Source organism: Bacillus sp. FSL R9-9497 (genome assembly GCF_038005805.1).
Classification (GTDB): Bacteria; Bacillota; Bacilli; order Bacillales; family Bacillaceae_G; genus Bacillus_A; species Bacillus_A cereus.
On sequence record NZ_JBBOTY010000001.1, the window covers coordinates 3,197,231 to 3,312,573 of the forward strand.

The window sequence follows — 115,343 nt, forward strand, 5'->3', positions numbered from 1 at the left end:
GGATGTATTCCTCTCTTAACTCGTTATCTTCTTCAAAGTAATCCATATCACAATGATATACACTACCTCTATCTTTCCCATCAATTGATAAACAAATCAAACTCCCCGCGGGGTCAATTCCAATTGGAAGAAAATTACCTGGTACCACTTGCATCAAATTATAACTTCTTAATTTCTCTTCTAGATTTATTTCATTTTCTATTGATAGAGGAAAAAACATTGAAACAGACGATGTTATTACGCCTTTCTTAGTTGTATCATTAGTTTTAAATCTTCGTTGCTCAGTTTTCCCTCCATTTTTAGACAGCAAAAATTGTTTATAATCATCAGGTAACAATATACCATACTTATTTTCGAAATCTTCGATATCTTCAATGCCAATAGGGGTAAAAGTATATTCAAAATCTAAATTCCTCATACAATTAACCTTCTTTCCTGTTCATTTTTTTCTCAATCAGAGTATAATCTCTCAATCAATTCAGAAAAAGAGTCGCATATTAATTTAATTTTATCCTCATTCACTGATTCCTGATCATAGAAAACTACTGACGGAGAATCTTTAGTATCACAGTAATTAAAACAAATAAGTCCCCCAAATGGGTCTCTTGCAAATGGAATAATACCTTCCGGAAGTGAAGTTAATTCATAAACAACTTCTATATTTGCATCTTTGTTTGTAAAACTTAATAGACAATCAAAGACTGCTCCACCCTCATCATCATTAATATCATAAATATTAGGCTCAGGATAACCACCGTTATTTTTTTTTATGCATTCACGGTAGTCATCTGGAAATCTGACACCAAATGAATTCTCCACAGCAATAATTACTTGCTCATCTATCGCTCCATCCGTAAATAGCCAAGTTACTCGGCTCATTTTATCATCTCCAAAATAATTTTCTTCAATTTACCTGTTCTACCGTCATCTCCACCACCCCAAATTGCTCTACCACCTGTATGACCCGCAACCTGATGTTCATAGTAATCAACAAGTTGCATTTTACCAGTCTCTTGATGATGATGCCATGTGACTGATTTTGGCTTCTTACCTAATTTGAATAACTCAATATCTGTTTGGCTGAATTGTTTTGCTAAGTTTGGATCTTTCATTATATCGTCATATAATTTTTGTGAGAGATATTTAAACTGCACTGAGTCAGGCTCTAAATGATATGACTCTGATAAAGATGTTTCATATTTTGAATTAAAAATTGGGTAACCATCTTTATCATATTTAACTTTATAAGTTTCCCCATTTTTCTTAGATGTAAATGTATAAGTAGTAATTCCTGTAGAATCATCTACTACTTTTTCTTCAAAATCTCTTGGTTTATTAGGTTTTCTACTATAAGGAGGTAAATCTCTAGCTGCTTTTGTCATAGCTTCTTCATATTCTGCAGTTCTTTCATTAGTCGGTTTAATTTTTTTAGTTTGAGTACCTTCACCCGTCCCCTTAACCCCACCAATCTCCAAATTCGAGATCCTACTCTGAATACTCGCCTTAGAGGCATCATGGGCTTCTTGGAATTTCCCGCTATAGTTCGTTCCAGATCTAGCGACACTTCCATCTGGCAGTATTTCTACCCCTTTAACGAATGGGGTTACGGAGTCCACACCTTTTGCTACTAGACCTTTAATGAAATAGTCCGCATCATTAATCTTATCTACGGTTTTCCAGCCTTGTATTTTTAAATTTTTTAATAGATTATTTTCCTTAAGCGATTGTACCACATTTTTACCCAAATTTGGATTAAAACCAGGCATTCCTTCTTTGAATTTTAATAATTTCGCTAAATTAGCTAATTCACTCGTGCCTTTGAATGCTTTTACTCCTTTTCCTACCGCTCCCACAACTGGGATTGCATCTAATCCGCCAAAAATGATGTTTCCTACACGCTCTTCTTGGCTCAATTTCCGGTGTGTTCCCCAGTCTTCTCCGTCGATACCGCTTTTTATTTGTACAGCGCCGTATACAACTGCCGCAGCGGCCCCGAGTGGTGGACAAAGGATTGTTGTGATGATGATCCCTACGCCTATTCCTATATCTCGCACCATTTCTAGTTTTTTCTGTTCATCTTCTATCGATTTGTATTCAAATCCTCGTGTGGATGGGACTACTTTCTTGTATTCTTCATAATTTAATTTTGCATCTGGATTTTGTTTTTTTAGTTCTTTGTATTCTGCCCTAAGTACGTTATCAAATGCAGGAGAATCTCTAAAAATATCTTCTACTGTTATTTTATCTTTCTTCTTCTGTATTGTTTGTGGTACACTTCCGTATCCCGCGTGCGCACCTGGTAATACTGTCGTTGTTGTAGAGCCAATTCGGTTATTTGTTTCAAAACTGAGAATAGATGTATCTCTCATTTTTTGAGCGAATTTATCCATTTCTACTAAAAAAGGTTTATCTATATGTTCAGAGACTAATCGACCTGCTTCTCCGCAATATTTTTGTAATGTCGAATAGCTATCAAGTAATTCCCCGATTTTTTGCGATTGATCTTTAGGATTAAAATGTATACTACCATCCGAGTCTAAATCTCGTATTCTTCCATCAATTCTTTTTAATGATTCATTTGCTTCCCGTAATTTCATGAGTGCATCTTTTGTAATTCGATTCATACCATCCCCCATGTTTTGCCATGGTTCAGGTCTATATTTCACATCCATCTCGTTTTCATCCCCCCAGCCGTATGGTGATTTCTACAACTTACTTAATATTTCACGTAATTGTTCGTCCTTTTCAAGCATTTCTACACATACATTTCCTACAACTGTCGCTGACCTAGAATAGTGTTCAGCCAATTCTAGTGTTTTGTGTAATATATCAGGATATTTTTCAATTACTCTCATCGCTTCACCTTTTTGATAAAAATCACAGCTTAATAAACTCTCAATATTCGTTCCAATGACGTCTACATGGATTTTATATATATTTTCTAACTTCATTACTATATCAAGTAGTTCTTGAAAATTAACTAATACTTCTTCTCCACCACCAGAACCACTATCTCCCATTGATACTTGCATTATTGAATACCTCCTAACGAGAATTGTCTCGGGTCAATTAACTTTTTATATGGCATTTTTAACACGTCATACAATTTCTTATTAACCGCATAGAGGCTCACCCAGTCATATCGATTACGATCTACATCTATTTGAACGAAATCTTCTCCTTCAGTGAAATATAAGAAACATTCCCATTTTCCTCCTCTATTACTTCGAGGCCTCGTATACGTTTCTATCGCTATAACGTCTTTATTTGATAAATCTTTTTCCTCAAATGTTTGTTGTTCTGCCTCTGTCATTCTCTTTGAGAAAAATGTATCTTCTATTTCCCTCGGTTCTCTCAATAAGAAAGGAATGCGTGTTAATAATGAAAAATATACGTCCGGTTTTGGTATGTAGTCGATCTCGTATTTTTTATTTGGCTCTATTTCCGTTAATACAGCCACTCGATCTTTATCCTCTTTTAAAAAGCCAATTAATACATTATTCATTCTCGTGTATTCATGACAATTTTCATATTCCTTTAATAGTTCAATTATTTGAAAAGCTGCAGGGGTAATTCCATTTTCACTTGTAAGTAGGCCTTTTTCTTTTAAACTCGTAGTTGCTTTCGTGACACATTCTGCATCAAGTAAAATAATTGCGTCACGGTTTGGCAATCCAAATATATCGGTAACCCCAGCTGCACCTGCGAGAACATATAATTCAGCAGGTGCAAAACTCATTTCTTTCCCCATTCTTTTATCCCTCGTTTCTCCATCACAGTTGTTTTATCGCCCTTACTTCCGATTTATCTCCGTACGTTTGAATGCTTTTATCTAACTCTTTCAAAGCTTTCGTATGTCCTTCAAATGCCTCTACCATTTCTGAATTATATTGAATGATCAAATCAAGATAACTTAAAAATGCATCTCTCGTTTTTCCATTCCATTTCGCACCTGTGATATATGCTTTTAAGTCTTTCGCTTGGTTTAAAGAATCCTTCATACCATTTTCAATGTTTTGTGCGTAAGAAATGGCACTTGCAGTGTTACTTCCTATAATTTCAACCTCTTTACCACTCATGTTGGTTCCCTCCATTCTTTGTATGCTTAATGGATAAAGTTTTCAAATTCCTTTTTCTTTTCTTCAAAAGCCTTGGTCGCTGCGGCGTATGCTGACGCTTTCTCCGATTCTGCTTTCGCTTTATATTCCAAATACTTTGCATAAGCTGTACTTTTTGCAGATCCAATATCGCTTAATGCACTTTTAAAATAGGATAATACTGTATTTAAGTCTTCATCCTTTTCATGACGTTTTTGTTCAAATTCAACTGCCGGAATTTTATTAGCTTCTAAGCCATTACTTTTACTCTCATACTCTCTCTTTGCTGATTCAGCCTCTTGAATGAATTGCTTTAACTCTCTTTCTTTATCTTTTAAATAATCATGTAAATCATCATACCGATCTCGTTTCCTCGCACTTTCTGTAAAACCAGACGCATTTAAAAAAGCATTGTACAATTCATCTAACATCTTTCTCCCCCTTTAGCACAATAACTATGTAGTTAAATTCGTATATTTAAACATGAATATTCATTACATTAAGAATTAACAAATAATTATTTTTACATATTGCTATTTTATCAAAGGGATTTTAACATTTCCATATTTTATGAATGGCTTTCGCATTTTTCTTCAATAAAGTGAAACTTTAATCAATATGACTATGTATTTATGTGCAGAAATAATAAAAAACACTGCCAGGCGCAGTGTTTTTTATTACTACCTTTTATCCAATTCATTCGTATTAAATCCTTGCTTGAGAGTAAGACCAGTTCTTTCTTATTTCATCAACAACTATTTCTGGATAATCCCAATGAAGCGTACGAGTAGGCTCCCTGATTCGTTATACTATTCCTTAGGCTGTTTTATTTCTATATTCATTCCAATATTTTGGCTCAGTCGCGCTTAAAAGAACAATAGAAAAAGGATCTGATATGAATATCAGATCCTTAACTTTAATTTCTTAATACATACATCTTTTTACACGATAACTGGTTCATACGTGCTCAAATTATCATACTCAGTTTTTACAATACTAGGCGGAAGGTTAACACATCCTCAGATTCACCTTTTCTTGTAGCAGTGCATAATGTTTAATAAAATTAAAGCATATTTTTACTTACCAGACTTAATTTTTTCGTTATATTCTTCTAAAGTTAACCCTTTTTCTTTTAGATAAACAGCAACTTCTTTCCCTACATAACGATAGTGCCATGGCTCATACTTAATGCCAGTAATATTCTCTTTATCTTTTGGATAGCGGAGAGTAAATCCATATTCTGCAGCATTCTTATCTAACCATTTGAATGCATCGGTAGTTTCAAATTTTGCATTTAAATCTTCTACAGTATTCTGCCATTCAACTGAAATAATGTCTAACGCTAATCCAGTATGATGTTCACTTGCACCAGGATACTGAAGATATTCCAATGCCTTAGCACTAGCCTCTTTATCCGACAAGCCTTGAGATTTATAGCTTTTAACTGAAGCATCATAATAAGTTTGTTGTAATTTTATAGCTCGATAACCTGATCTTAAATAAAGATTGATTCCCTCTTTTTTTGCAGCTGCTACCATATCCTGATAGGAAGTTGCAATTCTACTATCTATTTTCATATTTGGCTTCGCATTTTGGGTGATACTTGTTAATTCGATTCCTAGTTCCTTTGATAACATATGCTCTCTATTTACAAGGATAATTCTCCAATCATTAACATCAGAGATAGGTAAAACATCTTTTTTCTTCGCATGTATTTCATTTTTATTTTTATCGTTATTATTAGTAGTTGCCTGAGATGTTTGCTTTCCACTACAAGCAGCAAGACTCCATCCCATTGCTAATACCAATGCTAAAATTATAAATTTTTTAATTGTATCTCATTCCCTTTTTGTTTATTAGTCTTTATACCAATTTCCCAACACGTCTCTAGGAATCTCCTTGAAATCCTTCAAAGAAACGGGGCCGACAAATTTTTTAATTCCATGTTTTTTAGAATTTTCATCCGAATAATCTTTTAAAAATTGAATTTTAAATTGTTTCTTACCATCAGCATAGTCGGTTACTGTCGGTACGATTGCCGCTTGTCGTATACCAAAAGTTTTATCTTCATACTTAACAAATTGTACATAAGATAATCCTCCAACCAATGTTTCTAGTTTTTCTTGCGCAGAAATAAGATTTCCAAGAGAATAATAGATTAGCGTTTCATGTCCATCTTTATTTTGTTTCCACTCAATTGGTTGAATTACATGTGGATGATTTCCAATTACTACATCTACACCTAAATCTGTTAAATATTGAGCAACTTCTTTTTGTTGCTTTGAAGGTGTTGAGGTATATTCTACTCCCCAATGCACCATAACAATCACCATATCAGAGCTACTCTTCGCCTTTTCCACATCATTTTGTATCGCTTTTTTATCAATTAAATTTAAAGCCCAAGACTTATCAGCTGGAATTTTAATTCCATTCGTACCATATGTATAATTTAGTAACGCAAAACGAATACCATTTTTTGTAATCGTTTTTATTTCATTACGCTCGTTTTGACCCTCATTAATACCTACCGGGATAACATCCGGATATTTCTTCCAGTATTCTCTTGTATTCGCAACACCTTTAATACCCATATCCATAGCGTGATTTGTCGCTTGCGTCACTATATTGAATCCAGTGTCCACTAAAGATTGGCCTACTTCTTCAGGTGTATTGAAAGTCGGATATCCCTGTACTTTTAAATTATTTCCGGCAATCGGAGTCTCCTGGTTCACTATAGCAAGATCGCTTGATTTAACAGCTTTTTTGATATTTTCATAAATATAATTATAATCATATGAACCGTCTTTTTGTTTGCCATCTTTAATTACTGCGTCATGATATAAATTATCACCCGTTGCTATTAAATTCACAACCGATTGTATTTTTTTATCTTCAGTAAAATTAGGAGACTGTTGGATAGGACTTTTCTCTACCCAATTTGGTGCTTTTAATGATGTATCTATATTGGATTCAGCCGGTGGTAATGAAGCTTTAGATGTCTTAACATCTGTATTACCACAAGCGGTTAAAAGCACTAAAAAAATAAGACATACTAAAAAAAACTTTTTACTTCTCTGTAAAGTATCTAACATGTGATCCTCTTTTCTGTTTTATTCCTTATAACCAGTTCTAACAAATCATTCTTTACAACAACGTATTTTGGTTTTACCCTTAATTATGGAAGGACACTCTGTTACACCTGCTTCGGAATATACTAATAATTGTTTTCCGCTTTCTAGCAATCTATCGATTCCATCAGAAATGATAGATTGCTAGAAAGACATAATCCATCAGGATGTCGACTAGTTTGATATACCTGTTCCAATTGCAGTAACTCGTTTAATATTTAAACAAGATGGGAGAATCGTTCATATAGCCTCTTCTCTCGCTTTATGTTTAAGGTGCCTCCCAAAAAAGGGATCGTTGCTGTAACCCTTTACATAGTGCGAAATTTTTGCAACTAATTTCTTTCATTCAAGCGACAAACATTATACCGATAACAATAAGTAAGACCCAAGAACTTATTTTACCAATATACGAAAAAAGTAGCAATCTTTTGCCCCATATAAAGAAGCCAATTAGGAGAAATGAACGAGAGATTCATTCTATTCAATTCCTTCATTGATTAATAAAAAAACAAGCCACCCAACTATTGGATGGCTCTATACTATAAAGAGAATTTGTTATTGGATTACTTCAATTTCCCTTCAAAAACAATCTTCCTACCGCACGGCTCAACTACTGTTTTGCCGTCTTTCTTTACTTCATGAAAGATTGGCTCTTCCATACGACGAGACGGAGCGTAGCCTTCTTGTTCCATACGTACTAAGCAGTCTGTAATTGTTTCATTTTCAAGTACTTCAAATTTCTTTTTATTAGGTTGTTTTGTCATGCCCTAACCTACTTTCTATTTTTCTTGATGCAAATTGATTTTTCATGTAGACCATATATAACATTGCGAGAATTCCCATTATAATCATAACCGCAATAAAAAAGCTTGTATACTGTATTTTTTCTATAAATACGCCGCCTAATACAGGTCCCATAATACTTCCTAAACTAAAAGCGATTCCGGATAATATATTACCTGCCGGTAGTAAATGTCTCGGTAATAAATCAGTCATAAATCCAAGCCCTAAAGAGAAGCACGATCCAATAACCATACCCGCTAAAAGCATGCAGGCAAAGACGATCCAGTAATATTGATCAAATACGGCGGCAAGTAGAAAAATGCCCGTACTTATGCTAAACGTCCACGTTAATATACGGTCCCTTCCGTATTTATCACTCAATATACCGAGCGGAATTTGTGTAATAATACCCCCAACTGCAAATGCTGGTAATAAGAAGGATACATCTGAAACAGACCACCCTTTACGAAGTGCGTATACTGGTAAGTTACTGTTTAACATTGCTTCAAGTACGCCATATGCAAGTGGTCCTAGCAGTGCAATCCATCCTAATCCAACAACTTGTTTATAACGAGAAAATGATGATTCACTCTTTGCTTCTCTTTCATCTTGCGCTGGGAATGCATTTTTTGTTGGAAGTAGTAAAAGCCAACCTATTAGACAAAGTATAGTAGATATAATAAATGGTGTTGCAAGACCGTACTGCACAGTGCTTGCTAAATACGGACCAACGGCAAAACCAATTCCGAAGAATACACCGTATATCGATACTTGTCTCCCTATTTTACTTGGGTCTGATGTTGTCGTGATCCATGTTTGTGTTCCGACATGAAGCATATGATCTCCAACTCCAACTAGAAATCTAAGGATAAACCATACCCAAAATGAAAATGTTTGTGTAAAAAAGAATAATGAAATAATAACGAGAAACCCACCTATAACAATAATCGGCTTCATTCCAAACCTTTGCATCGGTTTTTCAAGAAACGGCGAAATAACTAATATCCCAATGTACAATGCCGTCGCATGAATACCATTAATACTTGAACTAACCCCTTCTTGTTCAAAAATCATTGCAATGGCAGGTAAGAGCATTCCTTGTGACAAACCCGAGATTGCTACAATCCCAACCATAATCCAAAAAGTAAAACGCATTGACATCCTCTGTCCCTCTCCTTCTCACGCTTCCACTTTTCATTATAAACTGTTTTTTCAAATGCGTGTACGAATATTCGCAATAAAAAAGAAGCTAAAAGAATGAACCTTTTAGCTTCTTATCCTTCCCAAACTTGTGCTTTCACGTTGTTATGAAATTGCTTGAAATATGGATGTTTATAAAAAGCAGTTTCATATAAATAATGATGCGAATGAACAATTGGTGGCTGTTGTATTTGTAACGGAACTACAGCTGGTGAAACTTGCATATACAGCGGAGCTATCATCATTTTTGTATACACATGATGATTATATGGAGAATGCACAATTAAGAACGGATGATGCATTGATAATCTCCCCTTTTACCTACAATGTTATAGTATATGCAATACCTTTCATTTCGGGGATTATTTCTGTTCTAACCAATTCTCTACATGTTTTATAAATACATCTAAACAATCAATAAACGGCGAGTGTCCGCAATCTTCTAATACCTTCAACTCTGCATTTGGCAAATGTTTCGCTAATTCCTCACCGACTACTTGCGGTACGACATAATCTCTATCACCTTGTATGACGAGTGTTGGCGCTTTAATACGATGAATTTGTTTACTTCCCTCTACAACCCCATTATGTTCATCTGAAATATTAAATGTAATGAGCGCATAATTCACATCTACGAAATTACGTTGCGTTAACATATCATCTAAATACTTTTCATAACGATCCGGTTCAGGTTGATTATGTGTATATATTAATAGATTCCATACTGTACGGTAATATAGTTTGTTCATATTTTTTATCGCATCTAATACTGGAGCGATTTGTACTGGATCTTGCGCAATTTCTTCTTTCGTCTTTACTAAACTTGATACAATCGGCTGCCCATTCGTATCTTTTTTAAAGATTGGGTATCCTTTCATTCCTACTGATTCTACTAAAATTAACTTTTCTACAAAAGTTGGGTGATTCGCTGTAAATTGCATCGCAACGCCACCACCCATTGACCAGCCCATTAATGAAAATTTCTCTAGCTTTAACTCGTCAATAAATAATTTTACATCGTCTGCAAAGTCTTGTAATGAATCTATCGACTGATTATACGTTGATTGTCCAAACCCTCTTAAATCAAGAGCGTAAATATGGTATTGATCTTGCAACTTTTCAATAACTAAATCCCAATGTTGTGACGATGTCATGTTCCCGTGAATGAGTACAAGAATATCTGTATTTCGCCTTCCAACTTCCTGATATGCAATCGTTTCTCCGTTCGATAGTGAAACAAACTCCATTGTTGCAGGCTTAATCATCACAAGTTCCCCCATTCTATTTAATAGAAAGAAAATTCTTTACTTAATTAAAGAATAGCACGTAGAATATACGTTCGCAACATAAAACCTATAAGAATTTTTTACATAAATCAATATGTCTATTACTAGACAATTATTATAAAAAAGTATATAGTTAGCTAGGTAACTAATTTGAAAGGATCAAAATACATGGACGAAAAACAACATTTTTTTCACATCGTCAGCCAGACTTCTCGGAAGTTTACGAAGAAATTTAATGAACGTGTATCTCCAACAGGGTTATTTAGTGCGCAATGGGCTGTTATTTTCCGCATTAATCAAACTGGTTCTTGTACGCAAACAGAATTGTGCCAGTATTTAAATGTTGAATCACCAACGATGACTCGTACGTTAACACGTATGGAAACGATGGGATGGATTATTCGTACAGAAGGTAAAGATCGCCGCGAGAAGCTCATTTCTTTATCCGAAACAGCGATAAAGATGATTCCAGTATGGCAAGAAGAAGTTGATACTTTCGAAGAAAAAACGCTAGAAGGTATTAATGAAGATGATTTACATCAAGCATTTCAAGTGTTACAACAAATTATTAAAAATTTAGATTAAATTGGAGGGATGACGATGCAAAGTGAGAAACTTTGGACGAAGGATTTCCTCGGAACTTGTTTTAGTAGTCTATTTCTCTTCTTAACATTTTACATGCTTATGACTACTCTGCCTGTCTATGTTATAGACGGCCTAAAAGGAAAGCCTGAGGAAATTGGTTTAGTTGCAACTGTGTTTCTTATTTCTTCTGTTTTATGTAGACCATTCACAGGAAAATGGCTCGATGATTTAGGAAGAAAGAAAATATTATTTATTTCACTTTCATTATTTTTAGCCGCTACTGTTATGTATTTCGGTGCGCAAAGTTTATTCTTATTACTTGCCCTTCGCTTCTTGCACGGTATTGGGTTCGGGATGGCAACGACAGCTACTGGTACGATTGTAACTGATGTTGCGCCAGCTCATCGACGAGGCGAAGCGCTTGCATATTTCGGCGTATTTATGAGTCTGCCGATGGTAATTGGTCCTTTTTTAGGTTTAACAATTATTTCTCATTTTTCGTTTACTGTATTATTTATCGTTTGTTCCGTATTTTCATTACTTGCATTTTTATTAGGACTACTTGTAGATATTCCGCACGAAGCACCTGTTAGCAAACAAAAACGTGAAAAAATGAAATGGAAAGACTTAATCGAACCATCTTCTATTCCGATTGCACTTACAGGATTTGTTTTAGCCTTTTCTTATAGTGGTATTTTATCCTTTATTCCTATTTATGCGAAAGAACTCGGTTTAAGTGAAATTGCAAGTTACTTCTTTATTTTATACGCACTTGTTGTTGTCATTTCTCGTCCATTTACAGGAAAGATTTTTGATCGCTTCGGTGAAAATGTACTCGTTTACCCTGCTATCATTATTTTCACAATCGGAATGTTCATATTAAGCCAAGCACAAACTTCATTTTGGTTCCTTGGCGCAGGTATGCTAATCGGTTTAGGTTACGGGACATTAATTCCGAGTTTCCAAACGATTGCGATTTCTGCCGCTCCAAACCATAGACGTGGTTCTGCGACAGCTACGTATTTCTCATTCTTTGATAGTGGTATTGGTTTTGGTTCTTTCATTTTAGGTATTGTCGCAGCGAAATCCAGTTATCATAATATGTATTTTATCGCAGCTATTATCGTTGCGTTCACTTTACTTTTATATTATGGATTACACGGACGAAAACAAAAATTCAAGAAACAACCTACAGACGAAAAAATTTCCGCTTAACGTTAATAAGGAAAGTAAACTTCCCCGTTTACTTTCCTTATTTTGTATTTCTTTCAAGACGAGCGTATACTTATAGTAGAAATAAAAAGGAGGGCCATATATGAAACTAAAAAAATCTCCCCTACTCTTACTTATACTAACATTCATATTTGTAATTACAGGGCTTGGGTTTACTTACTTCAAACAAAATAAAACGACCCCATCAAAACATAATGTGACAAAAGAAAACTGGTTAAATGACCCTTACTTACGTTGGTCGTACACACACATGAAAGAATTCACTTTAGTTAATGACGTAAAAAACAATCCTGACCAAATTGCTCACTTCCCTTCCGCATTGCAAAACTTAGACGATTTTGCTGTGGAGCGTAGATTTGGAAATACAACTCCTCTAAAAAAACTTTTAGATGATAACAAAACAGATGCTTTTGTCGTTGTACATAATGGACAACTTGTTTACGAACGATATTTCAATGGGTATAAACAGAATGAACCTCATGGTATGGCATCATTAGCAAAAGTCTTTACCGGGGCAATTATACAATCTCTCGCTGAAGAGAATCGTATCGATTTAGAGAAAACAGCTGACACTTACATAAAAGAATTAAAAAACACACCGTTCGGTAATGCCACACTTCAGCAATTAATGGACATGCAAGTGTCAGCAGAATACCCGACCCACGGATATGAGCAGCCTGGGCTAGAAAATCAAGATGCACAATTATATTTAGCTAGCAATATTTTACCCCGCGGCAAAAATTACGACGGTCCGATGAAAATTTATGATATGTTACGAGAAGCCGAAGAAACGGCACCGCCTGGTTCTGCCTTTTCTTACAATAACGGATCAACAGAAACGCTCGCTTGGATTATTAGAACTATTACTGGTAAATCACTAGCTGAAAATGTAAGCGAACGAATTTGGTCTCAAATTGGTATGGAAGAAAACGCGTATTACGTTACAGATGAAACAAAAGTAGAACAAGCTAGTGCTGGATTAAATGCAACTGCTAGAGATATGGCGAGATTCGGGCAATTACTATTAAACAACGGGGAATATAACGGAAAACAAATTCTCCCTTCTTCTATTACTAAAGATATAAAAAATGTCCAAGAAGGTGAACTTGCAATTGCCCCTGGAGCTTCCATTTCTTATCATAATCAATGGTGGATTCCGCACAATGAACAAGGTGCTTTCGAAGTGTTAGGTAGTTACGGACAAACACTTTACATCGATCCGAAAACAAATATGGTAATCGTTCATTTCTCTTCTAACGCAACGCCAAGTAATGAAATACATTCGGTTTACTCAAATATGTATATTGATATTGCACATCATTTAGAAAAGCTTCCACAGTAGTGGAAGCTTTTTCATTACAGTACATTATTTACACTACTATACCAATTATCTTTTCGTTATTAGAAAAGATTGAAAAAACAATTACCTAAAATACACCTATCGAAAATTTTATAAGCAGTTTACAATTTTAATTGAGCGTTTAACTTATACATCCACATCTTTTGGAGAATGTATTAAAACACTTCCCTTACAAAGATTGTCTGTTCATATTGGTCGAAAATTTCTTCTATAGATGAAAATAAAGTTTCTTCCGGGATGATGAACTTTATTTTTTGACCATTTTTTAACATGAAGGAAATCGTTCCATTATCATTAAAACCTGTATGAAACGTTCCTCGTTTATTTAATAGTACCTCTTCAATTATATTTATTTCAATTGAAAAGTTATTCTTTAATTGCAAGAGTTCATGTACATCGCCAGTATGTATTTTTACATCTATTTCAGTTTCTAAGTTTAATTGTTTTTTCTCAATTTTTTTGAACCAAAACAAAAACAATAGCTCTGAAATACCAGGTAATTGTTTTTTATAAGCATGTCGGCTATGAAACTGTCCGCCAATCTTTATAAAATATATACAGTCACCTGTAATAAAAACTTTATAATATATATCTGCCGTAAACATTTTAGGCTTTAAAAGATAAAAACTTTTGATCATAATTCCCCCATCAATTTTAAATGTATTTGTATAAACATTTTTAGCTAGATTTGTGCTAAAACATATTTCTCATGTAATGCAACACTATTGTATTGAATCTCCTCTCCCTTTGCAACAGTTGCTTTGAAGCCAACTAGTAACCTTTCTCTATACTATCCCTATAAGTGCTACCCCATTTCCAACCGTTTTCTTCTAGTATATTAAAAGCAGAATTTGATACAAGGCTCTATATCAACCTATCAATAAATTACCACTCTATAAATATCTGAATTTTCTTTATATTGAAGGTTATCTCCTAAACAACCTCGAATAATTGTAATACATATACATAAGGAGGTTGATCTATTTTGTTTCGTTCCTTTACAAATGGTTGCGTCGCCTTAGTGCAGCGCTTCTTGCCAGAACCGTTTATTTTATCATGTTTACTAACTGTTTTCGTTATCTTCTTTGGTATGTTTGCGACTCACCAAACACCTGTAGAAATGATTAATCACTGGGGTAATGGAATTTGGGGACTCCTCGCCTTTTCTATGCAAATGGCACTTGTACTCGTGACTGGATCTACTTTAGCAAATGCTCCTCTTATTAAAAAAGGATTAACGAAAGCTGCCAGACTACCAAAAACAACTGGACAAGGCATTATTGCCATTTCAATTGTAAGTTTACTCGGTGCATACATAAACTGGGGCTTTGGAATTGTTGTATCTGTTTTATACGCAAAAGAAGTGGCAAGGCAGCTGGACGGATTAGATTATAGACTAGCAATCGCCTCTTCTTACTCTGGATTTCTCATTTGGCATGCCGGTCTTTCTGCCTCTATCCCTCTTACGTTAGCAACAGGCGGTGAAACGTTAATTAAAACGACTGCTGGAAGTATTAAAGAGGCGATTCCAATAACAGAAACGTTATTCTCACCATACGCTCTCGTTCCAGTTATTATTTTTCTCATTACGATGCCTCTCATTAATAAAGCGATGCATCCAGATGAAAAACATACGATTACAGTAGATCCTAGCGTGTTCCATGAAGAAGCTGCTGCTCAAGAAGTAGAAAAAAATACGTTCGCTGAAAAGATGGAAAATAGCATTATTATTACACTTTGCGTTGGATTGTTAGGTCTCATTTATATTTTCAATTACTTTTATACGAAAGGTTTTAACCTTACTCTCGATATCGTGATTTTTATGTTATTAATTGCAGGTCTTATTTTCCACCGTACTCCGATTCAGTATATTCGTGCTTTTTCAGACTCTACGAAAAGTGCTTCTGGCATTTTACTTCAATTTCCGTTTTACGCAGGAATTATGGGCATGATGATTGGAGTAAATAGTGAAGGACTTTCACTTGGAGGAGCTATTTCTAATTTCTTTATTAGCATTTCAAATGAAACGACTTTTCCGCTCTTTACATTTTTAAGTGCTGGCATTGTTAACATTTTCGTTCCATCTGGCGGCGGTCAATGGGCTGTGCAAGCACCAATTATGATTCCAGCTGGCGCTGAACTTGGTGTACCTGCTGCAAAAACAGCAATGGCAATTGCATGGGGCGATGCTTGGACGAATTTAATTCAACCTTTCTGGGCATTACCAGCATTAGCGATAGCTGGTTTAGGTGCTCGTGACATTATGGGATTTTGTGTTGTGAACTTACTATATGCGGGTTTTATTATTAGTCTATGTTTCTTATTTATTTAAACGAAAAGCTAGTTTTATACTAGCTTTTTTACATAATAAATCACTTATTTCCCACGCAATTTATAATCTTCTCCCACTCTGACTCCGTAAGATGTAATGACTCAAATGCAAAAAAATCTTCGCACACTTTTTTAATTAGATGTGGATTTCCCCTCAAAAAATTCCACTGTAATACTTTAGGAAGAAAATGCATTTCATATTCTTTACTTCCCCGTACTACCTCATCAACTTCTCTTTCACAAATTCCTCTTATTAAATAATCATTTCTTAACTCTATTTGAATTTGCTGAAATGTTTCGCTACATTTTTTCAATTGAAGTAAACATGTAACATACTTCCGAAAAAGTTCGCCATCATACTGAACACAGTTTATAATACGATCGACTTCATTCATAATGCACGAGCCTTTTCTTCTATTTGTAATAACCATTTCTCACGCTTTGATACTTTACTCGTTTTCACAGATTGAAACACTGACCGTTTTATATCGCGAATGCCACAAAAACGTAAAACACCTCTCTTCATTATAATCCAATCTACTGATCGATATAACAATGCGACGTACCATAGAGGCGAGTCTAACGTATTAATAACCCACGCTTTTTTCCCTTGCAATAATCCTTTCGGCAGAGCCCCTTCATATTTATAAGCAAATCCAGCTACGAAAATACGATCAATAAAACCTTTTAAAATTGCTGGCATCCCCCACCACCATATTGGATAGATGAATAAAAGTGTATCTGCTTCTTCTACTAACGTTCTATACCGAGCTGTTTCCTCTTCATTTACTAAATCGCGTCTTTTCTTCTCTTCATTAAATACGAGGACTGGATCAAATTGTTCTTTGTATAAATCAAGTACGGTAACTGAATGATTTGTTTCCTGTAGTCCTTTTTGCACATGATTGAAAATTGCCGCGTTAAAACTTGAAGGGTTAGGATGGGCATATATAATTAGTACGTTCACTACAAAACAACTCCCTCTATACGTTAAAGTTTCCCCTTCTTTAATAACTTCTCTACAATTTGTACGTTTTTCGAACTTTGCAACAATCGATTTAATAATATAAGTAACTCTTCTTTTTCTAAATCTTTCAGTTTCTCTTTAACTGCACTCTCACCAGCACCTTGCATATCATAAACAACTGCCGCCATATGTTTACAATAATTTTCATAGGGACACTCACAGTTACTTTCTGAAAAATCTTCGAGATCGATAACTACTTCATAATTCCCTGCATTTCCAGTAACGAAAGCAAACACTTTTTTATCTTGTATTTCAACATCTTCTACATGCCCATCTTCATAATATTCATATCCCTTATCTACAATGTACTTTGGGATCCATTTCGTTATATCTTTTAATAAGTAAGCGTACATAATTGTACCCCTTCCTTTAATTCCCTTTTGACTTCAAAAATCCTGCATGTTATTCTAATTACTGTTAAGTAGCAAGTCTACGTGACAAAACGACTGACACCTATTCGGCGAAGGTGTCTCTTTTCATTTGCAGCCGATATGAATTGCCTCTTTCAGGCACATTCAATTTTTGACACTACACACTCAACACCATTCCCTGTATCAGGCTGCTTTAGCAGTCTTTTACTCTACATACTCCGTTATTTTAAGAAAAAAGAGAGCTTAGCTCCCTTTTCTCGCCTTATACAATACCCCTTTTTCAGCATAGAGATATTCATCAGCTAATGTAATTTTCCCATCCAGTTTTAGTTCGTCTAATAATCTTGATAAATAAAATTGATGCAACATCTTTTTCGTGAATTTTCCTTCATGATGCGAAACGATATGTTCTTGAATATCTAACAATGATATCGGCTTATCTTGCTCTATCATATATTCATAAACTGTACTACGCAGTTTTACGTATTTTTCGAGTGTCACAGTAATGCGCAACCCCTTTCTTCTTAATATAAATTTTCGTAATCGGTTTTTTTGCAATAAAAAAACCTCTCCGATAAGAAGAAGTTACGTATATATCTTCGTCTTATCTCCCAGAACAAATATGTTCTGCTGGAATTAGCACCTGCATCGCGGTTGCTGGGTTTCATCGGGCCAGTCCCTCCACCTCTCTGGATAAGAAAATATTCACTTAATTCTTACTATACGTAATTCCACTTTAATTGTCAAACAAATATAATAAATATAACAAATTATATTTTCTTCCTTACTGTTCATACTACCCATATACGAACATGCAAGGAGGATTATGAAATGCATCAAAATGCTCGCGGATATGTACAAGATTCTTTTCAATCATTACAAGAAGCTAAAAATTGTTTAGAAGAAGCGCTCGAAACAGTTGAAAAAGATTTTAATCGCGCTCGTATTGAACAATCACTTTATGCTGTTGAACAAGCTATTCAACGTTGCGAGTACACCGTTCACATTTTAGAAAAAGATTAAAAACTTCCCATCAATTGATGGGAAGTTTTTTCAAATGGCATACTTCATAATTATTGCCGTTATGATTAAAAAATATACAGAATTAGCAATTTCTAAAATTCCTACTTTTATAATAGAAATTTTTTTGCCATACAACACAATTGCTCGAATGACACTTGGTATAAAAATAAGAGAACACCACGGATTAATCGCAAATACAATTATCGTTAATACGATATGATATCCCCAAGATATAAGACGATACTTCGGATTATTTTTTTCACGAATCATCGTTTTCACATAGAACGTACTACCTAAAAAGTATAAAAATGAAATAAGTGCAATAAATATAGCTGTATGATCGATTTGCTTCATTGAAAAGTAATAACTAATTAACCCACCGATACAAAACACAATAATCGCACAAATATCATTTAATAGTGCTCTTTCATTTTTTTGACGAGCGTAATACATATTCACTATAAATAATGGAATCATTACTATTACGAATAAAAGAATTCGCCACTCATATAATAAAGAAATCGTCCCAAATAGGAACGCAATAATAAAATAAACAATGGCAGCTTGTAAAAACTCTTTTTTTCGTCTTTGCTTTATGTACGTAAGAAATGGATACGTGGCTAAATAGATAAAGAACCACGCTAAAAACAATGGAATATGATAAATAGTAGGTTTCCCAAGTATGACACTTAATAAAAAAGGAATAACAAGCATAGCCCATGCACCATGTTGCTTCGGAATAACTAACTTCATTAACTATACACCTCCCTTTTGAAAAAAGTTCTCACCTACAATTATACAAATAATTTTATATAATAGCGGATGCATATTGAATCGATTTTTTGACAAAAAAATGCTCCTTACATTATGTAAGAAGCATGAAAGAGGCAAACGAATATGTAAGTCGCGACCCTACCTTATATGAGTATGCTTTTCTATGTCACGTTATGCTCATCTAATATACCGTATTTCTTTTTAAATCTTGTAAGAATCGTAATCCATGAAGTACTAAATAGTAATAAGAAAATAACATTCGAAATCGCATGGCTCAAATCAAAGTAAAAACTTGCGATATAATACGAAATGACAGTTTCCCACGTTGCTTCTCGTATAAAACCGAGAAGGCCCCAGAAATTCATAATCCAGCCAAATAAAAAGCCAACAATTACTCCGTAAAGAAGTCTCCCCCATAGCTTTTTCATAAAAAATGTATTACGAAGTAAACCTGCTATAAAACCAATCATGCCCCACGAAAACATTTGCCACGGTGTCCATGGACCTTGTCCTAAAAAAATATTAGATACGATTGCTGCTGTAGCACCAATCATAAAACCAGTTTCACTTCCAAATACAATTGCAGAAACGATAATGACAAAAGAAGTTGGTTGTACACTTGGTAAAATAGAAAATGGCACCCGGCTTACTGCTGCAATTGCCGCTAATACAGCAACGAGAACAATTTCACGTGAAACAAACGCTTTTCTTTCAAAACGGATATAGAAAGGTAACATAATAACTGCTAATATAAACAAACTACTTAACATGTAATAACCGTCCATGACAAGTGTCGTAAAAAGCAATGTGCCGATTATTACTGCAAAGATACATATTATGAATGCAACATATCGTTTGGACACGCTTCGTACACATCCTCCCATGTTAATGCATATGGCAATTCTTTTCGAATGAATCGATTAATAGATGTTGTATAAAAGAAGTTACCACTAAAAAATTCTTTCGGTGCATCATTCATAATGACTGTTCCATCAAATAACATCATACATTGATCCACGTATTTCGCTGCAAACTCAATATCATGCGTTGCCATTACAATTGTTGTACCTTCTTTTTGTAGCTTCCTAAATAGCTCTCCTACTCGTTCTTTCTTCCATGGATCTAATCCCTTTGTCGGTTCATCCAGTAATAATAAAGTCGGCTTTGATAATAACGTCGTACATAACGCAAGTAATTGTTGCTCTCCTCCGCTACAATCGTGCGGATGGCGTTCTTTAAGCGAATACAACCAAAACTGTTTTAGCGTATCTTCTGCTATTTCTTTTCCTTGTTCTCCGTATAATTCACGTGCACGTTCATAAACCTCGTCCCATACTGTATCAAATGTAAAATGATAATACGGATGCTGCGATACATACCCAATACTTTTAAACCGTTCTTTCGAATCGATTTTATGTATCACTTTTCCGTTCCACTTTACTTTCCCTCTTCTCGCTTTTTGTAATCCTGCTAAAATCGTTAACAGTGTAGACTTACCTGTACCGTTCTTCCCAACGAGCGCTCCCCATTTTCCTTTTTCAATCGAAACTGATAAATCACGTAAAATAAGCGGACTATTTTTTTCATATTGGAACGAAATATGCTCTGCGCTTAAAATTACCTCTTGCTTTTCACTTTGTGCTATTGGGTCATTTACATATGATATCGCTGCAAAATCATTCATTTTCATTTGCGCCTCTCGCACTGTAAACGGAATATCTCTCACATTCCACTCTAAAAATAGCCTTGGAATTTGCGGAATAAATGGACGGAATGTTTCTACTCCCCACATATCCGTAATAACAATTTTAGGACTACCATCATACATAATACGGCCATTATCCATACAAACAACGCGTGTTGCAAGCGGGATAACTTCATCTAAACGATGTTCACTTAAAATAATCGTAATTCCAAGTTCTTCATTAATCCGTTTTAATAATCCTAAAAATTCTTTTGCAGCGATTGGATCTAACTGCGCTGTCGGTTCATCTAATAATAGCAATTTCGGCTGCATAACTAATACCGCAGCTAAATTGACAAGCTGCTTCTGCCCACCAGATAACGTATGAACAGATTGATGCAATAAATCTTGAAATCCTAAAAAGCTAATAAGCTCTGCTATTCTTTTTTGAATAATATGTGATGGTAATCCGATATTTTCTAAAGAAAATGCTAATTCTTGAATCACTGTATCCATAACAATCTGGTTTTCTGGGTTTTGAAATACCATCCCAATTTCTTGGGCAGATAACAAATCAGCTACTTCCTCTATTAAAACACCCTCATAAAATATCTCTCCAGAACGCGTACCAATTGGAAGTAACTCCTTTTTAAAATGTTTTAATAACGTCGTCTTCCCAGATCCCGATCCTCCAGCAAGTGCAATAAACTCACCTTTTTGAACAGAAAGAGAAATATGCTGTAACGCTTTTTTATTTTCATCAGCATATACAAATGATAAATTGTTTATTTCTGCATGCGCCACCATATCCATTCTCTCCCTTCCATTATGATTGGTAAACTAATAAACATCGTAAATACGACAAACATCATCCCATCGTATTGCTGAAATAGAATCGATTCGACTTTCGGATAAATAATCAATTTCCCCCCGCCATAATTACTACATACAATAGCAGCTATAAATAAAATGATTAAATAATTGAGCGTATACCAATCGCGCCTTTCCATTCTATAGCGAATATACGTCGTACGCTTCGTTACACCAAATCCACGAGCTTGCATAGAATCTGCCGTTTGCAGTGCATCTTCTAATGAACAAATTAATAATACTTGCAGCAATTGCATACCATTTTTGACGCGTTCAATTATCGAACCTGAATCTACCTGCACACCTTTCGTTTTTTGGACGAGTGTGATTTTCTTTAATCGTCTTATAAACAAAGGAACAAATCTCACTGTAATCATCGTTAACAATGCAACTTTCGGTGAAATTCTTGAAAACAAATATAAAAATTTATGACTGGAAATAATATCATTGTATGACGCAAACGTAAACATAACTGCAACTAGTAATAACCCCATTACTATTCCAAACATAATCGCCTCAAGCTTAATACGGCTATCACCTAACCAAAATAACGTAGTTCGACCTCTATGCGTTAATAACGAATTAAATAAAATTACCATAAAAAAGAAAACAATTGTGCTCGGTAGCATCTTTCTTATCTTTTCGCTATTTCCTTGCATCACATTTAACATAATAATTAATACTATTGCTCCAATTAAAAAAAGAGGATGAAGACACATCGTACATAGTATCATCACCCCGATATAATAGAAAAAATTCACAAAAGGATGTAAAGAAGAAAAACTTATTTTCATAGCCCTTTACCGAATGCCTTTCTTATTGTAATACGTATACCCACTCAATTGTATCTCCTGGTTTTACCGTAACTACACCAGCACTATGGTTTGGAAAAGCACCGTTCACACGATATTTCCATCCACTAGTATCCGCAATATCTTTTTCATATAAATCATTAATACCTTTTACATAAATACTATCTCTAGATCCGCTTGCATCAACATCTAATCCTGTACGTTGTAATACTTTATACACAGTGTCGCCATCTTGTACATCCATCTTTTTCGCACCCATTATATATCCGTTATTTCCTTTTACCGAGATTGTTACTTGTTTTGCTTGCGGTTTCGGTACTGGTACTGGATCTGGTTTTGGTGGTTCAGGTTTTGGTACTGCCGGAGTCGGTATCGTTTTCTCCGCTTTATTCGGATCTTCTTTTTGCTCCTGCTTCGGTGTTTCTTTCGGCTGATTCACAACCTTTGCTTCTTCTTTTACTTCTGGTGCTTTCGGTTGTTGTTTCTCTTCTTGTGCTTGTTGCTGTTCTGGTTGCTTATTTACAGCCGGCTGTTCTTTCGGTTGTTCCTGTTGTTCCTGTTGTTTCTCTTCTTTCTTTACCTCTGGTTGTGCCTGCGGCTTTTCCTCTTTCGGCTTCTCTTCTACTTTTTGTTCTTGTTTCTCTTTCTGCTCTTCTTGCTGCTTTTGCTCTGATTCAGCTTGCTTTTCTTCTGTTTTTTCTTCCGGCTTCGCTTTATCTTTTTGTACTTCTTGTTTCGCTACCTCTTCTTGCTTCGGTTCTACCTTCTTCTCAGGCTTTACAGTTGCCTCTTCACATCCGGCAAGTAGCCCGAGCGAAAGCAGTAAAGAAATGAACCATTTCATCTTACTCATCCTATCTCTCACCTTTCATACGAAAATTAGGAGCAAATAATTGCTCCTAATTTTTTGTTAAGCTGCTTTACGTCTCCATAATACATATGCAGAAGCAATACATAATACACCCATACCTACTTCTGTTGCTGCACTATGAGAAGATGCTCCTGTTTTTGGTAGACTGTTACCGTTTCCGATTTTTTTATTCTTAACCGGTTCGTTATCTACAACTACTTTTAGATTTTCATCTTTTGTTTCTTGTTGTACTTGTTTTTGTTCTTTCGGTTCTTCAATAACTTCTTTTTCTACTACATTATTTTCTGGTTCAACGACCTTTTCTGGCTCTTCAATCGGTTTTGGCTTAATTACATTACCAGCGTCTACATTAGACCAATCATAAATAGATTTTCCCATTTCCTTAAATTGAAGTAATGCTAAAAGAGCCTGTTCTGTAGCCATTCCGTTACCATTTTGATCACTTGGTAACCATTTAAATTCACCATTTGAAAGTTGATATGATAATAGGTTTTGCATTGCCTTATGAAGACGATTTTGATCTACATCTTTAACAAGCGATAATCCAATAATTGCTTGCGCAGTACTATTTGAATTTTCTTGTCCATCAGCTGAAAAACCGCCATTTTGCAGCTGTTCGTTATATAAATACGCAACAGCTTTTTGTATAGCTGGTTTCACATCTGATCGCTCTTGATAAGGAGCTAATGCTGATAAAACCATACCTGTTACATCAACGCTACTAGCACTATCTTTACTACCTGAACTATTATAAGTCCATCCACCGTCTGTATGCTGATTATTTAACAGTGCTTCCACTAGAGCAACTCTGTTCCATTTTGATTCAACTGGAATCTCATACTTTTTCGTATCAAATGCAAGTAAAGCAAATGCATAACCTGTAACAGAATTCACTTTATCTGACTCATACAATTTTTGAACTAAATTATGTCCACCTACATTTTTAGGGTCTGCACTCATTGCATTCATCATAATAATTGTTCTAGCTAAATCTGTCGCTGAAAAACGATTAATGCGCTTTTCTACTTTTTCAGTTACTGACTTAACATAATTTAATTTTGCCTCAATTGGCACATTCTTTCCAGAACGAGAAAGCGCTACAGCTACCCAGTCACTTTCAATTCCATCTTGTAACATCTTATCTGATGTTTTAGAAATGGCTTCGTTTAATTGTGCACTTGGATTTTGAATGTTCTCTTGCTTTGGTTGTTCTGGTTTTTCATCATTTGTTTTTGTACCATCTGGTTTTTCTTGTTTTGAACCATCCGTCTTTGGTTCTTCTGGTTTTTCTTGTTTTGGATCATTCGTCTTTGGTTCTTCTGGTTTTTCTTGTTTTGGATCATCCGTCTTCGGTTCTTCTGGTTTTTCTTGTTTTGGATCATCCGTCTTTGGTTCTTCTGGTTTGCCACCGTTAGGTTCTTCTGTTTTACACGTCCCGAACTTATCTAACGTTTCTTTCAATGTTTCCTGGCTTATATTGCTCCAGTCTGAAACAAAGCGAAAGACAACAACATCTCCAGATTTTAATTTATAACTATCTGCTCCGACTTCTGCAGACTTATCATTTACATCATATAGCCAAGCACTTGTAGCCCCGGCCATTAAACCATCGATTTCTTTTACATATGTTCCAAACGACATTGTTTCAGATTCTACTTTGTCCCCCATGACCTTTTGCAGCAAACTTAAAGCTGTTTCCCCATCTTTAATTTGCTCTTCTTTCGGACATAACATAATGCCCTTTTGTGATTCCCCAATAATTGCAAGTTTTGCTGTATTTCCTTCAGCAAACGTAATATGTACTGTATTCGCAAAAGAAACAAATACAAGTGTCACTGCCATTAACGACGTAAGCAGCCACTTTTTCAACATTGCCATCCCAAAATTTCCTCCCTTACTACCATTTACACAAAAAAAGGCCCTTCAAGGGCGTGCGATTGACACTCTCTTTTTGTAAGTGTCGAACAAAAATGTACAACACCTCCTACCCGCATTATTCGCGGCTATATTTGTATAGGAAAAATAATTTTGTTTATGAACGTATCATTGTGATAACATTCACTTTTCTTGGCACAACTTACTTCCATTTAAGTTATCGTAAAACGATAAACCTATACATTCTGTAAATTTTAAATTTCTGTATTATTTTACTATTGACAAAGAATTTTGTCCATGCTTTATCGGATTTATTTTCTAAGAATAATAACTTATTAACTCTTAACGATGTAAACTCTTTTCACTAATAATGACGCCATCTTCATCCGCATAAACATATTCATTTGGATTCCAATCCACTTGTCCAAAGTGCAATGAAATATTTCGTTCTCCTTTTCCTTCTTTCACACTTCTATTTGGCATCGTTCCTAACGCTAAAATACCAATATTAATATTCTTTAGTTCACTAGAATCACGAACATACCCATTCACAATAATTCCTGCTAGCTTTCTTTCTTCCGCAATAGCTGCCAAATTATCACCAAGTAACGCACAATTAGTAGACGCTCCGCCCTCAACAACTAATACTGTTCCTTCTGGTAATGTTTGCAATCCTTCCTTCACTAGTACATTATCATCTTTCACTTTTACAGTTGCAATTTTCCCGTGGAATTGTTCTTTCTTCCCAAAAGACCGAAAAGACTGGCGACATATTTGTAATTCCTTTTCAAATTCATCACATAGATCAGTAGTTTTCCACATCTTGTTCCCTCTTTTCCTTTTTCTTTCTACATAACATATTCTTGGCTTATTATCGTTTCCCTGTCTAATATTGCAATAATTTGTATGTACGGGAAAGGATACAAAAACTATTGCCTTAAGAAGCTGCCTTTATTATAATCTATTTCACAGATTAAATTCAGAATATTAAAAATTAACCAAGTAAAGAAGGAGGGATTTTATGCAAATACAAACTGAGGCAAAAAAACAACCTAGTAAACCAAAGTTTAAAATGCCTGATGCGTACGTACTACTATTTTTTATTGCCTTACTTTGCGCCATTGCTACGTACTTCGTTCCTGCTGGAGAATTTAAAAGGGTTACAAACGGGACCGTTACAACGACAATACCAGGTAGCTACCATTCTGTTCCGCAATCACCCGTAGGATTTGTTTCTTTTTTTACCGCTATTGAAAAAGGAATGACACTTGCTGCTCCTATTATCTTTCTAATTTTATTTACAGGTGGAGCCATTGCAATTCTTGAAAAAACAGGTGCTCTTGACGGTTTAATCTATCATGTTATTAACAAATTTCGTAATCAGCAATTACTTTTCATTTGTATAGTTGCTGCGCTTTTTTCTATTCTTGGAACGACTGGTATTATCGTTAACTCAGTTATCGGTTTTATCCCCATCGGCATCATCGTTGCACGCACGTTAAAATGGGACGCTATCGTCGGTGTAGCAATTATTTATTTAGGTACTTATGCTGGTTTTAATGCTACTATTTTATCTCCCTCACCTTTAGGCATTTCACAAAAGATCGCAGAACTTCCGATGTTTTCGGGAATTGGTTTACGCACAGCAATTTATATATCTTTTTTACTTGCTACCATTCTATATATAAATTGGTATGTAAAGCGCTTGAAAAAATCGAATAAAGGAAGCATCCTTGGCGACAACTGGTTTCCAAGTAACGCTCTTTCAAGCGAAAAAGAAGCAGAGAAAAAGGAAGTTCCTTGGACGATACGTCATAAATTAATTTTACTCGTTTCAGCTTTATCATTAATTGCATTTTTAATAGACGCTTTTCGTCTACATTGGACGGACGCAGAAATGACCGCTACTTTTATTTTCATAGCAATTACAGCCGGAATAATAGGTGGCATGAAAGCAAACGATATCGCTTCTACTTTTCTAACTGGCTGCCAAAACCTTATCTACGGTGCTTTAATTGTCGGAATGGCTCGCTGTATTTCAGTCATTTTAGAACAAGGAAAATTGCTTGATACAATTGTTAACCAACTCGCACAAGCTCTCGAAGGACAAAACCCTGTATTTGGTGTTATCGGCATGTATGTGAGTAGTGCCGCATTACATTTCCTCATTTCATCCGGGACAGGAGAATCGGTTATTTTTATTCCGATATTAGCTCCATTAGCTGATTTTATGCACATTACACGCCAAGTTACAGTACAAGCTGTTATGCTCGGAGAAGGTGTAGTAAACTGCTTAAATCCAACTTCCGGTGTTTTAATGGGCGTTCTCGCAGCAAGCGGGATTTCTTATGGAAAATGGATTCGTTTCATGGCTCCACTTGCACTCATTTGGTTTATCATTGGACTTGTTTTTCTTATTGTTGGGGTGAATATTGAGTGGGGACCTTACTAAATACTTAACTAGATAAATAAGTACTATCGTTCCATATAAATATCTATTCTATTTCCCTCACTAGTCCTATAAAAATCATTTATTCTAGTAAAAATATAAGAAGGGATTGATCATAATGATCAATCCCTTTTATCAAAATATAATACCTTTAAAAATCTTAGTTCCAGATTTTATTTACCCATTCTGGATGATCAATAAAAGGATTGCGGTTATGTTGATATTTTGTAAAAATCACTTCATTACGCTTTCGCTCTAAATCATCGACCGGGTCTTGTTCATTCCATTTTAATAAGACAGATAGTTTCCCCATGTATGGATCTTTATTGTTATTCACTTTTTCATTTAGTTCTAAATCTATTTCGCCGTTGTCTCCCTCGTAACGAACAGCCATATAAAACAGCATTCTAGCAATATCTCCCTTTACACTATCACGAGGTTCCCAAGAATCACTATCATATTTACATTCTGTCGCTTCAGAATGATTCACACCACCATTATCAAAATCTAGATTTCCACGTGAACTATTTACAGATACATCCGTCGCTCTTAAATGATGTAGATCTGTTCCAGGTCCTGCAGTCGTTCCAAAGTCACCGTGAGATTTTGCCCAAACATGCTCTCGGTTCCAGTTATTTACTCCTGATCCATTCGTAAGTTTCCCTTGCGAACGACCAGTATATAAGAGTATCACATTATTTTTATTATTTGGATCTTCATCAGTATCTCTTATTGCTTCCCAAACCGCACTGTATGATAGCTTTGTATGATTATCAATAATATTATGCAGTTCCTTCTTTAATTCTAACCCCGTTTTTCCTATTGCGTTATTATAATATGTATCATCATAATTTTTCACAATAATCTCTTGTGCTGATGCAGAAGCTACTTCACCGTGTATAGTATCTGTGAATGATAGAGATGCAGAACCTAAAATAAAAAATGAAGACAGTGTAACCATAGCAATCTTTGTATTTCGAAACTTCATATACCCATTCCCCTTTAAAATATAATTTAAAGCTATTAACTAAAAAGTGCTTTCTAACCCCCGAAACCTTTTAGAAACCCATACCCCTTTTCTGTTTATTTAATACAAGACTCTATCCAGTCTGTATCACTTCTAAACTTTTTGTTTATTCACATTCCAAACAATTTCACTTTTTACAAGGAATATCCTTTTCTTATAAAGATTATTAACATATTCTTTACAACTAAAAAGTAGTTTAATATTAACTTATAAATTTAAATTTATTTATGCAATAATGCATATTTGATAAATACTTTAAAAAACAGTTTGAATAAAATGCATTCAAAGAAAACCGTGCCACAAAACAGATACGGTCTAAGACAGAAATAATAAAAATTAAGATGATAGCTCGACTTTTCCCTTTTCCATAACTATCTTTATTTTTGTGTAAAACCATTCTTTCTCTGAATAATACGTACAAAAATAGATTGGATACCATGTAGGCACCAATCTATTTTAATTAAAGAAACTGTGTCAATTCTGAGTTCACAACACGTTGTGCAGTAATAATAACATTTTCAGCTGTTAGTCCATAAACACTATATAGTCCACCAGGTTGATTAGGAACAATTTGAACTTCATATTCAAATGCTTGTCCAAGAGCAGGATGAACTAAGCTTAGAGTTGCAAAAGTAGAAGCATTAGAATTCACATTGAAGTTTACCTGTTCAATTAATACTAATGAACCGTCAAGTCTAAAAACTCTAGCTACTCCAGTAAGTGGGCCCGCAGTACGGTTAAGGATCTTCACCCTAACTTTATTTGCATTAGCAGGTTGATTTCCTACGTTTTCAATTGGTCCTGTAGTAAGAGCCATATAACATCACCTCCATTATATTATTATTATATTCAATCACAAATATTAAAGTTATAATCTAATTACCCAATTTATTTAAAATAAAAAGAAGCTCCAAATTCTATTATATTTAGGTCATAGATATTAAACTTAATAAAATTAAATGCAGGAACATATTTGATATGTTCCTGCATTTTTAATTTGGGTACCGCTACATAGCCATCTAGCTAAGATTTTGAAGTACTTCAAAATCAAAAATCTCATCTCACCACAGTTTTCTATGGGAATCCAGTGAACAGCTTATTTACATAATTTTCATCATTGGAAGTAAATACCAATAACTAAGCGTATTACTATTCTTTAAATGAGTAACAGTTCTAAAATTGATTTTTAATAGAAAAAAAGGGTTACAGATTCGATTGTAACCCTTTTTCCAAATATTTTTTGTTTTATACGATTTCTATAATGATTACAGGACTGAAGTATGATTCAAAATAGCGTTGATTATATGATTCCAATCGTCACAGTGAATCTCGTGACCCGATCCTTCTAAGGGTAGTAACACAGCATGCGGTATTTCATTAACAAGAGCAAGACCATGCTCGTATGAAAGCACTGTATCTTCTGTACCATGGATAACCAAAGTAGGTATATTGATTTCTTTTAATCTCCCCTCATAAGAATCCTCACCTTTAAGAAGGGAATGATTAAACATACTGAGTAGATTATTTGCCCGTTTTATTTCGTTTTCTACCTGCTTATAAGCCCTCTTCTTATCGAATTTATGCTTTGAACCACAAAGTAATGCTGATCCTGCAACCAAGTAATTTGCAACAGATTCTTCATCCGACCAATTTAGTTTGGCCGCATTAGTATGGTAAGCGAGTATCTTTTCATCGATCGGAGGCAAATTTCGGTCGTTATCTTCAGAACCAAAAATACCTGATGCAATCAAAGTTATACTTATAACTCTCTCAGGGTTCCTTAAGGCTACAATTTGAGCAATCATTCCACCCAATGACATTCCAACAATATGTGCTTCGTCAATATGATATGCATCGAGTACCCCAATCGCATCATCAGCCATATCTACCACAGTATAGTGGGAACTCCCCGGTTCATAAGTAGTTGACCGTCCGACATCTCTATTATCATAACGAATAACATATCGGCCCGTATCAGCTAATTGTTGACAAAATTCCTCATCCCAATAAACCATTGAACACATGGCTCCCATAATTAGTAAGACTGCTGGATCTGCTGAATTGCCAAAGCTCTCTGTACATATATCAATTTTATTAATTTTAATAATCTTTTCAGTCATGATTAACTCCTCATTTCATTCGTATTTAGTTAATAAAAAAAGACACAACCAAATAAACCCACACATTTCGAAAAAAATAGTCGGGCATAACGAATTGTGTTTAAAATTAACGTAAACGAATGAACTTGATAATCATGTTCAACACTCTCCTATATAATGAAAATAAGGATAAAACCCTTATTTTCATTATAACATAGCTCTATCAGTAGTAATATAGGTTCATTTCTTCTTATTTTATAGTTAAAAAAGTAATTTTTACTGTATGAATCTGCACTCTTAGTTGAAGAAAAGACGATGTATACAATATCCAAACCTAATTAATATAACGTCTCATTATCAGTAGTTAATACATCTAGAAGTCTAAAAAATATCCTCCAGTTAGGTACTCTGGAGGATATTCATATTTACATAATCATTCTTACAAGAAGCCACACAAAATGAAACCTCTTTAGTACCCAAAAGGCTTACTCTTATCTATTAATAACTGTACATCGTCTTGCTCCTCTACAGATTAAACGCTCGGCTTCTCTTAATGAAATTGGAACAAGTACAGCTTCATCAACATCGTCTTCTACATCAAAAACCGCAAATGCTTCCCCACCTACGATTAAAACACAAATGAATTCTACTTCTAAATCATCATGAGACCTAGGAATACAATTGGAAATAGTACAACGTTGAATACCCCCTGCTAACAATGTTCTAGCTTCTTGCTCAGATATTCGAATAAAAACAAATTCCTCTATGGCTACATTTCCAAATTCCACTTCAATTTCTACTAGAAGAAAGAATCTGTTTCTAATTCTCACTATACAATTTGCTCCAATTGAAATAATATCTTCATTCATTCTTTTCACCTCCTTTAATACTATAAAATTCACAAAGAGGTGAAATGGTGTGGACAAGCAAACAAAAAAGTAGTTTTTTTGAAATGTGAGAAATCAGTTAACAACTATCATCAAAAAAACAGAAAAAATACCCTACACAACAGGAAGTTTTCTCTGTTTTTAGTCTGTATACAATATTCAAAATTAGTTAACATAACGTCTCATTATCAGTAGCAATGAAAAAGGAGAACCCTGCTCTCACAAGTGAAACTTCTTTTTTAGTTCTATGAATCTAGACATTTTTTATACATTCCTATCCTAACGCGGTTTTAGTGTTCTTGTTTGTTACTGGATTAGCAAAAAAACTGTATAAAATCTTTCATACTTTTAGCCGATGGGGGCCAAAACACTGCCCCCCAATACGTGCTTTCTTAGGGTATTTCTTGAACCTCCATTAAACACTCTCCCGTCACTTGTCTATCTTTAAGAGTAACTTATTTAAAGTCCTCGCACCGAGCCTTTGTCCTCCTCCCAAAGCCAAACAAACAATTCAGATTACATGCCTATATCAAACTAAACATTCAATCTTTATCCAGTTTGTAAATAAAAAAGGACAATCAGCCCCATAATGGACTAACTATCCTATAAATTATTATCTAAATTCAATAAAGTGAAACTTTAATCAGTGGGGGTTTTGTTCATCCCCACTGATTATCAGCCCTCACCAATCGTGCTTTTACGGGCAATTAATCCCCACCTAATTTCTTTGCTTCCGCTGAATTTTGAGGTGAGGGTCTTACTTACTGCCTGGCGAATAGCGGGATAAAACCAGAACTTCTTTTCCTATGTATATTTACTTCGTTACCTCTCCAAACTGCGCTCTCGTCACTTTCGCCAAGTCATCAACTTTCAGCTCAATTTGTATACCAATTTTCCCGCCGCTCACTATCATCTTATCAAGTAATTGGGCGCTTTCATCGATACATGTAGAAAATAACTTTTTCATTCCAACTGGTGAACAACCTCCGCGAATGTATCCTGACACTTTCGTAATATCTTTAACAGGAATCATTTCAATTTTCTTTTCACTTACTGCTTTTGCGGCAGCTTTTAAATTTAGTTCCTCATCTACCGGAATAATAAACACATGATAATTTTTACTATTCCCTTGAGCGATTAACGTTTTATATACTTCTCTCACTTCTCGTCCAATTTTCTCGGCTACTGATACGCCATCAATTTTCCCATCGTCTGGATCATATGACATCATCGAATATTCAATTTTTTCTTTATCTAATATTCGCATCGCATTTGTTTTATCTTTTTTCATAACGTTCTCCTTAAAACTTTATTTCATATCATTAAGTTTTCCTTTATTATACACCCTTTTCCATTTCTCCTACATAACTTCACGTATTTTTCAAAACTAAAAATATTGATAATTCAAAAATCTTCTGATATAATTTGGAAAAACTTACGTTAAGGAGAGATTTGTCATGCGAAATTTTAATACTTCTTTCCAACTTCATCATCATACGTAACGCCGTGTATCCGAAGAAAAGTTTTTCTTCGTGGGTACAGGGCTTTTCCTGTTGACCCACGAAGCGTTCATAAAGCTATGTGGGTATTTTTATACCTGCATAGCTTTTTTTAATTTAAAAAAGGAGTGATTATGATGGAAATGAGAAATGTAAAAGGAACGAAAGACTATTTACCAGAAGAACAAGTGCTGCGAAATAAAATTAAAAGAGCTTGTGAAGATACGTTTGAACGATACGGATGCAAACCTTTAGAAACGCCGACGTTAAATATGTATGAGCTTATGTCTTACAAGTACGGCGGTGGCGATGAAATATTAAAAGAAATATATACACTTCAGGATCAAGGGAAACGTGAGCTCGCCTTACGATACGATTTAACTATTCCATTCGCAAAAGTTGTGGCAATGAATCCGAACCTCCGCCTCCCTTTTAAACGTTATGAGATTGGGAAAGTATTTCGAGATGGGCCAATTAAACAAGGAAGATTTCGTGAATTTATACAATGCGACGTTGATATCGTCGGTGTTGAGTCTGTCATGGCAGAAGCTGAACTTATGGGTATGGCGTTTGAACTGTTCCGAACGTTAAACTTAGAGATAACGATCCAATATAATAACCGAAAATTGTTAAATGGTATTCTTCAGGCCATTAACATCCCTACTGAGTTAACAAGTGACGTCATTTTATCATTAGATAAAATCGAAAAGATTGGGATTGATGGTGTACGAAAAGATGTATTAGAGCGCGGAATTTCTGAAGAAATGGCTGATACGATATGTAATACCGTATTATCTTGTCTAAAGCTTACTATCGCTGACTTTAAAGAAACTTTCAATAATCCACTCGTTGCCGATGGAGTAAACGAACTACAACAATTACAGCAATATTTAATCGCCCTTGGAATAAATGAAAATACGATATTCAACCCGTTTTTAGCGCGAGGACTCACAATGTATACAGGTACTGTATATGAAATCTTTTTAAAAGATGGATCGATTACATCTAGCATCGGTAGCGGTGGTCGATACAATAACATTATCGGAGCTTTCCGTGGTGATAATATAAACTATCCAACAGTCGGTATTTCATTCGGTTTAGACGTTATTTATACAGCACTATCGCAGAAAGAAACAATCTCATCTACAGCGGATCTATTTATCATCCCGCTTGGGACAGAGTTACAATGCTTACAAATTGCCCAGCAATTACGTTCCACCACTTCCTTAAAAGTCGAACTTGAACTAGCAGGACGCAAATTAAAACGCGCCCTTAATTATGCCAATAAAGAGAATATACCTTATGTGCTTATTATTGGGGAAGACGAACTTAGTACAGAAACCGTTATGCTGCGGAATATGAAGGAAGGTAGTGAAGTGAAGGTTCCGATTTCTTCTTTAAGTAGTTATTTATAATACGAACCACCCTCGTTTGGGTGGTTTTTCTATTTTATAGATACCTAACAATTAGTTTACATAAAATTATTATAATCTATTAAAAATACAAATAAACAATATCCAATTACCTATTATTTTTGGTAATATATAGATATGAATTGTTTTAGGAGGATTAACTTTGAAAACCTACATTCAAGCACTAAAGTGGACTACAGGGATCTATCATCTTTTATTACTTCCTTGTTATTATGTATTTCCAAGTCTTGTTAACCTATATGGGTTACCTTTACTACTATTGATTGTTTTTCATATCACTACTATTTTATTAGCTAAAAAAGAAGGCATGAATACGTACCCTCAGTATATCGGTATTATCGTTACTCTAGTTGCCTTCTTTCCTTATATAGACATCTTTCTACATATGATAGCAGCCATTTTCCTTTTATTAGATGCTGCTTCTACGAATGCAAAAGAAGTGTATGATTCATAGATGGATAAAATGAAACTTTCATCCATTGAGTTTTGAAATAGGTCAGCAAAAAGGGTTTACTTTTTAAGTAAACCTTTTTTCATTTTTAATTACTTTCCTTACTTCAGAATAATAAAAGAATATTCTGTTTAATTTTTATAAATTTCTAAATATTTATAAAACATTCAAATTAACATACATTTTAGTTATGTAAAAAATCTAAGTTTTAAGGAGATGAATCCATGCTGAAAAAGTTGGTAGCAGGTGTATTATTAACTGTCTCGTCGTTAACTGGAGGACTGGGATCAGTATCAGCTAGTACCGAAAAAGATTATACGATTTCCTCTTTCGAATATGTAACTGTAGATGAAAAGACTGTTGATTCGTTTAACAAATTGAGTGCTCCATCAAAGGAAGACGTAAAAATAACGTTAGTTCTACCGAAACAAAATCAAAATGGAGACTGGTTATCTTATGGATTTTCGAGCAAAGAAAGTTTAGAGTCTTTTATTGAAAAAGATAAACAAAGGTTGAATAATTCAATCACTCCCCTTGGTGTTGGAGGAAGCGGACCTGGTAGTACAGACTTCTATAAACACACAAATCAAGGTAGCGAGTATTTTTCTCTAAGTAGCGGTTATAAAAACTTATCTGCTAGTTGGCAAAATCAAATTGTTTCTGTACGTACAGCAGCTCCTACTGCTAGTTATTCAACAACACTATGGGAACGTACTTCAACTGACGGATATGGAAAAGGTGTTGTTTTTAAACATGCTGATTGGTATGGTCAAACTGCAAACTTAAATAACTTTCCAACTTCAGCAGTTGAAGTTAAAAAGTAAAAAATATAGAAATAAAAGGTGTTTTCACGTATGGAAACACCTTTTATTTCTACAATTATTTCTTCTATAACAATTTCAACTCTTAATTATTATTTTTCGTATTCCTACTCTCCAAAACTTTCTCCATATTATGAGTTGCCCATTCCATCATTAATAGAATCACTGGACGTAGTGATTCACCAAGATCAGTTAACGAATATTCTACTTTAGGTGGCACTTCACGGTATACTTCACGATGTATGATGCCATCTGCTTCAAGTTCTCTCAGCTGAAGTGTTAACATTCTTTGTGTGATATTAGGTTTTAATCTTTTTAATTCATTAAACCTCTTTTTTCCATCTAATAAATGATACAAAATAACACCTTTCCATTTTCCACCAATCACCTCAACCATAGCTTCAACTGGACAAGAATATTTATTTAAAAATGGGTAATTTATATTTTTTTCATTTGAACAATCCATAATAAATCCCTTCCCTTAACAATAGTATCTTTTTTGATACTATAACACATAAATGTGCGTACTTGTATCTATGTTACTTTAAAAATATAATTTACTTACAAAATAAATTAACGAAAAGAGGAACTTTTATGACAAATACAAACGAAATTACAAAAGAGAAAATTATGGAGGCTTTTCATTTCAGACATGCATGTAAAGAGTTCGATCCTATGCACAAAATTTCAGAAGAGGATTTTAAATTCATTTTAGAAACAGGCAGATTATCTCCTTCTTCTTTTGGATATGAACCTTGGAAATTTATTGTCGTACAAAATAAAGAATTAAGAGAAAAACTACAACCGTATTCATGGGGCGCTGGTGGGCAACTTGCAACAGCAAGCCATTTCGTCATTGTTCTTTCAAGAAACATTAAAGATATGCATTATGATGCAGAGTATATTAAATATATGATGAACGATATTATTGGATTGCCTGAAGACACTCAAAAAATTAGATATGAATTCTTCAAAAAGTTCCAGGAAACAGATTTTAACTTATTACAATCCGATCGTACTGTATTTGATTGGGCATCTAAACAAACTTATATTGCTTTAGGTAATATGATGACGAGCGCAGCTCAAATCGGCATTGATTCTTGTCCGATAGAAGGATTCGATAAAGAGAAAGTAGACTCCTTACTTCGTCAAGAAGGCATTATACAAGGCGATAATCTTGAAGTATCAGTTATGGTTGCCTTTGGTTACCGTAAAGAAGATCCAAAACGTGATAAAACAAGACAGACTATGGATACAATTGTTGAATGGATTAAGTAATATAGCACAGACAAATAATGCTCCTAATAGCTGTATACTCATACTAAAGAAGAATGAATTGTTTTCTTACGTATGAATTTGGTTTTTCATGGAAAGATATATTAGTATGTATGCAGTTTGAGCACTCTATTTTTTAGAGTCGAACAGGAGGAGAATGAATATGTCTGATATTGAAGTTGGCGAAGTGTTTACTCTTAGTGATGAGAATAACGAAGAGCAAGAAGTAGAAGTACTTGGAGCGATGGATGTCGAAGGCGCAGAATATATTGCAGTTGCCTTTGTTGAAGATATCCAAACAGAAACTGAGGAAGACATTGATATTTTCTTTTTAAAAGTAGAAGAAGATAATGAGTTTTCATACATTGAAAATGATGAAGAGTTTGATAAAGTATCTGCTGCGTTTGAAAAGATTTTGGATGAGCAAGAGCAAGAATAGTATGAATGAAAAACACGAGGGCGGATGCATATCCGCCCTCTTTTTATTACTCATCCAGAGACTCACGCAGTAATTGCAGTACATCTTTCATCGCAAAAGGTCCATCTTTTTTAACATGCTCCGCAAATTCTGAAACGAGACGTAATGTTCTCACACTTTCGATTGGATGTTCTCCTGATGCACTTTCAGCTGAAAGCATAACTGCATTCGTCCCGTCCAGTACAGCTTGAAACACATCAGTCACCTCAGCCCTTGTTGGAATAGAATGATCTACCATAGATTGAAGCATTTGTGTTGCTGTAATGACATATGTATTCGTTCGATTACATTCCTGAATCATCATTTTCTGTAAAAGCGGAATGCATTGATACGGTAACTCTACTCCTAAATCGCCCCTTGCAATCATAATTCCATCTGCTTCTTTACATATATCCTGAAAATTCTCGATTGCTTCCATCGTTTCTATTTTTGCAATTACATTAGGTGACGTTTCTTTATACTGTTGTATAAAATCTCGTATTTCTTTTATATGACTAGGTTTTCTTACGAAAGAACACGCGATAAAATCAACATTCTCCTCTAAAAGAAACTGAATATCTTTTTTATCTTTCTCTGTAATAGCTGGTAAACGAACAGCCGCATCTGGTAAATTAACTCCTTTATGGGATGAGATATTGCCACCTGTTTTTACCTTCGTTTCTATTTTGTCCGTACTTATCTTTTCAACAATTAATTCAACTTCTCCATCATTAATTAAAATTCTACTGCCTACTTTCACATCATTCGGTATTCCTTCATAATCAACACTCGCTTCTGTATTACTCCCTGTAACTGGTTGTGTATGTAAAATAAAAGAATCTCCTGCCTGAAGTGTAATTTGCCCTCCTTTCACTTCACCTAATCTTATTTTAGGTCCTTGTACATCACCCAAAAATTTAATAGAGTCATCTAATGATTTCACTAAACGAATGATGTCTTTATGACTTTCATGCGTGCCATGCGATAAATTCAGTCGAACAATTTTCATACCATTCTTTATTAACTGTGCTAATGTTTCTTTATTATTACTTGCGGGTCCAATTGTACAAATTCGATCGATTGTCATTTTTGTCACCATCCTTTTTTTAATAAGTTTCCCATATGAACTTAAAAATAACAGAGATTCTGACATGAATAGATTTAAATTTACATGAATTTCATAAAATTAAACCTGTATCCCTTGCTGGCTAAGCATTAGAAGATATATTCGCTTTTTTGCAAATGAAGACATGTTGAATCGAAAGTAAAAAAAAAGTTAAGTATGGGATAAACCATTGAGAGTTTCGAAATTTTCATATATTGTATGAATTGAGTTCGAACTCAAAAATTAAAAAGGTGGGAAAATTAGTGAATATGAAAAAATCTTTATCGGTGACAACTTTAGGGTTAGCGGTTTTAGGTTTTGGTTTTACTAATAACGCAAGTGCTTCAGAGGTCGATACTGTAGACAGGCAGCCCGTTTTAGTTGACTTTGATACAATTCAATCAACAAAAACATCTAGTGTTCCTAGTTTGACTGTTGCAGCTGCACCTAAGAATGACTCTAACATTAGCGTATATACTCCCTTTTTTGGTAACCCATATGCAGTTGCTAAATCGAAATCAACTACGACCGAAGACTATGTTTATGCAAAAGCAAGAACTTTCAATGGCGATGGCTCATTAGTAAATACGAAAAGTAATAGTGCAAAAAAATCATCCTTTGTCAGTGCTACAGCGACCAACACAAGCGTTTATTATGGAGATGATTACGCTATCGGTAATCATACCTATAAATTAAGTGGTTATAATGATGTGAATCACGAAACAAAAGCCTTCTGGTAAGAAAGAGAAAAAAGATATGCATCTTGCATATCTTTTTTCTCTAATACTTTACATATATGAGGTGCTATTTATGAAACAAATATATATTATTATCGGTGTTTTACTTATTTCATTACTTACAATTTATATTTTGTTCAATACTTCAATCATACAACCTCATCCACCTTCTAAAGAAAATAAGAGAGAGCAACAAACCAATACTATTTCTTACGGATTGAAGGATAATCAAGGCCAACATATTAACAACGGTAGCACAATTACTAGTGAGGATAATAAAATTAATGTATCATTATCATTCGTACATACTATTAACGAAAACCGAAAATATGGATTAATTGTTCTAGAAGATTACGAACAAAAACCTTTTAAAATAGAAGATACTACTAATGAAATATTACACTATTTTTTTGATATGAAACCAAACAGCTCAATGACTACGAAAATCTCTTTACACACTTCTCCTAATGCAAGTGAATTAACCTTTTTAATAATTAAAAAACCTGAATACAAATTAAAAGATAATAACTTAAATAAAGCAGCTATTTTAGAAGATATTCTAAGTATGCGATATTCAATACATCCTCTTCAGAAAGAAAACAAAAAAATAAAATTCTCTCTTATAAATCCAGATGCAATTTTAAAAGATGGTCTTTACGAACCATTATTTGTTACGAACCGTGAAGAGAACTTACAAACTGTCTTCTTTGAAAAGGAAGGCAAGCAATTAACCCTATCAAACGGTAATGAAACGAATGATGAAATGACTTACGCAATCGTGGCTTTTAAAGATTGGAAACAAGTTGAAATATTTAACAATAGAAAAGTCGTTTATACTAAAGTTGCACCTGAAACGAGGCAAATCTTTAATTTCATATTGCCTTCAGTGGATCAGGAAAGTAATTTTCAACTCGTCGCTTTTCCATTTCCTTTTAAAGTTAGCGAAGAAGATTATGTCAGTCAACAAGCATTCAGTTCTTTTCGCATCGTAATTGAAAATGAAAATGAAAATAAATAAGTTATACTATGCACAGTATAACAACCAAAAAAGGCCTACTCACACGAGTAGGCTTTTGAAACTACGAAAGTTTCGTCAATAACTGATTTAAATCTTTTTTCGTTTTCGTCGTTAAAGATTTCATTTTATTAATATCGATTTTTTCTTTCTCCGCTCCTACAATTAACGGATACATACTTTGACCGATTGTTTTAGAATCCGTCGGATGTGATGCCTCTAGCTCTTTTTCAATCACATCCCACTTTTCATTAATTTGTTTGCCAAGCTTATTCACTGTTTCCAATTTCGGATTAGCAGCTAACTGCTTGTCCAAGCTATCAATTAATGCTACAACTTCTTTAACGTTCGTTTTCACAGCAACACTTTTCTTCGGATCTTTCGTTGTCTTTCCGTTATTGTTTGTGCTTGTACTTGTGCTTTGATCTGCTGTTTTCCCGCTAGTCGTTTGATCATTCGTTTTTCCTGTCGTTTCTTTTTCTTTTGTTTTTACATTTTCGTTTTGAGTTGACGTTTTGCCGTTACTTTCTGTTCCTGATGATTCTTTCGTATTTTTTGCATCCTTATCTGTTTTTTCATTTGAAGAAGTATTTGTTTCTTTTTCAGTATCTTTCGTTGTTTTTGACGCTTCATCTGCACTTGTCGTTTTTGCTTCTCCATCATTTTGCGCAGTTACTTGCTCTTTCTTTTCCGTTTCTTTATCTGCTGAAGGACTACAAGCTGCCATAGTAAGCATTGTACCAATTGTTATCGATGCGATAGCGACCTTTTTCATTTTCATATAAATCCCCCTATGTTTTACATAATTTATCCTCCCCTTTACGATTCGATTTCCCCTTAAAAAATCCCTTTTCATACGAATTATCATCTTTCCGACAGTAATCTTCATAATAATACGTACAAAAACTGATAAACTCATTTTAATATTCGAGTTTCTTCTACTTCATTTTTCTACTCGCAAGTAAAAGAAAAAGAGTATATTGTCACATTAAGAATTAATATCTTCATATGACGATATACTCTTCTATCAAATTTTTATCTTTCTTGACATTTTATTTATACAAAAAAATAAAATTTTCTTTCGCTTTTTGTTTCTCAACATTTGTTAACATAATATTTTTATGAATAACCACCATTCGAGTGAATGACTTGCCCAGTAACCCATTTCGCTTCTTCACTTACTAAAAAAGAAATTAAGCGTGCTGCATCCACCGGTTCTCCTACTTTACCTTGCGGGAACTTCCATACTAAATGATGCTTCAGCTCCTCTGTAATCCATCCTGTATTCGTCGGTCCTGGATCAACGGCATTAACAGTAATCCCCTTCTCCATCGCTACTGGTGCTACTGACTTTGTAAATGCTTCAATTGCCCCTTTCGTTGCTGCATATGCTAGTTCATCTGGCATTGGACCTACTGACTGTCCTGAAGTAAGATTAATAATACTCCCGCCCGTTTTAAGTGAATAATGTTTTATAAACAATGAACTTAATAGCATAGTAGCCCGAACATTAACTGTATAATGTTTATCCAACTGCTCTACATCTAATTCCTCAATTCTCGTATGAGTAGAATATACTGCATTATTAACTAGAATAGATGGATCACCTAACCGTTCTGATACCATATAAAACAAACGATTTGGCGAATAAGACTGCGATAAATTGATTTCTGCCATTTCACATCGAACATCGTAACTTTCAATTTCCTTTTTCAGCAAAAAGGGTTCTTGATCACTCATTCCCCATGGCATCGCTTTATCATACTTTGGCCAGTACGTGAAAAAAATGTCTATCCCTTTTTGAGCAAGCACCTTGCATACAGCTGCACCAATTCCATTCAGACGAGTTGCCCCTGTTACAATTGCTATTTTCTTCACCTTTTTCTCCTCCATCTATACACAGATCCCCTGCATGAATACAGAGGATCTATCTTCTTATTGAATATTTGACAGTATACGTTCAGCACCTAATTTTAACATTTTAATAAAGATATAATTTACAATCGTAAACATTACAAATAAAACGATAAACATAACCCACAGTCCGACATGAAGGAAGAAGTATAATACACTTACTCCCCCCACAATAATTAAAGCTATTAAAATATTAGCTAAAAAATTCCACAAAGTTGTATATCGACTTTTAAATAATTTCTGCTCTGTATCCCAATGAATATCTGCAGTTTGCGCGTCCCAGCGTGTTCCGATTAAATTAATTAATAACAACCCGTTCGCACTTAGTAAAAACCACAGTATCATAAAGACTGGAGAAATCCCAGCTACAACTGCCATCGTAATACCGAATACTGCTAAAATGATCACATTAATTAACCAAGCAGTGATTGCTTTCGCAAAAAAGATATCCGAAGCCTTTACTGGTAAATAACGATTCACAAACCAAGAGCTTCCATCTCGCGAAAATGACGTTGTTGCAATGACGTTACTACCCATTAAAAATAACGATGCACAAAGGCCAACACCAATTGCAAATCCCGTTGTCTCTGAATTGTTAATATACTCTGTAATAAACTTTAAATTTCCATCTTGCACAAATAAAATAAAGAACAACATAATTGGCATAACGAAAGTTTGTACAATGCAATTTAAGAAAAATTGTGGTGTACGGAATAACGTTTTAAATTCTTTTTTCACATACGCTTTTAAATGCGAACTTTGTACTGTTGATTTCTGTAAACCTTCCGCCGAAATAACTTGTTTCTTTGCTGTACTCGTTGAAAGTCCAATAACCCCTTTTAAATATGTACGCTCTGCTATGTAATAAAACAACACAAAGAAGACAAATGAAATAACTGCAAAGATTATTACATATAAAGGTCCCTTCCAATTTGCATTTTCTACTAATGCTACTGCTCCAAAATATGTAGTTGGAAAATAGTTTGTCATTTGTACTAAAAGAGAAGACTGGTTGTTTGCAAGGTAATCCGCAATTGCATCTTCAGAAAACGAACTTTTATTTTTCCACTGCAAAAATACGTTAATTCCTACAATAAATAGTATACTTACGATTCCAATAAATATATTTCCTCGGTCTTTATTTTTCGCTATATTTGTATACCTCATAATAACTGTCATCAGTAACGAAGCTAGTACTAACGGCACAATTGGGAAGAGTAAGTAAATGAAAATCATATATATGTAATATGTAATAAATGCGCCACTTTTTAAACCGTACGTAATAAAGATCGGTAATAAAATAAATGAACTCATTACGTATTGTGTAATTAATACTGTTAAAAATTTGGCTGAAATAATTTGCGCTGGTTTTAATGGTAATGGTAATAACATTTCAATGTCATTGCTGTAGTAAAATACAGTTAAAATGTTCGTAATACTCATTAAAAATACCCATATACTCGCAATCGCAAGTCCCATTGCGATAATCATTCCTGGATCTTGCCCTAAATGTATCATTCCCTCATACATTGCATGCGTGATAGAACCAAACAGTAAAAAGCCGACAAATAAAATAGCTGCAAATGAAAATACATACGCCCATCGCTTCTTCTTATCTGTTATAAAATCTGCATAATTTAATTTCAATAATACTTTCGTTAACGTCCAAATTTTACTCATTGCCCGTCATCTCCAAGAACATTTTTTCAAGTGATTCATTGGATTTAAAATGATCTCTCATTTCATCTAAATTCCCTTTAAACTGAAGGTTTCCCTTATTAATAATCGCGACGCGGTCACATAATTTTTCTGCCACTTCTAATACGTGTGTAGAGAAAAATACAATCTTTCCTTTATCCGCATGCTCTCTCATCATTTCTTTTAAAATATATGCAGATTTCGGATCAAGCCCAGTTAATGGTTCATCTAAAATCCATACATCTGGCTCATGTACGAGCACACCAATAATAACGATTTTTTGTCTCATACCGTGCGAATAACTTTGAATTTGATCAGATAAAGCATTATAAAGATCAAACTTCTTCGCTAAAGACTCTATTCGTTCTTGTCGTACTTCTTTCGGCACTTCATACATATCGGCCATAAAGTTTAAATATTCAATTCCTTTTAATCGTAAAAACATATCTGGACTATCTGGTACATAACCAAACGTCTTCTTCGCTTCCATCGGCTCTTCCATAATATTTTTTCCGTTAATCGTAATAGTCCCTTTGTCCACCCCGTGAATACCAGTAATCATCTTAATTGTCGTTGATTTACCCGCACCATTCGGTCCTAAAAATCCAAAGATTTCGCCGCTAGGTACAGATAAACATAAGTCTTTTACTGCATAGGTAGACCCATTATAACTTTTTGACACATTCGTAATTTCAATCATTTCATCCAATCCTTTCCTTAATTACCAAATAACTATATTGATATTATAGCATAGTTCTATTTTAAGATTTTTACATTTTTCAGTATATTTAACCTTTAAAATAAATATACACCCCTAATCCAACAACTAAAACGACAGCTAGTATAATATAAATCATTGTTAAGCGTTTAATATTCCCCTTTGTCGCTTTGCTATAATTTGCATCACCATTCCGCCCAATTAACACCGTCGCAATGACAGTAATCACTACAAGTAATACAACGATCATGATCCAAGTTAGCATTTCTTCCTCCCCCTCCTTACAACCATTTTACAATATTATCCTCTTTATTTCGCAGCATATTTCCTCTTTTTACTATTATTATGAACCAAACTGGAAAACTATTATTACCATTCCTATCCATATGTGATATATTTATAACATAACGTGATTTATTTCTAACACTATAAGGAGGAACTATCATGAAAACAACTTGGATAAAATATTTAGGATTTCTCGGTTTCTTCGGTTTCCTCGGATTTTTTTATGAAAAAGGATTGTTTACTATGTTCTGTTTCTTCTCCTTTTTCACATCGTATAGAACAGTTCAACACGATGAACTGTTTGAACAAATTGTCAATAAATCGTGTCGCAATGCATTTATCGTTACGTTACTAACTACCACAATCATTATGTTTATTGAAATGTTATTTCCAAACCCTACGCTACAAGAGATTGATATCGCTCTTATTTTCGGCACACTCATTCTTACATTCGGCTTTTCTATGTTCTTTTTCGATAAACCAATTGATGAAATGGAAGATGCACCATGGCATTCGTAACGAGAATAAAAGAATACCGTGCCAAATTGAACATGACACAAGAAGATTTAGCGAAGAGCGTTGGTGTGCGACGTGAAACAATTAGTCATCTCGAAAAAGGTAAATACAATCCTTCCTTACAACTTGCTCACGATATAGCGAAGGCATTACATAGTACGATTGATGAGATTTTTATTTTTGAGGATTGATTAAAGACGTCCAGTCACAAGAATCACAAAAAAAATACCGTCATTCTTTCCAAGAAGAATGACGGTATTTCTCATTGATTATCCATATAAAACCGCATGAAATACGCCTAATAGCAAGTATTGATCCTGCATGTAATCTTCATCATATACATTCATCTCAATGTAATACATATCTTCCTCAAGACGAATATTCCAATCTGCAATTACATAGCCCTTTCGTAATAACTTTCCCATTCCAAATAAAGTTTTATGAACAACATATTCTTCTGCCTTATATGTAAAGGTAAATAAGAAATTTGCATCCAATAACTTTCCGTCACATACAAGTATTTCATGCTCTGCATCATGATTATCTTTGTACATTACTAAAATCCTTCTTTGGCGCTGCCTACTTACATCCTTTGCAATGACGCGAATATTGTCCTTACTATCCTTTATTTCATAAATAATATTACTACCAATTTTCGGAATAAAATCCAGCACTCTCATCAGCGTATTTTTATAATAGCCCCTTACTACACCTACTTGCTCACTTCCATTATAAACCTCTATCGGTGTCGTATCTGCTTTGCTATCACACGGTCGTTTGTAAGAGAGCTGCATCATTCGCTCTCCTCTTAAGTACTGATCAAACGTCACAGGATATTCTATCATGCGCAGTTCTTTATTTAGCTCATACAAATAGCGTTGAACACTCTCTATTAATGTTGCAGTAGCTATACGCTCTTGAAGTTCAAATTCTTGCCAGCTGGAAAAAACAGTCCATTGATTATGATCCTCTTCATAGAAGAAACCAAGAATTACCTCTTCACGGTCAGCCGTTTCATATTTCATAGGCACGTTCTGCCCATGTTGAACTTGTTCCATCCACTGACCTAAATAAATCCCCAGCTCTGCAACCTTCATACATGATTTTTGAAAAAATACGCTGTCACTCGCGCAAATCGTTACATCTCCTTCGATAAAGCCCTTTGAATAAGCATCATACCGTGGCTCATCCTTCTGCGGGAGATTTTTGTCTAACTCAAATAAAAACGTTAACATCCTTTATTCACCTCTAGTTGTTACACTAATCATACATGACATCGCATCACGCTAGGAAACTATTTATATACGCATATTTAATTCACGCATTATAACACGTGAATGACCTTGTATAGTAGCTCTATTTTTTTGTTCTATATCTTAGTATATGAATTTATATGAGCGATTTTTCAAATATATCTATCGCAACTTACAATATATCAACGATTTTTCAAATATATCTATCACAACTTACAATATATCAACGATTTTTTCAATATATCGATTTTTCGACAAATATCAGCACGATTAAAATGAAGCTACCTTTTCTTCCGCCACTTCTACAATTTCTAAAATTTGTAGAAGACTCTCCACTTCATAAGTCGGATTAACACTCGTCTTATTCTCTTTCAAACTCGGATTATACCAACACGTATCAATGCCGAAGTCTTCTCCGCCTTTCATATCAGAAGTTAGCGAATCTCCGACCATTAGTACACTTAATTTATCCGTAATCCCAAACTTCTCAAACGCATAATCAAAAATCTCACGTGCTGGTTTTTGATGACCAACTTCTTCAGAAATAATAATATGATCAAAAAAATTACATAAAGGTGAATTTCCGATTCTTGATTGTTGCACCATCGTATATCCATTCGTAATAATACCTAACTTGCAATCTTGTAGATTTTCACATAATTGTACTGCGCCTTCTATAAGATGTACTTCTTTCCCTAAGTTTTCAAGATATACATTACTAAATTGCTGTGCATCTACGTCTATATTATGAAGCGCAAATAATTGTCTAAATCGATCTACTGCTAATTCACTTAGCGTAATCATTTTATTTTCTAAATCTCTCCATAATCCATTACTAATCTCTTTATAGCTTGCAAGATAATCATTATACCCTGTAGGCATATCAAACTGTACAAACGCATTATGTAATGCGTTTCTTTCCGTTTCAGGGAAATCTAATAATGTATCATCTACGTCGAATAATATAACTTTGTATTTCATGATGTTTTTCTCAACTCCTATATTCTCATAGCTTAATTATAACAACAATAAGAAAGGGAGGCTAATTAAAACCAGCCTCCCTTCTTTTTACTTTTCTTCCAGCAGTAACTCTTTCATTTCCTCTAACGAATCTTTCGTAAAGCCAAGAGCTTTTTCAGCGTATGCTTCAACTGATCCGTATTGCTTTTGAATTTCACCAATCGCAGCTTGCAAGTATTCAGCACGCGCTTCAAACATTGCACCTAATATCGCTCTGCTCTCATCGTTTTGTAATTTCGCACCTAAAAAGGCCATCATTTTTTCATTTAGCTTTTCACGGAATCCGTTACTTAGTAAGTAGTCTTCCATTACTGTTTTTTCTGGTACACCTAGTAAAAGTAGTAATAATGCTGAACCAAATCCAGTACGATCTTTTCCAGCTGTACAGTGGTTTACTAACGGTAAGTTTTCCGGGTTTTGCGCTAAGTTTAAGAAGCTCACGAATGCCTCGTTGCCACTTACGAAATCTTGATTCATTTTCACAAGATACTCACCTGGTTTTCCTAACATAGAAAGGTCACCAACTTGGAAAAACTCATTTATATTTAAGTCTTTCGCTAAGTCTTGCATAACTGGTAAGCACACTTGACGAGCACCTGTAATCTCAGGATTTGGCTTATGCTTTACCTCAAAGTTTGTACGATAGTCACAAATTAACTTTAAACCAGACTTTTGTAAATAGTCGATATCCCACTCTGTTAGTCCTGCTAATTCTTCAGAACGGTATAATTTGCCCCATTTCACTTTACGTCCATCTGTCGTTTCATATCCACCCATATCACGGAAGTTAAACGCACCTTGTAATGGCAATCTACGCTCAGCTACTGTCACTGCTTGTCCATTACTTCCTACTAGTCTAAAATATGGACGTTCATTTTCACTCGGGTTTTCAATTGTATATGATAATTCTCCATTTACAGTTGCAAGTAGTTCTCCATTTTCTTCAATATGATCTGGTGAAGTACTCCAATAAATACGAACTTCTTCTATATTATTTTCCCACTTTATTTGTAACGTATTATCTTCAATTCTTTCTACAGTTGCTTGTAGCCAATTTCTTTGCTGCTCCATTCTTTCACCAACGCTTTCTCTTATAATTGAATCTTACCCTATTGTATTATGGGAATATCCATTTTGTCGTTCTCATTTTTCTTTTTATCTTACAAACAGGCGAAAAGTTCTTTTACTTGTTCAAAATTTGTACATGGATTACCGCGAAATACGTATGCGATTTGTTCATTACCTAAATCTTCGTATACAACTGTTCCGCGATTAGGGTGCGAATAAAACTCTAACCCGTTTATAATTTGTTTTGGGCCATAGTTCATTGTCCATGAAGAAATAGGATAGTACGCTTTGTTTTTATGTCTACAAACCCAAAGTGCATATAGTTTATTAACTTCGTCCCAGTATACATACTGCGTTTCGTCATTTCCGAAACCGACCGATTCAAGTTTCCAATTTAGTTTTTCATGAATTAACAAATTTACATAGGATACGTCATCTGGAGCATTCCACTCTCTACATCTTCCTATCTCACCCATTTCACTTCTCTTCGCTTGAAAGCTTAATAAGTGAAATGATGTATGTAATATCGTTTTCCCAAGCTCCATATTTACTGGTTGTAATTCAAATAGAAATCGTTCCATTTCGTCTTGTTTTACATATCCATGATCAACAGAAATTTCAACTTGTGTTTTCCATATAGATGTAACGTAACTTTCTTTTCCTTTATAATTTATACCTTTCCAATACACAAGCCCTTTATATTGAAAACAATCTCCTTTTGCTTGAGAAATACAGCTATCCGGAAATACTGGTTCCATTATATCGAGAAAAAATTCCTTTACTCGAAACATCCCAGTTGGAGTAACAACCTGAAACCAAAAAGTTCCCCACTTTTCACCTTCATAACGTTCTGAAACTTTTTCAACATTCCAGCCTTCTAACAATACATTTGGATACAGTAACACGAATGAATGCATGGATTGCTTTAACATATATAGTCCCCTCCCGCTATACGAGTTCGAGAGTATACATCCTTCATCCTCCTAAAACTTCCTCACATACCGCTCAGTACAACTCAGCAGCTGACATCCGTTCTTTTCAAAAACATCCTTCATCCACTCATTTTGCATATTTGTCTCACCAATATAATAAGATGCACCTATTTCCTTTAAGACAAACATCGCACCTGCAAATAACGCAGCTTCATATCCCTTATTACGCATATTTGGAGTAACTGCGAAGTACATAAGTTTCCCTTCTTCTAACGTACCTCTTTCAATATGCGGGATTACAATTCCTATCGGCTCTTCATCGGCACTCGCTGTTAAGCAATGTTCTTTCCATTGCTCACCAATTTCTTGTAGCATCATATGCACAAATTGATCATGAGCGACTGGTTCTCCCGTTGCTTCATTCCACAGTGAATAAAAAGCCTCTTCTCCAACTTCTTCAATAAGCTTAAAATCAATTTCACTTTCTACATCTTCTACTTCGTATATATCTTTAAATACAATCATGTTTTCCGTAACATATTCAAATAAATACGTTTCAAAACATCTTTTATACACATCATAATTTGGACTTTTTGAAGAGATTTCAAAATGTAGTTTTTCTAATCCATCTTTTTTAGCTTCAGCAACGCAATATTGCATCATTTCCTCTAATTGCTCTTCTGTAAAAATCTCTGCATTATTTTCTTTTATCATAATAGAAGAAGCATTTCTTCTTATTTTAAAATGTTTTTCTAACTGTTCTATCGTCGTCATATTCTTCCCTCATCTATATCATACTCGAATTTCTAATCGTTCTCCTTGCATGAGCAGGATTGTCCTTGAATATATAGAATACTAGAAAAGATCGCATCTTTAAAGTGCGGAGGAGGTTCTCCAGTGGATATTACAGCATTGCAACAACAGTTAGAGCTTATACAACAAAATGACTATACGCAACTGCAACATATAGACGTAAATGAGTTAACTTTGAACATGCTTCAGTATATCGGAACGACTGATAGCTACGTTCGTTACCAACTTATATATAAATGTTTTGCGCATTTCATTCATCATGAATTCCTTATGGACGATCAGCTGAAATTACTTCTGCAAACTTGTTTAAGTGATGAGTATTTATATTGTGACATTTACTCCCCACATACAGATGGGGTTTTCACACGTTCTTACACTGTTTCGTTAATTGCGTTAATACTCCAATTCGCTAATTCGCACTACTTTTGTACAGAGGAGGATATCGAAGAAATAAAAAATAAACTCATTACATACACAAACTTAGAAACAGATTTTCGGGGCTATATCGAAAATAAAGGATGGGCTCATTGTCTTGCTCATGTATCTGATGCCTTTACTGAAATTGTTCATAATACGTATACAACTTTTGAATGGTACGAAGAATTAATTCATTGTTTATTAAATAAAATCTTTATTCCATCTGACCTTTTTCATAATAACGAAGATGAACGCATTGTTACTCCATTACTAGCAATGCTGTATCATGATTTTCCTCAGAACGATTTAATTTCTATTATTCATAAAAAAATAAAAAGGCTTCCTCAAATTAGAAAACGCCTTTCGCTTAATGAGTATTGTATTTTATGTGCCAATATTAAAACCTTTTTACGCACATTATTTTTCAGAACGAAAGATGACCATAACTTAGCCTTTACAGCACGTAAAACAGAAAGAATGTTAAAAGAACTTCCTAACTATTATTAAATACAAGGAGCAATGACATGGGTTATATTGAAGATATGAGAAATCTAGTAGGAAATCATCCACTTATTCTAATAGGATCACACGCCATTATATTAAATGAAAAAGATGAAGTATTGCTGCAACTCCGTACAGATTTTAACCGCTGGGGCATTATTGGCGGTGCCTTAGAATATAACGAAACATTAGAAGACGCTTTAAAGCGAGAAGTATATGAAGAAACTGGACTTATTATTAAAAATCCAGAACTATTCCGTACATACTCTGGACCAGATTACTTTCAAATCTATCCAAACGGCAATCAAGTACACGGTGTACTCGTTGTTTATATTTGCCGAGAATTTCATGGTGAACTTGTATGCGATCAAAGTGAATCAAAAGAACTACGCTTCTTTTCACTTGATGAATTACCTAATAATCTTCCCCCTGTTATTGAGAGGATTATTACAGATTATCAAAAAAAATAAGGGAACGCTTAACGTTCCCTCTTAAATCCAATCCGTTTTTTAATTTCCGCTAAATTTACCTTTGCAATAGCGCGTGCCTTCTCAGCACCGTTTTCTAATGCTTCATATAATAAATCCGGCTCATTCATATATATTGCGTACTTTTCACGAGGTCCAGCTAACTCTCGATCTACTACGCGAAACAACTCTTTTTTCACATCGCCCCATCCGATTCCAGTCTCATATTTTTCACGTAATGACTGTATTTCGTCTTCTGTCGCAAATTCTTTATAAATTGTAAATAAGGTTTCTAGTTCTTTTGGTTCATTTGGAAGTGAAGAATCTGTTTTGATTTTAAATATTAACTTTCGTAGTTTTTCTTGCTCTGCAAATAATGGGATCACATTTCCGTAACTTTTACTCATCTTTCTTCCGTCAAGGCCAGGTAATATTGCTCCTTCTTCTTGTATGACATACTCCGGAAGTGTAAATGTCGTGCCAAATGTATGATTAAAATACGTCGCAATATCACGCGCGATTTCAATATGTTGAATTTGGTCTTTTCCGACAGGTACATGTGTAGCTTGAAATAATAATATGTCAGCTGCCATTAAGATCGGGTACGTATATAACCCCATGTTCACTCCCGCATCGACCTCTAACCCTGCTTCTTTATTTTGCTCCACCTTCGCTTTATACGCATGAGCACGGTTCATAAGACCTTTCGGAGTTAGGCAAGCTAAAATCCAAGCTAATTCTAGAATTTCCGGTACTTCTGTTTGTCGATAAAAAATAACATCTTCTCCAAGTCCAAGCGATAACCAAGTAGCTGCTACCTCTTTCGTATAACTGCTGAACTTTTCTGAATCATGCACAGCATTTAATGCATGATAATCAGCTATAAAGTACAATGCTTTTCCTTCATTATTCTTTGACATTTGTAATGCAGGTTTAATCGCACCAATATAATTTCCTAAATGTGGATAACCTGTCGGCTTAATTCCTGTTAACATTATTTTTTCACTCACACTAACTCCTCCTTTCTCAAAATAAAAAGAGCCCCTCATCCTAAAAAAGGACGAGAGACTCCCGCGGTACCACCTTAATTAGCTATCATTAGCTCACTTCATACTTCAATAACGTGAAGTAACCGTCTTTACCTACTCATTTCAGTTAGAAGCTCCAGAGTCCATTCCATATTCATCCCTTACTGATTCTCACCACATATCAGCTCTCTGAAAAGTTTCGAATATGTACTCTTCTCTTTCATTGCTTTTTCGTTATTTTTTACAGTTTATCACATTTCACTTCCAAACAAACAAAAATTTTCTATTTTATATAGAAGGAATTTCCACTTCAATTGTCTAATATTATATAGGTTTGCAGAAATATTCGAAACAACTTTGGAGGTTTTTTCATGGTAAAATATATATCCATTTTAGGTTCCACAGGATCCATCGGCACATCTGCATTAGATGTCGTTTCAGCTCATCCTGAACATTTTAAAATCGTCGGTTTAACCGCAAATTATAATATCGATCTTCTTGAGCAACAAATCAAAACGTTTCAACCTCGTATTGTAAGCGTTGCGACAAAAGACTTAGCAGACAAGCTTCGTACGCGTATTTCAGCAAATACAAAAATCACACACGGGACTGATGGCTTAATTGCAGTAGCTACTCACCCTGATTCAAATCTTGTATTAAGCTCTGTTGTAGGTGTTTCAGGATTACTTCCAACAATTGAAGCATTAAAAGCGAAGAAAGATATCGCTATTGCTAATAAAGAAACTTTGGTTGCAGCTGGACATATCGTAACTGAACTAGCGAAACAAAACGGATGTCGCTTAATTCCAGTAGATAGTGAGCATTCAGCTATTTTCCAATGTTTAAACGGAGAAAATAATAAAGAGATTGAGAAGTTAATTGTAACAGCTTCCGGTGGTGCATTCCGTGATAAAACACGTGATGCAATGCAAACATTACAAGCAAAAGATGCTTTAAAGCACCCAAACTGGTTAATGGGCGCAAAACTAACGATTGATTCTGCCACATTAATGAATAAAGGGTTCGAAGTAATGGAAGCGAGATGGCTATTTGATATTCCATATGAAAAAATTAATGTAATGATTCATAAAGAAAGTATCATTCATTCTTTAGTAGAATTTATTGATGGATCAGTTATGGCACAGCTCGGTGCTCCTGATATGAGAATGCCGATTCAATATGCGTTTCACTATCCTACTCGGCTACCTTCTTCCTATGAAAAATTAAATTTATTAGAAATCGGTAGTTTACATTTTGAAAAACCAGATTTAGAGAAGTTCCCTTGTCTACAATACGCATATGAATGTGGCAAAATCGGTGGTACTACTCCCGCTGTATTAAATGCAGCAAATGAAATTGCGAATGCGCTATTCTTAAAAAATGAAATTGCCTTTTTCGATATTGAAAAAACAATTTACAAAACAATTGAAGCTCATCATAACGTAAAAGATCCTTCACTAGATGCTATATTAGAAGCGGATCAATGGGCGCGCCAATATGCAAATGAATTGTTAATAAAAAAGCGCTAAAACAGTTCCCACTGTTTTAGCGCTTTTTTTCACGTATTCAACTTAACAAATCTATAACCGTGTGTAACTAACACTTTTAATATCGCATATCCTGGAATGGCTAAAATAATGCCCATAATCCCGAATAAGTTTCCGGCAGTTAAAATGATAAAAATGATAGTAATCGGGTGAATATCTAACTTTTTACCCATGACTTGCGGAGAAATAAATTTACCTTCTGCTAATTGTACAACCATCATAACAATAATTACTTTTAACACCATTGCTGGCGAGTCGATAAATGCGATAATTAACGCTGGTGTAATCGCGATAATTGGTCCTACGTACGGAACGATATTTACAATCATCGCTAAAATCGCAAGTAATACCGCATATTTAATACCAATAATAAGATAACCAATTAATAGCATAATACCGATAAATAAGCTGACGATAATTTGACCTCTAATATACGAGCTAATCGCATAATGCATATCATCTAGTATTCTCATTGCTGCTGGTTGTCTTTGCTCTGAAATAAACTTTAAAAAGTGATTCGGCAATTGCTCACCATCTTTTAAAAGATAGAACAATATAAATGGAACCATTACAAATGTCAAAACAACCTCTGTAACAGTACTCAAAAATCCAGTTACATTCCCAGTTACTGATGATAATGACTTTGTAAAATCAACTGTGTATTCTTTTACCATATTCGCAACATTAATATTTAAATTCTCCTGAATTTTACCGAGTAAATTACTTTCCCCGAATCTACGTGCTGCTTGTTCAATCTCATGGCCAAAATACGGTAAGTTATCAATTAATGCATCAATTTGATCTTTAATAATAGGGATAACCGTTACAACTAAAAATACAAATAATCCTAGTACGATTAAATATATGGAAGCTATCGATACGATTCTTGAAACACCTTTCTTTTCTAAAAGCGAAACGAATGGATGTAAAATATAAAATAGCACGCCTGCTAATAGTACTGGGAAGAAAATTGTTTTTAAAAATACGATAAACGGTGTAAAAACAAATGATATTTTTGTTAGCAATAAAATATTAATGAACAATAACGCAAATCCAAGTAATACCGCCAAATAATTTTGTTCTCTAAAAAACTTTCTTAACTTATCTCTTTTTCTTATATTTATTTTCTCCAACGAAACCACCTCTTCGAATGATGAAAAGCCCTTATTCAGGGCTCTTCATCATAATCTATATATCTATTTCTTTGCAGCTTTCACTACAAATGATACAATAAAAATTAACACGATTGCACCTAATAATGCTGGCACGACATGAATCCCACCAAAAGACGGCCCAAAAGTTCCAAATAATTTACCACCTAATGAAGCACCTAATAAACCTGCGATAATATTTCCGAACATACCACCTGGGAAATTTTTACCCGTTATAGAACTAGCAATTGCACCTATAATAGCACCAACTATTAATGTGATAATCCATCCCATTTTTAGTCCTCCATTTCTATTATAGTTTGTATGATTTAATACAAACATATGTATTTATCATTGCTAATCATATTTCACTATAGAAATATATTTACTACTATTTTACATATGGAGATACATATATTATATGCAAAAAAGAAAAATATTGTCAAACTCACCCATAAAGCAATTATATTCATATACCATATTTAAAGGAGGCTTCATTATCTATGATTCTTAAGTTAAATTCCACTTCTTTTGAAGTAGCAACATCCATTTTACAGGTTCAAATTCCAGCTTATAAAGTTGAAGCAGACTACTTAAATAGTACTGCCATACCTCGTTTATATGATACTGTAAACGATATTCAAAATTGCGTTGAAACATTCTATGGATATTTTTCTGAAAATAAACTTGTCGGTTTTATTTCTTTTGTACAAGAAGAAAAACTAATCGATATCCATAGGCTAGTTGTATCGCCCGATTTTTTTCAAAAAGGAATCGCAACGAAACTCCTAATTTATATATTTAACATGTTTCCCTCTCCAATGACATATATTGTACAAACAGGTAAAGCGAATACCCCTGCTATTACTTTATATAAAAAACACGGATTCATTACAGTATCAGATACAATACTTCCTGACGGTATGATTCTTACGCAATTAAAAAAGACAGAATACACAAAATAATTTGACTTGTTCGCTCCTTTATGTTATTTTTTACTTTATAAAACCTTTTGCTGAGTCCAAATTTTGGAGCGGGGGAACCATTTTTGTAGCTATGCTACTTGGGGCGAATCTTTTTTAAGTAGGGAAACTCTCACTTCCCGAGTCCGACAGCTAACCTCGTAAGCGTAATGGGAGAGGAAGGTGCTTTTTGCCTATGTTACACATTTTGCCTCCTTAATTATAAATATGGGATCGATATCAAATAGTCACCTATATTTATAGAAAAGGAGAATGTATTATGTTACGTTTATCTGATCACGCAATTAAAATGATGGAGCAAAGACTTCGAATTGAAAAACAACGCACATATCAAGCAAATAAGGTTGTAGATAACTTACATCACAAATACTTCTTTCAGCATATTTTTCAACCGAAAAGATAAAGAAAATGTTTATTTAATATTAAAAAACACAAGGTGTGTCTTACAAAGACATTCCTTGTGTTTTTTATATTCTTTATAAAATTCTCACTACATTTAAGCTTGCTGTAATCGCACCTGCTATAGTAGTCACATGCCCTACACCTAACGGGCCATTTTGTAATATTAATGTTGAATTGGCACTCGTCACATTCACAAGAAGTGTATTTGAAATGGCTGGTTCGATTACTACAGTTGATGTCGTTACGTTTTGTATAAAACTCCCTGTTAGTTGCGTTCCATTTAATAGCAATCTAACAGATACTGTCTCATTCCCACCATTTGCATCCCCTTGAAAATAGTAGCTTACTAAATATATTCCTGGCGTCGTTACTGTGACTGTCGTAGCACTAGTTAAAGATACACCAGTTCCATATACAGTGGATCCAGAATTAATTGGGATGTTGGCATTTGCTGCAATTGTGCTTGTTGATGTAGAAAAGAAATATCCGCCACCTGTCGATATAGCAGATGATCCTGTTGCTCCAGTTAAGCCTGTTGGACCTGTGGCACCTGTTGGGCCCGTTATCCCCGTTACCCCTGTTGCTCCAGTTATTCCTTGTATGCCTTGTATTCCGGTCGGTCCTGTTGCACCAGTCACTCCAGTCGCTCCGGTTGCTCCGGTTGCTCCCGTCACACCTTGTGGCCCCTGGATTCCTTGGATTCCTTGTGGACCTGTTGCTCCCGTAGGGCCGGTCGCTCCCACCTGCCCCGTTACCCCTTGTGGACCTTGGATTCCTTGTGGACCTTGAGGACCCGTTGCTCCAGTAGGTCCGGTTGCTCCTGTTGGACCAGTTTCTCCTTGTGGTCCTTGAATTCCTTGAGGACCTTGGGGACCCGTTGCACCAGTAGGTCCGGTTGCTCCTGTTGCTCCTGTTGGACCCGTCGAACCGGTTATCCCTTGAATTCCTTGCGGTCCAGTTGGGCCGGTTGGACCGATTTCTCCTTGCATTCCTTGTATACCTTGTATTCCCTGTGGACCCGTTACTCCTTGTGGTCCTTGAATTCCCTGTATTCCTTGAGGACCAGTTGCACCAGTCGGACCGGTTGAGCCTTGTGGACCTTGCACACCTTGTATTCCTTGAGGACCGGTTGGGCCTATACTTCCTTGTGGTCCCTGAATACCTTGTATTCCTTGAGGACCAGTTGGACCGGTTATGCCACTCGGACCTTGTACGCCTTGCACTCCTTGAGGACCGGTTGGACCACTCGGACCTTGGATTCCTTGTAGCCCCTGTAAACCAGTTGGACCGGTCGCTCCCCTTACTCCTTGCTCACCTTGTATGCCTTGTAGACCTTGAGGGCCGGTTGGACCGATTGGCCCCTGTGCTCCTTGCACTCCTTGTGGACCAGTCGGACCGGTTGCTCCTGCCGGTCCCTGGATTCCTTGTACCCCTTGAATTCCAGTCGCTCCTGTTGCTCCTTGTATCCCTTGTGGACCTTGAATGCCTTGATCACCCGTTGGACCCGTTGCCCCCATTGGTCCCTGTACTCCTTGCAAACCTGTTACACCAGTTGCTCCGGTCGGTCCCTGGATTCCTTGTACCCCTTGAATTCCAGTCGCTCCTGTTGCTCCGGTCGCTCCTGTTGCCCCTGTTGCTCCAGTCGGACCCGTTGGACCCCCTGGTGATCCTGCTGGACCGGTTGGACCAGTTGGACCTCCTGGTGGACCAGTTGGACCGGTTGCTCCAGTCGGGCCAGTTGCAGAACCTGTCGGACCAGTTATCCCAGTGGCTCCTGTTGGGCCGGTTGGACCTGGATCACCTTGTAAACCGGTTGGACCAGTCGGACCGATTACACCTTGCACTCCTTGTATTCCTTGTATTCCTGTTGGACCTACCTGCCCCATTTCTCCCTGGGGACCTTGTAAACCTTGAACACCAGTTTCCCCTTGTGGACCCATTGGTCCTTGCTCCCCTTGAATTCCTTGAGAACCAGTTGGCCCTGTTGGACCAATCGGACCCTGTATTCCTTGTATTCCGGTTACACCTTGTAAACCACTACCTCCTAAATTACCTTGCACACCTTGTATACCAGTATTTCCAGTTGGTCCAGTCGGACCAATTTCCCCTTGCACTCCTTGTATTCCTTGCACTCCTTGCGCTCCAATTGGTCCTATCCCACCGCTTACACCTGTTGAACCAGTCGCACCCGTTGGACCTGTTGGACCTCCTGGTGGACCGGGTGGTCCAGCTGGTCCAGTCACCCCACTAGATGGACCAATTGGACCAGTTGTTCCCGTCGGACCGCCCGGTGGTCCTTCTGAGCCTTGAATACCAATGCTACCTGTCGCTCCCGTTATACCTCTTATTCCTTTTATCCCTTGAAAACCTGTTGCTCCCGTTATACCTTGTATTCCTTGCACACCTTGTGGTCCTTGTAAACCTATTGCACCTGTTATCCCCTTTATTCCACTTATACCTTGGGCACCTTGCATTCCAGTAGAACCAGTTGGACCCACTTCCCCTTGTATTCCTTGAGCTCCTTGCGGGCCTTCCTCTCCAGTAATTCCTTGTATACCTTGGAAGCCGTCTTCTCCTTGTATACCAATAGCCCCTTGCTCTCCTTGTATTCCTTGAACACCTTGAGGGCCTTGTGGACCAGTTACACCCGAGACTCCAGTTATGCCTCTCTCTCCTTGCATTCCTTGTGCCCCTGTTTGTCCTCGCTCGCCTATTTCCCCTTGTATTCCTTGTGTGCCTTGTATACCTTGACTACCAGCAGGACCCGTTGCTCCTTGTATTCCTTCTAATCCTTGTACTCCAATATCACCAATTAGACCTTGGTTACCGATTAATCCTTGAGCACCTTGGAGACCAGTCGGGCCAGTTATACCTTGCTCTCCTGTATCACCAATAGCCCCTTGTATTCCTTGTGCTCCTGTTGTCCCTTGGGGACCTTGTATTCCCCTGATACCTTGAGGACCTTGGGGCCCAGTTGCTCCAGTCGGTCCAGTCACCCCTGTAGGACCAACAGGACCTTCATGCCCTCCAGTTGGACCGATTGGACCACTATTACCTGTCGGACCCGTTGCTCCTATAAACGGAAGAGGCAGTGCCACTCCAAATTTTTTGCACTTTCTATGATGACGCACAACAATCCCCCTTCCCCAAAATAATTACACCTTTTATATGAAATGCATTTTTATAAGAAAAGTACACCTTTGACCTCATTTTTTTAAAATAAAGAAGCCTATCATTTCATCTATTTGAAATCATAGGCTTCTTTTATAAAAACACTTTACTTTCTAGCTTTAATAATAAAAGTAGTCGGCACCATTCTAGCTTTATATAAAGAATAATACTTCGTAGACGGCTCAGCTAGTTCTCCATCAAACGAGCTTGATGGTTCAGGCTCTTCTATTCTCTCAATTTTAAATCCCGCTCTATTTAACTCATTTATGTATGTACTTATTTTTCTCTTATATAATGTCGCTTGTACATTTTCTCCTTTAAATGTTTCAAACGTAATGGGCGTTTCCTTATGATAAGAAGACTTTATAGCAACTTCTTCCGTACCATACTGTAAGTTTGAATATACCGGGTGCTCCCAACTAAAAATAAAACTTCCTCCTGGCTTTACATATGAATAAATCAGTTCCAACGTTTTTCTTAAATCCAAAGTCCAACCTAATGCATAAATGGAATATACAATATCAAAATATCCTTTCGGAATATCTCCTTCTTCTTCCATTGCTCCGCATACTAACTTTGGATTCCATTCCTTTAACGTCTTATTCGCTATTTCAATTTGTGTACTCGAAAGATCAAGCCCCCATAATTCCTCTGCCCCTTGTTCCGCCATATATTGCAACGAATGCCCACTTCCACAGCCAATATCAAGAACCTTTTTCTTTCTGATTGAATCGAACAAACGAATCTCATCTTCAGACGCCGTATACGGACCATATTTAGGTAAACAATCCACTTGAAAGAAATAAGGTGCAACTGTATCCCAACACTTTTTATTTAAAGCTAACATTTGCGTACCTTTCATATTCTACATTCCCCCATCCATTTTTCTTTCTCTAATATTAATTACATATCATAACCAGATCGCCCTTTTCTCTTCGCCCGGTAGTTTTTCACTTTCGCAATCGTACCGCATGCTCTTCCTCCTTCTTCTCCAGCATACATACCGCACCATCTTTTACTTCCATTTCGCGAATGATCATAAAATACCCAGCGACAATCTGGACATGCTTTTAACCTTCCCCATACATTTTCTTGAATTGACATTAACACAATGCTTAACACTTTTGTATACACATTCTCTTCATATACCGGTTCATATGTAATATCTTTCATATCATCCTTTATATGTACATGAAATGGGTATTTCTCTAACCATTTTTGCAATGATCCTTCGCCTTCAATTGTCATCCGAATATCTTCTCGAAAACCTCTTAATTCCTCTATCGTATGAAATGGAAACTCTTCATCAAAATATTCTTTCATAAAAAGCTTTATGTCTTCTTCTGTTTGCAGCAAATCAATTGGCTCTCTCGTATCGTTTGGTATTCTCCATGTATTTAAAAATTCCCGAATATGTTCTAGTTCATTTGGAGCGTTTTGATTCAATTCGATCCACCTTCTTCTTAAAATTTACTTTTTTCTGACTTTATGTATAATTATAGTATAAAATAGTTAACCATCAAATAATTTTACTGGTTACATAATTAGGAGGATTTCTATGAAAAGTTTCTCAACACCGATACGTTTCATGCTTATTTCTTCATTTTTTATGTCTTTTGGGTATTTTGCAGTATACGCATTTTTAGCTATTTATCTATTAACCTTTCTTCATTTTTCTGCTGTCCAAGTAGGAACAGTGTTGACGGTTATGACAATTACATCACGAGTTATCCCATTATTCTCAGGGTTAATTGCTGACAAAATAGGCTATATCATTATGATGATATCCGGTTTATTTTTGAGAGGAATCGGATTTATCGCTTTAGGAATATGCTCTGATTTCTATACAATTTCTATTTCTTCTGCACTTATTGGCTTCGGAACTGCATTTTACGAACCTGCTGCGCGCGCCATATTCGGTTCACAACCAGCTCATTTGAGAAAAAATTTATTTACATATTTAAACCTTAGCTTTAATTGCGGTGCAATAATCGGACCAATTGCAGGAGGGTTCTTACTCTTACTCGATCCACTCTACGCTTTCTCTCTAACAGGATCTCTTATGCTGTTATTCGCTTTTATCTTTTACTTACTTAAAAATCACTTCCAAGTCACTACTGAAAACACGTCTATTACATTAGGAATACAGGCCATCTTACAAAACAAGTCTTTCCTTCTGTTTTCCTTTATCATGATTTTCTTCTATATTATGTTTACTCAGCTTACTGTCGCACTTCCACTTCATATGAAAAACATTAGTAGTAGCAATCAACTTGCTACATTAGTCATTACGATAAATGCAATAACAGGCGTCCTATTTATGGTGTTATTCCGAAAACTCTTTCTCAAATACAACACCCTTTCCTTTATTAAATACGGTGTTTTACTAATGAGTATTTCCTTTTTACTCATTCCTTTATTTCAACACTCATATTGGCTCTTTATTTGTGTAATTTTATTTACAATCGGTGAAACACTTGTATTACCAAACGCTGATATCGCTATTGCAAATTACAGTAATGAATCATATACAGCCACTTTCTTTGGATTTTATCAACTATCACTCGCATTTGGTTTTATCATTGGTAATTATACCGGTACATCTTTTACATCCAACTTAAGCGGAGTGTATACACCATGGCTTATTTTTGGCGGAATAGGGCTTACTGGTTTTATTTCACTACATATTTTGAATATAAAAAAAGTGGCCTCTAAAGAGGATAGATATATACCTATGTAATACAAGCGTCCTATAATAAAAAAAATCGACCATCATATGTGATAGTCGATTTTTTTATTCTTCATATTCAAGATGATTATGCCTTTTACAACCAAACAAATAGCACCCACCTATAAAATCCGTTTCAAATTCTAACCCTGGAACATATCCTGATTTAATACGCTCTATCATTGTTTTATAATCATTATTCGCTTCTGTATATTCCTCAATTAACTCTTTCTTATCTTTCTCTGTCCAGTTGTCTTCTACTTCTTCATTCTCGACATCTTTTATTTCTGCTGTTTTCGCTTCGATAGATTCCCGTATCACTTCATTTATACGCGAGAAATGATTCACTTTATATAGAGCATAAACAAATCTACTAATCCAATTAGGACTTTTCCAGCATTTTTTGTATCCCTTTTCGAACCATTCAATTGCTTCTTTATAGCAATTCAACTCAACATATAAATCTGCTACATGAATTTCCCCTAAAAAATTATCAGACTCCCTGTTAAAAGTATCTAACTTCTCTTTTGCTTCTGTCGTTCGTTCTAAATCAATTAAACATTTTACATAGCTATACATGATATAGTCCGAATCCCCTGCAACTCGCAAGAAAAATTCTGAAGCTTTTTCCAGCTCTCCAAGGTTATAATGCGCTACAGCTACATTATGATATGCTTCATCTGATGGTTGAATCGAAATAGACTTTTGTAATGCTTCTTTCGCTTCTGTCCATTTTTCTTGTTTCATGTAAATGTCCCCTAAGATGTTATAAGGAAAGTATGAAGATGGATTCAACTTAACAACTTCTCTTATTAATTCAAGAGCTTTATCATCATTCTCTTCCTCATAAAAATACATCCAGGCAAGATTATTGAGAGATTGTACGTCTCTAGATTCATGTACTGCTTGTTGAAACAGTTCCATTGCTTCCTCATATTTATTTTGTTCAAACATTTCAATTGCCTTCTCATTAATGTTCAAATAACTACCTCCGAAGTAAATGAATTCATCTATTCCCTATCATTATAGTAAAATGTAAAAATTATAATTTCTATAAAAAAATTTCTTTTTCTCGTCTACATTTCGATTGAAATAGAAGCTAAAACACACGAATTTACAACAATAAGTAAATTTTTCAGTCTCTCTTACATTGGATATACAGCCTTTTTTAATTTACATATTATGGTACAATAAAAAGAGTACTAGCTAAACATTTACGCTCCACACTAGCAGTCTAACAATGCCAAAATCAAAAATCACATAGAATCGGAGGGGATGTTATGAAAAGGAAATTACTTGTTCTTCTATTCACCGGAATCATACTATCAGGATGTTCAACTATAGCAGAGAATTCTTTAGAAAGCGGGAAAGGCAGTATGGAATTATTAACACCAACGATCACAGCAAAAGATAATGAGTTAGAAATTAAGACCGAGGGAATTGATGAAAATAAAGTAACTTTTATTTATGTTGCTAATAAAAAAGTGTTAGAACAAAAGCTAAAGAATGGTGAATCCTACAAGCTTAACATTAAAGATATCGAACACGCTCATCGGACAGACTACAAACCAAAAGTTCAACTTTTGCAAACGAAAGATGATAATGATGATGGAGAAATAGTAACCTTCAAACAAGTTAGATATACAGTTAAAAACTAATTTTAAAGTTGTTTCATTATAAATGTAACGAACGAAAATATACTTTTAACAGTAGATAAATGTAAGGGGTGCTAACATGAAAAAACGATGGATTTCTTGGTGGATTGGTAACCTATTTTGGATTATCGTTTTTGGAATATGGGCCGCTATTATTTGGTTACGAGAGGTTGATGGTGCTGGTGTTATTCAAACACCTGAAATTAAATCCATATCACTTATCGTTATATTAATCGCGTTTATCATACCGGTATTTTTTCAAGTTATATGGCTAATCATTAATTTGAGGATGAGTAGAAAAAATAATTATACGATTTAGTTTTTCAATTAACAATAAAAAAGAGAGGAATCTACATCAAAATAGATTCCTCCCTTTTACATTTGGACTTATACTGCGCTTTTAATGCAGCACTACTCCTCTTTTTTACGATGCATGTTCATCTTTCTTTTTCATTAACGCTCTTTTCTTCATCGCCTTCGTTAAATATCCACCCTTAAACGAGCGAATTTCATACGAAGACATAAACGCTTTCGGTGCAATTTCATTAATGATTTCTAAAAGCTCTTTCTCCCTAGAACGCTTTGCGACGATATCTAAGCGATAACGTATAGAATTAATACCTTCGCCCTCAAATACTGTAACGCCAAATCCAGAGTGACGTAATTCATCTACTAATTCATTACAACGGTCTAGTAAACTAACTTGATACGTAATATAACCAATTGCTAATTTATTCTCTATATAACCGCCTAATAACAGTCCCGCACTAAAGCCAATGACATAGGCAACGATGTTCATCCAATTTGATAAATCTTGAAACACAATACCTAAACTGACAATGTAAATAGCTCCTTCTAACAATCCAACACCAGCAGCGGATCTTGTTTGATTCTTTACAAGCAAAATCGTACGGATTGTTAATATTGGAACGTAAATAATTTGAAGCACAAAAATAAGTAGCGCTTGTAACATTGGTATCCACCTCTTTCAAAAAGTCTTTTGTCATAATAACATACATAACCTTTAGAAATCGATGGGTTTTTTAAAATTTTTTTATTATTTTTCATACTATTGAAAAACACAAAAAAGAAGCGTATTATATTTGTCGTTAATTTGATTACTTGTATCATATCGCTAAACTAAAAAAGGAACCTGATTAGGTCCCTTTCATCATAGCTCTATATTTTTCGAAACATGTTCTCTTTGCTTCTCTTCTTCTTTCACTAACTGCATATTTGCATGCGCTAAATTTGCAATCATTAAAAAGTGACCACCTAAAATACCTGTACCGAATGCCCACATTTCCATTTCATGCTCAATTTCATACATGATGATAGCTCCTAAAATAGCAGCTGCAAATCGGTTTAAAACTCCTAATCCAGGAGCCTTTTCCTTCATTACGATACTTTTTCCGAGTTTCTCCACTCTGCGAGCTAATAACCAAAGACAATAGGCGCTTACTGCTAATCCAATACCGAACCCTGTCACTTGTTTTCCAAACGGAGTAATCGTCCACATAAGTAGTAAACCACTAAAGATCACATACAATTGTAATCGATATACACGTAAGGCTTCTTGAATCAAAATATCCGCTCCTAAGTTCTCATTTTTTGTACTTTAGAAGAAAAGCAGCAACTTACACAGTTGCTGCTTTCTCTTCTTCTTGTTCTTGTTCCATCTTACGAATTTCAACACGTTTAATTTGGTAAGCGTCTTTTTCTAACACTTTAAATTCATAACCTTCCGCCTCAACGTGTTGTCCTTCTTCGATTTCATGATTTTGCATCATAATCCATCCACCGATTGTATCCACATCATCTTCTTCGATGTGTAATCCAAATAAATCTTTCACTTCTGAGATAAGCACTTTTCCATCAACAATAATATGTTGCTCGTTCACATGTTGAATTGGTGGTGCTTCATCTTCATCATATTCGTCACGAATTTCGCCGACGATTTCCTCCAAGATATCTTCAAGCGTTACAATTCCAGCTGTTCCTCCGTACTCATCATATAAAACAGCCATCGGAATTCGCTTCTTCTGCATTTGAAGTAATAAATCGTGAATTGGAGTCGTTTCCATCACTTCAATAATCGGACGCATATACGAGCGAATAGATGATAAATCTTTTTGATCCTCGGTCATATATCGAATAAAGAAATCTTTTACGTTGACCATACCGATAATATCATCTTTATCTTCTCCAAAAATCGGATAACGTGTGTATCGCTCATTTTGGATTACTTTCATGTGTTCTTCTACTGAATCTTCCAGGTAGAAACCAACGATTTCTGTTCGCGGTACCATAATCTCTTTTGCAATGCGATTATCAAATTCAAAAATGTTATTTACATACTTGTATTCAGCTTGATTAATTTCGCCACTTTCATAGCTATCTGAAAGGATAAGACGTAATTCTTCTTCTGTATGAGCTACTTCATGTTCTGAAGCTGGCTTTAAACCGAATAAACCAGTTATCACACGAGCTGAACCGTTCAATACCCAAATAAATGGATACATTACTTTATAGAACATCATTAATGGACCTGCCAATAATAACGTTACCCTTTCAGCCTTTTGAATTGCCATCGTTTTTGGAGCTAATTCCCCTACTACAACGTGTAAATACGTCATAATCATAAAAGCAAGACCAAATGTTAGTACTGATGAAATAGAAGGATTTAAGTTCCATTTCTCAAATAACGGGTGTAATAACTTTTCAATTGTCGGTTCACCTAACCAACCTAATCCCATAGCTGTAACTGTAATACCTAATTGACAAGCAGATAAATATTCATCTAAATTTGTTGTTACCTTTTTCGCTGCTAAAGCACCGCGTTTTCCTTCCGCAACAAGCTGATCGATACGGCTTGAACGTATCTTTACAATCGCAAACTCTGCTGCTACGAAAAATCCAGTAAATGCGATTAAAATCGCAACCATGACTAAATTAAATATTTCCAATGAATCCCCTTAGTTAAAAAACTAAGGTGTCCACCTCCTGTATACTATAATGTTTTCTTATTTGTTTGTTAGAAAACATAGCCCGATACAAAAATTAAAGAGGTCGGATTTCACTTATTCTATAATAATAGAGCAAGTGTCTGTATTAAAGCTGTCGTTTGACCAGATAAAGATTTCGATATTTTTTCACGTTGTGAATCAGTCAATCCATCTAAAAGCGGCTTTAACTCAGTAAGCTCCACTTCTAATTGATGAATATGGTCTGTCACTTCATTCACTTGTTTCGAAACGTGTTCATTGATACCGAGCAGCTTCTTCTTCTCCTCGATTTTCTCTTTAATCTCACAAAGCGGCATATGCATTTCTTTGCACTTCTCAATAAATTGTAATGTCTCAAATGCTGTTTCGTCGTAATAGCGATAATTAGATTGAGATCGCTCCGCTTTTAAGATACCTAGATTCGTATAATAATCAATCGTTCGTTTCGACACGTGAGCCATGAGAGCCAACTGTCCGATTCGATACACCTTCCCAACGATCTTCCCCCCTTGTTTATATTACTTACATCATACAACACATAAACTGTACAGTCAAACGTGACGGTTTATTATTCACAATTTATACAAAATTCCAATCTCCTCCTATGATGATTCAATACGAGTAATCTACACTTATACAATAAAATTACTAAACTACTACCTAATCACTACATTGTCTGCCACTTTTAACCTTTCTTATTTAAAAGCATATCCTACTAATAATGATTGCTTGTATAGGAGGGAATTAATATGAAAAAGACAATCATTTCTCATTTTTATAATGAAGAATACCTACTTCCATGGTGGCTTATGCATCACACGAAAATATTCGATCACGGCATTTTAATTAATAGAGGGTCTACAGATCGTTCCGTAGAGATTTGTAAACTATTAGCACCCCACTGGGAAGTACGAAATTCAAGATTTCTTGAGTTTGATCCAACTAATACTGATATTGAAGTGATGGAAATTGAAAGAGAAGTTTCAGGTTGGAAAATCGTTTTAAATACTACTGAATTCTTTTGTTGTAATAATACTGAAGAATTTTTTTCATCTCTTCATACACTAGGCCAAAACATGTATGCGATTAGAATGATTTTAATGATAGATAATCATAATTATAATTATTCAAAGCCTAGATATTCTATCCCCTTAGTAGAACAGCGATACCACGGTGTCTTCCCTTATAACCCAAATCTCGGATGTGCTTGGAGATTTATTCACAATCATCTAGACGGTGCATATTTACCTGGTAGACATCATTCGCGGCACGGATATATAATTTATGACTATCCTTCATTTATTTTAAAATTTTATTTTAGCCCTTGGAATGAACAATCAAAGGCAAGAAAATTACAAATTACACCTACCCTTTCAAAAAGGGGTGTTCAAATGGGACTTCAAACACATTACGGTCAATCTCCTGAAGTACTGGACATACGTTTTTTAGAGCTTAGTAACCTAACACAAGACCTCCGTCATAACCCTGAATATCAAGAATTATTTCCAAAATTCAAACCGTAATATTTTCTGCATCGTCATCACCTCAAACATTTTCATTCACTTAATCAAAAACAATCTCATTTGCATAAAACATGAATACTGTATAAATAATAAATTTTTATTTTAGGAGGAAAAAATGAAAGCTGTTATTCTTGCTGGTAGGTACGGTACAAGAATTGGGGAAGAAACACATTTAAAACCGAAACCTATGATTGAAATTGGAACAAAGCCCATTCTATGGCACATTATGAGTTTGTATAGTCATTACGGGATTACTGAGTTTATTATTTGCTTAGGCTATAAAGGATATGCAATTAAAGAGTTCTTTCTAAATTACAACTTACACATGTCTGATTTCACAATACAGTTAAACGATAATACAATTACTAGCCATTCTCATCGTGTAGAACCATGGAAAGTTACACTAATCGATACTGGTGTAAATACCGAAACGGGTGGCCGAGTGAAAAAGATTCAAAATTATGTCGGAGACGAACCTTTCTGCCTCACTTATGGTGATGGATTAAGTAATGTAAATATAAAAGAACTTATTACATTCCATAAAAAACATGGAAAAATGGCTACTGTTACTGCCGTACAACCTCCTGGTAGATTTGGTTCTCTCATATTAGATAAACAGTCTGTAACATCTTTTCAAGAAAAACCATTAGGTGATGGCGGATGGGTTAACGGTGGATTTTTCGTTTTAAATCCTGAAGTTTTCAATTACATTAGTGGAGATAAGTCTGTTTTTGAAACAGACACTTTAGTTCAGTTAGTAAACAAAAATGAATTGGCCGCATATCAACATTCTGGTTTTTGGCATCCGATGGATACATTGCGCGATAAAAATAAATTAGTCGAGCTATGGGAAAGTAATAACGCTCCGTGGAAGGTTTGGTAATATGGCTTCATCATCTTTTTGGAATAAGAAAAAAGTATTTATTACAGGACATACTGGATTTAAAGGCTCCTGGCTCACCCTTTTCTTAAGTTCTTTAGGTGCAGAAGTAGTAGGCTTTTCTTCTCATCCCCCATCCATTCCTAACATTTTTGAACAAGGTAACGTAGCAAAAGAGTGCACGACAATGAAAGGCGATATTACAGATTACCATTCTTTATTTCATGCCATGAAGCAGCATAAACCTGACATAATATTTCATTTAGCAGCTCAGCCAATCGTAACCGCTTCATACAAAAATCCTATCGATACATTCAAAACGAATGTTTTAGGTACTGTCCACGTGCTAGAAGCAGCAAAGTCCGTCGAAAGCGTACGTGCCATTATTAATGTGACAAGCGATAAATGTTATGAGAATGACGGTAGTGGCGACCGAGCGTTCGTGGAAAATGACCGACTAGGAGGTTTCGATCCTTATAGCGCTAGTAAAGCTTGCGCTGAAATAGCGGCAACATCCTATCAAAAATCATTCTTCCGCACTAATACCCAGAAACTCGCCTCAGTCAGAGCTGGTAACGTCATCGGCGGTGGTGATTGGGCAGAAGACCGATTATTCCCTGATATCATTCGGGCATATTTGCACAATCATACTTTGTGTATTCGAAACAAATATGCCGTCCGTCCGTGGCAACATGTTTTAGATCCTCTACATGGCTATATCCTTTTAGCTGAGAAACTTTGGAATGATGCTAAATATGCAGAAGCGTGGAATTTCGGCCCAATGAATGAACCTAACAGAACCGTTCATGATGTCATTAAATCTGTAATAAAATTATGGAATAACCCACTAACAATCATTTCCTCCTCTACAAATACTCCTTATGAATCACCTGTTTTAACACTCGATAGTACAAAAGCAGTAAACAAACTCGGCTGGACTCCTAAGTTATCAACAGATGATGCTATCGCTTGGACTGTTGATTGGTACAAAAAATATGCATCTGGTGAAAATATAGAATCTTTCACACGACAACAAATCGATGCATTCAAAAATTTATAAGGAGGCTATAAAATGGAACAGAAAAAATGCCGTTTTTGCCACTCATTACTAACCAACACTTTTTTAGATTTGGGCGTTTCCCCTCTTGCTAATTCATTTGTAGCTCCTGAAAGCTCATATAAAATGGAACCTTTTTATCCGCTGCACACATTTGTTTGTAACTCTTGTTTACTCGTACAGCTAGATGAATTTGAATCCCCACAAAATATTTTCCATAACTATTTATACTTCAGCTCTTACTCCTCAAGTTGGCTACTACACGCTAAACAATATGTAGAAATGGCGATTAAGCGTTTCAACTTAACGAAACATTCAAAAGTGATTGAAATCGCAAGTAACGATGGGTACTTATTACAATACTTTAAAAAAGAAAATATCGAGACATTGGGAATTGAACCCGCGAAAAACGTAGCAGAAATTGCTATCAAAAAAGGAATTCCTACTCATGTGAATTTTTTCAGTAATGACTTAGCAAAAAAATTGCCACAAGCTGATTTAATCGTCGCAAATAACGTATTAGCACATGTTCCAAACTTGCATGATTTTGTTGCCGGTTTAAAAACGTTATTAAAACAAGATGGCACGATAACAATTGAATTCCCACACTTATTAAACCTCATATCCTTTAAACAGTTCGATACTATCTACCATGAGCACTTTTCCTACTTCTCACTTATAAGCCTTCAAAAAGTTTTAAGTTATCATCATTTACAAATTGTTGATGTAGAAGAACTTTCAACGCATGGTGGTTCCTTACGGATTTTTGTAAACCATCTAAGTGCCCAATCAACTATCCATTCCAATGTTACAAAATTAATTCAAAAAGAAGTCGACCACGGGTTAGATACTTTAGATTGCTATCTCCTTTTTTCTAAACGCATCGAACAATTGAAAATAAATATTTTAAAGTTTTTTATTGAAGCGAAAGCTTTAAACAAACAAATTATCGGTTACGGTGCTCCAGCTAAAGGAAACACCCTTTTGAATTATTGCGGGATAGGTAAAGAATTTCTAGCTTATACAGTAGATAAAAATCCTCACAAACAAAATCTCCTTTTACCAGGAACTCGTATTCCAATAAAATCTCCAGCAGAAATTAAACGTACAAAACCGGATTACATTCTTATACTTCCTTGGAATTTGAAAGACGAAATTATGAAAGAATGCTCTTTCATTCGTGAATGGGGCGGTAAATTTTTAGTGACGGTTCCAGAAATTGAGGTGATCGAGCCATGAAGAAAGTTGTTGTAACAGGTGGTAGTGGCTGGATAGGTAAATATGTTGTACATTCACTTATACAAAAGGGATATGAAGTGCACGCCACGTATAATAAAAATAACCCCTCTCACCTCCCTTGCCATTGGCATAAAGTAAACTTGCTTCGCGATGACGAAGTAAAACAATTCATTTCGGATGTTCAGCCTAGCCATCTCATTCACCTTGCTTGGGAAGCGGTGCCACCAGCATGCTATGTATCTATTAATAATTACTATTGGCTAAAGTCTAGTATTTCATTGATTCAACACTTCACAACATGCGGCGGAAAGCGTGTTGTCGTTGCAGGTACTGGCGCAGAGTACGAATGGTTTAACGGCGTATTATTTGAAGATTCACCGCTCCTTTCCTATAAAACCCCGTATTCTTTATGTAAAAATGCACTGCACTCCTGGCTAGAAACGTATGCACAACAAACAGGCCTCAGCATGTGTTGGGGCCGCATTTTTCATATGTATGGACCTCACGAACAAGGTAATCGGCTCGTTTCTAACATTATCACTTCCTTATTAAAAAACGAGGAAGCACTATGTACACATGGAAAACAATCGAGAGATTTCCTCCATGTGAGTGACGTCGCTGACGCTCTTGTAACAATATTAGAACACAGCGTTACAGGCACCATCAATATCGCTTCTGGTCAATCTGTACAAATTAAAAAGTTAGCTTCTATCATTGCTAAAAAGATAGGAAAAGAACATTTAATTAAACTAGGTGCAATCCCTTTCTCTAAAGATGAACCTTTATTTGTCGGGGTTAATGTAGAACGTTTAAAAACTGAAGTAAACTGGAAACCAACATACGATCTAAATACAGGAATTGAAGAAACAATTTTATGGTGGAAATCATTTATACAAAAACATAACGATATGCATCATTAAAACGTAAATCCTTCGTTCCTCTCGCTAATTCCTTATACCATTCTCCTAATCTTTCCGACGTAATAATATGATGCGTCCCCATTCCCCCATGCTTACTAGCTTCAGAAAGAGTCGGACCAATTTGTAACTTTCTCTTTCTCATCGCATCGTTCCACGGACTAAACCCAAACCATAATATACAGGCAAGAGGTGGATAAATCATCGATTCATGCGCAGATAAATGTCTTCCAACCGTATAACTTCCATGCTCATGATTATGAATAAATCTACCTCTTCTCCATAACGGCCAATCTTCTGGTAAATAACCATGAAATCGCTGTTTCATTAAAGGTATTCCAAAGTTAAGGTCCGGATAGTTGTAGTTAGGATCATCAACCATAATAAGCCCGTCCAGCCAATACATCCTCCCCCCCAATTCATTTAGCGATTTCCAAAACTGATTTTTATCTTGCACGCAAAGAAACTCAGTCGTATTTAAAATCATTTTCCATCCTTGTACTTCTTGTTCTATCCTCATCACTTCATGATCTGTCGCATATGCATCAAACTCTGGATTTACAGAATCTCGCACCTCCCAATGCGGTGCGAATTTTTTACAAATCTCAACGGAACGATCTGTTGAACCTTTATTAATTAAAATACCATGATCAAAAAGTTTCGTATGATGCATAAGCCACCATGGCAATAAATACTCTTCATTGTAAAAATGTGAAATAACGGTTGTAGTTATAATAATCTCCTCCTCTTTCTCTATTAATCTACTTTTTATCCTACAACCAATATACTCATAAGCAAAAATATGTTTCCTAATTATTGATCAAATATTATTATTAATATTTTTGTAAGTTTTCCTTTGGTATCCAGCCCTTCGCACCAAACCCATCCATTCAATTCTTCTAATCCGATTAATCTTTCTCCAATACTCACATTTAATTCTTTCGCAGTATATTGTTTTATAATAATTCCTGTTCCATTCATATCTTTTCTTATAATTTGCTCCGGAACCCATCCTTTCCGGTTATACTTCTCTTCGTGACAAAACATCCAGTTTTCCCAGTTTTCCGGACCAGCGTAACTCTCTATCATTTTCACTACATCCCCCTCTTCTAAGCGAATTGGATTAGGATAATTGCTAACATGTGATTTTATAACGATATATTTCATAACAACCTCCAATAATCAGAAAATTAAGTTATAATATCATTATAACTTAAAGAGGAGGAATGCACGCATGTACTACAACACTTCATTCGAAAACGATCAACCTGTAGGCCGTCTATAAACTAAGACGGGCAATCATATAACACATACACTACGCCTCGTCTTAGGGAACTCATAATACCCTAAAAATAGACGGAGGTACTTTACATGAAACAAACAATTTTAGGAGCTATATATTTATCACTAGCAGCAAGTATATGGGGCGGTATGTATGTTGTTAGCAAATACGTACTCGATTTTATCCCACCACTAACACTCGTTTGGCTACGCTTTATTATCGCTTTTGTTGTTTTGTATGGCATTTTAAAACTAGCTGAGAAAAAGCAAAAGAAAAAAGTAACCATTCGCAAAAAAGATTGGCTCCTCTTCGCTTGGATTGGATTTATCGGCTATTTCATTTCGATCACATGCCAATTTATCGGAACAAAATTATCCGACGCTCATACAGGCTCGTTAGTTACATCAGCTACACCTGCATTTATGGTTATATTTGCAGCGCTCATTTTGAAAGAGAAACTAACTGCTCGTAGACTTTTATCTACTATAATAGCGACAATCGGTGTCATTATCGTAATCGGATGGGACATTGAAATTGGCTATTATTTTATCGGAACAATCATTTTAGTTGGAGCCGCTATTACGTGGGCTTTACTATCTATTTATGTAAAAACCGCTTCAGCTCGATTTTCATCTTTAGTTATTACAACGTATGCCATATTCTTTTCACTCTTTTTTATTACACCTTTTATGATATGGGAACTACAAACATCCTCTATCGGAACAGTAAATACGTACGTAATATTAGGCGTATTATACTTAGGAATCGTCTCAACAGCAGGTGCCTTTTTCCTTTGGAATAAAGGATTAGAATTAATGGATGCAAGCATCGGTTCCTTATTTTTCTTCTTCCAACCTATCGTTGGATCATTACTTGGCTGGCTCTTATTAAATGAGACATTAAATAGTAACTTTTTCATTGGTGGTATTCTCATTATATGTAGCGTTTTCATTACTACTTTTGAAAAGAAATAAAAAGCAGGCAGAGATTCTTAGTCTCTGCCTCTTCGCATAATTGGATCTTGGTCGTGAAAACCAATACAAATCGGTATATTACTTTGCACTTCACTACGTACACTTATAAAACTACACAGCGTTTTAGCAATTAAATATAAAGTTATACCGACTGCTTTTTCACTTGTGTCAAAGCCATTTTCAGTATACATATCTGCTAATTCTACAGACCCCGGCCCCTCAATATTATATGTCCATTCAGATGCCCAATCGTCATCCTCTTCTTCCATTGGAAAATACTCCTCACAAATATAGAACTGACTATCCCATTCGTTATCAAGGTCATACTCAAAATAAATCGCTTTTGCTTCTTCATTAGTAGCCCTTTCTACAGTTGCATCCAAACCTACTCGAATACTTTCCTTATATGATTCTAAATCAATTACTTTAATTCGCTCTGCACATTCTGTAGACGCCAACATGCAACAAATATCATAATACTTCGCTTCTATTTGCTCTACTGCTAACGAAAAGACATCCTCTTGCATCTCTTCTAAATACTGAAATATATCCACACTAAACACTCCTCACTCTTTACGCACTCCAATGCGATGGACGGGACAATAATTTCGGTAATTTCGTATGCTTATCCCCTCTCGCAGCATTAACTTGAACTTGCGTCAGAAAAATACTATTAGTAAAATCAGCCCCGCGAATATCTGCATCTCGCAAATCTGCTCCGATGAGATCTGCTCCTCTTAAATCTGCTCCATTTAAGTTAGCCGCAATTAAATAAGCTCCTCTTAAATTTGCACCTTGTAAATTTTTCTTTTTCAGATTCGCTCCCATAAGGTCTGCTCCACGGTGAATGATTCGTTTCTTACGCGCAGTATTCATTTCCTTCCATACTAGTTCGCTCGTTTCTAAAAGGAGAATGTTCACCTCTGCCCTATGCATTGGAACATTTATTTTCATTAACTCATCTGGATTTAAATTCGAAAGTCGCTCTGTCTCCTCAATTGCGTTCTCCAGCTCTTTATGAATTGGCTGTGTTGCCTTTAAAAGAATCGCCTCATTCAAATACCAAAGCATTTCATGAAGTTGATGCATAACCGGAAAAGCATCGTACATTTTTCTTGCATGCTTTGCATCTTTCCGCCAATCAATTCCTTTAAACGTACCCTGAGAAATTTTCTGCCCAGCACCGAAACATTCAAATACTGTACAACCTTTATAACCTTTTCCTCTAAGATTTTTATGTATACTACATTTAAAATCTGATTGTAAGTTGGAACATGGTTTACCACCATCTTTATTCACCGCAAAATCTACTGATGCTGCGAACGGTAACGCCACGCAACATAGACCGAAGCATTTTTCGCAGTTTGCTTTTAAATGATCATTATGATTAGTCAAAATCTATACCCCCTGTTGTCTTTTGACTATTTCATAATATTCCAACTGTAATAAATAATCAATTTTAAAATAAACCGGCATCTTTCGTTTCAATTCATAACTTTATCATTCGATTTCCTTTCAATTGAAAAGGACTATTTCTATTTAATGAATTATAATTAAATTATAAATTTTCTAACTAAAAGGAGACTTATTATGGCACTAGAAATGAAAACAAACTGTCAAATTTGCGATCAATCGCTCGAACAAGATTCTGAAGCATACATTTGTGTATATGAATGTACATTTTGCGCACCATGTACAGAAGAAAGACAAAACGTTTGTCCAAACTGCGGCGGCGAATTAGTACGTAGGCCGAAAAAGAAACAATAAAAAGCAAAGCGATATCGCTTTGCTTTTTATTGTTTTCTGAGTATATGAAATTATATCGAACACAACTTAAACATTTAAAAACTTCACACAAACAGGCTCTGGCACAGCAACATCAGATTGTAAAAGTGTTAACTTTCCTGTAGATTCATCTCTTGAAAATAGCACAAGATTATGTGACTTTTCATTTGTAGCAACAAGAAACTTTTCAGTAGGATCTAATACAAAGTCCCTCGGCCAATTTCCTTCTGTAGATGTATGTTCCACAAATGCAAGCTCACCTGAGTTTTGATCCACACTGAAAACAGCAATACTATTATGACCACGATTACCTGCATATACAAAGCGGCCGTCAGAAGAAATATGGATAGCACTGCCTTGACTATTTTCATCAAATTGTTCTGGAAGAGTAGAAATATACTGTAATTCTGTAAAGGATCCTTCTTCCGAGTTATATGTTAACGCAATAACCTCTGAACTAAGCTCCGTCATTACATAAGCGTATTTTCCATTTGGATGAAAAGCAATGTGTCTTGGTCCACTTCCCGGATTCACAGACAGGCTATTCACTTCTATTAATGTACTATCTTTTACTTCATACGTAATTATTTTATCTATCCCTAAATCAACACCTATCACATATTTTTCATCAGGAGTATATCCCGCGTAATGTGCATGTGGTTTTTCTTGTCTTTCTTTATTCGGACCTGAACCTTCATGCGCCATAATAGATGAAGCAGGATTTACAGTTCCATTTTCTTCATTTACTTCAAAAGACTCAATCGTTCCTTTATGGTAATTTGCTGTAACTACTGTATGATTTCCACTATCAACACTAATATGACAAGGAGAAGCCCCTTCTACTACTTGTCTATTTTTCGCTTTTAGTTCTCCAGTATGACTGTCAATGGAATAAGCAGCTACACCGCCAGATTCGCCTTCCTTAACAACGGAATAGAGATATTCATTATTTCGGTTAATCGTTACATATGTAGGGTTATCCAACTTAGCGGCAAGTGTTACATTACCAATTTTTTTTGCTTCCGTGTCTAAAATAAACTTATATATTCCTTCACTATTTTCTTTCGTGTATGTTCCAACATATCCGATAAACTCTTTGTTATCCTTCATTTTCATAACCCTCTCTCCCTATATTTTTCATTCATCATACTTCTTAAAATATTTTATGTTGAAAGAGTATCCTAAAAAATCGGAGTACCTCTTTATACGTTACCATATTTTCTTGGTAAATAGCTTTTAAACCCACTTTTTTTGATACGCTGCTATACTTTCATATTCTTCTTCCAATTGACGGGACAGACGAATATAGATTGGCGTTAAATCTTTATATTTCTCCACACTTTCCATGTTTGGCTCATGATGAAAATCTGCACCTACCATTTCAGAAACTACGGATAATGTATCTATTTCACCTAAACTATATAAACCGAGGATTGCAGCTCCTAAGCAAGAGCTTTCGAAACTTTCAGGAACATATACGTCTTGATGGAAAATATCCGCCATCATCTGTCTCCAAAGTTCCGACCTTGCAAAACCGCCTGTCGCTTGAATTTTTTTCGGTTCGCCAATTAGTTCTTTTAAAGCGAGAAGAACTGTATATAAATTATAAATTACCCCCTCTAAAACAGCACGGATAAGATGTTCTTTCTTATGATGCAATCCGAGTCCAAAGAAAGATCCTCGTGCATTTGCATTCCATAAAGGAGCTCTTTCCCCTGCTAAATACGGGTGAAATAATAAACCGTCAGATCCAGGATTCACTTTTGCTGCTATTTCAGTAAGCACCTCATATGGATCTTTTCCTAAGCGCTTTGCAAGTTCAATCTCTGAAGTGCCCAATTGGTCACGAGCCCATCTGAAAATCATACCACCGTTATTAACTGGACCACCGATTACCCAATGGTCTTCAGTTAACGCATAACAAAAAATTCTACCTTTTGGATCTGTTACAGGACGATTTGTTACAGCACGAATCGCACCGCTTGTACCAATTGTAACAGCCACAACGCCAGGGTCTATTGCATTTACACCTAAATTAGATAGTACTCCATCACTCGCTCCTACTACAAAAGGCGTAGAAACAAGTACATTCATCTCTTTGGCAAACTCTTCATCTAATCCTGTTAAACTGTGCGTTGTTGGAACAAGCTTTGAAAGCTTTTCATCTGTAATTCCTGCTACATGTAAAGCCTCTTCATCCCACTTTAAAGATTTTAAATTGAACATTCCTGTCGCTGATGCTATAGAATAATCAATTACATATTCTTTATATAACTTATAAAAAACATATTCTTTAATAGAAATGAATTTATAACTTTTTGCGAATAACTCTGCTTGCTCATTCTGTAGCCAAACTAATTTCGAAAGTGGTGACATCGGATGAATTGGTGTCCCAGTACGAAGGTAAATTTCATGACCATTCATATCATTCTTTATTTTCTCCGCCCAGCTTGCACTTCTATTATCTGCCCAAGTGATACATCTCGTTAACGGCTTTCCCTTTTCATCTACAGCAATGATACTATGCATTGCTGAACTAAAAGAGACACAAAGAATATCATTCGGCTGTACACTACTTATTCGTACAGTTTCTTTAATCGTATTTATTACTGCATGAAAGATTTCTTCTGGGTCTTGTTCTGCTGTTTCAGGTGTAGGAGAATATAAAGGATATTCAATTCCATGACTAGCAATAACAGATCCATCAGTAGAAAATAGAACTGATTTTGTACTAGTTGTCCCAATATCTACACCAATCATATATTTTGAGCTCACCATCTCTTCCTCCTAACAAAAAATTGCTACAGTATCCCACCATAAAAATACATTCCTTTTATCTATTGATAACGTTGTAAGCCATAATTATCTAAATAGAAACATCTTTATCTTAAACAAACATATCGAGTAGTAAAACGCCTCCAAAAGCGATAAATGAAAGTAATGTTTCTAATACTGTCCATGTTTTAAATGTTTCTTTCACTGTTAAACCTAGGTATTCTTTTACCATCCAGAACCCAGCATCGTTTACGTGAGAAAACATTAACGCTCCTGCACCTGTTGCAATGACGAGTAATTCTAAATTCACACCTGTCGTATTTTCAACGATTGGCGAAACGATACCGGCTGCTGTTGTTAAAGCGACTGTCGCTGACCCTGTCGCAATTCGAATTAACCCAGCTACTATAAATGCTAATACAATTGGAGATAGAGCTAAATGCTCAGACATTTGAGCAATAGCATTCCCTACCCCACTATCGATGAGAATTTGCTTAAATCCCCCGCCAGCACCAATAATCGCAACAATTGAACCGATTGGTAATAAGCTATCTTCTGTTATCTTCTTAATAGCTTTTTTATCGATACCTTGACGAAATCCAAGAAAATAGAACGCCGCAAAACATGCAATCAATAGTGCAATTATAGGACTACCGATTAATGTGACAATCTTCATCAAAGTATTAGAAAGAGGCACATAAGGAGCTGCTGCAGCTAAAACCATTAACATAACAGGTAACAATATAACTAAAAATGAAACTCCTATTCCTGGTAATTTCGTTGATTTTGTATTTACACGAATCAATTCCGGCTCATTTTCAGGAATTACACGTTTGTGAATCCATTTCGCAAATATAGGACCTGCAATAATCGCTGCAAAAAATGTAATAATGAGTGAATACATTAGTACCTTCCCAAGATTCGCTTTATAAATACCAATTGCAACTATGGCCCCTGGATGCGGAGGAACAAGGCCGTGTACGACAGATAGCCCAGCAATTGCTGGTAATGCTATCAATAAAATATTTTGTTTCGTTGTTTTATGAATTGAAATTACTAACGGCAGTAATATTAAAATGCCTACTTCAAAAAACACCGGGATTCCAATAATAAAACCTGCAATTAACATCGCCCATGGTAAGTTTTTTATCCCAAAGGATTTAATAAAGAACTCTGCCACTTGCATTCCAGCACCTGACTCTGCCATCATTTTCCCTAAAATTGTACCTAATACTAAAATACCTACTAAATGCCCGAGAACACTGCCGACTCCCGTTTCATAAGCACTCACTATTTTATCCATTGGCATCCCAGACATAATTGCTAAAAACAAACTTGCAATCGTTAAACTAATAAATGCATGCCATCTCCACCACGATACCCCTAAAATAACAATTACGATTGATAATAATGTAATCATTAAAAGGTACATATTCATACGCAATCCCCCCTTTATGTAAACCTTTTCAAATTTCTATATAATAAAAAAAACCTATATAGTTCTTACTTGAGTAAAAGATACCTTTACATATTGATATAATACACTTAAAAGCATCTTCACATCATAATGATTGATATAAAAAGAATCTCCCTTATCAGAGATACAATTTAACTCACCTCTCTGATAAGGGGATTTCTCTTCCATAATTATAATGTTATTGTGATAAACGCTTCGCGCGATCAATTTTCCCTTTTTTAAAAGTGAATGACACTTTCTTCTCTTGCTGTTTTCACGTAGTAAGACTACAAACTCAGTATCCACTTTAAACGATGAAGTTACTTAGGATTTGTCTTCTCATGAAAAACAATTTTCGGAAAGCACCTTCACTTTCATAACATTATAATTTAGGCGCTTTCGCCCAATCAGCAGCAAATTTCTCAATACCTTGGTCTGTTAATGGGTGCATAGCAAGTTGTTCAATTACTTTATAAGGGATTGTTGCAATGTGAGCACCTGCCATCGCTACACGAGTTACATGATCTGGATGTCTGACAGAAGCCGCAATAATTTGTGTATCTAATTGATGAACATCGAATAATTCAGCAATTTTAGCAACTAATAGTACACCATCTTCAGAAATATCATCTAAGCGTCCTAAAAATGGAGAAACGTACGTTGCACCTGCTCGAGCAGCTAAAAGTGCTTGGTTCACAGTGAAAATAAGTGTAACGTTCGTTTTCACACCTTTTTCAGTAAGGTAGCGACAAGCTTCTAATCCAGCTAACGTCATCGGAAGTTTAATTGTAACTTTTTCATCGCCACCGTTAATTTTAATCAGTTCTTCTGCTTGAGCAATCATTTCTTCAGCTGTAACAGCATCTGGCGTTACTTCTGCCGAAACAGATTCAACTTTAGGAACCGCCTGACAAATTTCTGCAATACGGTCTTCAAATTTAATGCCCTCTTTTGCTACTAAAGAAGGATTCGTTGTAACACCAGCTAAAACTCCAAGTTTATATGCTTTTTTTATATCCTCAAGATTTGCAGTATCAATAAAAAATTTCATGATTAATTCCCTCCAGTTTTTAAACGTTGATGAGTTACATGTTTAATATGCTTATCCCGTAAAAGCCCGATTTGTGTGGAATGAAGCCCCTACTTATTAAAGTTTCACTTTATTTCTTTTCTACTGCATGTCCACCAAATTCATTGCGCAGAGCTGCTACAACTTTTCCTGTAAATGTATCATTGTCTAATGAGCGGTAGCGCATTAATAGAGACATTGCGATAACAGGAGTTGCTGTTTGAAGGTCTAATGCTGTTTCTACTGTCCATTTTCCTTCACCAGAAGAATGCATAACACCCTTAATCTCATCCAGTTTTGCATCTTTAGAAAATGCATTTTCTGTTAATTCCATTAACCAAGAACGAATGACTGAACCGTTGTTCCATACTCTTGATACTTTTTCATAATCGTAGTCAAATTCACTTTTCTCTAGAATCTCAAATCCTTCACCAATAGCAGCCATCATACCGTATTCAATTCCGTTATGAACCATTTTTAAGAAGTGACCACTACCAGCTTTTCCAGCATATAAGAATCCATTTTCTACAGCAGTATCGCGGAAGATAGGTTCAACGATGTCCCAAGCTTCTTGATCTCCTCCGATCATGTAACAAGCACCATTACGGGCGCCTTCCATTCCGCCAGAAGTTCCTGCATCCATAAAGTGAATGCCATCTTTCTTTAATTGCTCATATCGGCGGATAGACTCTTTATAATGTGAATTACCAGCTTCAATTAAAATATCTCCTTTTGATAAAAGTGGTGTAACCTCATCAATAACAGAATCAACAACAGCGTGTGGTACCATTACCCAAAGAATTCTTGGTGATTGTAATGACTGAACAAGTTCACCTAAACTAGATGTACCTGTTGCCCCGTACTCTTTCATTTCTTCTACTGCGCTCGTATTTAAATCAAATGCTACTACTTCATGTTTATGATCCATTAAATTTTTCCCTAAATTTAATCCCATTTTACCTAACCCAATTAATCCTACTTGCATAATATAATTCCTCCTCAAATCATCTTTTATTAAAAATCCATATCACTACAATCTGGAATACCTTTCAGCACTGAAATTTTAATATGTACAGAAAGGTATTCACAGTCATAGCTTAAGAATTCAACACATTTTTTGTAATTTGAACAACATTTTCTGTCGTAAATCCAAATAGATTCATGACTTCAGCTCCAGTACCTGAAGCTCCAAATGTTTCAATTGATAGTACTTTTCCTTCTTGTCCTACATAACGTTCCCAACCGAGAGATACACCCATCTCAAGAGATACTCGTTTCGTTATAGAAGACGGAAGAACGGATTCTTTATATTCGTTCGATTGGTGATTGAATAGCTCCCAGCTCGGCATTGCAACGATGCGAACAGAAACTTGATCTTCTTCTAATTTTGCTTTCGCACTAGCAGCTAAGGATACTTCAGAACCTGTCGCAATTAAAATCACATCCGGATTTTCATTCGTTTGTGTTAATACGTAAGCTCCTTTAGAGAGATTCTCTATGTTCGCTTTCGTTTCATTAAACACCGGTAAATTTTGACGACTCAGTACTAAAACGACTGGACCATCCGTTTGCTGTAAAGCATACGCCCAAGCACTTGCTGTTTCATTTGCATCTGACGGGCGGATAACTGTTAAACCAGGAATTGCTCGAAGAGCTGCCAATTGTTCAATTGGTTCATGCGTTGGACCATCTTCTCCTACAGCAATCGAATCATGTGTAAATACGTAAGTAACAGGTAACTTTTGCAGTGCAGCCAGTCGAATGGACGGACGAAGATAATCATTAAATACAAAGAATGTACTTACGAAAGGTTTTACTCCTCCATGAAGCGCCAATCCATTCGCTGCAGCGCCCATTGCATGTTCACGTACACCGAAATATATATTTCGTCCAGCATATGATTCTACTGCATATACTGCTTCACCTTTTATATCTGTCATCGTAGAATGAGAAAGATCCGCACTTCCACCGAAAATAGAAGGAATCGATTTCACATAATGATTAATAGCTTCCCCACTTGCAACACGAGTGGAAATCGTTTTTTCAGTATCAAAAGATAGAATGTCTTTCGCTTCAATTAAAACCTCACCTGTAATCGCTTTTTCTAATTCATCTGCCAGTGTAGGATTCGCTTCTCTGTATAAGTTGAACTGCTCATTCCAGTCATTGTCTTTTTCAATACCTTTTTGTTTTAGTTCATTAAAATGAGCTTTTACTTCTTCAGGTACAAAGAAATCTTCCTCATAATTCCAACCATACACTTGTTTTGTCGCTGTCGCTTCTTCTACTCCAAGCGGATTACCATGTGCTTTGTTCGTTCCAGCAACTTTTGGACTTCCATAACCTATAATGGTTCTAATTTCTATAAGAGTAGGTTGATCCGTATTTTCTTTCGCTGATTGAATAGCTTTTGTAATCGCATCAACATCGGTTCCATCTTCAACTCTTACATATTGCCAATGTACAGATTCTGCCCTTTTCTGAATATCTTCAGAGAAAGCAATGCCTAATTCACCATCAAGTGAAATTTCATTTGAATCATACAGTACAATTAACTTGCCAAGTTTCATATGTCCTGCCATTGACATCGCTTCATAAGCGACACCCTCCATTAAGTCACCATCTCCGACTAAAGCATACGTATTGTGATCTATAATAGAGTGACCATCCTTATTGAACTTCGCTGCTAAATGAGCTTCTGCCATTGCCATTCCGACAGCATTAGCAATCCCTTGTCCTAACGGGCCTGTAGTCGCTTCAACTCCAGGAGTATGACCAAACTCAGGATGTCCTGGTGTTTTACTATTTAACTTTCTGAAGTTTTTCAAGTCATCAATTGAAACATCATATCCAGCTAAATGAAGTAAGCTATATAACAGACTTGATCCATGTCCCGCCGATAAAACGAAACGATCACGGTTAAACCATTCTGGGTGATTAGGATTGTAATTTAAATGATTCGCCCATAATGCATAAGCCATTGGTGCTGCTCCCATCGGAAGACCTGGATGACCTGAGTTTGCCGCATTAATAGCATCAATCGATAACGTACGAAGTGTATTCACTGCTAATTGATTTATGTTTTGTGTCATAGTAATCGTCCCCCTAAATGCTTTCATTAAAGAAAGTACTTATTTTTCCGTCTCTTGATCTAACCACCATTTAAATCCACTTTCTTGTAACAGTTCATTAGACGCTTCTGGACCATATGAACCAGACTCATATTCATGAAGCGGTAATAAGTTTTCCTCGAACGCTTCAAGAATTGGTTGTACCCATTCCCATGACAATTCAACTTCTCTCCAATGTGCAAAGAATGTAGCGTCTCCACTCACAGCATCATGAATGAGTCTTTCATACGCTTCAGGTACTCCCACATCCGCTTGCTCACAAGTAAAGTTAATACGCATCGGTTCAATTTCTCCATTTTTCAATGGATTTTTACTGTTTAACTGTAATGAAACGTTCTCACCTGGGCTAATTTCAATTATTAATAAGTTAGGTGCTGCATTTGGATTATTATCTTGATATTGCTGTTTTAACGTATTTTTAAACTCGATTACAATACGAGTAGACTTTTCTTTCATTCGTTTGCCTGTTCGTATATAGAAGGGAACGCCAGTCCAAAATGGATTATCGATCCACAGGCGAGCAGCAACAAATGTGTCTATGTTAGAAGAAGGATTTACTCCTGGTTCCTCTTTGTATGCTACAACTTGCCCGCCTTTTATCTCACCTGCAGCGTATTGTCCGCGAATGATATGGCTTTGAACGTCTTCTTTTTTCACTTTACGAAGCGTTTCCATTACCTTTCGCTTTTCCTCTCGAATTTCACATGCATTAACCTTTTCCGGCAGATTCATAGCAGTCATCATTAATATTTGTAACATATGATTTTGAACCATATCTCGAATGGCCCCTGCCTGGTCATAATATCCTGCCCTTTCTTCAACCCCAACTGTTTCACTCGCTGTGATTTGTACATTCGCTATATGTTCTTTATTCCAAATTGATTGGAGAACAGGATTTGCAAATTCTAATGCCTCAAGATTTTGAATCATCGGTTTACCTAAATAATGATCAATACGGTATATCTCGTCTTCTTCAAACGTGCGACTAAGCTTATCGTTAAGCTCACGAGCAGATGTAAGGTCGTGCCCGAATGGTTTCTCAATCATCAGACGTTTCCATCCATCCGTTTTATCAAGTCCGCTTTCCTTAATATTTAAAGCAATGGTCTCGAAAAATTCAGGAGCAACGGAAAGATAAAACATTCTATTTCCTTTTATATGTAATTCTTCTTCCCTTTCACGAACGACTTGTAATAACCTCTCATAGTCTTCTGGCTTACTCACATCTAATGGACAATAGCGAAAATTATCTAAAAAACCTTCCAGTTCTGGAGTACCTTCTTCTCTATGACGGGAAAACGTCTCTATTGATTCTTTTATTCTTTCTTGAAAATCTACATGAGATACTTGACGTCTCCCAAGCCCGATAACGGATATTTGCTTTGGAAGCTTTTGATCTCTATATAAGTTATATAGTGCGGGGTAAATTTTGCGTTTCGCTAAGTCCCCTGTCGCTCCAAATAAAACAAAGGTCATTGATTCCAATTTCAGTCCCCCTCTTGTTGTATAATCCTTGTCAATATTTTAAAAATGAATTGTACAGAAGCTCATGTTTTATAAAAACAAAGAGTTATCAAATTCCAATTCTTTTTATACCTTTCGCTTTTTAATTGTCCCCAATATTAATAGTGGCAATTCAAAGCATTTCTACCACAACTTACTTATTTATAGAATTTAACAAAACATTTTATATCTGATTACTTTTAGTAATTAAATAATCTTATGTCTAATATATTAATCACATAAATTATTATCGTCAATAAAAATGTCTTGAATTACATACGATTTATTTCGTAATAATTTTCTAAGTGTATTCCTAGTTACCATTCATTTTCAAAGATAATGATCGTTATAATAAATATCAGTTTCATCTAAATCTTCAATTAATTTTGCGTTAAACTCACGAGCAGACATTACATTATAATCAAAAGGCTTCTCTATAATAAGACGATTTAATCCTTTTATAGCTCACAATCCACTTTCCTTAATATTTAAAGCAATGACATCAAATACTTCTGGTATAACAGATAGGTAAAACATGCGGTTTTCAGGAATGTTTAATTCTGTTTCACGCCTCTTTACAAGACTAAACAAATCTTGATAGTCCTCTACATTCGCTGTATTTAATTGACAATAACGAAATGTGCTAATGAATCCTTCTACTCCTGATTCGTCATCAGTAGATCTTCTAGAAAATATAGCAATGGATTGTTCTACCTTTGTTTGAAATTCCACATCTGACATTACCTTTCTACCAATACCGATAATTGAAATATACTGCGGTATATTTTCATTACTAAATAGTTTGTATAAAGCAGGGTGAATTTTGCGTTTCGTTAAATCCCCTGTCGCTCCGAATAAAGTGAAACTTTAATCAGTGGAGGTTTTGTTCATCCCCACTGATTATTAGCCTTCACCAATCGGGCTTTTACGGGCAGTTGATCCTCCACCTAACTTCTGCTTCCGCTGAATTTTTAGGCGGGGGTCTTACTGCCCGGCAAATAGCGGGATAAACATAATGAATAAATCATGTTGCAAAAATAACATCTACCCTTTCTTCATAAAGCTTTACAATTGCTTTCGCAAGTACGTTACATTATTTCACGTACTTTCCCCTTCTCTATATAAAATTCTCACTAACAAAATTCAAAATATTATACTTATTTTTCGTACTTTGCTATGCTATAACCACAAACAGGAGGTATAAACTATGAAAGCACAAATTATCCATTCTTTTGGGGATTCATCTGTATTTCAATTAGAAGAAGTTTCAAAACCAAAACTTTTACCAGGTCATGTTCTAATCGATGTAAAAGCAACAAGTGTAAATCCAATCGATACAAAAATGCGTAGTGGTGCCGTTTCAGCCGTCGCTCCTGAGTTTCCAGCTATATTACACGGCGATGTAGCTGGTATTGTTATTGAAGTAGGAGAAGGTGTTTCGAAATTCAAATCAGGGGATAAAGTATACGGATGTGCCGGAGGTTTTAAAGAAACTGGAGGTGCACTTGCAGAATTTATGCTTGCTGATGCACGATTAATTGCTCACAAACCTAACAATTTAACAATGGAAGAAGCTGCTGCTCTACCATTAGTTGCAATTACAGCTTGGGAATCTTTATTTGATCGTGCAAATATTAAACCTGGTCAAAATGTTCTCATTCATGGAGCTACTGGTGGCGTAGGACACGTAGCCATTCAACTAGCTAAATGGGCAGGCGCTAAAGTTTTCACAACAGCTTCTCAGCAAAACAAAATGGAAATAGCCCATCGTTTAGGAGCCGATATAGCTATTAATTATAAAGAAGAATCTGTTCAAGAATATGTACAAAAACATACGAACGGAAACGGATTTGAAGTTATATTTGATACAGTAGGCGGCAAGAATCTTGATCATTCTTTTGAAGCTGCTGCGGTCAATGGAACTGTCGTAACTATTGCAGCTCGTTCAACCCATGACCTCTCTCCTTTACACGCAAAAGGACTCTCTCTGCACGTTACTTTTATGGCATTAAAAATATTACATACAGATAAGCGTAATGATTGCGGAGAAATCTTAACAAAAATAACGCAAATTGTAGAAGAAGGAAAACTTCGTCCATTGCTAGATTCTAAACCTTTTACGTTTGATGAAGTTGCACAAGCACATGAATATTTGGAGTCAAATAAAGCAATAGGTAAAATAGTTTTGAAAAACGTTTGGTAACTTTCACTAAATAATACAAATAACAAATGTTTGTTGTTGGAAAATAACAGCGAGATCGCTTCGCCTTATCTTTTTCTTAAAAGGCGTGCCACAACCTTAAAAGCTTTCCATCCTTTACAACAAATAAAAAAATAACAGCTAAATTTTGAGGTGGGGGTCTTACTGCCCAGCAAATAGCGGGATAACATTCAAAAAAACCTTGCAGAAAAATTCTACAAGGTTTTTGTCTATAAATACAAATTAATCACTATATTAAAATGAAAGAGTTTGTAATTCATCACAATAATATTAAATATACGCTGTTTTAAAGGCTTGTTGGACAGCTTGTACTTCTAATGAGTCTTTACCATATAAGTTCGTTGCTACACGAATACAAGCTTCTTTTAATTCTTTAAAATCAGAAGTCATATTTAATTCATCCGTATTTGCATAATAGAAAATATCAAACATTTTATCTTCTCCAATGCCATGTATGTTTACTCCATTATGGCTTCCACCACTAGCAATCAAGTAAGCTACTTTATTAATAATGCTAGAGTTCGTGTGTACACCACCATGATCGTGGTCAGCATCAATAGGTAAGTTATTATAATGCCTATAATCCTCTGGATATCTAGAAGAGATAGATGATGGGTTTTTCATATCTCTAAAAATACGACCTGATTGTTCTCCCATTGTCCAATTGAACTTTCCGTTATTGGCATACTTTTCAACTGCTACTCCTAAAATATCAGATAACGCTTCATTAATTGCACCAGCTTCTCCTGCGTACTCAAGTCCAGACTCATTTCTTGTAACCGCGTGTGTAAATTCATGTCCTGCCACATCAAATGCTCTAACAATTGGATCTCCGTATACTAGCATAGCGCCATTACTAAATGCATTAAACCACTGCTTAGGATTTCCTTTATTCGTACCATTTGTGTTCCAACCATGAACGACAGAAATTACTTTTTGTCCGTTATTATCAAAGCTGTTACGGCCATATTTTTCTTGATAAAAATCATATACTTTCGTTGCTAAATAATGGGCACTAACTGCTTTAGGATCTGTAAAATTTGTAGAATTACTTGTTACTAAATCATCGAGATAACCCCATACATTTCTTCTATAATTATTATAATCTTTATAATTAGCAGTATATGTTTCAATTCCCTTACCACGAGAATAATCTGCAAGCATGTACGTTCCATCACTTCTTTGTGTAATTCCAAACGTACGATTAATACCTAAGTCATCTTTTCCTGTACCTGTTAATTTTGAAGGATCTGTTGATTTATTTGATGTCGCAGATTGGACAATACTACTCTCTACTTGTATACCCAATTTTTGAACGAGTTCTTTTAATAGATTACCACCAAAAGCATCAATTAATACTGTACCGGATACATATTCAGGTGTAGATGCACTAAAAGTAATTTGATATGCGTTTGTAGCTTTATTTGTATTTTCATCTACATATACCACTTGTTTAATTTCTGGTTCTTCAATAAATGTGAGATCATTTCCATAGATGTTGAAAAGCTGTTTCTTTGCATCCTCTTCTGATAGAGTAATAGGTTGTTTCAAATCTTCCTGTTGTTGTAAATCTTGAGCACTATCTCCCGAAACGCTCGTAAGTACACCATCATCATTAATATGTGCTGTTAGTTGATATCCGTATACATCACGTCCTTCATACGTTTGTTGAAGACGTACCAATGTAGTACCATCATAAGATTTACGACTTTGCGTAACATTATAATTAACTTTGGATTCCGTATTAACTTGCTTTGATGATAATGCTTGTTCTGTTTTTCCTTTTAGTGCATCCTTTGCTACATTTTCTGCCGAATTTTGAGAAGGTGCTGTTAAATTACCTGTTCGGAACGTATCTTCCTTTGTTTCCACTTTTAAATCTTCTGTTTCCGCATGTACTCCTCCATAAGGCATAATCGCCGATAACACCACTCCTGTAGTTAAACCTACCTTTACGAAATTATTCATATTTTTACTCCTTTATAATCGTATTATTAAATTAAATAAATGTATTTTAGAATTTTAAGCATAGATAAAAAATTTTAACTATGGCCAATCGTTTTTACATACCTCTACATACATAGGTTAATAGATTGGTTTGCTACTTTTTTAGATTCAATTCATTTCTCAAAAATTACTCATTATATAAGCTATCTTTATATTTATTCATATACGTTATTTTTTGTGGTTCTGATAACATATTTATTGCCATCCACACATTCTTTTTCATTTCTAATTTTTGCATTGGTATCTCTTTTAAAAACTGATTACCTATAATCGCTTCCATTTCTTCATCAATTCTTTGTATAAGATTTTCTTCTGGATTATTTTGCAAAGAAGTATTTTTCAATCCCCATTTTGTTATTATAAATTCATTCGTTTTATTCATAGGATTAATAATAGTAGCTTTACTAGTTAATCGTTTTTTTATTTCATCATGATAGATTTTAATTCTATATCCCTCTTTTAGTGGAATGATATCTTTTACAATTGTTACATTTGTTCCTTCCATTTCCTTCGTATAAATTTTTTCACCTTTTTCATTAAAGACCTCTATCGATGCATATTTTTCACCTACATAATAGCTATGAGGCGTTTTAGTAGTAACCGTAAAAATAGCTCGATTTTGCTCTAAGTCTGTATTTAATACGGCAAACTGGTCATCTCCTAATCCTAGGAATTGAATCGTTTCATTTACCAACTTACTCACTTTCATTTCGTTAATATCAATCTTTAGACTATTATCTTTTTCTTTTACATAGGCATAATACGAACTGAAATGGTACATACTATTCGTTTTCCCACCTGAAATTTCAACCGTATACACTCCATTTGGTACGTCTTGTAAATTGATATCTGTTGTTTCAATTGTTTTCTCTTGAATAACTGTATTCCCTTCTTTTAATTTAATTTTTCCTCCTTTTAATGTATCTATTTCATTTGTATTTAAATGGATATGCAAATTCCCTTTTAGCCCAAGTGGAGCAATTTGCTGATTCGTAACTATTTCGAAGTTGGAGTTTATCGGAATATCAGGATCAACTATAGCTCTTGCTTTCGCTAATTGTGATTCAGGCACTATATAAGCTAAAGAAGTAACAGCCGGAAAACCTTTCGCCCTATTCATCTCTATTTGTTTATGATTAAGCTTAAAGCCCCATCTTTCAAAAACAGGTGTAAAATCAACTTGTCCATTCTCACTATAATACTGATTCATTAAATCTGGTAAAGAATGGTCACCTTTTTTGAAAGCAGCATTGCTAGCTAGTTTTCGATAACCTTGATACATTTTTGCAAATGCTTCATCGCCAGCTTTTTGTTTCGCCATCGTTAAAAGAATAAGTTTTTGTCGTAAATCTAAATCATCATAATTTTTATTTTCTTTCATTAAAGCATTATATAAATTCCGTTCTACCTGTTCCTTTTTCCCGAAATTAAACAACCAACCAACTTGATCTGCTTTTTTGCCGTATTTACTATATTGATATTGAACACCAAATAGATTATTAGAAACTTCTCCTGTAAATATTCCTTGATTATCAAAACCAGCTTGGTATCCATGAGCGATTTCATGTAAAGTTCCCCAACTTAGTTTATCTAACCACATCTTTGTACTATCTGTACTATTCGCTGTCCAATTTGTGCCATAATAGGCACCGCCAGCACCAGATATATCTGCTTTTAAGAAATAACGATTTTGACTTTTTTTATTTTCAAACGTTGAGCCATCTAAACCAATAATTGAATCATACATCACAAAAATATCTTCATAATACGCAATTAACTCATCCAATGATTGAAAATCTTTTAAAGATCTTACTAACTCTTTATCTTTTTTAGGTACAAATAATTGAAAACTCTCCCCTTGAAGTAACGCATACTCTCCATCAAATTGATCCCATGTACTAAAAAATTGAGATACACTTCCTTGTTGTTTATAAATGGGAAGGGGTTTAGTAGCACTTTCATTCCCTACTTGGTACTCAAGTACAGCGTGCTCTTCACCATACGGAGTATCTATGAAAGGAACTAAAGACGTATCACCTTGGATAGTAACCCATTCATTTCCTACTTGTATGGATTTTTCATTTTTTGAGTCATTAGACAATAAACGTAATGTTAATTTGTCTTTAAAATTAGGATTTGTTTGTCTTACCTTTAATGCTGTATTTCTCTTCAAAATAAATCCTAAATCTTGTCGATCATGATATTTCCCCTTACTTATGCCCGCCTGAAATATCCAAGTAGGCTCTTCTAAACTAGTAATTTTTTTTGCATTTATTCGTTCATCAGCATGTAAGTGTATATTTCCTATGAGGAAAAACATTGTATACATTAGGCCTATAACAAGTAACCTTTTCATTTGCATATCTCCTTCTCTATTTTTTTATATACAAAATACAATAAAGCCCTCCTTCTTCACTTATAATTGTCGTCAATAAGTTACTTATCAGTGTAATTATTATAGTTACATTAACTCATGATTATCAATTATTAAATGTATGTAATTTTGCATATATGAATATTTTGTGATAAATTCCAAAATATCGTATAATTATCAATATTTTTTCAGACATTATTCAATAAAAAAACACGAAGACTCTTAAGTCTTCATGTTTTTTATACATGTTATTACACTTGTGATTGAATTAATTACTAAAATCTTTTTAATCGTAAAAAATCAATTATTTTTAGGCTGATAGCCGTACCTAATCTTTTACAATTTACTCATTCTTTTTGTTCTGTAATATTAAATTTTGAAACCAATTCCGTTAATTCTTCCACCTTTTCTTTCATTTTGTTGGATTGGATTGATATTTGTTCAATTGATTCGGCCTGTGATTGAATTGAATTTACAGTTTGAAGAGTCTCCTTTTTCACATCCGTTGCAGTTTCAGAAACTAGCGAAAGAGAAGCATTTACTTCTTCTGTACCAGCAGACATCTCTTCTGTCGCTGCGGATACTTCTTGAATTTGACCTGTAATCTTATCAATATCTCTCATAATAGACAAGAAGGTTTGATTCGCTTTGTAAGCAGCTTCTTTTCCTTCTACTGCCTTTTGTTGTCCTTTTTGCATGACATTAACTGTATCTTGGGTATCTTTTTGAATGGATTTTATTAAATGATTAACTTCTTTTGCAGATTCTTTAGATTGCTCAGCCAAGTCTCGAACTTCTGCGGCAACCACTGCAAATCCTTTCCCATTCTCTCCAGCACGTGCCGCTTCAATAGCGGCATTTAAGGCAAGAAGATTCGTTTGTTCGGCAATATTAGTAATTGCAGCGAGAGCTGTATCAATCTGTTGTGTACGTGTAACAAGTTTATTTATTACTTTTGATGTTTCCTCGACAACATCATGCACACTATTCATTTGAAGAATAGAGTGATTTATCACTTCACTACCGATATTTATTCGTTCTGTAGTCGTTACTGCTACCTCAGCGACTACTGCTGAAGATTCAGCTACAGTTTGCACCCCGGTTGTAATTTCTTCCATTGAGGATGAGCTCTCCTGAATACTAGTTACCTGTCCTTCTATTTTTGTTTTTACTTCTAAAACAGTCTGTACAACCTCATTTGAAATACTAGACGCTCGATTTGTATCTTGTAATACGCCCTCCGTAGTAAAAATAACCTCTTGTGTTGTCATCTTAACATTCGCAATTAATTGTTGAAGGTTATCTAACATACTATTAAAAGACTGAACAATATGCCCTAATTCATTATTTGCTTTATAAGGAGTACGTGTTGTTAAATCTCCAGCTGCTACTTTTTCCATATCATTTTGTAGTAATGCAAGTGGTTTTCGGATAGTTAATTTAATAACATATCCAATTAATATAATTATTAAAATTGCTAAAATCGAAATACTAACAAACATTATCATTGTATTTTGAGCACTATTATTATTTTCCTTCTGTAAAAGCTCTGCATTATTACTATTATATAAAATCAATTCACGAATTGATTTTATTGATTTTTGCATATTAGGTTCAATCTCTTTTAGATAATATGCATATGCTTCCTCATTATTAGACTTCCCTAATTCTTGTGCTTTCTTCATTTGAGTCCTTAATTCATTAAATGTTTCATGAAACGTGTTATATAATTCTTTTTCTTTAGTAGAAATAAGCTTAGCCTCAAACTGCTTTAAAAGATGATCATTTTCCTTACGAATCCCATCCATTTCTCTTATTAATTCGTTCATTCTTTTTTCATCTTTTGATAACATTATTTCCATAAAGTTCATATTAACGTGATAAAAATTAGATTCTACAATTCCAATCCACTCAATTGGTAGTAAATTATCCTCATACATATTAGAGGAAGTACTTTTCCCTCTTTCTAATCCCCAAAACCCTATTAGGGATAATACTATACATGCAATACTTGATATAGTTATTAATATGTTTAGTTTTGTACCAACCTTACTGTTTCTTAATAATTCCAATTCACTTTCTCCATTCTAATATATAGTTTAAGTAATGTATTTTATACCAAGAATCCCAAAATTACGATGTTTATTTTGTAATATGTAATTTTGCATATCGTCCACTACTGATTCAAAATAACCTAACATTGTAATTTTCGTTTTCCAAAAATTCATGATTATGAACACATCTCATTAATTCTTGAACTTCTTATCCAAAATATCCGCATATACTGTGGCACCAGGGAAAACCATCACTGATATGATATATAAATTACGCTTCCATACAAGACTAGCTTAAAAATATTTTTCTTATTGCTCATTTTTCTATTTCCCCTCTATTAGAAGTACTCCTAGCACATCACACTAATAAAAACGATAGTATTAAAAAATAAGGAAAGACATAATACGTATGTCTTTCCTCTAAAATTGTAATACTCAATATGCTCTTGGCTCTATTTGATTTTCCATTTAAATCCTCACATATCTTTCTTTATAATATCTCCTAACTCCATCCAATTTGTAATACGCGGGATATTGAGATATTGATTGTAAGAAGTAGTTTTTGCATATACATTTATCGGTTTTCCTATTAACGTTTCTAAAACAGCCGGCTTATCATCAAAGAAATAGTTTAATTTTATTTCTTGTATGAAGTGTATTTTTTCTTCATCCTTCATTCCATAGAAAAAGCGATCTTCATGTACCGGAAATCCTTTTTCTATTAACCATTTTTTTGTTTGCTCTCCATGCTCTTTAGGTCGCGCCGTTATATAGTAAATTTCATGTCCCTGTCTTTCTAATTCTTGCAATGTCTCTACAGCATACGGAAACGGTGAACAAGAAGTATAATAAATCTCATCCAGCAAACTATTCCACATATGACCGCCTTCCTCCGAAGTCATGCCAAATGCTTCATGAATTTCAATTGTTTTTAAAGAATGGAATACATCCAACCCTACTTTTTTGTTTAATTTCTTATTATATAAATGAAAAGCATGCTGCCTTAAATCAATTAATGTATCATCGATATCAAATCCAAACTTCACTCTTCATCGCTCCTTTCTGCAATCCATTTATCGGAACATATAAGTAGTTTTTATTCCCCTTATTTCTCATCTTTCCGATATGCTGGATAGCCAATAAATCTATAATCTTTTCCAATCTGGGTAAATGATATATCCTTAAATTCAATTGCATCTTTCATTTTAGTAATACCAGTCCCCTCTACAAAACTAGGCGCCAATCTACCTCCAATAATTTTAGGTGCGAAATATAAAATAATTTTATCCATTAGTTTATTTTCAATAAACGAAGCATTTACTTCTCCACCACCTTCAATAAGCAGGGAGGAAACTCCTTTTTGTCCTAAAACATCAAGCATTTCATGTAAGTTTATATGCTTTTCTCCGCTAGTAACAAATACTTTAACTCCTGCATTTTCTAATGCTTTCTTTTTTTCCTCTGCATGATTACTTGTTGTAAATATCCAGGTAGGAGCTTCTCTATCTGTAACAACGTTAGCTTCCATCGGTATGCGTAACGTCGAGTCCAATATTACTCGAATTGGATTTCGGCCATTTGGAATACGCGTTGTCAATGATGGATTATCCTTTTGAACAGTATTCGCTCCTACTAAAATAGCCGCATTTTCGTTTCGTATTTGGTGTACTTCTTGTCTTGCTTCTGTAGATGTAATCCACTTACTATCCGATAAAGACGTAGCGATTTTCCCATCTAATGTAACTCCTGATTTAATCGTTACAAATGGGCGCTTTGTCAAAATATATTTATTAAAGACTTCATTCATTTTTTTAGATTCTTCTTCACACACTCCTACAAGTACTTCAATACCTGCATCTTGTAGAATTTTAATTCCACGTCCAGAAACAAGCGGGTTTGGATCAAGTGTAGCAACTACTACCTTCTTAATTCCTGCTTGTACAATTGCTTCAGCACAAGGCCCTGTTCTACCATGATGAGAACAAGGTTCAAGAGTTACATAAATTGTACCACCACGTGCCTGTTCTCCAGCCATACGTATCGCATGTATTTCGGCATGTGGTTCTCCGGCCTTCATATGTGCTCCGACCCCTACAATTCGATTATCATTTACAATTACAGATCCAACCAATGGATTTGGAGTCGTTTGTCCCTTCATAGCCTTGGCATTTTCTAGTGCTAGCTTCATATACAATTCATGCTCAAGCATGTAAGTGTCCCCCTTCAAAATGTCCAGAACGCTGAATCTTCGTTTGCAAATATTTCTCATTAAACTCTGAGACATCACCCCATAACGGTTCACGACTCGTAACATTTAATCCAGCTTTTTGTAACGCTTCTAATTTTTTCGGATTATTTGTAATAAGTTTTACAGGTTTTGAGCGTAGCGCTTTTAATACTTCAATTGTATCATCATAGTTTCGAACATCATCTTCAAAACCTAGGTTCAGATTAGCTTCTACTGTATCTAATCCATTTTCTTGCAAGAGGTACGTCATAGCTTTACTAAACAAGCCAATTCCTCTTCCTTCATGATTCGCTAAGTAAAATAAAGCACCTGAACCATGTTCTGTAATCATTTGTAAAGACTGCTTTAATTGGAATCCACAGTCACAACGTTTACTACCAAAGATATCACCGGTGTGACAAATACTATGCATACGAATTAGGGCATCTTCAGAATTCTCAAAATCACCATATACAAGTACACTAGATTGCTGCATATCAGCTAAATTAATAGATGAGAGTTTTTCGATAATTCCTTCTACACTATTTGTAACCTCACTACATTGTAACCAAGAATACCATTGAAAAACTTTAGTCTCCCCATATAAATTAATTGGCAATTTGATAGGGCCTACTAAATAAATATCCTTTCCATCTTGATGTATAAATTGAATTTTATCTTCTAACATATGAATTGTATCTGTTGTAACCATTAGGTACCTCCTAGTATAGAGAATCTCTAAAATTCTCTTCCATTGTTATATTTTTTATTGTTTAACTTACACAACGTAAGTGTTTTTACAGATGCTATTCTTTTTTCTCTCAGCTTATATGCAATATGTATCATTACAACTTTGGCCATTTAAAGAAAAGAGTTTTAGTTACATAAAACAACTTAGTTACTTTATGTAAGTTAGTATACATTCGTAATCAATTTACGTCAAGTAATTAATCATAAAAACATTTGTTACTAATAGTAAGATGTTATATAATTTATTTTAGGAGGTGAAGGAAAATGAATGATTCTACATTATGCCCTCGCTTTGAAAAAGGAATGAAATTTTTTAGTCAACGATGGACAGCACTAATTATTTACCAACTTTTTTCTGGATCTCAGCGCTTTTGTACACTTGAATCTTCTCTTCCTGTTAGCGGAAGATTACTTTCAGAAAGATTGAAAGAATTAGAACTAGAAGGAATTGTCGAACGTAAAGTCTTTCCTGAGACACCAGTTCGTATAGAATATTCTTTAACTCAAAAAGGATTTGCTTTAGAAGCTATTATTCGCGGAATAGAAGAATGGTCACAGGAATGGATAGAACTTGAGGAATAACATAAAAGCTTTTTCGTATATAGTTTTAAGTAATCAAATTACAGATACCTATTATTAAAACGCTAATTTTTCAAGCATTTATGAAAAGCTAGCGTTTTTTAATAAATAAAATGTAAGAAATAAAGCAAGGTGATCAAAACGATCACCTTGTTCCCTTACAGATTAAAATAGTGTTTTAAAATCTTTTATTCATACATACTCGATTAATAAAAAAAACGAATAAGCTTTTTTATTAATAAACAGTTTTATTTTTACAATACAGTTAGCTTCCCCTGCTATTTGCGGACAGTAAGACCACCACTGATTAAATTTCCATTTTATTACATTCGAATATTACTTATGAAATTTCACACGCTCTTCAAGTGGTTGGAATTCTTTTTCACCTGGTGCAGCTGTTGGATTACCAAATGGCATTTGTGCAATTAGTTTCCAATTAGCAGGGACATTCCATTCTTGTTTTACCTCATCGTCAATTAACGGATTATAATGTTGTAATGATGCCCCTAATCCCTCTGCTTCTAAACCTGTCCACACGACTAATTGGTGCATACCTGATGCTTGGTGTGACCAAATTGGGAAGTTTTCAGCATATGCAGCAAATTTTTCTTGAAGCGATTTAACGATAGCCTCATCTTCAAAGAATAATACTGTTCCATAACCAGCTTTAAAAGAATCCATTTTTTGTTGCGTTCCTGAAAAATCTCCATCTCCAACTACTTTTCTTAATGTTTCAGTGGTAATATCCCATAATTTATCATGAGCTTCACCAAATAATACAACTAATCGTGCAGTTTGAGAATTGAAAGCGGATGGAGTATATTTCACAGCAAACTCCACGATTTCTTTAATTTTTTCATCCGATACTTGTACCTCTTTATTAATCCCATAGTAAGTACGTCTTTCTTTCAGTGCAGTATAGAAATCTTTTGTCATAATTCCGTTCCTCCTAAGTTTTAATATTCTTCAAAATGATACATCTCGAAGATAATATGCGTTTAAATGAGTTCATTTTTGAATCATTGAACTTCCTAGCACCCATTGCCAGTCATTCTAAATCTAAACACACTGCTTCCTTCAGTTTTCCTAAAAAAAGCCTTATAACATCATTCATAAAATCTAATCATCATTCGGTACTATTTTACCCATTCTCTATTCATGTATCCTGCTTGTTTCATATTTACACAAAGATGAAATGTAGCTACTTTAATCACCAAATTTCACATTAATTTAGAGCATCTTCAATTACAGCAATTTCGCTCACTCGAACAAAACGATGCAATTTAAAGAACATTGCACAATTAAGTACTACCTGTAAAAGAACCCTCTTAGCCGACTATAAGAAAAAATAATAAAAAGCCAAAAACGAACAATAATATGTTCATTCTTGGCTTTTACTTAACCATCACATTTACTTTTACTATTGCTTCAAATGATTTTTAACTGCCCTTATTACCAATTCGTGATCTTCTTCTGGTGGTAATCCTGAAACTGTTATCATTCCAATAACCCCTACGTTTTTTATTCTGATAGGAAAACATCCACCAAACGCAGCGTATTCTGAAGTATCTAAAAGATATTTTTCATTATAGGAGACCCCAGTTATTTCACTTTGTATCTGCATATAATACGAGCTACGATCATGCAGGGAAACGACTCGTTTTTTACGCTCAATCCATTTCGTATTTTCCTCATTTGTCCCTGTCATCTTGAAATGAAATAATTGCACACCATTTTTCGTTATATCAACAGCAATCAATTTCCTCTCTCGCTTTGCTGTTTCAACGATAAATAAACCTAGTTGCAAGGCATCTTCATTTGTAAAAGAGGAAAATTGAAGTGTTTCCTCCTCTTTTAAAATTTGTTTACTTATTTCATTCAAATTTGAAGTACTCATATCTTTAACCTCCATAATTGTTTTATGCCACACCGACATTTTTCCGAAATTATTAGGCCATATAGTACAACCTTTCAATCAATCTGATTCTAAATAAACTACTGTAACATCTTTGGTAACTAGTAGTACCGTAAAGCCTGTTTTCTTCTTACTGGTGCTATTATGAATGACATTCAAAGTTATAAAAAGTACTATTCTACTTATCCCTATCTTACAGAGACTATTATGAAATATATTTAACATCTTAAAAATGTATGTACTAAAGAATAATATTTTTAATCACTAACTTTTTTGATCAATCGTTATAATCCAATTTCATCAAAATTTTTATCAATTATTACACTATCCAACAATAGGAGGAAACAAAGATGGATGAAAATATATCCAAAAGCTGAAAAGCAGTTGAGTCCCTTGAGAGAATAGTTATAATTCACTACATATAGAAATAGACATACAAAAACGCCATCCTTTCCTATAATTCTAAAGAAAGAATAGCGTATTCTTTTCAAAAATGAGTTCTTTTATTGAAAAACTTTGATTCTATATTATACATAAAAGGGCAACCAATGCTAAAACAGCTGGAAGTCCTTGTTTCACAATAATTGATTTATTAGATGTGAAACCTCCGAAAATAGCTGCTATCACCACACAAATCACGAAAAATAATTGGACCATATAACCAATTGGATTGAGCCCAAGTACAAGTCCCCAAATGAGACCAGCCGCTAAAAATCCATTATATAAACCTTGGTTTGCAAACATAATGGCTACGTTTCGATCTCCTTCTAAATGCTTCGGTAATTTGAAAGCACGTTTCGCTACTTTTGAATCAATAAAAAACATTTCAAGGATCATGATAAATAAATGTTCTAATGCTACGATCCCGACTAAAATAGCTGCGATTATTTCCACACTATTCTGCCCCCTACACTCTCTATTCTTTAATATTCTCTACATTTTTTTGCATCTGTAATAGAACATGAATAAGTATTTTGCGTTCTTCTCCACTGATATTTACGAACATTTCCTTCATAAAATGTTCCTTTTCTTTCTTGTTAAAATATTAATTGATATATCAATTATTGATACATCAATTAATATACATCTCTCTTTTTATTTTTGCAAGTTTTTTTGCTCAATTGGTTTTATTTTGTTCCAGCAACTTTAAACCAATTCAAAACATCAGTTCGCATTTCTAGAAATCATAATTACTTTAAGTTCATTCTGACAATCATATTTAACTACATATATAAAAGAATTGAGTTATATCTCCATCAATTTATAAAAATTAATTTTTTCTAAAAACAGATACTTTACGTTTTTTATAGTAATAAAAAGCATTTTTTGTTTCAGAGGCAATCCATTTTGTTAGCTTGATGGGCATAGGATAGCACCCAGATGACGAACCAATTATCTTTCAAGAAGACGGCTAGAAAACTGGATTTGGTACAGGAGTTGCCTACTTCCCCGATTCAGATGGTACTAATTTAGAGCTAATTGCTCCAAAAAGGCCATTCAGACGTGAATAGTTAAAATAAATTAATACCGAAACAAGCCACCTTCTGCCTGGAAGGTGGCTGTTTGTCGGCAAGTTGATAAAATGACTAAAAAAGGACAAACTCTCCAATGTGAGAAGTTTGTCCAAAAAGTTATTCGTATTAACTATTTTTACACTAATACGAATAATAGTGAATTAGAATAATGACTTAATACTTGCTAAGACAGTAAGTACACCTACAATAATAACAAATACGTTACTCATTTTCCCTTTGTATTTAGCTAGTACTGGAACTTTTTGAATCGCATACATCGGTAATAGACATAAGATAGCAGCAACTAATGGACCGCTTAGAGAATCAATAAGTCCAAGAATACTTGGATTTGTATAAGCAACAAACCAGCATGATAATACAACAAAAGTAAGGATTACTGTCTTAATTGTTTTTTCTTCAATATCTTTTCCACGTGATTTACCGAACTTAATAATCATGTCACGCATTACTTCAAATGCTCCTATATAATGGCCAAGGAAAGACTTTGTAATAGCCACAAAAGCAATAATTGGAGCTGCAATAGTGATTACAGGCGAATTAAGCTCATTAGCAAGATATGAAAGAATTGATAAGTTTTGTTCTTTTGCCATTTTTATATCATCTGGAGTCAAGCTCAATGCGCTACTCCAAACGAAGAACATAACAACAGCGAATGTCATGATATAACAAACCTTTTGTATTTGCGCACATTTAGCATCAGTGGCTTCGATTCCATACGTAGCTCTCTGTTTCACAACAAATGATGAAATCATAGGTGAATGATTAAATGAGAATACGATGATTGGTAGAATCATCAATATCGTCCCAAAATAGCCTGTTCCTGTTGAAGCAGTTGAAACAGCTGAAAAACTAAGCATTGACGTATTCCACTGTGGAATTAAAGATATTGCGATAAAAAGTAGAGAAACTATGAAAGGATACACTAACATACTCATTACCTTTACAGTAATATCTTGACCAAAATTCAGTATAGCGATAAGACCAAGAACTAATACAAGTGATAAAATAGCTCTTGGAGGTTCTGGCATGTGCAATTGATGCACGATAAAACTACTTGCAGTATTTGTAAGCGCAACCGAATACATTAGTACGATTGTATAAATTGAACCGAAATATACGATGTTAAAAATGATACTCGCTTTATTTCCGAAATACTCTCTAATTGTACCTGTGATCCCCTCATCAGCAGAATTAGAAGCGTATATCATTTTAGCAAGCGCCCTATGTGAGTAGTACATAACTGGATATGCAAGTAATGTAATTAGTAGTAAAGATAATAAACCACCTGAACCTGCATTAATCGGTAAAAAGAGCACCCCTGCTCCAATTGCAGTTCCAAATAGACTCAGTGCCCATGTAGTATCCTGCTTATGCCACTTTTTCGGATCTGCATATTGCTCATTTTTTCGTGCGGTATTTTCAGCTTGAACTTCTATTTTCTTTGCAGTATTCCCGTTCATATAATAACTCCCCCTTGTATCTATTCCTGCATCTCTCTTTGCATCTAACAAATATTCCCTTTCTGGAAAATGAATTCCTTACAAGTTGCCCCACATTGTATGTCCTTCATCATAATGAATCCAAATTGAAACATTCACTAATTAGCGTCCTAATATAATTGTTAGCGTTCACAAAAAAGTTTACTCGTAATATCCGCTCTTTATATAAAGACCCCTTAAGAGAACAATATAGAATAGACTTCATAAATACGTTGCAACATTTCTAATAACAGTGTATTACTTTAATGGTTTCTCTTTTTTACTTTTAACAGTAATTTTAGCTAAACCGGCCTCTCTTCATTTGCGAGGCATTTCTTTCTCAATTCTATACATTACCTTCATAACTTCGGTAGCACTGATGATATTGCTTACACAAGCCACTGAAGCACATTACATACATTTCGCCTCTAATCACACACCTTTCTTACTAATAATCGCATTTTTTATATTTTCTCCAGAGATAATAAAATTTCTCTCGACGCCCTCATTATAACGTGTATATTTATAAAATTAATATTTTTATATTTTCAGAAATATTAAAGAGGAATAATTTTATATGGATAATATTTTACAGTTAGCATGTAGCCATTGTTTTTATCGCTTAAAGCTGAATTAGTTATTAAAAAAATACAATAATACATTGTTTTTTCTAGGTGACTTATTATAAAGATACTTATATCCCCTTTTATCAAAAAATCTTATTTTAAACATAAAAGATATTCTAATAAATAATTAATGTAGGTAAAAAGAAAAAAATCCCAAAATACAAAAACCAAATTTTAGGATATATATTATTAATATTGAATTCATATACAATTTAAAAAGCTACACTGAGCAAAAAGCAAAAAAGCTGCCCCATATGGACAGCTCATTTACATAATTATCGTTATCAGGAATACACAAACAAATCACTTCAATATCATCTTAATTGTAGTTTGTTCGGCTCTTCTTCAGGGATATCTCTATGTTTGTAATGAATCGTTTTTACATCATTTCCTTTTATGCGAAAAGTAATTGTGTCCTCTCCATAAGGCGGATTGTGTGCACCCTCAAAAGTTTAAATTTTAAAATCCCTCATTAACTAGCTCTTTTATCGAGTTTAATTTTGAAGAAAGCTCGATAAACCATTCTTCATCCCCTGTTAATAATGCAAGATCTATAAGATAAAGGATTTGTTCCTTATTTATTACCTTTGATTCAGGGAGTTTGTTAACGTGTTTACTAAAGAGTAAAATCGCTTCGTTTATTGTGTACTGGCCGTCACGTTTCACAATACTAACTGTAACTATATCCTCTACATCATCAAGTGATACAATATAACCAACTATTAATTCACCTTCATTTGATATTCCACGAACCCAATCTCCTACTTTTAAAACATGATTATTATTTGACATCATACCGTTTCACCTTCCTATAAATATTTTTTGTGACGATAAAAAAGATATAAAAACAATTATACTGTAATATTTTTCATTACATTTAAGTGTTAAGAACTCACGGCTATATAATAATTAAGCCGCTTAACGCTCTTGATTGATAAGGTCAACAACTTCTTTCATTGTATAATTCTTTAAGTATTCACCTAGATGCTCTTCAGCACCTAAGAAAATAGCGAAAAGAACTTTTCGCATGTTCGAACCTACAACACACTGATTGTTTGATTCTGGACACTTCGGCTGCAAAGCACCTTCAGAGGTTATCTGATAAATATGCCAAAGATTAATTTCATCTAAATCGCGAGCGAAAATAAAACCGCCACCAGTCCCCTCTTTCGATTGTATAAACTTATGTTTTTTTAACAAACTTAGTACTTTGCGAATGCGTACTGGATGTACACCTGCACTTTCTGAAATAGCATTACTTGTTGACATCCGATCTGGCTGTAAAGCTAAATAAGTTAAACTGTGTATGGCCAAGGTAAAGTCGCTGTTCATGATTTTCCTCCTACGATCAAAAATATTGTTTCTCATATATTAACTGTAGCCATAAATATTACAGATAGGTTAGAACGTTAAAACATATAGAATACTTCTTGCCATAAAAAATTAATTCTCTTATATTCTATCCGGTCCCACCTATATCTGATAACTTCATTTAGCTTTTTAAGTTGAAAATAAAATTAAACACTCCACTGTTTCTTCACTTGTTCTTCTGCCAACTGTTTAATTTTTGTCCAAATCGTATCTTTACTCACAATAACATTTGTTTGATAATTTCTATCATTATAATTAACTGTAACACATACTTCAATCATCTTCTGCTTCCTCCTTTCAAAAAACTTTTTCTAAAAATACTACTTATTAATTGGCCAATTTTTGCAATTCAATGTTCAAAAACGTTCGAACGCTACGTGGTAAAAATTTACGAATTTCTTCCTCATTAAAACCAATCTGCAATCTTTTCTCGTCCAGCATAATTGGGCGACGTAACATTAGTGGATGCTCAATTATTAATGTATAAAATTCATTGAGCGAGAGCTCCTCAATATTTATATTTAAGTCCTGAAAAGTTTTCGATCTAGTTGAAATAATTTCAGTAGCCCCCTCTTCAGTTAAACGAAGAATCGATTTAAGCTCATCAACTGTCATAGAATTTGATACGATGTTTTTTTCAATATAATCAATTTGATGCTCTTCAAGCCATGCTTTCGCTTTTCGGCATGAGGCACAGCTTGCTGTTGTATATAGAATTACCATATTTAACTCACTCCTTTAATTTTATGAAACGTACATTTTAAACATCGGTTATTGAAATGTATTAAAAAAAATTACAGTTTAGAATCAAATACAAGCAATATTATTTATTCGAGAATATTTAATTTATCTACATTTTACAGACGATAACAACTCACTTCTAAAAACTATACTGTAATTTTAAACTTTACAGTTCTATAAATCAAATGTTAAGTCTTGGATTCATTCTATTAACGTATAATAGGAGCAGTTGAGACAATACTTGCCTCAACCGATTTTTATATCTCTTTATAATTTTTTGCAGTAATGACTGTTTCAAACTCAAAGGTTTCGGGTAGATGATCTGCATAAGAATATTCAAAAGTTCGTCCATCCGTTAAATAAGCTACTTGTTCAACTCGCATTAGGAAATCCTGATTTGTTAAGTTCATAAACTGCTTTTCCCTATCATCTGGGCGAATTCCTTTAACCCTGACAACAGATGTCCCTACTTCAAGACCAAGTTTATTTTGAATATGTGAGTATATCGACTCCTCTAAAACAGAAGCCTCAACACCTGGGATAACCGAAATTGGCATCCATGTATGCTCCATAATCGTCGGAATGCTGTGAATGATGCGGAGGCGAATGATTTTATAGACGAAATCACCGATTGAAACTCCCAATTTCTCAGCAACTACTTCATCAGCCCCAACAATCGCAAACTCGATAATTTTACTTTCTACCTCACTGCCGTATACAGCTTTCGTACCCGTTAAAGTTTGAATCATTCGTGCCTTTTCCTGTTGACGCCAATCTTGCACCACTGTTCCACTTCCGCGCCGGCGGATGATGTAGCCATCTCTAACTAATAGATCCAGCGCTTTCTTAATAGTAAGGGCTGAAACACCAAATTCTTCAGCAAGGACGGGGCTACTCGGAATTTTTTCGTTGATTTTATATTCACCGTCTAAAATTTGCTGTTTAATCTTTTGATAAATGCCGAGGTATTTTACTTGTGTTGATCCGCTTGCCATTTTCATACCTCCTTTATACTGCAAACTCTCTTCTATTCATTCAAATGTAAAGCCTCAAGTTTGTAAACTGAAGGTGATGGGGCAGCAAATCCATTTTCTAAGATTTCTATATTCGTTACCGCTTCTTCGTCTTTCACAAGTTTTGGTGCACCATTTATAATTGTTTCATACGCGGCATCATAGAAACGACCGTAATCACCAAGCGGCGTTTTAATTTGTTTTTCAATCCAGTCACCATTTGCATTACGATATTTAGCAACTCCATAGTACATCGGTGAATCTTCACCAAACCCTGCACTCTCAGGCATAATCCCCGCTTTCAAATCATTTTCCTGCTGATCTTCACCATATTTAATAAATGATCCATTTGTTCCATGAACGATAAAGCGTGGATAATCTTTTGCTACGACATGGTTCGTTTTCAGCTTAATCTTCAACTGATTTCCGTAATGTAAACCAACATCGAAATAATTATCAACCGCACCTTCCATTTCATTATTACGAATATCGTATGTCACCGTATCTGGACGGCCGAATAGTGAAATCATACGGTCCATCGTATGAATACCTAAACTGTAAAATGAACCTTCTTCTTTTGGAGCTTCATGAGTGATTGAACCAGGACGGAAATAATCAATATGTGATTCAATCTCAATAATATCACCAAGGAATCCTTGTTCAATTACTTGCTTCACAGCTAAAAAATCACCATCAAAACGGCGGTTTTGATAAGGCATAACTACTACACCTTTTTCTCGTCCTAAAGCTAATAATTCTTTCGCATGTTCCACTGTATCGCAAAATGGTTTTTCAACGATAACTGATTTTCCAGCTAGTATAACTTTTTTTGCTAATTCATAATGCGTATGTGCTGGCGTACAGATCGTCACCACTTGAATTTCCTTGTCATTCAACAATTCGTCCAAATCAGTAGTGAAGTAAACACCTTTTTCCTTATATGGAGCCGCTAATTTCTCATTTATTTCACGTACAAAAATCGTTTTTATTTTTATATTATTACGTGTGTTTACATAAGGTAAGTGATAGCGGTTAGCTGACTTTCCAAATCCAATAAAGCCCATTGTTAATGTCATATTTTTCAACTTCCTTGCTCATAAATTTTCGTTTCTATATTTATTATATAATTTAATTATTAAAAGTATATAGTTTTAAATTTATAATTATATATTAAATAAAAAATCCACGATAAAATTCATTCTCACTATAAGTTATGGACCTATAAAGTGAAACTTTAATCAGTGGGGCGATTTATTCTCTACTGATTATTTACCCGTAAATACCGGGATGAAAAGGAGCGTAATGAACATGGCATATACTACTATATCTATGGAAATTTTCGGATCACCTGAACAAGTATGGCAATTAATAGGAGGTTTCAACTCCCTTCCAGACTGGTTACCTTATATACCTAGTAGTAAATTAACTGAAGGCGGTCGTGTACGTCATCTAGCTAATCCAGATGGTGATACAATTATAGAACGCTTAGAAGTATTCAATGATAAGGAACGCTACTACACGTATTCAATCATGAATGCACCGTTCCCGGTCACTAATTATTTATCTACAATCCGGGTGAAAAAAGGTACTGAAAGTAACACATCATTAGTAGAGTGGTCTGGTACGTTCACTCCTGTTGAGGTTAGTGATGAAGAGGCAATAAATCTGTTTCATGGTATATACAGCGATGGACTGAAAGCATTGCAGCAAGCATTTCTAGATTAATTCATGTAATTGATTGAGACGAAAAAGTTAATTAACAGTCAAACATTCGACTTTGTGGTTAAGTTCATTATGAAAGATAAACAAATACAAATTTCATGCCTGCTTGTTAATGACAAGAAATAAAAAATACTACCTCCAAATGGAAGGTAGTATTTTTTTATTAATCAGGAAAAACAATTAATCCCTCTTCTTTTTCCTCCTGTTTTAAATCTTCTTCTGGGAAGGTTACAGTTGAATTTTTATCACCTGTTCTTTTTGTTTCTTCACCTGGAAATACGAAAGTTGAATTTTCTTTTCCTTCATTTTTTTCTACGTTATCTGGAAATACCATAGGATCATTGGTAGTCAAATCACTATGAAATCCAAGGTTAGACAAAATCGCTTTTAAATCTGGTAAAACCCCTATTTTATCAGATGATGGATTATTAGACTTTGTGCCTGTATTAGGATTACTTAAAATTGCCCTCAATTCTTTTGGTGTATATGCCTTACCTAAATGTTCTTTAGCAATCCCTTGAATTGATACAGCAGCCCCAGCAATTATAGGCGAAGCGCTAGAAGTACCACGGAAGTTAGAAGTATAACGATTCATTATATTCTGATCTGTAACTTTTTGCCCTTTACTATTTTGATTTTGATATGTATCTAATGTATCAACATACTCTCCCCAACCATATACATCAATTCTACTACCATAGTTAGAGAAACCTAAACGTTTATGAGGAACTCTTGCAGTAGATGCTCCAACTATAATAGCTCCTGAATCTTTAAAGTCTGGACTATTTCGATTTAAAATCTGTTTACCATTACGGTCTTTAAATTCATCTAAATCAATCCCACCATTACCAGCTGCTTCTACAATAATAATGCCTTTATCTGTACCTTTGCGAATTGCGTTAAATATACTCGGGTATACTTCTACTGGTAAAGGGTCATCTCCATATCCATCATATTTAAAGGATTCTTCTATTAATAAAACATCTCCAGCCTGTAAAGAATCTACGGCACTTAAAATAGCATCTCTTACATCGATTCTCCCATTATCTCGGATCACTGAAATTACTTTTGCCTTTGCTTTTGGTGCAATCCCAATGTTCCCAATCCTATTGTCAGCTGCAGAAACAACACCTAGAACTGAAGTACCGTGAGAAAGATCATTACTCATTTTTCCAGACATAAATTCAATATTTTGACCGACTAAATCTTCATGATTTAATAACCAGCCTTCTTCCAAATCTACAAAGGTTGCTCCTTGACCATCTCCTCCTTTAATTCCCCAAGCATAAGGAGCATTAATTCCTAAAGGTGCCTCTTCAAGATATCCCTGTCTCGAAAATCTAGGTTCATCATAAGGATTGATTGATAATACAGGCAATCTCGAGCTAGTTGTTGTGTTTATACTCTTATTAGAACGAAATTGTATTTTACTAGAATCGTTATTGGCAGCATGTACTGTATTTGTTACAAATGTCGTACCTACCCCAGCAAAAGTTGTAATTGCAAGTGATGATACCAACATACCTTTAAAATTTTTCATCTTTCCACCTCTAGTTTTCTATTAGAATTAACATATTTAATAATGTGTATGAACCAAAAATCTTTTTATCTTATTATAAAAATTAATAGATTTTTATAACTTTTTGATTTACATAAAAACTCCTTTCATTCTTGTAATTCAATGTGTATATTTCAAAATAACAAACTAACTGTAACTATTATAGTTACACCTTTATTGATTTTCAACTACGAAATATAAATTTTTAAAAATAAATTTATATTACTTTAAAACAGAGCTAACCTTTTACGCATATAAAAAAACAAAATATCTGTGCAAATTACAGCGGTGAATAAGTTTATAGACTGCAAAAAAACAAGAAAAAGCAAAACACTAAGTGCTTTGCTCCTTATAAAATTCCTTTTAACTTTTCACCAATTAACCTCGCTACATACTCATAGCCTTCTGGTCCAAAGTGTAATCCATCTTTTTCACCATTTTCTACAAATCTTTTATAATCCCGTTCTTGAATCATTTCAGCGAATACGTTTAGAAAATAACTTCCTGTTTCCCTCGCCACTTTCTCCACCACGTCTGCATACTGACCAAGCACTCTATTTGTTCTATTACGCTGTCTTTCTTCATCAACTGGTGCAGGACTAATCAGTAGTACTTTATCTGATGAAATATGGTTCACAATCTTCTCTAAGTTTTCTTTATATGCTTGTAATGACACTTGAGAAAAAGAAACTGCATCATTCGTACCAAGAAAAACTGTTACGAAATCTGGTTTATATGATATTACATCTTCTTCAATCCTATGTAACGCATCGAATGTATTATCCCCTGGAACACCTGCATTCACTACTTTCCACTTCGGAAACATCTCTTGCAAACGTGGTGTTAATCTCGGCATTCCATCAAAAAATGTTTCATCAGCTGTAATACTATCTCCAAAGCACACTAACGTTTTCATTAAGCTACTCTCCTTTTACGTATGAAACAACTTTCCTTCTATTGCTTTTATATATCTTTCAGCAGAACGTTCAACTGCCTCATTTGCATTTTCTTTTACTACTCGATGAAAAGCATTGTATAAACGATTAAACTGTAACGGCTTCACTCGGTTCACCATTTCTTCCACTTTTCTCGCTGGTAATGGAATTAAGTTTGGATAGCTATACATAAAACTTACCCACCGCTCATCCGCTACAACTTGAATAATATCACCTGTTAACAAAATCCCTTTTCCATCATTACCTTCTTCCCAATGCAATACAGAACCACCACTAAAATGTCCTCCAAGACGATGTACAGTAATCCCATCCGCTAATTGTAAAGACTCACCAGACCAATAAATAATACGACTACTTGGGCGCATCACCCATTCTTTATCATCTTCATGTATATAAATTGGTACATCAAATGTCTCTGCCCATTCTACTTGCGTTGAATAATAATGAGGATGAGACAATGCAATTGCATCTAATCCACCAAGCTCTTTTATTTTCGCAATTGTCGTTTCATCTAAATACGTAATGCAGTCCCATAGTAAACGATATGACTCTGTTTTCACTATAAATGCCGTTTGACCGATCGCAAATCCTGGTTTTGTCGTAATACTATAAAGTCCATTTTCCTCTTTGATTATTTCATTTTTATATGTATCATCTGTTTGCAAATTTTCTAAAGTCGTCCAAGACTGCCCTTTCGGATTCACATATTGCCTCTCTTCATCACAAATATGACAACTCACCGGTTCCTCTACACTCGCTGCATACTGCACACCGCACGTTGTACAAACGAAATTTTTCATCATAATTCCCCCTATCCCTATATTTTTATTAAGCTGATTTTTGTTGATAATAATCTACTTTTTTATTTTCAATTAATAAACTTATAAAAGTAAGTAAATAGGCAACTGTAACCGATAATGGAATTACAGTAAATCCTTTTTCGCTTCTGCAACATTCATCTCACTATCTCCCCCAAAATATTTGTACTAAAAAGTCACCTCAACCTCACCCATCCAATAACGCCAAGCTGCTAAATAATCTTCTAAATCTTTCGGGTGGTGCCGTAAACATGTATCTATACGCAAATATAATCCTATGACTATTTCTTCATATAAATCACGGTCTTTTTTATAAAATACACATTGTTTCATCGCATAACCAATCGTTTCTTTTGTTAAATCTTCCGGAGTTGAACAGAACGCATAAATTAAATCATATATAGGATCTCCTAACACCGGTAAAGGATCAATTACACCGTGCAGTTTATTCTCTTGAAATATAAAATTATGAAATCCAAGATCACCATGCAATAAAAATGGCTCATTTATTCCAGTCCCCCTACTTGGACTATTTGCTAACTTAAAAACCGTTCTATACTCTTCCTCACTTATATAACGTCTTACATTTTCATGAGCTTCCATCACATTTGTCGTTAAAAATTCATTCCAAGATTGAACTGGGCTTTCTTTCCATCCCCAGCCATCAACCTCTGTAGCTACTTCATACTTATTGATAACTTCCTTTACAAGTTTACTAAGAACACTCCGTTTATGGCCTAGTTTGCAAGAAGTTGTGCCCTCAAGGAATGAGTAAACAATATAGCGATTTAAAGGTTCCTTATATAAAAGCTTTGGAAATAATTCGTCCTTTTTATAAAACTGAAGAAAATAAGCTTCTTCACGTATGACATCCGATTCATTCAACTTTATAACGTATTGTTCATCTAACAAATATATAGTACTTGTCGTTCCCCCGTTTAATGCTTTTACGCTATTTGGATAATGTGAAATAACTTTTTCCTTAACTAGTTGTGCAGTGATTATTGAAATGTCCATTCTCTCACCCTTCAACTCCGAATATTTCCTTAATTCAAAAGACAACTTTACTATTATTTGACAAACAAAAGTAAAATCCTTTCAATCGCCCTGATATAACAAACAACAACTTTATTTTATTACAATGACTTTCTTCAATATTCCATTTATGATAACGTGATTTTATCACTCTAAATGCTCTTCATATACTCTAATAATTTCTATTGCAGGGTCTCTGTCTTGTAATTTATGAGCCAAACTTTCTACACCAAACACTTCTGTAAACGTATGACTACCTACAATTAAATTAATTCTTTTAAATTTCGCATGTTGCACTGTATATAATGTTTTTTCACCTGTTATGTACGTGTCACATCCTTTTTCTAATGCACGTTCAATCAAATTTGTATTGTTTCCTGCACCGGTTAAGATCGCAATCCGTTTTACTGGTTTATCGTGATTTCTCCAGCTCTTCACTTTCTCTTCCATTTTTTCTTCAAGTTTTCCAACTAAGTTTGAAAAAGGAATCGCTTCTTTATATTCTCCTATTCCCGGTAGTTCTTCTTCCTCATAGGTTGAATATTCCAGTATTGTATCTATCCCAATTTCGTTAAATAACGATGTACACGTGCCAAACTTTACAAAATCTAACGGCAAATGAATCCAAAAATGATTCATTTCATATTGCTTCAATTTCTCAATACAAGCCTCTTCCATACCAAATAAAAAACTCCACGGCGCATGATGTGTAACTATCATATCGACTCCATTTCGATACGCTTCTTCAATAGTTTCTAACGTTAAATTTGTTGTGTAACCGATTTTGTGAAATTCATCTTTACTTATATAAGTAAAACCATATTCATCATCGCCATATTTATGAAGATGCTCTCCAAATAGTGATGTTATATGTTCATTAAACTGCTTTATATTCATTTTTATTTCTCCTTTCATTTACTTTTATATTTCATAAA

118 protein-coding genes, 5 pseudogenes, 2 riboswitches and 1 other annotated feature (1 of these 126 cut by a window edge) are annotated in these 115,343 nt (G+C 34.9%); of the genes and pseudogenes, 34 read left to right on the top strand and 89 right to left on the bottom strand.

Going from position 1 to position 115,343, the window contains the following annotated elements; genetic code table 11:
* The 13 genes from MKY21_RS16435 to phaZ form a co-directional block, all read right to left on the bottom strand.
* Positions 1–418: the 5' portion of an SMI1/KNR4 family protein gene (locus MKY21_RS16435; protein ID WP_341076895.1), read on the bottom strand. The gene continues 59 nt to the left of window position 1, outside the view; only the first 418 of its 477 coding nucleotides appear in the window; its start codon is at positions 416–418; its stop codon lies beyond the left edge, outside the window.
* Between the two features lie 32 nt (positions 419–450).
* Positions 451–879, bottom strand: coding sequence for an SMI1/KNR4 family protein (locus MKY21_RS16440; RefSeq protein ID WP_000092332.1), 429 nt, complete (start codon positions 877–879; stop codon positions 451–453).
* Positions 876–2,672, bottom strand: a complete 1,797-nt coding sequence (locus MKY21_RS16445; protein ID WP_341076897.1) for an HNH endonuclease — start codon at positions 2,670–2,672, stop codon at positions 876–878. Before MKY21_RS16445 ends, MKY21_RS16440 begins: the two co-directional genes overlap by 4 nt.
* Before the next feature lie 33 nt (positions 2,673–2,705).
* A complete protein-coding gene (locus tag MKY21_RS16450; protein WP_001198201.1) occupies positions 2,706–3,032 on the bottom strand; it encodes a hypothetical protein in 327 nt (108 codons plus the stop codon).
* Positions 3,032–3,751, bottom strand: coding sequence for a DUF5081 family protein (locus MKY21_RS16455; protein ID WP_000514121.1), 720 nt, complete (start codon positions 3,749–3,751; stop codon positions 3,032–3,034). Before MKY21_RS16455 ends, MKY21_RS16450 begins: the two co-directional genes overlap by 1 nt.
* A gap of 22 nt (positions 3,752–3,773) precedes the next feature.
* Positions 3,774–4,079 carry a WXG100 family type VII secretion target gene (locus tag MKY21_RS16460; protein ID WP_044307295.1) on the bottom strand — a complete coding sequence of 102 codons (306 nt, stop codon included), beginning with the start codon at positions 4,077–4,079 and terminating at the stop codon, positions 3,774–3,776.
* 26 nt (positions 4,080–4,105) lie between these two features.
* Positions 4,106–4,528, bottom strand: a complete 423-nt coding sequence (locus tag MKY21_RS16465; RefSeq protein ID WP_000883462.1) for a hypothetical protein — start codon at positions 4,526–4,528, stop codon at positions 4,106–4,108.
* 645 nt (positions 4,529–5,173) lie between these two features.
* The gene (locus MKY21_RS16470; RefSeq protein ID WP_000241986.1) at positions 5,174–5,905 is read right to left on the bottom strand and encodes a M15 family metallopeptidase; all 732 of its coding nucleotides are present in this window, start codon (positions 5,903–5,905) and stop codon (positions 5,174–5,176) included.
* 48 nt (positions 5,906–5,953) lie between these two features.
* Positions 5,954–7,189: a CapA family protein gene (locus MKY21_RS16475; protein ID WP_000887604.1), complete on the bottom strand. Its 1,236-nt coding sequence runs from the start codon at positions 7,187–7,189 to the stop codon at positions 5,954–5,956.
* Positions 7,190–7,788: 599 nt separating this feature from the next.
* Positions 7,789–7,989, bottom strand: a complete 201-nt coding sequence (locus MKY21_RS16480; protein WP_103622671.1) for an NETI motif-containing protein — start codon at positions 7,987–7,989, stop codon at positions 7,789–7,791.
* A complete protein-coding gene (locus tag MKY21_RS16485; RefSeq protein ID WP_000062796.1) occupies positions 7,973–9,169 on the bottom strand; it encodes an MFS transporter in 1,197 nt (398 codons plus the stop codon). The genes MKY21_RS16480 and MKY21_RS16485 overlap by 17 nt, the downstream gene beginning before the upstream one ends.
* 113 nt (positions 9,170–9,282) lie before the next feature.
* Positions 9,283–9,510, bottom strand: a complete 228-nt coding sequence (locus MKY21_RS16490; RefSeq protein ID WP_000546487.1) for a hypothetical protein — start codon at positions 9,508–9,510, stop codon at positions 9,283–9,285.
* Positions 9,511–9,570: 60 nt separating this feature from the next.
* On the bottom strand, positions 9,571–10,473 hold the full coding sequence (gene phaZ / locus MKY21_RS16495; RefSeq protein WP_000594878.1) for an intracellular short-chain-length polyhydroxyalkanoate depolymerase: 903 nt from the start codon (positions 10,471–10,473) through the stop codon (positions 9,571–9,573).
* Positions 10,474–10,662: 189 nt separating this feature from the next.
* Here phaZ and MKY21_RS16500 point away from each other — a divergent pair, with 189 nt between their 5' ends.
* From MKY21_RS16500 to MKY21_RS16510, 3 genes are all read left to right on the top strand, one after another.
* Positions 10,663–11,079 (top strand): MarR family winged helix-turn-helix transcriptional regulator, encoded by a 417-nt coding sequence (locus MKY21_RS16500; RefSeq protein ID WP_000343680.1) that lies wholly within the window; start codon positions 10,663–10,665, stop codon positions 11,077–11,079.
* Between the two features lie 15 nt (positions 11,080–11,094).
* Entirely contained in the window at positions 11,095–12,294 is a 1,200-nt protein-coding gene (locus tag MKY21_RS16505; RefSeq protein ID WP_001190317.1) for an MFS transporter, read from the top strand.
* A gap of 100 nt (positions 12,295–12,394) precedes the next feature.
* Positions 12,395–13,654 carry a serine hydrolase domain-containing protein gene (locus MKY21_RS16510; RefSeq protein WP_000768741.1) on the top strand — a complete coding sequence of 420 codons (1,260 nt, stop codon included), beginning with the start codon at positions 12,395–12,397 and terminating at the stop codon, positions 13,652–13,654.
* Between the two features lie 173 nt (positions 13,655–13,827).
* Here MKY21_RS16510 and MKY21_RS16515 read toward each other — a convergent pair whose 3' ends face one another.
* Positions 13,828–14,310 carry a hypothetical protein gene (locus tag MKY21_RS16515; RefSeq protein WP_000597308.1) on the bottom strand — a complete coding sequence of 161 codons (483 nt, stop codon included), beginning with the start codon at positions 14,308–14,310 and terminating at the stop codon, positions 13,828–13,830.
* Between the two features lie 347 nt (positions 14,311–14,657).
* On the opposite strand from MKY21_RS16515, the gene MKY21_RS16520 reads away from it, so the two are divergent.
* Positions 14,658–16,004 (top strand): short-chain fatty acid transporter, encoded by a 1,347-nt coding sequence (locus tag MKY21_RS16520; RefSeq protein WP_341076909.1) that lies wholly within the window; start codon positions 14,658–14,660, stop codon positions 16,002–16,004.
* A gap of 40 nt (positions 16,005–16,044) precedes the next feature.
* Here the strand turns inward: MKY21_RS16520 and MKY21_RS16525 are convergent, their stop codons facing one another.
* The 4 genes from MKY21_RS16525 to MKY21_RS16540 form a co-directional block, all read right to left on the bottom strand.
* A complete protein-coding gene (locus MKY21_RS16525; protein WP_001006474.1) occupies positions 16,045–16,398 on the bottom strand; it encodes a hypothetical protein in 354 nt (117 codons plus the stop codon).
* Positions 16,395–16,970, bottom strand: a complete 576-nt coding sequence (locus tag MKY21_RS16530; protein WP_001101573.1) for an NAD(P)H-dependent oxidoreductase — start codon at positions 16,968–16,970, stop codon at positions 16,395–16,397. The genes MKY21_RS16525 and MKY21_RS16530 overlap by 4 nt, the downstream gene beginning before the upstream one ends.
* A 23-nt stretch (positions 16,971–16,993) precedes the next feature.
* On the bottom strand, positions 16,994–17,383 hold the full coding sequence (locus MKY21_RS16535) for an SWIM zinc finger family protein (RefSeq protein ID WP_000271527.1): 390 nt from the start codon (positions 17,381–17,383) through the stop codon (positions 16,994–16,996).
* A gap of 261 nt (positions 17,384–17,644) precedes the next feature.
* Positions 17,645–17,902, bottom strand: coding sequence for a hypothetical protein (locus MKY21_RS16540; protein WP_000171476.1), 258 nt, complete (start codon positions 17,900–17,902; stop codon positions 17,645–17,647).
* 100 nt (positions 17,903–18,002) lie between these two features.
* Positions 18,003–18,101: riboswitch (SAM riboswitch) on the bottom strand.
* 131 nt (positions 18,102–18,232) lie between these two features.
* On the opposite strand from MKY21_RS16540, the gene MKY21_RS16545 reads away from it, so the two are divergent.
* On the top strand, positions 18,233–18,424 hold the full coding sequence (locus MKY21_RS16545; protein ID WP_000554032.1) for a hypothetical protein: 192 nt from the start codon (positions 18,233–18,235) through the stop codon (positions 18,422–18,424).
* Between the two features lie 30 nt (positions 18,425–18,454).
* Here the strand turns inward: MKY21_RS16545 and MKY21_RS16550 are convergent, their stop codons facing one another.
* From MKY21_RS16550 to rraA, 7 genes are all read right to left on the bottom strand, one after another.
* Entirely contained in the window at positions 18,455–19,177 is a 723-nt protein-coding gene (locus MKY21_RS16550; protein ID WP_000779976.1) for a YwiC-like family protein, read from the bottom strand.
* A gap of 182 nt (positions 19,178–19,359) precedes the next feature.
* On the bottom strand, positions 19,360–20,061 hold the full coding sequence (locus MKY21_RS16555) for an ECF transporter S component (protein ID WP_000044901.1): 702 nt from the start codon (positions 20,059–20,061) through the stop codon (positions 19,360–19,362).
* Positions 20,034–21,695 (bottom strand): ABC transporter ATP-binding protein, encoded by a 1,662-nt coding sequence (locus MKY21_RS16560; protein WP_341076912.1) that lies wholly within the window; start codon positions 21,693–21,695, stop codon positions 20,034–20,036. The genes MKY21_RS16555 and MKY21_RS16560 overlap by 28 nt, the downstream gene beginning before the upstream one ends.
* Positions 21,668–22,546 (bottom strand): energy-coupling factor transporter transmembrane component T, encoded by an 879-nt coding sequence (locus MKY21_RS16565; RefSeq protein ID WP_041183995.1) that lies wholly within the window; start codon positions 22,544–22,546, stop codon positions 21,668–21,670. Before MKY21_RS16565 ends, MKY21_RS16560 begins: the two co-directional genes overlap by 28 nt.
* Before the next feature lie 22 nt (positions 22,547–22,568).
* Positions 22,569–23,417 carry a DUF4430 domain-containing protein gene (locus MKY21_RS16570; RefSeq protein ID WP_341076914.1) on the bottom strand — a complete coding sequence of 283 codons (849 nt, stop codon included), beginning with the start codon at positions 23,415–23,417 and terminating at the stop codon, positions 22,569–22,571.
* 57 nt (positions 23,418–23,474) lie between these two features.
* Positions 23,475–25,313 (bottom strand): DUF4430 domain-containing protein, encoded by a 1,839-nt coding sequence (locus MKY21_RS16575; RefSeq protein WP_341076916.1) that lies wholly within the window; start codon positions 25,311–25,313, stop codon positions 23,475–23,477.
* 339 nt (positions 25,314–25,652) lie between these two features.
* A complete protein-coding gene (gene rraA, locus MKY21_RS16580) occupies positions 25,653–26,132 on the bottom strand; it encodes a ribonuclease E activity regulator RraA (protein ID WP_000266044.1) in 480 nt (159 codons plus the stop codon).
* A gap of 199 nt (positions 26,133–26,331) precedes the next feature.
* Here rraA and MKY21_RS16585 point away from each other — a divergent pair, with 199 nt between their 5' ends.
* Positions 26,332–27,762: a YfcC family protein gene (locus MKY21_RS16585; RefSeq protein WP_341076919.1), complete on the top strand. Its 1,431-nt coding sequence runs from the start codon at positions 26,332–26,334 to the stop codon at positions 27,760–27,762.
* Between the two features lie 157 nt (positions 27,763–27,919).
* Here MKY21_RS16585 and MKY21_RS16590 read toward each other — a convergent pair whose 3' ends face one another.
* The 5 genes from MKY21_RS16590 to ybaK all read right to left on the bottom strand — a co-directional run bounded on the left by MKY21_RS16590 (position 27,920) and on the right by ybaK (position 33,063).
* A complete protein-coding gene (locus tag MKY21_RS16590; protein ID WP_000672188.1) occupies positions 27,920–28,747 on the bottom strand; it encodes an endonuclease I family protein in 828 nt (275 codons plus the stop codon).
* 499 nt (positions 28,748–29,246) lie between these two features.
* The gene (locus MKY21_RS16595; protein ID WP_001229415.1) at positions 29,247–29,603 is read right to left on the bottom strand and encodes a hypothetical protein; all 357 of its coding nucleotides are present in this window, start codon (positions 29,601–29,603) and stop codon (positions 29,247–29,249) included.
* Positions 29,604–30,051: 448 nt separating this feature from the next.
* A complete protein-coding gene (locus MKY21_RS16600) occupies positions 30,052–30,906 on the bottom strand; it encodes an alpha/beta fold hydrolase (RefSeq protein ID WP_025708764.1) in 855 nt (284 codons plus the stop codon).
* 470 nt (positions 30,907–31,376) lie between these two features.
* On the bottom strand, positions 31,377–31,754 hold the full coding sequence (locus MKY21_RS16605; protein WP_001001282.1) for a hypothetical protein: 378 nt from the start codon (positions 31,752–31,754) through the stop codon (positions 31,377–31,379).
* An 832-nt stretch (positions 31,755–32,586) separates the two neighbouring features.
* The gene (gene ybaK / locus MKY21_RS16610) at positions 32,587–33,063 is read right to left on the bottom strand and encodes a Cys-tRNA(Pro) deacylase (protein ID WP_000710857.1); all 477 of its coding nucleotides are present in this window, start codon (positions 33,061–33,063) and stop codon (positions 32,587–32,589) included.
* Positions 33,064–33,408: 345 nt separating this feature from the next.
* On the opposite strand from ybaK, the gene MKY21_RS16615 reads away from it, so the two are divergent.
* The 3 genes from MKY21_RS16615 to MKY21_RS16625 all read left to right on the top strand — a co-directional run bounded on the left by MKY21_RS16615 (position 33,409) and on the right by MKY21_RS16625 (position 35,979).
* The gene (locus MKY21_RS16615; protein WP_060851898.1) at positions 33,409–34,686 is read left to right on the top strand and encodes a histidine--tRNA ligase; all 1,278 of its coding nucleotides are present in this window, start codon (positions 33,409–33,411) and stop codon (positions 34,684–34,686) included.
* Positions 34,687–34,846: 160 nt separating this feature from the next.
* Complete coding sequence (locus MKY21_RS16620) at positions 34,847–35,158, top strand: hypothetical protein (protein WP_000860724.1); 312 nt, start codon at positions 34,847–34,849, stop codon at positions 35,156–35,158.
* Positions 35,159–35,379: 221 nt separating this feature from the next.
* Complete coding sequence (locus tag MKY21_RS16625) at positions 35,380–35,979, top strand: hypothetical protein (protein ID WP_065224236.1); 600 nt, start codon at positions 35,380–35,382, stop codon at positions 35,977–35,979.
* Positions 35,980–36,061: 82 nt separating this feature from the next.
* Here MKY21_RS16625 and MKY21_RS16630 read toward each other — a convergent pair whose 3' ends face one another.
* Positions 36,062–36,442 (bottom strand): winged helix-turn-helix transcriptional regulator, encoded by a 381-nt coding sequence (locus MKY21_RS16630; protein ID WP_065224235.1) that lies wholly within the window; start codon positions 36,440–36,442, stop codon positions 36,062–36,064.
* 128 nt (positions 36,443–36,570) lie between these two features.
* On the opposite strand from MKY21_RS16630, the gene MKY21_RS16635 reads away from it, so the two are divergent.
* Together MKY21_RS16635 and MKY21_RS16640 are read left to right on the top strand one after the other, a co-directional pair.
* Positions 36,571–37,254, top strand: a complete 684-nt coding sequence (locus MKY21_RS16635; RefSeq protein WP_000185718.1) for an NAD(P)H-dependent oxidoreductase — start codon at positions 36,571–36,573, stop codon at positions 37,252–37,254.
* A 154-nt stretch (positions 37,255–37,408) separates the two neighbouring features.
* Positions 37,409–37,690 carry a DUF1292 domain-containing protein gene (locus MKY21_RS16640; protein ID WP_002005464.1) on the top strand — a complete coding sequence of 94 codons (282 nt, stop codon included), beginning with the start codon at positions 37,409–37,411 and terminating at the stop codon, positions 37,688–37,690.
* 46 nt (positions 37,691–37,736) lie between these two features.
* Here the strand turns inward: MKY21_RS16640 and MKY21_RS16645 are convergent, their stop codons facing one another.
* A complete protein-coding gene (locus MKY21_RS16645) occupies positions 37,737–38,795 on the bottom strand; it encodes a pyruvate kinase (protein WP_000151088.1) in 1,059 nt (352 codons plus the stop codon).
* A gap of 281 nt (positions 38,796–39,076) precedes the next feature.
* Between MKY21_RS16645 and MKY21_RS16650 the strand changes: the two genes are divergently transcribed.
* Together MKY21_RS16650 and MKY21_RS16655 are read left to right on the top strand one after the other, a co-directional pair.
* Positions 39,077–39,553: a hypothetical protein gene (locus MKY21_RS16650; protein WP_001056361.1), complete on the top strand. Its 477-nt coding sequence runs from the start codon at positions 39,077–39,079 to the stop codon at positions 39,551–39,553.
* A 70-nt stretch (positions 39,554–39,623) separates the two neighbouring features.
* On the top strand, positions 39,624–40,568 hold the full coding sequence (locus MKY21_RS16655) for a hypothetical protein (protein WP_341076926.1): 945 nt from the start codon (positions 39,624–39,626) through the stop codon (positions 40,566–40,568).
* Between the two features lie 61 nt (positions 40,569–40,629).
* On the opposite strand, the gene MKY21_RS16660 is transcribed toward MKY21_RS16655, so the two are convergent.
* The 5 genes from MKY21_RS16660 to MKY21_RS16680 all read right to left on the bottom strand — a co-directional run bounded on the left by MKY21_RS16660 (position 40,630) and on the right by MKY21_RS16680 (position 45,160).
* On the bottom strand, positions 40,630–41,346 hold the full coding sequence (locus MKY21_RS16660; RefSeq protein WP_065224232.1) for a hypothetical protein: 717 nt from the start codon (positions 41,344–41,346) through the stop codon (positions 40,630–40,632).
* A 338-nt stretch (positions 41,347–41,684) separates the two neighbouring features.
* Positions 41,685–42,443, bottom strand: coding sequence for an SDR family oxidoreductase (locus tag MKY21_RS16665; protein WP_000716965.1), 759 nt, complete (start codon positions 42,441–42,443; stop codon positions 41,685–41,687).
* A 57-nt stretch (positions 42,444–42,500) separates the two neighbouring features.
* Positions 42,501–44,159 (bottom strand): putative ABC transporter permease subunit, encoded by a 1,659-nt coding sequence (locus MKY21_RS16670; protein ID WP_000036886.1) that lies wholly within the window; start codon positions 44,157–44,159, stop codon positions 42,501–42,503.
* Positions 44,152–44,877 (bottom strand): ABC transporter ATP-binding protein, encoded by a 726-nt coding sequence (locus MKY21_RS16675; protein ID WP_341076929.1) that lies wholly within the window; start codon positions 44,875–44,877, stop codon positions 44,152–44,154. Before MKY21_RS16675 ends, MKY21_RS16670 begins: the two co-directional genes overlap by 8 nt.
* An 88-nt stretch (positions 44,878–44,965) precedes the next feature.
* A complete protein-coding gene (locus MKY21_RS16680) occupies positions 44,966–45,160 on the bottom strand; it encodes a hypothetical protein (RefSeq protein ID WP_000958863.1) in 195 nt (64 codons plus the stop codon).
* A 179-nt stretch (positions 45,161–45,339) separates the two neighbouring features.
* On the opposite strand from MKY21_RS16680, the gene MKY21_RS16685 reads away from it, so the two are divergent.
* Together MKY21_RS16685 and MKY21_RS16690 are read left to right on the top strand one after the other, a co-directional pair.
* On the top strand, positions 45,340–45,699 hold the full coding sequence (locus tag MKY21_RS16685; RefSeq protein ID WP_000859224.1) for a DUF3796 domain-containing protein: 360 nt from the start codon (positions 45,340–45,342) through the stop codon (positions 45,697–45,699).
* Positions 45,687–45,887, top strand: coding sequence for a helix-turn-helix transcriptional regulator (locus tag MKY21_RS16690; RefSeq protein WP_000896323.1), 201 nt, complete (start codon positions 45,687–45,689; stop codon positions 45,885–45,887). Before MKY21_RS16685 ends, MKY21_RS16690 begins: the two co-directional genes overlap by 13 nt.
* Positions 45,888–45,965: 78 nt before the next feature.
* Here the strand turns inward: MKY21_RS16690 and MKY21_RS16695 are convergent, their stop codons facing one another.
* The 5 genes from MKY21_RS16695 to MKY21_RS16715 form a co-directional block, all read right to left on the bottom strand.
* Complete coding sequence (locus MKY21_RS16695; RefSeq protein WP_000955103.1) at positions 45,966–46,931, bottom strand: tubby C-terminal domain-like protein; 966 nt, start codon at positions 46,929–46,931, stop codon at positions 45,966–45,968.
* 288 nt (positions 46,932–47,219) lie between these two features.
* A complete protein-coding gene (locus tag MKY21_RS16700; RefSeq protein ID WP_048534814.1) occupies positions 47,220–47,930 on the bottom strand; it encodes a YjjG family noncanonical pyrimidine nucleotidase in 711 nt (236 codons plus the stop codon).
* Positions 47,931–48,017: 87 nt separating this feature from the next.
* Positions 48,018–49,040: a tyrosine-protein phosphatase gene (locus MKY21_RS16705; protein WP_000437803.1), complete on the bottom strand. Its 1,023-nt coding sequence runs from the start codon at positions 49,038–49,040 to the stop codon at positions 48,018–48,020.
* A gap of 89 nt (positions 49,041–49,129) precedes the next feature.
* Positions 49,130–49,969: a hypothetical protein gene (locus tag MKY21_RS16710; RefSeq protein WP_000917826.1), complete on the bottom strand. Its 840-nt coding sequence runs from the start codon at positions 49,967–49,969 to the stop codon at positions 49,130–49,132.
* Positions 49,970–50,020: 51 nt separating this feature from the next.
* The gene (locus MKY21_RS16715) at positions 50,021–50,743 is read right to left on the bottom strand and encodes a GNAT family N-acetyltransferase (RefSeq protein ID WP_000207371.1); all 723 of its coding nucleotides are present in this window, start codon (positions 50,741–50,743) and stop codon (positions 50,021–50,023) included.
* Positions 50,744–50,866: 123 nt separating this feature from the next.
* On the opposite strand from MKY21_RS16715, the gene MKY21_RS16720 reads away from it, so the two are divergent.
* Complete coding sequence (locus MKY21_RS16720; protein WP_000355451.1) at positions 50,867–51,706, top strand: DUF2785 domain-containing protein; 840 nt, start codon at positions 50,867–50,869, stop codon at positions 51,704–51,706.
* 17 nt (positions 51,707–51,723) lie between these two features.
* Positions 51,724–52,170 (top strand): NUDIX hydrolase, encoded by a 447-nt coding sequence (locus MKY21_RS16725; protein WP_048558176.1) that lies wholly within the window; start codon positions 51,724–51,726, stop codon positions 52,168–52,170.
* Positions 52,171–52,178: 8 nt separating this feature from the next.
* Here MKY21_RS16725 and MKY21_RS16730 read toward each other — a convergent pair whose 3' ends face one another.
* The gene (locus tag MKY21_RS16730) at positions 52,179–53,177 is read right to left on the bottom strand and encodes a tryptophan--tRNA ligase (protein ID WP_001290888.1); all 999 of its coding nucleotides are present in this window, start codon (positions 53,175–53,177) and stop codon (positions 52,179–52,181) included.
* Between the two features lie 43 nt (positions 53,178–53,220).
* Positions 53,221–53,428 (bottom strand) — a binding site (T-box leader).
* 138 nt (positions 53,429–53,566) lie between these two features.
* On the opposite strand from MKY21_RS16730, the gene MKY21_RS16735 reads away from it, so the two are divergent.
* On the top strand, positions 53,567–54,724 hold the full coding sequence (locus MKY21_RS16735) for a 1-deoxy-D-xylulose-5-phosphate reductoisomerase (RefSeq protein ID WP_341076935.1): 1,158 nt from the start codon (positions 53,567–53,569) through the stop codon (positions 54,722–54,724).
* Between the two features lie 29 nt (positions 54,725–54,753).
* On the opposite strand, the gene MKY21_RS16740 is transcribed toward MKY21_RS16735, so the two are convergent.
* Together MKY21_RS16740 and MKY21_RS16745 are read right to left on the bottom strand one after the other, a co-directional pair.
* Complete coding sequence (locus MKY21_RS16740; protein ID WP_000411484.1) at positions 54,754–55,875, bottom strand: AI-2E family transporter; 1,122 nt, start codon at positions 55,873–55,875, stop codon at positions 54,754–54,756.
* Positions 55,876–55,938: 63 nt separating this feature from the next.
* Entirely contained in the window at positions 55,939–56,187 is a 249-nt protein-coding gene (locus tag MKY21_RS16745; protein WP_000539727.1) for a GlsB/YeaQ/YmgE family stress response membrane protein, read from the bottom strand.
* A 209-nt stretch (positions 56,188–56,396) separates the two neighbouring features.
* On the opposite strand from MKY21_RS16745, the gene MKY21_RS16750 reads away from it, so the two are divergent.
* Together MKY21_RS16750 and MKY21_RS16755 are read left to right on the top strand one after the other, a co-directional pair.
* Complete coding sequence (locus MKY21_RS16750) at positions 56,397–56,858, top strand: GNAT family N-acetyltransferase (protein ID WP_000601226.1); 462 nt, start codon at positions 56,397–56,399, stop codon at positions 56,856–56,858.
* A 38-nt stretch (positions 56,859–56,896) separates the two neighbouring features.
* Positions 56,897–57,039, top strand: a riboswitch (cyclic di-AMP (ydaO/yuaA leader).
* Between the two features lie 96 nt (positions 57,040–57,135).
* Positions 57,136–57,279 (top strand): hypothetical protein, encoded by a 144-nt coding sequence (locus MKY21_RS16755; RefSeq protein WP_000945243.1) that lies wholly within the window; start codon positions 57,136–57,138, stop codon positions 57,277–57,279.
* A 73-nt stretch (positions 57,280–57,352) separates the two neighbouring features.
* On the opposite strand, the gene MKY21_RS16760 is transcribed toward MKY21_RS16755, so the two are convergent.
* From MKY21_RS16760 to MKY21_RS16770, 3 genes are all read right to left on the bottom strand, one after another.
* On the bottom strand, positions 57,353–60,409 hold the full coding sequence (locus MKY21_RS16760; RefSeq protein ID WP_341076937.1) for a collagen-like protein: 3,057 nt from the start codon (positions 60,407–60,409) through the stop codon (positions 57,353–57,355).
* A gap of 146 nt (positions 60,410–60,555) precedes the next feature.
* On the bottom strand, positions 60,556–61,311 hold the full coding sequence (locus MKY21_RS16765) for a class I SAM-dependent methyltransferase (protein WP_025708778.1): 756 nt from the start codon (positions 61,309–61,311) through the stop codon (positions 60,556–60,558).
* Positions 61,312–61,352: 41 nt separating this feature from the next.
* A complete protein-coding gene (locus tag MKY21_RS16770) occupies positions 61,353–61,895 on the bottom strand; it encodes a CGNR zinc finger domain-containing protein (RefSeq protein WP_006922529.1) in 543 nt (180 codons plus the stop codon).
* Between the two features lie 112 nt (positions 61,896–62,007).
* On the opposite strand from MKY21_RS16770, the gene MKY21_RS16775 reads away from it, so the two are divergent.
* Positions 62,008–63,189 (top strand): MDR family MFS transporter, encoded by a 1,182-nt coding sequence (locus MKY21_RS16775; protein WP_341076939.1) that lies wholly within the window; start codon positions 62,008–62,010, stop codon positions 63,187–63,189.
* A 54-nt stretch (positions 63,190–63,243) separates the two neighbouring features.
* Here the strand turns inward: MKY21_RS16775 and MKY21_RS16780 are convergent, their stop codons facing one another.
* Positions 63,244–64,158 carry a tetratricopeptide repeat protein gene (locus MKY21_RS16780; RefSeq protein WP_016122885.1) on the bottom strand — a complete coding sequence of 305 codons (915 nt, stop codon included), beginning with the start codon at positions 64,156–64,158 and terminating at the stop codon, positions 63,244–63,246.
* A 299-nt stretch (positions 64,159–64,457) separates the two neighbouring features.
* Between MKY21_RS16780 and MKY21_RS16785 the strand changes: the two genes are divergently transcribed.
* Together MKY21_RS16785 and MKY21_RS16790 are read left to right on the top strand one after the other, a co-directional pair.
* A complete protein-coding gene (locus MKY21_RS16785; RefSeq protein WP_000823781.1) occupies positions 64,458–64,835 on the top strand; it encodes a hypothetical protein in 378 nt (125 codons plus the stop codon).
* A 76-nt stretch (positions 64,836–64,911) separates the two neighbouring features.
* Complete coding sequence (locus MKY21_RS16790; protein WP_000747695.1) at positions 64,912–65,151, top strand: DUF3923 family protein; 240 nt, start codon at positions 64,912–64,914, stop codon at positions 65,149–65,151.
* Between the two features lie 105 nt (positions 65,152–65,256).
* Here the strand turns inward: MKY21_RS16790 and MKY21_RS16795 are convergent, their stop codons facing one another.
* The 4 genes from MKY21_RS16795 to MKY21_RS16810 form a co-directional block, all read right to left on the bottom strand.
* Positions 65,257–65,805 (bottom strand): DUF2179 domain-containing protein, encoded by a 549-nt coding sequence (locus MKY21_RS16795; RefSeq protein WP_000938438.1) that lies wholly within the window; start codon positions 65,803–65,805, stop codon positions 65,257–65,259.
* A 198-nt stretch (positions 65,806–66,003) separates the two neighbouring features.
* The gene (locus MKY21_RS16800) at positions 66,004–66,417 is read right to left on the bottom strand and encodes an ATP synthase subunit I (protein WP_086411602.1); all 414 of its coding nucleotides are present in this window, start codon (positions 66,415–66,417) and stop codon (positions 66,004–66,006) included.
* A 52-nt stretch (positions 66,418–66,469) separates the two neighbouring features.
* Positions 66,470–67,798 carry a hemolysin family protein gene (locus MKY21_RS16805; RefSeq protein ID WP_000402258.1) on the bottom strand — a complete coding sequence of 443 codons (1,329 nt, stop codon included), beginning with the start codon at positions 67,796–67,798 and terminating at the stop codon, positions 66,470–66,472.
* 119 nt (positions 67,799–67,917) lie between these two features.
* The gene (locus MKY21_RS16810; RefSeq protein ID WP_000285635.1) at positions 67,918–68,325 is read right to left on the bottom strand and encodes a MerR family transcriptional regulator; all 408 of its coding nucleotides are present in this window, start codon (positions 68,323–68,325) and stop codon (positions 67,918–67,920) included.
* Between the two features lie 261 nt (positions 68,326–68,586).
* Here MKY21_RS16810 and MKY21_RS16815 point away from each other — a divergent pair, with 261 nt between their 5' ends.
* The 5 genes from MKY21_RS16815 to MKY21_RS16835 all read left to right on the top strand — a co-directional run bounded on the left by MKY21_RS16815 (position 68,587) and on the right by MKY21_RS16835 (position 73,456).
* The gene (locus MKY21_RS16815; RefSeq protein WP_000750973.1) at positions 68,587–69,360 is read left to right on the top strand and encodes a glycosyltransferase family 2 protein; all 774 of its coding nucleotides are present in this window, start codon (positions 68,587–68,589) and stop codon (positions 69,358–69,360) included.
* A 115-nt stretch (positions 69,361–69,475) separates the two neighbouring features.
* Positions 69,476–70,243, top strand: coding sequence for a glucose-1-phosphate cytidylyltransferase (gene rfbF, locus MKY21_RS16820; protein WP_341076944.1), 768 nt, complete (start codon positions 69,476–69,478; stop codon positions 70,241–70,243).
* Position 70,244: 1 nt separating this feature from the next.
* Entirely contained in the window at positions 70,245–71,300 is a 1,056-nt protein-coding gene (gene rfbG, locus MKY21_RS16825) for a CDP-glucose 4,6-dehydratase (RefSeq protein ID WP_000168655.1), read from the top strand.
* Positions 71,301–71,312: 12 nt separating this feature from the next.
* Positions 71,313–72,536, top strand: coding sequence for a class I SAM-dependent methyltransferase (locus MKY21_RS16830; protein WP_000435776.1), 1,224 nt, complete (start codon positions 71,313–71,315; stop codon positions 72,534–72,536).
* Positions 72,533–73,456, top strand: coding sequence for an NAD-dependent epimerase/dehydratase family protein (locus tag MKY21_RS16835; RefSeq protein WP_000758375.1), 924 nt, complete (start codon positions 72,533–72,535; stop codon positions 73,454–73,456). The genes MKY21_RS16830 and MKY21_RS16835 overlap by 4 nt, the downstream gene beginning before the upstream one ends.
* On the opposite strand, the gene MKY21_RS16840 is transcribed toward MKY21_RS16835, so the two are convergent.
* On the bottom strand, positions 73,425–74,225 hold the full coding sequence (locus tag MKY21_RS16840) for a glycosyltransferase family 2 protein (protein ID WP_076774856.1): 801 nt from the start codon (positions 74,223–74,225) through the stop codon (positions 73,425–73,427). The two genes, MKY21_RS16835 and MKY21_RS16840, sit on opposite strands and share 32 nt — an antisense overlap.
* A 61-nt stretch (positions 74,226–74,286) precedes the next feature.
* Positions 74,287–74,620 (bottom strand): annotated as a pseudogene (locus MKY21_RS16845) (SH3 domain-containing protein).
* 204 nt (positions 74,621–74,824) lie between these two features.
* On the opposite strand from MKY21_RS16845, the gene MKY21_RS16850 reads away from it, so the two are divergent.
* Positions 74,825–75,709 carry a DMT family transporter gene (locus MKY21_RS16850; RefSeq protein ID WP_000814764.1) on the top strand — a complete coding sequence of 295 codons (885 nt, stop codon included), beginning with the start codon at positions 74,825–74,827 and terminating at the stop codon, positions 75,707–75,709.
* Between the two features lie 17 nt (positions 75,710–75,726).
* Here MKY21_RS16850 and MKY21_RS16855 read toward each other — a convergent pair whose 3' ends face one another.
* Positions 75,727–76,263 carry a hypothetical protein gene (locus MKY21_RS16855; protein WP_341076948.1) on the bottom strand — a complete coding sequence of 179 codons (537 nt, stop codon included), beginning with the start codon at positions 76,261–76,263 and terminating at the stop codon, positions 75,727–75,729.
* A gap of 19 nt (positions 76,264–76,282) precedes the next feature.
* Positions 76,283–77,104: a pentapeptide repeat-containing protein gene (locus MKY21_RS16860; RefSeq protein ID WP_000181428.1), complete on the bottom strand. Its 822-nt coding sequence runs from the start codon at positions 77,102–77,104 to the stop codon at positions 76,283–76,285.
* Between the two features lie 195 nt (positions 77,105–77,299).
* Here MKY21_RS16860 and MKY21_RS16865 point away from each other — a divergent pair, with 195 nt between their 5' ends.
* Positions 77,300–77,476, top strand: a complete 177-nt coding sequence (locus tag MKY21_RS16865) for a DUF1272 domain-containing protein (protein WP_001162791.1) — start codon at positions 77,300–77,302, stop codon at positions 77,474–77,476.
* A gap of 66 nt (positions 77,477–77,542) precedes the next feature.
* Here MKY21_RS16865 and MKY21_RS16870 read toward each other — a convergent pair whose 3' ends face one another.
* From MKY21_RS16870 to MKY21_RS16905, 8 genes and pseudogenes are all read right to left on the bottom strand, one after another.
* Positions 77,543–78,610: a lactonase family protein gene (locus MKY21_RS16870; RefSeq protein ID WP_201144460.1), complete on the bottom strand. Its 1,068-nt coding sequence runs from the start codon at positions 78,608–78,610 to the stop codon at positions 77,543–77,545.
* Between the two features lie 120 nt (positions 78,611–78,730).
* Positions 78,731–80,272 (bottom strand): gluconokinase, encoded by a 1,542-nt coding sequence (gntK, locus tag MKY21_RS16875; protein ID WP_000254931.1) that lies wholly within the window; start codon positions 80,270–80,272, stop codon positions 78,731–78,733.
* Between the two features lie 109 nt (positions 80,273–80,381).
* Complete coding sequence (gene gntP, locus MKY21_RS16880; RefSeq protein WP_001057623.1) at positions 80,382–81,707, bottom strand: gluconate permease GntP; 1,326 nt, start codon at positions 81,705–81,707, stop codon at positions 80,382–80,384.
* Positions 81,708–82,107: 400 nt separating this feature from the next.
* The gene (gene fsa / locus MKY21_RS16885) at positions 82,108–82,776 is read right to left on the bottom strand and encodes a fructose-6-phosphate aldolase (RefSeq protein WP_000667676.1); all 669 of its coding nucleotides are present in this window, start codon (positions 82,774–82,776) and stop codon (positions 82,108–82,110) included.
* A 109-nt stretch (positions 82,777–82,885) separates the two neighbouring features.
* Positions 82,886–83,779, bottom strand: coding sequence for a phosphogluconate dehydrogenase (NAD(+)-dependent, decarboxylating) (gene gnd / locus MKY21_RS16890; protein ID WP_001195922.1), 894 nt, complete (start codon positions 83,777–83,779; stop codon positions 82,886–82,888).
* Between the two features lie 112 nt (positions 83,780–83,891).
* Positions 83,892–85,886, bottom strand: coding sequence for a transketolase (tkt, locus tag MKY21_RS16895; protein ID WP_044795200.1), 1,995 nt, complete (start codon positions 85,884–85,886; stop codon positions 83,892–83,894).
* Positions 85,887–85,925: 39 nt separating this feature from the next.
* Complete coding sequence (zwf, locus tag MKY21_RS16900; protein ID WP_000445362.1) at positions 85,926–87,410, bottom strand: glucose-6-phosphate dehydrogenase; 1,485 nt, start codon at positions 87,408–87,410, stop codon at positions 85,926–85,928.
* A gap of 348 nt (positions 87,411–87,758) precedes the next feature.
* Positions 87,759–88,295, bottom strand: a pseudogene (locus MKY21_RS16905) (glucose-6-phosphate dehydrogenase); the annotation flags it as partial.
* Between the two features lie 340 nt (positions 88,296–88,635).
* On the opposite strand from MKY21_RS16905, the gene MKY21_RS16910 reads away from it, so the two are divergent.
* The gene (locus MKY21_RS16910; RefSeq protein WP_000647253.1) at positions 88,636–89,631 is read left to right on the top strand and encodes a zinc-dependent alcohol dehydrogenase family protein; all 996 of its coding nucleotides are present in this window, start codon (positions 88,636–88,638) and stop codon (positions 89,629–89,631) included.
* 288 nt (positions 89,632–89,919) lie between these two features.
* On the opposite strand, the gene MKY21_RS16915 is transcribed toward MKY21_RS16910, so the two are convergent.
* The 7 genes from MKY21_RS16915 to MKY21_RS16945 all read right to left on the bottom strand — a co-directional run bounded on the left by MKY21_RS16915 (position 89,920) and on the right by MKY21_RS16945 (position 99,023).
* A complete protein-coding gene (locus MKY21_RS16915; protein ID WP_341076960.1) occupies positions 89,920–91,617 on the bottom strand; it encodes a M4 family metallopeptidase in 1,698 nt (565 codons plus the stop codon).
* A gap of 166 nt (positions 91,618–91,783) precedes the next feature.
* Complete coding sequence (locus MKY21_RS16920) at positions 91,784–94,012, bottom strand: putative mucin/carbohydrate-binding domain-containing protein (RefSeq protein ID WP_000826243.1); 2,229 nt, start codon at positions 94,010–94,012, stop codon at positions 91,784–91,786.
* Positions 94,013–94,377: 365 nt separating this feature from the next.
* On the bottom strand, positions 94,378–96,102 hold the full coding sequence (locus MKY21_RS16925; protein ID WP_000422010.1) for a methyl-accepting chemotaxis protein: 1,725 nt from the start codon (positions 96,100–96,102) through the stop codon (positions 94,378–94,380).
* Positions 96,103–96,129: 27 nt separating this feature from the next.
* Entirely contained in the window at positions 96,130–96,258 is a 129-nt protein-coding gene (locus MKY21_RS16930) for a hypothetical protein (RefSeq protein WP_002000310.1), read from the bottom strand.
* A gap of 302 nt (positions 96,259–96,560) precedes the next feature.
* On the bottom strand, positions 96,561–97,130 hold the full coding sequence (locus MKY21_RS16935) for a 5' nucleotidase, NT5C type (RefSeq protein ID WP_000668223.1): 570 nt from the start codon (positions 97,128–97,130) through the stop codon (positions 96,561–96,563).
* Positions 97,131–97,189: 59 nt separating this feature from the next.
* Complete coding sequence (gene ribD / locus MKY21_RS16940; RefSeq protein WP_000889428.1) at positions 97,190–98,293, bottom strand: bifunctional diaminohydroxyphosphoribosylaminopyrimidine deaminase/5-amino-6-(5-phosphoribosylamino)uracil reductase RibD; 1,104 nt, start codon at positions 98,291–98,293, stop codon at positions 97,190–97,192.
* Positions 98,286–99,023, bottom strand: coding sequence for a GTP cyclohydrolase II (locus tag MKY21_RS16945; RefSeq protein ID WP_000258865.1), 738 nt, complete (start codon positions 99,021–99,023; stop codon positions 98,286–98,288). The genes ribD and MKY21_RS16945 overlap by 8 nt, the downstream gene beginning before the upstream one ends.
* Positions 99,024–99,325: 302 nt before the next feature.
* Between MKY21_RS16945 and MKY21_RS16950 the strand changes: the two genes are divergently transcribed.
* Positions 99,326–99,643 (top strand): winged helix-turn-helix transcriptional regulator, encoded by a 318-nt coding sequence (locus MKY21_RS16950; RefSeq protein ID WP_001000104.1) that lies wholly within the window; start codon positions 99,326–99,328, stop codon positions 99,641–99,643.
* A 333-nt stretch (positions 99,644–99,976) separates the two neighbouring features.
* On the opposite strand, the gene MKY21_RS16955 is transcribed toward MKY21_RS16950, so the two are convergent.
* The 3 genes from MKY21_RS16955 to MKY21_RS16965 all read right to left on the bottom strand — a co-directional run bounded on the left by MKY21_RS16955 (position 99,977) and on the right by MKY21_RS16965 (position 102,449).
* Positions 99,977–100,576, bottom strand: a complete 600-nt coding sequence (locus MKY21_RS16955; protein WP_000158938.1) for a nitroreductase family protein — start codon at positions 100,574–100,576, stop codon at positions 99,977–99,979.
* 484 nt (positions 100,577–101,060) lie between these two features.
* Entirely contained in the window at positions 101,061–101,576 is a 516-nt protein-coding gene (locus MKY21_RS16960; protein ID WP_114556391.1) for a heme-degrading domain-containing protein, read from the bottom strand.
* 501 nt (positions 101,577–102,077) lie between these two features.
* Positions 102,078–102,449 (bottom strand): DUF1304 domain-containing protein, encoded by a 372-nt coding sequence (locus MKY21_RS16965; RefSeq protein ID WP_000402471.1) that lies wholly within the window; start codon positions 102,447–102,449, stop codon positions 102,078–102,080.
* A gap of 482 nt (positions 102,450–102,931) precedes the next feature.
* Between MKY21_RS16965 and MKY21_RS16970 the strand changes: the two are divergent.
* Positions 102,932–103,066: pseudogene (locus tag MKY21_RS16970) on the top strand (VOC family protein); the annotation flags it as partial.
* Between the two features lie 164 nt (positions 103,067–103,230).
* Here MKY21_RS16970 and MKY21_RS16975 read toward each other — a convergent pair.
* From MKY21_RS16975 to MKY21_RS17010, 8 genes and pseudogenes are all read right to left on the bottom strand, one after another.
* A complete protein-coding gene (locus MKY21_RS16975) occupies positions 103,231–104,550 on the bottom strand; it encodes an aromatic amino acid transport family protein (protein ID WP_001014190.1) in 1,320 nt (439 codons plus the stop codon).
* Between the two features lie 958 nt (positions 104,551–105,508).
* Positions 105,509–105,646, bottom strand: a pseudogene (locus MKY21_RS16980) (DUF3888 domain-containing protein); the annotation flags it as partial.
* Positions 105,647–105,653: 7 nt separating this feature from the next.
* Positions 105,654–105,989, bottom strand: a complete 336-nt coding sequence (locus MKY21_RS16985; protein ID WP_000987462.1) for an IDEAL domain-containing protein — start codon at positions 105,987–105,989, stop codon at positions 105,654–105,656.
* Between the two features lie 123 nt (positions 105,990–106,112).
* Positions 106,113–106,526 carry an Rrf2-family transcriptional regulator SaiR gene (gene saiR, locus MKY21_RS16990; protein ID WP_001083465.1) on the bottom strand — a complete coding sequence of 138 codons (414 nt, stop codon included), beginning with the start codon at positions 106,524–106,526 and terminating at the stop codon, positions 106,113–106,115.
* 185 nt (positions 106,527–106,711) lie between these two features.
* Positions 106,712–106,846, bottom strand: a complete 135-nt coding sequence (locus tag MKY21_RS16995; RefSeq protein WP_000573532.1) for a BA3454 family stress response protein — start codon at positions 106,844–106,846, stop codon at positions 106,712–106,714.
* Positions 106,847–106,892: 46 nt separating this feature from the next.
* Positions 106,893–107,288 (bottom strand): transcriptional regulator SpxA, encoded by a 396-nt coding sequence (spxA, locus tag MKY21_RS17000; protein ID WP_000236190.1) that lies wholly within the window; start codon positions 107,286–107,288, stop codon positions 106,893–106,895.
* Positions 107,289–107,563: 275 nt separating this feature from the next.
* The gene (locus MKY21_RS17005) at positions 107,564–108,301 is read right to left on the bottom strand and encodes a GntR family transcriptional regulator (protein WP_000146278.1); all 738 of its coding nucleotides are present in this window, start codon (positions 108,299–108,301) and stop codon (positions 107,564–107,566) included.
* A gap of 32 nt (positions 108,302–108,333) precedes the next feature.
* Complete coding sequence (locus MKY21_RS17010) at positions 108,334–109,395, bottom strand: oxidoreductase (RefSeq protein WP_323630832.1); 1,062 nt, start codon at positions 109,393–109,395, stop codon at positions 108,334–108,336.
* Positions 109,396–109,627: 232 nt separating this feature from the next.
* Between MKY21_RS17010 and MKY21_RS17015 the strand changes: the two genes are divergently transcribed.
* A complete protein-coding gene (locus MKY21_RS17015; RefSeq protein WP_000332041.1) occupies positions 109,628–110,044 on the top strand; it encodes an SRPBCC family protein in 417 nt (138 codons plus the stop codon).
* A 160-nt stretch (positions 110,045–110,204) separates the two neighbouring features.
* Here the strand turns inward: MKY21_RS17015 and MKY21_RS17020 are convergent, their stop codons facing one another.
* From MKY21_RS17020 to MKY21_RS17040, 6 genes and pseudogenes are all read right to left on the bottom strand, one after another.
* Positions 110,205–111,581, bottom strand: a complete 1,377-nt coding sequence (locus MKY21_RS17020) for a S8 family peptidase (protein WP_002000327.1) — start codon at positions 111,579–111,581, stop codon at positions 110,205–110,207.
* 367 nt (positions 111,582–111,948) lie between these two features.
* Positions 111,949–112,515 carry an SGNH/GDSL hydrolase family protein gene (locus tag MKY21_RS17025; RefSeq protein WP_000855198.1) on the bottom strand — a complete coding sequence of 189 codons (567 nt, stop codon included), beginning with the start codon at positions 112,513–112,515 and terminating at the stop codon, positions 111,949–111,951.
* Between the two features lie 15 nt (positions 112,516–112,530).
* On the bottom strand, positions 112,531–113,358 hold the full coding sequence (locus tag MKY21_RS17030; protein ID WP_002000328.1) for an MBL fold metallo-hydrolase: 828 nt from the start codon (positions 113,356–113,358) through the stop codon (positions 112,531–112,533).
* A 25-nt stretch (positions 113,359–113,383) separates the two neighbouring features.
* Positions 113,384–113,500, bottom strand: a pseudogene (locus MKY21_RS31205) (DUF7010 family protein); the annotation flags it as partial.
* A gap of 41 nt (positions 113,501–113,541) precedes the next feature.
* Positions 113,542–114,390: a phosphotransferase gene (locus MKY21_RS17035; RefSeq protein WP_000355249.1), complete on the bottom strand. Its 849-nt coding sequence runs from the start codon at positions 114,388–114,390 to the stop codon at positions 113,542–113,544.
* A gap of 165 nt (positions 114,391–114,555) precedes the next feature.
* A complete protein-coding gene (locus MKY21_RS17040; protein WP_098782426.1) occupies positions 114,556–115,305 on the bottom strand; it encodes a Nif3-like dinuclear metal center hexameric protein in 750 nt (249 codons plus the stop codon).
* Positions 115,306–115,343: the final 38 nt, after the last annotated feature.

What these genes read in the sequence shown, in the direction of transcription:
- fsa (WP_000667676.1), bottom strand. Translation starts at nt 82,776, where the DNA reads ATGAAATTTTTTATTGATACTGCAAATCTTGAGGATATAAAAAAAGCA.
- gnd (WP_001195922.1), bottom strand. Translation starts at nt 83,779, where the DNA reads ATGCAAGTAGGATTAATTGGGTTAGGTAAAATGGGATTAAATTTAGGG.
- MKY21_RS16790 (WP_000747695.1), top strand. Translation starts at nt 64,912, where the DNA reads ATGAAAAAACGATGGATTTCTTGGTGGATTGGTAACCTATTTTGGATT.
- MKY21_RS16655 (WP_341076926.1), top strand. Translation starts at nt 39,624, where the DNA reads ATGAAACAAATATATATTATTATCGGTGTTTTACTTATTTCATTACTT.
- MKY21_RS16630 (WP_065224235.1), bottom strand. Translation starts at nt 36,442, where the DNA reads ATGGATTGTTCAAATGAAAAAAATATAAATTACCCATTTTTAAATAAA.
- MKY21_RS16660 (WP_065224232.1), bottom strand. Translation starts at nt 41,346, where the DNA reads ATGAAAATGAAAAAGGTCGCTATCGCATCGATAACAATTGGTACAATG.
- MKY21_RS17010 (WP_323630832.1), bottom strand. Translation starts at nt 109,395, where the DNA reads ATGACATTAACAATGGGCTTTATTGGATTTGGAAAGTCAGCTAACCGC.
- MKY21_RS17030 (WP_002000328.1), bottom strand. Translation starts at nt 113,358, where the DNA reads ATGATGAAAAATTTCGTTTGTACAACGTGCGGTGTGCAGTATGCAGCG.
- MKY21_RS16675 (WP_341076929.1), bottom strand. Translation starts at nt 44,877, where the DNA reads ATGATTGAAATTACGAATGTGTCAAAAAGTTATAATGGGTCTACCTAT.
- MKY21_RS16995 (WP_000573532.1), bottom strand. Translation starts at nt 106,846, where the DNA reads ATGATTGAAGTATGTGTTACAGTTAATTATAATGATAGAAATTATCAA.
- MKY21_RS16440 (WP_000092332.1), bottom strand. Translation starts at nt 879, where the DNA reads ATGAGCCGAGTAACTTGGCTATTTACGGATGGAGCGATAGATGAGCAA.
- MKY21_RS16735 (WP_341076935.1), top strand. Translation starts at nt 53,567, where the DNA reads ATGGTAAAATATATATCCATTTTAGGTTCCACAGGATCCATCGGCACA.
- MKY21_RS17040 (WP_098782426.1), bottom strand. Translation starts at nt 115,305, where the DNA reads ATGAATATAAAGCAGTTTAATGAACATATAACATCACTATTTGGAGAG.
- MKY21_RS16615 (WP_060851898.1), top strand. Translation starts at nt 33,409, where the DNA reads ATGGAAATGAGAAATGTAAAAGGAACGAAAGACTATTTACCAGAAGAA.
- MKY21_RS16670 (WP_000036886.1), bottom strand. Translation starts at nt 44,159, where the DNA reads ATGAGTAAAATTTGGACGTTAACGAAAGTATTATTGAAATTAAATTAT.
- rraA (WP_000266044.1), bottom strand. Translation starts at nt 26,132, where the DNA reads ATGTGGAAAACTACTGATCTATGTGATGAATTTGAAAAGGAATTACAA.
- tkt (WP_044795200.1), bottom strand. Translation starts at nt 85,886, where the DNA reads ATGACACAAAACATAAATCAATTAGCAGTGAATACACTTCGTACGTTA.
- MKY21_RS16910 (WP_000647253.1), top strand. Translation starts at nt 88,636, where the DNA reads ATGAAAGCACAAATTATCCATTCTTTTGGGGATTCATCTGTATTTCAA.
- MKY21_RS16535 (WP_000271527.1), bottom strand. Translation starts at nt 17,383, where the DNA reads ATGTACGCTTACTTATTAAAAGATATAACGAAATGGATCCCAAAGTAC.
- MKY21_RS16915 (WP_341076960.1), bottom strand. Translation starts at nt 91,617, where the DNA reads ATGAATAATTTCGTAAAGGTAGGTTTAACTACAGGAGTGGTGTTATCG.
- MKY21_RS16510 (WP_000768741.1), top strand. Translation starts at nt 12,395, where the DNA reads ATGAAACTAAAAAAATCTCCCCTACTCTTACTTATACTAACATTCATA.
- MKY21_RS16955 (WP_000158938.1), bottom strand. Translation starts at nt 100,576, where the DNA reads ATGACAAAAGATTTCTATACTGCACTGAAAGAAAGACGTACTTACTAT.
- phaZ (WP_000594878.1), bottom strand. Translation starts at nt 10,473, where the DNA reads ATGATTAAGCCTGCAACAATGGAGTTTGTTTCACTATCGAACGGAGAA.
- spxA (WP_000236190.1), bottom strand. Translation starts at nt 107,288, where the DNA reads ATGGTAATTCTATATACAACAGCAAGCTGTGCCTCATGCCGAAAAGCG.
- MKY21_RS16920 (WP_000826243.1), bottom strand. Translation starts at nt 94,012, where the DNA reads ATGAAAAGGTTACTTGTTATAGGCCTAATGTATACAATGTTTTTCCTC.
- MKY21_RS16795 (WP_000938438.1), bottom strand. Translation starts at nt 65,805, where the DNA reads ATGTTACAAGCGCTACTTATTTTTGTGCTTCAAATTATTTACGTTCCA.
- ribD (WP_000889428.1), bottom strand. Translation starts at nt 98,293, where the DNA reads ATGCTTGAGCATGAATTGTATATGAAGCTAGCACTAGAAAATGCCAAG.
- MKY21_RS16715 (WP_000207371.1), bottom strand. Translation starts at nt 50,743, where the DNA reads ATGACGACGATAGAACAGTTAGAAAAACATTTTAAAATAAGAAGAAAT.
- MKY21_RS16625 (WP_065224236.1), top strand. Translation starts at nt 35,380, where the DNA reads ATGCTGAAAAAGTTGGTAGCAGGTGTATTATTAACTGTCTCGTCGTTA.
- MKY21_RS16945 (WP_000258865.1), bottom strand. Translation starts at nt 99,023, where the DNA reads ATGGTTACAACAGATACAATTCATATGTTAGAAGATAAAATTCAATTT.
- MKY21_RS16785 (WP_000823781.1), top strand. Translation starts at nt 64,458, where the DNA reads ATGAAAAGGAAATTACTTGTTCTTCTATTCACCGGAATCATACTATCA.
- MKY21_RS16550 (WP_000779976.1), bottom strand. Translation starts at nt 19,177, where the DNA reads ATGAAGTTAGTTATTCCGAAGCAACATGGTGCATGGGCTATGCTTGTT.
- MKY21_RS16560 (WP_341076912.1), bottom strand. Translation starts at nt 21,695, where the DNA reads ATGGATATGGTGGCGCATGCAGAAATAAACAATTTATCATTTGTATAT.
- MKY21_RS16775 (WP_341076939.1), top strand. Translation starts at nt 62,008, where the DNA reads ATGAAAAGTTTCTCAACACCGATACGTTTCATGCTTATTTCTTCATTT.
- MKY21_RS16765 (WP_025708778.1), bottom strand. Translation starts at nt 61,311, where the DNA reads ATGAAAGGTACGCAAATGTTAGCTTTAAATAAAAAGTGTTGGGATACA.
- MKY21_RS16750 (WP_000601226.1), top strand. Translation starts at nt 56,397, where the DNA reads ATGATTCTTAAGTTAAATTCCACTTCTTTTGAAGTAGCAACATCCATT.
- rfbF (WP_341076944.1), top strand. Translation starts at nt 69,476, where the DNA reads ATGAAAGCTGTTATTCTTGCTGGTAGGTACGGTACAAGAATTGGGGAA.
- MKY21_RS16455 (WP_000514121.1), bottom strand. Translation starts at nt 3,751, where the DNA reads ATGGGGAAAGAAATGAGTTTTGCACCTGCTGAATTATATGTTCTCGCA.
- MKY21_RS16600 (WP_025708764.1), bottom strand. Translation starts at nt 30,906, where the DNA reads ATGACTGAAAAGATTATTAAAATTAATAAAATTGATATATGTACAGAG.
- MKY21_RS16635 (WP_000185718.1), top strand. Translation starts at nt 36,571, where the DNA reads ATGACAAATACAAACGAAATTACAAAAGAGAAAATTATGGAGGCTTTT.
- MKY21_RS16595 (WP_001229415.1), bottom strand. Translation starts at nt 29,603, where the DNA reads ATGGCTCTTACTACAGGACCAATTGAAAACGTAGGAAATCAACCTGCT.
- MKY21_RS16505 (WP_001190317.1), top strand. Translation starts at nt 11,095, where the DNA reads ATGCAAAGTGAGAAACTTTGGACGAAGGATTTCCTCGGAACTTGTTTT.
- MKY21_RS16725 (WP_048558176.1), top strand. Translation starts at nt 51,724, where the DNA reads ATGGGTTATATTGAAGATATGAGAAATCTAGTAGGAAATCATCCACTT.
- MKY21_RS16485 (WP_000062796.1), bottom strand. Translation starts at nt 9,169, where the DNA reads ATGTCAATGCGTTTTACTTTTTGGATTATGGTTGGGATTGTAGCAATC.
- ybaK (WP_000710857.1), bottom strand. Translation starts at nt 33,063, where the DNA reads ATGAAAAAAGATAAAACAAATGCGATGCGAATATTAGATAAAGAAAAA.
- MKY21_RS17025 (WP_000855198.1), bottom strand. Translation starts at nt 112,515, where the DNA reads ATGAAAACGTTAGTGTGCTTTGGAGATAGTATTACAGCTGATGAAACA.
- MKY21_RS17005 (WP_000146278.1), bottom strand. Translation starts at nt 108,301, where the DNA reads ATGGCAAGCGGATCAACACAAGTAAAATACCTCGGCATTTATCAAAAG.
- MKY21_RS16700 (WP_048534814.1), bottom strand. Translation starts at nt 47,930, where the DNA reads ATGAAATACAAAGTTATATTATTCGACGTAGATGATACATTATTAGAT.
- MKY21_RS16645 (WP_000151088.1), bottom strand. Translation starts at nt 38,795, where the DNA reads ATGACAATCGATCGAATTTGTACAATTGGACCCGCAAGTAATAATAAA.
- MKY21_RS16680 (WP_000958863.1), bottom strand. Translation starts at nt 45,160, where the DNA reads ATGCTAACTTGGATCATGATCGTTGTATTACTTGTAGTGATTACTGTC.
- MKY21_RS17015 (WP_000332041.1), top strand. Translation starts at nt 109,628, where the DNA reads ATGGCATATACTACTATATCTATGGAAATTTTCGGATCACCTGAACAA.
- gntP (WP_001057623.1), bottom strand. Translation starts at nt 81,707, where the DNA reads ATGAATATGTACCTTTTAATGATTACATTATTATCAATCGTAATTGTT.
- MKY21_RS16695 (WP_000955103.1), bottom strand. Translation starts at nt 46,931, where the DNA reads ATGTTAACGTTTTTATTTGAGTTAGACAAAAATCTCCCGCAGAAGGAT.
- MKY21_RS16445 (WP_341076897.1), bottom strand. Translation starts at nt 2,672, where the DNA reads ATGGATGTGAAATATAGACCTGAACCATGGCAAAACATGGGGGATGGT.
- MKY21_RS16515 (WP_000597308.1), bottom strand. Translation starts at nt 14,310, where the DNA reads ATGATCAAAAGTTTTTATCTTTTAAAGCCTAAAATGTTTACGGCAGAT.
- MKY21_RS16690 (WP_000896323.1), top strand. Translation starts at nt 45,687, where the DNA reads ATGGCATTCGTAACGAGAATAAAAGAATACCGTGCCAAATTGAACATG.
- MKY21_RS16465 (WP_000883462.1), bottom strand. Translation starts at nt 4,528, where the DNA reads ATGTTAGATGAATTGTACAATGCTTTTTTAAATGCGTCTGGTTTTACA.
- MKY21_RS16605 (WP_001001282.1), bottom strand. Translation starts at nt 31,754, where the DNA reads ATGAATGAAGATATTATTTCAATTGGAGCAAATTGTATAGTGAGAATT.
- MKY21_RS17020 (WP_002000327.1), bottom strand. Translation starts at nt 111,581, where the DNA reads ATGAAAAATTTTAAAGGTATGTTGGTATCATCACTTGCAATTACAACT.
- MKY21_RS16565 (WP_041183995.1), bottom strand. Translation starts at nt 22,546, where the DNA reads ATGAAAATAAGTTTTTCTTCTTTACATCCTTTTGTGAATTTTTTCTAT.
- MKY21_RS16745 (WP_000539727.1), bottom strand. Translation starts at nt 56,187, where the DNA reads ATGGGATGGATTATCACATTAATAGTTGGTGCTATTATAGGTGCAATT.
- MKY21_RS16490 (WP_000546487.1), bottom strand. Translation starts at nt 9,510, where the DNA reads ATGCATCATCCGTTCTTAATTGTGCATTCTCCATATAATCATCATGTG.
- MKY21_RS16685 (WP_000859224.1), top strand. Translation starts at nt 45,340, where the DNA reads ATGAAAACAACTTGGATAAAATATTTAGGATTTCTCGGTTTCTTCGGT.
- MKY21_RS16480 (WP_103622671.1), bottom strand. Translation starts at nt 7,989, where the DNA reads ATGACAAAACAACCTAATAAAAAGAAATTTGAAGTACTTGAAAATGAA.
- MKY21_RS16850 (WP_000814764.1), top strand. Translation starts at nt 74,825, where the DNA reads ATGAAACAAACAATTTTAGGAGCTATATATTTATCACTAGCAGCAAGT.
- MKY21_RS16525 (WP_001006474.1), bottom strand. Translation starts at nt 16,398, where the DNA reads ATGAATGAAGTCGATCGTATTATAAACTGTGTTCAGTATGATGGCGAA.
- MKY21_RS16475 (WP_000887604.1), bottom strand. Translation starts at nt 7,189, where the DNA reads ATGTTAGATACTTTACAGAGAAGTAAAAAGTTTTTTTTAGTATGTCTT.
- MKY21_RS16500 (WP_000343680.1), top strand. Translation starts at nt 10,663, where the DNA reads ATGGACGAAAAACAACATTTTTTTCACATCGTCAGCCAGACTTCTCGG.
- MKY21_RS16930 (WP_002000310.1), bottom strand. Translation starts at nt 96,258, where the DNA reads ATGAATTTTTGGAAAACGAAAATTACAATGTTAGGTTATTTTGAATCA.
- MKY21_RS16870 (WP_201144460.1), bottom strand. Translation starts at nt 78,610, where the DNA reads ATGAAAATGAAGGATAACAAAGAGTTTATCGGATATGTTGGAACATAC.
- rfbG (WP_000168655.1), top strand. Translation starts at nt 70,245, where the DNA reads ATGGCTTCATCATCTTTTTGGAATAAGAAAAAAGTATTTATTACAGGA.
- MKY21_RS16590 (WP_000672188.1), bottom strand. Translation starts at nt 28,747, where the DNA reads ATGAAGTTTCGAAATACAAAGATTGCTATGGTTACACTGTCTTCATTT.
- MKY21_RS16755 (WP_000945243.1), top strand. Translation starts at nt 57,136, where the DNA reads ATGTTACGTTTATCTGATCACGCAATTAAAATGATGGAGCAAAGACTT.
- MKY21_RS16705 (WP_000437803.1), bottom strand. Translation starts at nt 49,040, where the DNA reads ATGGAGCAGCAAAGAAATTGGCTACAAGCAACTGTAGAAAGAATTGAA.
- MKY21_RS16585 (WP_341076919.1), top strand. Translation starts at nt 26,332, where the DNA reads ATGCAAATACAAACTGAGGCAAAAAAACAACCTAGTAAACCAAAGTTT.
- MKY21_RS16640 (WP_002005464.1), top strand. Translation starts at nt 37,409, where the DNA reads ATGAATATGTCTGATATTGAAGTTGGCGAAGTGTTTACTCTTAGTGAT.
- MKY21_RS16815 (WP_000750973.1), top strand. Translation starts at nt 68,587, where the DNA reads ATGAAAAAGACAATCATTTCTCATTTTTATAATGAAGAATACCTACTT.
- MKY21_RS16950 (WP_001000104.1), top strand. Translation starts at nt 99,326, where the DNA reads ATGAATGATTCTACATTATGCCCTCGCTTTGAAAAAGGAATGAAATTT.
- MKY21_RS16545 (WP_000554032.1), top strand. Translation starts at nt 18,233, where the DNA reads ATGCATCAAAATGCTCGCGGATATGTACAAGATTCTTTTCAATCATTA.
- gntK (WP_000254931.1), bottom strand. Translation starts at nt 80,272, where the DNA reads ATGGTGAGCTCAAAATATATGATTGGTGTAGATATTGGGACAACTAGT.
- MKY21_RS16960 (WP_114556391.1), bottom strand. Translation starts at nt 101,576, where the DNA reads ATGTCGGTGTGGCATAAAACAATTATGGAGGTTAAAGATATGAGTACT.
- MKY21_RS16835 (WP_000758375.1), top strand. Translation starts at nt 72,533, where the DNA reads ATGAAGAAAGTTGTTGTAACAGGTGGTAGTGGCTGGATAGGTAAATAT.
- MKY21_RS16460 (WP_044307295.1), bottom strand. Translation starts at nt 4,079, where the DNA reads ATGAGTGGTAAAGAGGTTGAAATTATAGGAAGTAACACTGCAAGTGCC.
- MKY21_RS16975 (WP_001014190.1), bottom strand. Translation starts at nt 104,550, where the DNA reads ATGAACGGGAATACTGCAAAGAAAATAGAAGTTCAAGCTGAAAATACC.
- MKY21_RS16710 (WP_000917826.1), bottom strand. Translation starts at nt 49,969, where the DNA reads ATGTTAAAGCAATCCATGCATTCATTCGTGTTACTGTATCCAAATGTA.
- MKY21_RS16570 (WP_341076914.1), bottom strand. Translation starts at nt 23,417, where the DNA reads ATGAGTAAGATGAAATGGTTCATTTCTTTACTGCTTTCGCTCGGGCTA.
- MKY21_RS16830 (WP_000435776.1), top strand. Translation starts at nt 71,313, where the DNA reads ATGGAACAGAAAAAATGCCGTTTTTGCCACTCATTACTAACCAACACT.
- MKY21_RS16865 (WP_001162791.1), top strand. Translation starts at nt 77,300, where the DNA reads ATGGCACTAGAAATGAAAACAAACTGTCAAATTTGCGATCAATCGCTC.
- MKY21_RS16450 (WP_001198201.1), bottom strand. Translation starts at nt 3,032, where the DNA reads ATGCAAGTATCAATGGGAGATAGTGGTTCTGGTGGTGGAGAAGAAGTA.
- MKY21_RS16985 (WP_000987462.1), bottom strand. Translation starts at nt 105,989, where the DNA reads ATGATGTCAAATAATAATCATGTTTTAAAAGTAGGAGATTGGGTTCGT.
- MKY21_RS17035 (WP_000355249.1), bottom strand. Translation starts at nt 114,390, where the DNA reads ATGGACATTTCAATAATCACTGCACAACTAGTTAAGGAAAAAGTTATT.
- MKY21_RS16575 (WP_341076916.1), bottom strand. Translation starts at nt 25,313, where the DNA reads ATGGCAATGTTGAAAAAGTGGCTGCTTACGTCGTTAATGGCAGTGACA.
- saiR (WP_001083465.1), bottom strand. Translation starts at nt 106,526, where the DNA reads ATGAACAGCGACTTTACCTTGGCCATACACAGTTTAACTTATTTAGCT.